This is a genomic window from Salinisphaera sp. PC39 (genome assembly GCF_040361335.1).
Taxonomy (GTDB): Bacteria; Pseudomonadota; Gammaproteobacteria; order Nevskiales; family Salinisphaeraceae; genus APNM01.
This window is the reverse complement of sequence record NZ_APNM01000004.1, coordinates 1-111,527: the sequence shown is the minus strand read 5'-3', so window position 1 is coordinate 111,527 and position 111,527 is coordinate 1. Positions and strand designations below refer to the sequence as shown.

The window sequence follows — 111,527 nt, the reverse complement described above, 5'->3', positions numbered from 1 at the left end:
CGCCGGCGCGCTCGAGGCCGGCGACTGGGTCGTGCGCGGCGGCCCGGCGTATGTCGATCCCACCGACGACAGCGACGGCGTGCCGGGCGTGGCCGGTGCCAAGGTGGAGGCCGACGACGCCTGGGCCCTGGGCTTCTCGGTGGGCTACATGCTCACCGACAACTGGTCGGTCGATCTGCTGGCGGCGACGCCGTTCAAGCACGACATCGAGGGCAAGGGCTCGTTGTCGGGCACGGTGGCGACCACCAAGCAGTTGCCGCCCACCCTGTCGCTGCTCTACTACTTCCAGCCGCACGCCTCGGTCCGGCCCTATGCCGGCGTCGGCGTGAATTACACGGTGTTCTTCGACGAGCAGACCCGCGGGGCCCTCGACGGACTCGACATCGAGCTGGAGGATTCGGTGGGCCTGGCCTTGAACGTGGGCGTCGACGTGGACCTGAACCAGGATTGGTTCGCCAATGTCTCGGCCTGGTACATCGACCTGGAGACCGAGGCCGATGTCGAGACCTTCAACGACTTCGACGTCGCCATCAACCCGCTGGTCTTCATGGTCGGCGTGGGCCGGACCTTCTGAGCCGGCGAGGCTCGCGGGGAATCGACGCGCCCGACAATGCCGCGCCCCGCACGGGGCGCGGCACGCTACGGCCGGGCGTCAGTCGACCTCCAGGATCACCTTGCCGGTGTTGCCGCCGGTGAACAGTGACCGCAGGGCGTCCAGGGCGTTGTCGAGCCCCTCGAATTCGTCGAATTTCCATTCCAGACGGCCCTGTTTCCGGAGCGTGGTCAACGCCCGGTAGGCCTCCGGGTAGCGGTCGAAGTAATCCAGGATCACGAAGCCCTGCACCGTGAGTCGCCGGATCACGATGTTGAGGTAGTTGCTCGGCCCCGGTGTCGGCCCCTCGGCGTTGTACATCGATATCGCGCCGCACTGGACGATACGGCCGTACACGTTCATGCGCGCGAGGGCCGCGTCCAGGATGTCCCCGCCGACGTTGTCGAAGTAGATGTCGATGCCGTCGGGGCACAGCTCGTCGAGGCGCGCGGCCACGTCCTCCGACTTGTAGTCGATGGCCGCGTCCATGCCGAAGTCGTTCACGACCCAGCCGCATTTCTCCCGGCCGCCGGCGATGCCGATCACCCGGCAGCCGTAGAACTTGCCGAACTGTCCGGCCAGCGAGCCGACCGCGCCGGCCGCGCCCGACACCACCAGGGTCTCGCCGATCTTGGGCCGGCCGATGTCGTGCATGCCGAAATACGCGGTCGGTCCGACGATCGAGTAGATGCCGAAGACCTCCTTCCCCGTGATGCCGGGGATCGCCGGGAGCCGGCTCAGGGTTCCGGCCGGGGCCTTGAAGTAGTCGCACCAGCCGCCGATGCCCGTGACCTTGTCGCCCTCGGCGAACTTGTCGCTGGCGGATGCCACGACCTCGCCCATCACGAAGGCCCGCATCGGCGCGCCCAGCGGGATCGGTTCCATGTAGGTCGGCTGTTCGTTCATCCAGGCCCGGTTGGTCGGGTCCATGGAGATATACCGGGTCCGGACCACGACCTCGCCGTCGGCCGGCGTGGGCACCTCGCCGTGCTCGAACTTGAAATCGTCGTCGGATACCGCGCCCCGCGGGCGCCGCGCAAGCAGCCATTGCCGGTTCGTCTGGGTCACCGTGCCTCCGGATCGTGTCGTATTGATGGACCGATCGAGCCTAGGCCGGCATTGCCGCGGTGTCCACACGTGCCTGCGCCGGCACGGATACGTTATCCGAGTCGCAGGACTTCCTCGCCGTGCCTGCGGTGACCGGTCGCCACGAAGCCGAGGCTCGAATACAAGTGCCGCGCAATCGCATTGTCCGGCGTGATACTGAGCATGATCGGCGCGTCCGGCCGTTGGTCGCGGAGCGCCGCGATCACGGCCTGGAGCGCGCGTTTGCCGTAGCCCCGCCCCTGGCAGCGGGCATCTATCATGAAACGGGGTATCCAGTAACAGTCGTTCTCGGCGTCGAACTCGTACATGACGAAACCGATCATCCGTCTGCCGAGGTATATCGCCCGGGGCCGGAGTCGGGGTTCGACGTAGGCTTCGGCAAGCGAGTAAAGGTTGGAGGCGATCCGGTGGGCTTGCGCCGGCGCCGGCTCCAGGCCGATGCACTGCTGCCAGTTGGCCGGCGTGATATCCCGCAGGGTGATGGGCATCGGCGGGCCCGGCTACCGGGGCGTTCGTGTCGGTCGGTTCACGGCGTGTCCCGGTCGTCCCCCGGATCGCCGGCTTCCTGGAAAGCGTCCCGGTGATAGTCGATGGCGTGCGCCACCTCCGGCATCCCCGGGTCATCCGGCGTCGCGGGTTCCGCCCCCGCCATCACCTCGAGCACCGTGCGCGTGGCTTGCGCCAGCGTGGCCGGGTTGTAGCCCCCTTCGAGCATCATGACGAGACGCCCGTCGCAATAGCGGTCCGCGATTTGCTGCACGACCCCGGTCATGGCGCTGAAGCCGTTGAAACTCATGTTCAAGCACAATTCGGTGTAGTGGGCGTCCATGCCGGCGGACACCAGGACGAGGTCGGGCTTGAACCATTCCGCCGCCGGCACGAGGATCTCGTTGAACGCCTTGAGAATGGCCCGGTCGCCGGTCTGTTCGGGCAGCGGGACGTTGATGGTGGTGCCCTCGCCCAAGCCCTCGCCGGTCTCGGTCAGGTCGCCGGTGCCGGGGTAGAAAGGCGCGGCGCGGTGGGTGTCGAAGAACAGCACGCTGCTGTTGGCGGTGAAGATATCCTGGGTGCCGTTGCCGTGATGGGCGTCCCAGTCGATGATCAGGATGCGCTCGCAATCCCAGCGGGATTCCGCGTGCGCCGCCGCCACCGCGATGTTGTTGAACAGGCAGAAGCCGCGTGCCCGTACCGCATTGGCATGATGCCCCGGGGGGCGGCACAGGACGAATGCGGCGTCGGCGCGCTTCTCGAAGACCGCGTCCACCGCGGCGATGCCGGACCCCGCGGCGACCTCGGCGGCTTCCACGCTGCCCGCCGACACGGCGGTCGTGTCGATATCGAGCCAGGCCTGCTTGCCCCGCAACTCGTAGATGTCGCGGATATAGGACAAGGTATGCACGCTGGCGAGCTGCGCTTCCGTGGCGGCCACGCCGGGCTCGAACCGTACGCCCGGTACCGGCTGCGACTGCAGCAGCTCGTACACGGCGGTGATCCGGCCGGGATGTTCGGGATAACTCCACGTGGCCTGCAGGCCAAGCCCCTCCAGCAGCCCCTTGAGCCTCTTGTTGAGGCGGCTCGGGAGGAAGGGCTCCTGCGCCTCGGGCCGGTGGCCGAGCATGCGCTCGTCGTAAATCACCAGGACATTGCGGTCGCCGATCAAGACGCGTTCTCCTCAACTGAGGCGGTCAAGCCCGCTTCCGCCGTTCAGGTGTGGCGGGCGGGTCTTCTGAAGTCCCTGGCCTAGATCATATCCGCATGGTAGCTGAAAGCGGCATGGTTTTTCGGTTGTGGCCCGCCTGGCGGCGATTGGCCTCACAAGTGCCGTGGTGAACCGTAGTCGCTGTGCCGGATCGCTTCGCAGCGAGGCTGCGGGCCGATGGAAGAGCATGCCGGGAGCCGGCCTGGATTTTATTCGCTATTCGTGGCGCCAGGGGGCTTCGCTCGCCCGCTCGATTTGCCATGCGTCGATGTATCGCCGCAACTCGGCGTGGATATCGTTGATCGCGATGGCGGTGCCGGTCGGGTGGAGGCCCTCGTCCCCCGCATCCAGAGGGATATCGCCGCACATGACAGCGATATAGTGCTCGAGATCGTTATTGTGGCCGAGCGTCCGCACGATCCGGGCCATCCGATCCACGGTCAGGCCGTGGTCCCGCAGTAGCACCATCAGGTCGAACAGGTCCCTGGAGCGCGCCCGGTCCGCCAGCACCAGGGTCTTGGCGACCTTGAGGCCGTCCAGTCCCAGGATGCCGAAGCTGCGGCTGCTGCCGTGCAGGACGTCGGCATCCCGGTAGAAACGACGCTGTGCCTCGTTCCGGCCCTGGACGAAGAAAGTGACCCGCACGCCCGCGATCTCGTAATCGCGCGCGAAACGCGAAAGCGGCTTGCCGGTATTGATCCGAAAGCGGCTGGCGGCCTCGATGTCGGTCAGGTCGTCGGCCGCGACCCCGGCCTGGCGCAGACGTTCGATCCAGCGGTCAATGTCCGGCTCGGGCAACGTGTCCGTGAAGACCGCGAAATCCAGGTCCATGCTACGCCGGTGACCTATCTGCAGGGCGAGGGCGCTGCCGCCGACCAGCGTGAATGGCGCCAGCTCGGGAGAGCCGGCGGCGTACTCGAACAGGTCGCGCGTGGCCTGAGAAAGGGCGTCAAGACGCATGGGAACATGCCCGTTCGTAGCCTGCCCGGATATTGCCGAGTAGCCGGGCCAGCCGTGGCCGCGCGGCCAAATCGGCATCGTTGCCGGCAATCGCCTCGATGCGGTCGAGGCCTAAGGCCGTGGCCAGCGCCAGGATGTCATCGAAGCGGCCGGCGGCGAGTACGTTGCGGATCAGGGCGGTCTCGGCGACGCCTTCCGGATTCGACCAGGCATAACGGCGCCGTAGAGCGGAGATGGTGGACGGCCGCTCCGAATGCGCGCGCAACCGCTCCGCCAGGGCCGCGGACGGCGCGTGGGCGGTCGGGCCGGTTGCGAAGAAGTCGTCGATGTGGACACCGAGTGCATCCGCCAGCGCCTTGAGTTGATCCGGGGAGGGCTGGCGGCGCCCGTTCAGGTAATGGCTGACCGCCGCGGGCGTGCGCACGCCCAGCACGGTCATCAGGGCCGTGCGCGGGATGCCGGCCTCGTCGACCAGTCTTTTTGCCGTCTCGTGCCAACGCATGGTCAGTCAACTCTTGTATCGGGTACAAATTGTACTTGATTGTACAAAATGTAAATACCGAGGCTGTTCGAGGGCTGGCGGTCGGGAATAGCTCGGCGAACGGGAGTCGACCGATGCGCGCCAGCGCATCGGGTGCGCTGAAGAGCGCATCCGAAGGACGCGGACCGCCAGGTCCACGCAACCCGCGACCCGTACGAACGCCGAACCGACCACCAAGGGGGGATTGGAGCGGCGAACGGGAGTCGACCGATGCGCGCCAGCGCATCGGGTGCGCTGAAGAGCGCATCCGAAGGACGCGGACCGCCAGGTCCACGCAACCCGCGACCCGTACGAACGCCGAACCGACCACCAAGGGGGGATTGGAGCGGCGAACGGGAGTCGACCGATGCGCGCCAGCGCATCGGGTGCGCTGAAGAGCGCATCCGAAGGACGCGGACCGCCAGGTCCACGCAACCCGCGACCCGTACGAACGCCGAACCGACCACCAAGGGGGGATTGGAGCGGCGAACGGGAGTCGAACCCGCGACCTCAACCTTGGGAGGGTTGCGCTCTACCAACTGAGCTATCGCCGCGCATCGCGCCCGTCCGCCGGACGGACGGGGAGGGAACTGGAGCGGCGGACCGGATTCGAACCGGCGACCTCAACCTTGGCAAGGTTGCGCTCTACCGGCTGAGCTACCGCCGCCTCGGGGCTCCGGCGCCCCGTTCCACACCGCTATAGATAACGGCAAACCGGGGGATAATTCAAGGACTTTCTTCCGGCAGCGGCGTGCGTTCGACCACATCGCCGTCGGCGTTCACGATCACGGTCTCGGCGCGGGCCCCGTCGGTGTCCACGGTGAGCGCCACGTGGTGCCGGCGCGCGCCGCCGTCGCGGATGCGCGGCACGCTGGCGGCGTTGACATAGAGCGTGTCGTGACGCCGCGCCGAGGTGCGGCGGCCGCCGCCGCGCTTGCGTTGGTGGTGCATGTGGCCGGCCACCAGCGCGTGCACCCGCCGGCCGCTGTCTCGCGCGTGTTCGAGGGCCGCCTCCAGGTCGGGGTCGCCGAAGTCGCCGAATTCGTCCGAGAAATCGCAGCCCCAGGGGTCCTCGGGTGCGTCGCCGAGGCCCGCCGGTCCGTTGTGCGCGAGCACGATCAGGTCCTCGGGGGCGTCGTCGACCAGCCGCCGCAGCAGGTCGGCGCTGTCGTGGTAGCCCCGGATTCCGAAACGGCGCCGCATGTAGTGGCCGTAGTAGAACTTGTCCGGTCCCATGGCATGAGGCCGCGCGGCCAGCATGCCGAGACCGTCGCCCAGGTCGTGCAGCGCGTAGCCGGTCAGGCGGACGTTGCCGATGGCGGTCTCCAGGCGGCGGACGCGCCGGGTCATGCCGATCGCCGTCAGCCGGCGCAGCAGGTGCCAGCCCTTGATCTCGGCCAGGAGCTGCGGCGCGGTCACGCCGTCATGGTTGCCGGGCATCAGCCAGGCGGGCTTGGTCAGCCGCGCCAGTTCGCCCGCCACCTCGCGGTGGTTGGCCAGGCGCGGCAGGTCGCCCACGAACAGCAGGGCGTCGTAGTCGGAGGCTTCGAAGAACGCGGTGTCGCGTTCGTCCCAGAAGCCGTGGATGTCGCCGATGACCGCGAAGCGCATGCGCCCTTTCTAAGGGTTGCGTGCGGCGTTGGCAAACGAAAGCGGCGGATCGCCGTCCGGCGTTAGAATCGATACCGGAGTCTTGATGGGGCCGCAACGGTGATGAGCGATCTTCCGCAAAACATGCGCGCGATGGTCCTGGAGCGGGTGGGCGAGCCCCTGCGCGAGCGCGAGCTGCCGTTGCCCGAGCCGGGGCCGCGGGATGTCCTGATCCGGGTGGCGGCCTGCGGCGTCTGCCGCACCGACCTGCACGTGGTCGACGGCGAGTTGACCGAACCCGTGCTGCCGCTGGTGCCGGGGCACGAGATCGTGGGCCGGGTCGCCGCCGCGGGCGGCGACGTGAGCGATTTCCGGGTCGGCGACCGCGTGGGCGTGCCCTGGTTGGGCGGTAGCTGCGGCACCTGCCGCTACTGCCGGCGCGGCCGCGAGAACCTGTGCGACGCCGCCGTCTACACCGGCTATACGCGGGACGGCGGCTACGCCGAGTACACCCTGGCCGATGCCCGCTACTGTCTGGCGCTACCGGAGGCGTACGGCGACGTCGCCGCCGCGCCGCTGCTCTGCGCCGGCCTGATCGGCTATCGCACCTACCGCATGGCCGGCGAGCCTGTCGAGCGGCTGGGGATCTACGGCTTCGGCGCCGCCGGGCACCTGGTGGCGCAACTTGCCGCGAGTCAGGGCGTTCGGGTCTATGCCTTCACCCGGCCGGGAGACGACGCGGGCCAGGCCTTCGCCCGCGAGCTCGGCTGCGTCTGGGCCGGCGGTTCCGACACGATGCCGCCGGAGCCGCTGGACGCGGCGTTGATCTTCGCCCCCGTCGGCCCGCTGGTGCCCGCCGCCCTGCGGGCGGTGGACAAGGGCGGGGCGGTGGTCTGCGGCGGTATCCACATGAGCGACATCCCGTCCTTTCCCTATCGGTTGCTCTGGGAGGAGCGCCTCGTGCGCTCGGTCGCCAATCTCACCCGCGAGGACGGCCATGCCCTCATGGACGCCGCCGCCCAGGCCACGATCGACACCCGAACGCTGACCTATCCGCTGGCCCGCGCCAACGACGCCCTCGACGACCTGCGCGCCGGCCGCTTCACCGGGGCCGCCGTGCTATTGCCTTGAGGAATTAACCACAGAGGCACAGAGGCACAGAGATAAATTGAAGAGTGATTCTCAGGAAAGCGTGAAACTTTCCGCGGTTTTCGTGCATTGACTGCCTACAGTCCTGGTCTTCGCTCTGTGCCCCTGTGGCTCTGTGGTTAGCATCGATTGATACGTTTATCCTTGGCGGCATGAGCGAGCGACGGATACTGGTGACGGGCGGCACCGGCTTCATCGGCCGGGCCCTGTGCACCCGGCTTCTGGCCGAGGGCTGGGGCGTGGACGTGCTCACGCGCGACGCTGAACGGGCGCGCAAGCTGCTGCCGGAATCCGTGGGCGTGGTCGAATCCGCGCACGAACTGACCGCGCCGCCCCACGGCATGGTCGGCCTGGCCGGCGAGAACCTGGGCGTCAAGCGCTGGAACGAGGCGCGCAAGCGCGAGTTCGTCGCCAGCCGCGTGCGTACCACCGAACACCTGGTCGAGTACGCCGCCGCCTGCGGCAGCGATGCCCCGCGCGTGCTGGTCAACGGCTCCGCGGTCGGTTACTACGGCGCCCGCGGCGACGACGAGGTCGACGAGGGCGAGCCGCCGGGCGACGAATACCAGTCCGAGCTATGCCGCCAGTGGGAGGCGGCCGCGATCGCGGCGCGCGACCACGGCGTGCGGGTCTGCCTGATCCGACCGGGCGCGGTGCTCGACGCCGGCGGCGGACCGCTGCAATCCATGCTGCCGGCCTTCCGCTTCGGCATGGGCGCCTGGCTGGGCAACGGCCGCCAGTGGCTGCCCTGGATCCACCGCATGGATCTGGTGCGGGCCATCCTGTTCCTGATCGAGAACCAGGACTGCTCGGGCCCGTACAACACGGTGGCGCCGCATGCGGTCACCCATCGCACCTTCAGCAAGGCACTCGGGCGGGCGCTGCGCCGCCCGGTCTGGGCCGGGATGCCGGCGCCGGTGGTGCGGCTGATGTTCGGCGAGATGGCGGAGATGCTGCTCACCGGCCAGCGGGTGGTGCCGCGCCGGCTGCAGGAGGCCGGCTTCCAGTTCCGCTTCCCGGACCTGGACGCGGCCCTGGCCGAAATCGTGGACGGCGGCTGAATGGACGACGCCTTCCTCGGCAAGCTGCGCGAGTGCCTCGGCGAGCGCGGCCTGCTCACCGCGCCCGAGGACATGGCGCCGTACCTGCGCGAGTGGCGCGGTCATTTCGAGTGCACCGCCGGGGCGGTGGCGCGGCCGGCGAGCACGGACGAGGTCGCGGCCGTGGTGACGGCCTGCGCCGAGGCCGGCGTGGGCATCGTGCCGCAGGGCGGCAATACCGGCCTGGTGGGCGGCGCCGCGCCGCAGTCGGCGGACGGCCAGATCGTGCTCGCGCTGGACCGCATGACCCGCGTGCGCGGGATCGATACCGACAACGACACCATCACCGTCGAGGCCGGTTGCATCCTCGCCGACGTGCAGAAGGCAGCCGCGGAGGTGCATCGCCTGTTCCCCCTGTCGCTGGCGGCCGAAGGTTCCTGTCGTATCGGCGGCAATCTCGCCACCAACGCCGGCGGCGTCAATGTCCTGCGCTACGGCAACGCCCGGGATCTCACGCTGGGACTGGAAGTGGTGCTGGCCGACGGCCGCGTCTGGCACGGCTTGTCGGGCCTGCGCAAGGACAACACCGGCTACGACCTGCGTCAGCTCTTCGTCGGCAGCGAGGGCACGCTGGGCATCATCACCGCCGCCACCCTGCGGCTGTACCCGGCCCTGGCCCAGCGCGAGACCGCCTTCGCCGGCGTGACGGACCCGGCCGCCGCCGTGGCCCTGCTGGGCCGGCTGCGCGCCGCCAGCGGCGACAATGTGATCGCCTGCGAGCTGATTCCGCGCTTCGGGCTGGAGCTGGCGCTGCGCCATATCCCGGGCTGCCGCGATCCCCTGGACGAGACCCATCCCTGGTACGTGCTCGTGGAACTGGCCAGCCCCGCCGAGGGCACCTGGCTGCGCGAGGCCCTGGAATCCGGCCTGGAGGCCGCCTTCGAGGCCGGCGAGGTGGCGGACGCGGCCCTGGCCGGGAGTCTCGACGACGCCGGCCGCTTCTGGCACATCCGCGAGCATATCCCCGAGGCCCAGATCCGCGAGGGAGCCTCGATCAAGCACGACGTCTCGGTGCCGGTCTCGCGCCTGCCGGCGTTCGTCGCCGAGGCCGCCGCCGCGATCGAGGACGCCATGCCCGGGGTGCGGGTCTGCGCCTTCGGGCATGTCGGCGACGGCAACCTGCACTTCAACCTCCAGCAACCCGAGGACGCCGACGGCAAGGCTTTCCTGGGCCGCTGGCGCGAGGCCAACCGCGTGATCCACGACATCGTCGCCCGGTTCGACGGTTCGGTGTCGGCCGAGCACGGCATCGGGCGGCTCAAGACCGGCGAGCTGGCACGCTACGCCGATCCCGCGAAGCTGGCGATGATCCGGGCCATCAAGCAGGCCCTCGACCCGCGGGGCATCCTCAATCCGGGCGCCCTGGTCGCCGGTGACGACTGAGGCCTGGCCCGCCTGCCCGCTCTGCGGGTCGGCCGCAACGGCGGGGTTCGCGACGGTGGACAGCGGCCGCTACGGACGCTGCGGCGAGTGCGGCCTGGTCTTCCAGCATCCGGACGAGCGTCCCGACGCCCTGACCGAGCACGAGCTCTACCTGACCCACGACAACCGCCCCGACGATCCCGGCTACCGTCGCTTCCTGTCGCGGCTGACCGAGGTGCTCGTCCCGGCATTGCCGGCGGGCGCCGAGGGGCTGGATTACGGCGCCGGCCCCGGGCCCGCGCTGGCCGGCATGCTCACGGAGGCCGGTTTCCCGACCGCGGTCTACGATCCCTTCTTCGCGCCGGATACGGCGCCGTTGCGCCGGCGCTACGATTTCATCGTCTGTACCGAGACCGCCGAGCACTTCCATCGACCCGGCGCCGAGTTCGAGCGCCTGGCGGCGTTGCTGAAGCCGGACGGCCGTCTCGGTCTGATGACCCGGCGCCTGGAGCCGGACACCGATTTCGCCGCCTGGCATTATCACCGTGATCCCACGCACGTCAGCTTCTACGGGCGGCGCACCCTCGAATGGCTGGCCCGGCGTCACGGCTGGACATGCCGCTGCCACGGGATCGACGTGGCCGTGTTCGCGGCCGGCACGTCGCCGGCCGGAGGTTGATCTGGATCAAACCGGCCGCCGTCGGTCGCGTTACCATAAGGGTCGGCGACATGTCCCCCAGCAACAGCCACAGGAGGTCCGGCGTGGCCGAGAAATCGATCGAGCAGGTCATCTCCGAACATCCGTTCTTCGCCGGTCTCTCGGACCGGTCGCTGGAATTCCTGGCCGCCTGCGCGACCGAACGCGAACTGGCCGAGGACGAGGTCCTGTTCCGCTACGGCGCCAGCGCGGACGCGTTCTACCTGGTGCTGTCCGGGCGGATCACCGTTGAGGTCAGCGCCATACAGGGCCCGCCCCTGGAGCTGCAGAACCTGGGGCCGGACGCGATCCTCGGCTGGTCCTGGCTGATCCCGCCGTACACCTGGCACTTCCAGGCGCGCGCCGAGGAGCCCGCCGAGCTGCTGGTCTTCGACGGCGACGCCGTGCTGCGCCACTGCGAGAACGATCCCGCGTTCGGCTACGACCTGTTCAAGCGTTTCTCCGGGCTCATGTCCGAGCGCCTGGCGGCCGCCCGCGAGAAGATGATGAACGAGTGGAGCCCGCCGGGCTTCGCGTGAGCGGGGCGCGAGAGGGCGGCTGGCTGCCGCCGCTCCTGTTCGCCGCCTTCGCCGCTGTCTGGCTGGCACTCGCCTGGGACCCCTGGTACCGCGAGGACTGGGCCCTGGAGAACGTGCTGGTGGGCCTCGGCCTGCTCTGGCTGGTGCGGCGCCATCGCGTGGCGCCGTTCTCCGATACCGCCTATGTCTTGCTGTTCGTGTTCGGCGTGCTGCACGAGATCGGCGCCCATCACACCTACTCGGAAGTACCCTACGATGCCTGGGCGCGGGCGCTGACCGGGCACACCGTGTCCGACGTCCTGGGCCTGGCCCGCAACCACTTTGACCGGCTGGCCCATTTCGCCTTCGGCCTGCTGCTGTTCCGTCCCGTGCGCGAATACGTGGAGACGGACGGCCCGCTGCCCGGGGCCGCATCCTACCTGTATCCGGTGGCGCTGCTGGCGACGATGTCGCTGGTCTTCGAGCTGTTCGAATGGGGGGCCGCGGAGGTGTTCGGCGGCGACCTGGGACAGGCCTACCTGGGCACGCAGGGCGATGTCTGGGACGCGCAGAAGGACATGGCGCTGGCCCTGCTCGGGTCGGTCATCGCCGCCGTCACGACCATGCTTATGGCAAGGAAGAATCCTTGCTAAAGTAAGGAGGTCATGAGCAAGGTCACCAGCAAGCTCCAGGTCACGATCCCCAAACGGCTCGCGGACGAGTACGGGATCGCCGCCGGCGACGAGATCGATTTCGTCGCGGCCGGCGATGTCATCCAGCTCGTGCCCGCGGGCAAGCGGCGACAATCGCGGCTGAGTGCCGAGGAACGGCTGCGCCGCTTCGACGCGGCCACGGCGCGTCAACGGGATCGCGAGAAGGTCTTGCGGCGGTCCCCGGACGCGGCGCCCGCGACACGGGATTGGCGGCGGGAAGATTTGTACACCCGTGGCAAGACTGGTTGATACCAATATCCTCGTGTATCGCTTCGATCCCCGCGATCCGGTCAAACAGCGGATCGCGAGCGATCTGCTGCGCCATGCGGTGATCGACGGCGATCTGGTGTTGCCGCACCAGGCGATCCTGGAGTTCGTGGCGGCGGTCAAGCGGCCGCGCCCCGACCTGGACGGCGCCCCGCTCCTGTCGGCCGCGCAAGCCGTCGTGGAGGCGGAGGAACTCATGTTTCAGTTCCCCGTGGTCTATCCCGGCGCGGAGGTCCTGCTGACCGCGCTCAGGGGCATGGCGACGTATCAGTTGTCCTGGTTCGACGCCCACTTGTGGGCCTACGCCGAGGTTCACGGCCTGCCCGAGATTCTCTCGGAAGATTTCGAGCATGGCCGTCACTATGGTCGTGTCCGTACCGTCGACCCCTTTCTCGCGGCCGCCGACAGCATGCACGAACTGCCGCCGCTGTACGCGGATCCCGAATCAATCGGCAAGTGACGCCAGCCGCCGCGACAGGAAGCGCCGCTCGGGTTCCTGGCCGGTGAGCGCCAGGGCGCGCTCGTAGGCGGCGCGGGCCTCGTCGCGGCGGTCGAGGCGGCGCAGCAGGTCGGCGCGCGCGGCATGGGCCGGCTGATAGTCGCCCAGCTCGCCGTCCGCCAGCAGCGCGTCGATCAGGGCCAGGCCGGCCGCCGGGCCGTCGCGCATGGCCACCGCGGCCGCGCGATTGAGCGCGACCACCGGCGAGCGGGTCGCGCGCAGCAGGATGTCGTAGAGGCCCACGATCTGGGGCCAGTCGGTGTCCGCGGCGCTCGGCGCCTCGGCGTGGACGGCCGCGATCGCCGCCTGCAGTGAGTACGGCCCGAACCGGCGCGAGGACAGGGCGCCCTCCACCAGGGTCGTACCCTCGGCGATCAGGTCGGCGTTCCAGCGCGAGCGGTCCTGATCCTCCAGGGGTACCAAGTCGCCGTTCGCCGTGCTGCGCGCGGCCCGGCGCGACTCGTGCAGCAGCATCAGCGCCAGCAATCCCGCGACCTCCGGCTCGGGCAGCAGGTCGCCGAGGGCGCGCGCCAGCCGGATCGCCTCGCCCGACAGGTCCGGGCGGGTGAGCGTCTCGCCCGAGGAGGCCGAATAGCCCTCGTTGAACACCAGGTAGATCACGCGCAGCACCGCGTCTAGCCGTTCCGGCAGATCGCGGCGCTCCGGCACCTCGTAGGGGATGCGGGCGGCGCGGATCTTGGCCTTGGCGCGCACGATGCGCTGCGCGATCGCGGACGGCGCGGCGAGATAGGCCCGCGCCACCTCTTCCGTGGTCAGGCCGCAGACCTCGCGCAGGGTCAGGGCCACGCGCGCGTCGGGGGGCAGGGCGGGATGGCAGCAGGTGAAGATCAGGCGCAGGTAATCGTCGCCCACATCGGCCTCGTCGCCGGGATCGGTCGCCGGGTCCGCGCGCCCGGCCAGCTCGGCCGCCACGCCGTCGAAACGCGCGCGCCGGCGCAGGCCGTCGATGGCCTTGAAGCGCCCGGCCGAGACCAGCCAGGCGCGGGGGTTGTCGGGCAGGCCGTCTTTCGGCCATTGCACCATCGCCGCGGCGAAGGCGTCGTGCAGGGCCTCCTCCGCCAACTCGAAGTCGCCGAGCAACCGGATCAGGGTCGCGAGAACCCGCCGGGACTCGGCGCGGTAGATCGCCGCGATGCGTTCCTGCGTCGTCCCCGTCATGCGTGTCCGGTCATGTCCGTGGTGATGTGCGCCTGCACGGGCCGGTGTGGCCGGCGCCGCATGGGGCAGTATCCTCCGGCTCCGTGCCGGCCGCCTACAACTCGTATCGGTCGTGATGGCGCCACCAGGAATAGCGCGGCCCCTTCGGCCAGCCTGCCGGGGCGTCCTCCCAATCCTCCCGGCGGCCGTAGGGCGTGATGTCGAACAGGCTGAAACTGCTGCCCAGGTATTCCACGCCCCGGTGCTGGGTGAAGTAGGTCTGGTAGACGCGGTTCGCGTCGTCGCGCAGGAACACGCTCATGCCGAACATCTCGCCGTCCTGGTGCTCGCCGGCCCGCGGAGCCGCGGGCCCGACGCCGAGATCGAAGTTGAAGTCGCTGCCGTGCGAGGAATACCAGGGTAGGTTCCAGCGCATGCGTTGCCGGAAGGGCTCGATCCGGTCCAGCGGCGCGCGTGAGACCAGGATCAGATTGATGTCGCGCGCGTGCAGGTGCGCGGGGTGGCACAGGTTGTCGACCACCATCGAGCAGCCGTTGCAGCCCTGGTCGGCGTTGGGGCCGAACATGAAGTGGTAGAGGATGAGTTGCCGGTGGCCGTCGAACAGCGCCGGCATGCGCAGCTTGCCGGCGGGGCCGTCGAAGACGTAGTCCTTCTCGAGCCGCCACATCGGCTGCCGCCGGCGCTCGGCGTTGAGGGCGTCGCGCGCCCGCGTGTGCGCCTTTTCCTTTTCCAGGAGCCTTTCGTGCGCGGCGAGCCATTCCTCGCGCGACACGATCCCGGGCATTGCAGTGCCGGTTGTTTCGCTCATCGCGGTTACCTCACGGTTGCAGTTCGGTCATGACCTTCATGGTCTCCGGATCGAAGGGCACGGAGTAATGCTCGTGGTCGATCAGCCAGCGGCCGTCGATCCGGCGCAGACAGACGGTGCCCCGCATCCAGCCGGTCCGCTCGTTGCCGGCCGTGTCGGTGCAGCCGCAGTTGGCGAGGTAGTGGCAGAAGGCGATATCGCCGCCGACCGTGATGTCCATGTCGGGGATACGCATGATCATCTCGCCCTCGGCGAAGCCCATGCAGTATTCCCAGTGCTTGCGGTAGGCTTCGGTGCCCTCGAACCGCAGCGCCGCGATGGCGTCGAATGCCACCACCTCCGGCGCGTAGCAGGCCATGACGCCGTCCAGGTCCTTGGCGCAGGCCGCCTCGACCCAGCGGCCGACAAGCGCGCGTATCGCGCTGTCCTCGGTTTGTACGTCAACACCCATTCGCGTTCTCCTCGGGTCCGCGCCGGGACCGCCGTGGGGTTCAGCCGTCATGATCGGGCGCCATGCCCGCCATCGCCTGCGTCATCTCGTCGGGATCGACCTCGCGGACGTGCGTGGCCAGCGACCAGCTATGCCCGAAAGGATCGACGACCTGCGCGTAGCGGTCGCCCCAGAACATGTCCTCGGGCGGCATCTGCACGGTGGCGCCGGCCTGCCGCGCCCGCTCCACGGCGGCGTCGCAGTCGCGGACGTAGCGGTGGACGGTTACCGGCGAGCCGCCCAGCGCTCGCGGCGATCGCGCCTTGCCTTCCGCGCAGAATTCCGGGAAGTCGTCGCAGAGGTAGAGCGCCCGGCCGTCGATGGTCAGCGCGGCGTGCATGATCTTGCCGCTGCCCGGCTGCGTGACGCGGCCGACTTCCTCGGCGTCGAACGCGCGCCGGTAGAATTCGATGGCCTCGCCGCAGGGGTCGCAGACCAAGTGGGGTATGAGGCCTTCCTGGCCCTCGGGGATGGGATCGGTCATGGCGTTGTCTCCTGACGGGGGGTGTCCACCCCTAGTCGAACGCCGGCCCGCTCGATCGACAGGCCGTGACCGAACCGGCGCATGCCGATGCAAACTTTATCGGTGTCTGGCCCCGTTTCGGCCGGGCCTACACGTCGAGCGTCCGCACCGGGCGCACCTCGACGCAGCCGACCCGGGCCGGCGGGATGCCGGCGGCCAGCCGCGCGGCCTCGTCCAGGTCGGCGGCCTCGATCAGGTAGAAGCCGGCGAGCTGTTCCTTGGTCTCCGCGAAGGGGCCGTCCGTGGTCGTGGTCCGGCCGTCGCGCACGCGCACGGTGACCGCGGTGGACACCGGCGCCAGCGCCTCGGCGGCGAGCATGCGGCCGTCGCGGGCGAGGGCGTCGACATAGCCCTGGCATTCGGTGTCGTCGGGACTGTCCGGCAGGGCGTGGAGCTTGTCTTCCTCGCCGTAAACCAGGCACAGATACTTCATGGTGTCCTCCTGACTAGTAACGTCCGTCCTCGGGCAGGGTCTCCTCGACCGGCCGCACCTCGATGCCGCCGATGCGCGCCGAGGGCCAGCGCGAGGCGATGCGCACGGCCTCCTCGAAGTCCGCGGCCTCGATCAGGAAGTAGCCGCCGAGCTGTTCCTTGGTCTCGGCGAAGGGGCCGTCGGTGGCCGAGAGCTCGCCGCCGCGCACCCGCAGGGTCGTCGCGGTGGTCGCGCTCTTCAGGGCATGGGTGTCGACCAGATGGCCGCTCGCGCGCAGGGCCTCGACGTAATCCAGGGTCTCCCGGCGCAGGGCGTCCCATTCATTGTGCGACAGTCCAGCGAGATCGCTCTCGCGTTCGTAGGCCAGGCAAAGGTATTTCACGTTCCCTCGCGATCGTCCCGCCGGGACCGCAGCATAGCCGGTTCCGGCGGTACGTGTCCGCCCAGCTCGGCGTCGAAGACATCCAGGGCCGCGTGCAGGCTCTCGACGGCCGCCGGCAGGCCGGCATGGAGACCGACGCGCCAGATCGCCCCGGCGATCGCCTCGCGGCTGGCCCCGTCCCGGCGGGCCGCCGCGACGTACCGCCGCAGTCGCGGCGCGGCCTGTTCGCCCAGGGCGGCGAGGACAGCCACGTCGATCAGCCGGCGCTCCGCGGTGGCGAGGTCGCCCGGGCGGTCGGATGTCGTTCCGCGCTCGGGCGGGGCGCGGCGACCGGCCGGCCGGGTTTCACGGAGGTGGATGCGGGGCGGACTATTCCGGTCCATGGCGGGTCTCCTGGTCGCGGTCGGTGATGGCCGGGGCGCCGGCGCGCGGTCGGCGCAGCACGAGCCAGCCCAGGCCGCCGGCGGAGCCGGCGCCGGCCGCCCAGAGGACCACCGTGGTCAGGCAGGCGGGGCACATGGCTCAGCCCGCCATGGGCCGGGACGCCGTATCGAGACGCCGCACCGGCCGGATCTCGACGCCGCCGACGCGGGCCGCCGGGATGCGGGCGGCCACGCGTATCGCCTCGTTGAGGTCGCGGGCGTCGATCAGCAGGAAACCGGCGAGCTGTTCCTTGGTCTCGGCGAACGGACCGTCGGTGACCGAGGCATCGCCACGGCGCACGCGCACGGTCGTGGCCGTGTGCACGGGGGCAAGCGCCTCGCTGGCGATCAGGTGCCCGCTGTCGCGGAGCGCCTCGTCACAGGCCAGGCACTCGCCGTCCCGTGGGCTGTCCGCGGCCTCGCGCAGTGCCGTCTCGTCGCCGTAGACCAGACACAGGTATTTCATGGCGCCTCCCCGGCGTGGATGGGGTGTCACGCCATAGTCGTCCGGGCGGCGGGCGGATCGACATCCGCCGGCCGGCTAGGCGTCGACGCGAGCGGGAGCCGCCGTTGCTTCCGGCCGGTCCAGCAGGCTCGCCGCGATCAGGTCGCCGGTGACGTTGACGGTGGTCCGGCACATGTCGAGGATGCGATCCACGCCGACCACCAGCGCCAGGCCGGCGGCGGGGATGCCGACGCTGCCCAGCAGCATCGACAGGATCACGATGCCCACGCCGGGCGTGCCCGGCGAGCCGATCGAGGCGCCGACGGCCAGCGATACCAGCAGCGCCAGGCCGGCCAGGCCGATTTCGACCCCGAAGACCTGGGCCAGGAACAGGGTCGCCACCGTCTGGTAGAGGGCGGTGCCGGCCATGTTGATGGTCGTGCCCAGGGGGATGACGAAGCGCGCGGTCGCCTGGCTCACGCCCAGCCGGGCCTCGGCGGTCTGCATGGTCAGGGGCATCACCGCCGCCGAGCTGGAGGTGGAGAAGGCCAGGAGCTGCACGTCCCGGACCGCCCGCAGGAAGTGGCGCACGCCCCTGCCGGAGAACAGCCGGTAGACCGCCAGATACATCGCCAGGGCCAACAGCAGGCCCAGGACCACCGTGAACACGTACAGGCCCATGCCGAACAGGGCATTCAGGCCCAGCCGCGTGGTGATCTGGGTGAGTAGGCCGAATACCGCGAATGGCACCAGCAGCATCGCCCAGCGGACCACCACCATGGTGATCTCCTGGATCGCGGCCAGCAGGTCGAGCAGGGGCTTGCGGTGCTGGGCGGGCAGGTTCACCAGGGCGATGCCGATCAGGACCGCGAACACCACGACCTGCATCATGTTCTGTTCCAGTCCGGCCTTGAGCGGGTTGGTGGGGATCAGCGCCGAGATGTGGCCGGGCAGGTCGGAGAACGCGATACCGGCGGGTACAGCGACCGGTGTCACGGCATCGGCCGCCGGCCGCAAGTCCGCCTGCAAGCTGGCGGCATCGACGTGCAGGCCGGGTTGGATGGTAAGCGCCACGGCCATGCCGATCAGTACCGCCGCCAGGGTGGTCGCCAGGAAGAACAGGCCCGCCCGCAGGCCCGTGCTGCGCAGGGAGGCCATGTCCTCGCTGGAGGCCATGCCCAGCATGATCGACGTGACCACCAGGGGGATCACGATCATCTGCACCAGGGCCAGGAACACGTAGCCGGGCAGGGCCAGCCAACTCGTGATCAGGGCCGCCGTGCCGGGCGCCACCAGCGCCGCTTCCGGGCCCAGGGCCAGACCCGCCGCGATGCCCAGCGCCATGGCCGTCAGCACCTGCGCCCAGAGGCGTTCGCGCAGCAGGTGCTTGAGACGCCCGGCGAGGCGATGGACGGGCCAGGTCGGTGCCGGGACGGTGGTGTTGTCGGTCATAGCGGGGGTCATGTCGCGCACTCCGGAGACTATCGGCTATTTTGAGGTCGCCGCGCCACGATTTCTTGACCTGGCGCAATGACGGGGCCGGTCGTCGTCCGGGACGATGACGATTCCGGCAGGATCATGGCATCGACGGAGCGCCGACATGCATCGAGGAAGCTGCCTGTGCGGGCGCGTGCGCTACGAGTACGACGGCACGCTGGACGAGATATCCCTGTGCCACTGCGGCCAGTGCCGCAAGGCCCAGGGCACGGCCTTCGCCGCGGTCACACCGATCCGCGCCGCCGACTTCCGGATTGTCGCGGGCGGTGAATCGCTCAAGAGCTACCGGGCCACGCCCGGCAAGGCACGGGTGTTCTGCGGCGAGTGCGGCAGCCCGATCTACAGTGCCCGCGACGACATGCCCGAGGTCAAACGCCTGCGCATCGGCACCCTGGATACGCCCCTGGCGGACGTGCGCGAGCGCTACCACATCTACGTGGCCTACAAGGCGCCGTGGTACGACATCGAGGACGACTGGACGCGTTATCGCGGACCAGCCGACTGACCCAATGCAAATGCGACAACTTCTCATTCATATTCAAATCATATAAGCTTCCCCCCGATTCGGGCCGGCGACCGCGGCGGCGTCACGACGGGAGCGTGGGGGAAGCATGAGTCGAATGGGAACGGGGCCGACGGCGGCTCCAGTCGTTTGGGGTTTGGTCGTTGCCGTGGGTCTTATCCTGCCGAACGCGGCGTGGGCGCGGGACGACGACGGGGTCCAGCGCCTGGACCCGATCACGGTCTCCGGCGACAAGCTGGGACGCACGGTCTCCGAGTCCGCCGCCAGCGTGGCGGTGGCCACCGAGGAGGACCTGGCGTCGTCCTCGGATCGCACCATGCACGAGATCGTGTCCCGCTACGCCAATGTGGTGCGCTTGGGCAGCGATCACGAGATCGCCATCCGCGGCATCCCACAGAGCGGCATCGCCGGCGAGGGCGAAACCATAAGCGTCTACCTGGACGGGGTGGCGCTGACGTCGCGCGCCGCGCAGTTCGCCGGACCGATGGGCACCTTCGACCTGCAGCGCGTCGAGGTGGTGCGCGGGCCACAGTCCACCTCGCAGGGCCGCAACAGCCTGGCCGGCGCGGTGTTCATGGAGAGCGAGGACCCGGCGTCCTACTGGGATGCCCATGCCAAGGTCGCCGATATCTCGCACGACAGTCACCAGTACGCCTTCGCCGGCGGCGGACCGCTGGTCGGCGACCAGCTCATGTTCCGGGTCGCGTTCAACGATTACTACGACCGCGGTGATATCCGTAACGTCACCCTCGATCGTGGCGACGCCGGCCGCAAGGATCTGCGCACCGAGCGCCTCAAGCTGATCCTGGCGCCGGACGCCTGGCCCGGCTACCGTGCCGAGCTGTCGGTGACGCACGGCGACAACGAGTTCGGCGACACGCTGTTCGACGTCACCTACGGCGAGCGCACCGCCAGCGCCAATGTCCGCTACAACGAGACCTATGAGGCCGACATCTACAGCCTCAAGCAGACCCTGCTGCTCGGCCGGCACTACGACCTGACCGCGATCACCGGCTGGATCGACGGCGACGGTTTCCGCACCGCGGATTTCGATCGTACCGAGGCGGACGGCGGCTTCTCCGTGTTCGATCAGTTGGAGGAACGCTTCTCGCAGGAGTTGCGGCTGAACTTCGACTACGACCGCCTGCGCGGCGTGTTCGGGCTGTACTACGAGGATACGGACGATGGTCTGGTAAACGACGGCCAGGGCGTGCCGGCCGCGGGCGGCCTTGCCGTGCTGTCGGGCGTGGTGGACGCCGGGGACAACATCGAGACCATCGCCCCGTTCACCGAGATGGACTGGGACTTCGCCGAAAATTGGCGCCTGACCCTGGGTCTGCGCTGGAACCACGAGCGGACCCGCAACCGGGCGCGCGCGGATTTCGATGTGGCCCTGCAGGTACCGACCGATTCCCCGCGGTTGCCCGCCGATCTTCGCGCGTTACTGCCGCCCGGCATCCTGCCGCCGTACACGCTGCCGGACGGCATCGCCGACATCCTCGCCGACCAGGGCTTCGTGCCCTCCGACTACGATGTCCGCGAGAAGGAGGATTTCTCGGTGCTGCTGCCCAAGATCGGCCTGACCTGGTCGTTCCTGGACCCGCATAGCATCTCCCTGACCTACCAGGAGGGTTACCGCTCCGGCGGCACCAGCGTCAGCTTCTTCGGCGGCGACGTCAGCATCTTCGACCCCGAGGAGACCCGGACCGTGGAGTTGGCCCTGCGCACCCGCTGGCTGCGCGACTCGCTGCGGGCGAACGTCAACGTCTTCTATACCGACTGGGAGGATCAGCAGGTCCAGATCGGGGACAGCACCAGCTTCTACACCATCACGACCAACGCCGGCAGCTCGCATTTCCTTGGTGCCGAGACCGAGCTGGTCTGGCGTTTCGCGCCGAGCCTGGAAACCTTCGCATCGCTGGGCGTTCTCGACACCGAGTTCGACGAATTCGTGAACCAGGGCGAGGACTACGCCGGCAACGAGTTCCCCTACGCGCCGGACTACACGGCCACCGTCGGTATCGCCCTGCTGCCGTGGCACGGCTGGGAGGGGCAGGTCGCCGTGCAGCGCGTGGAGGAGTTCTACAGCGACCCTTCCAACACCGACGACCGGCTGGTCCCCGCCCGCACCCTGGTCAATGCCCGCGTCGCATACGAATGCCTGCCGAATCTCAAGCTGTTCGCCTTCGGGCGGAACCTGACCGACGACGACAACATCCAGGGGCAGCTCACCAGCGATGGCCGCACCGCGCGGCGCTACGGCGAGCCGCGCACCATCGGTGTAGGATTGGAGTGGCAGCCCGGCGCCGGATAGGCGCCCGATCCGAACGAGGCATGATGAAAATCTGGGTCGATGCCGACGCCTGCCCGGTGGCGATCCGGGAAATCCTGTTCCGCGCCGCCACCCGCACCGGCGTGCCCATGACCCTGGTGGCCAACCAGCCCATCCGGGTGCCGCGTGGCGGCCGTATCGACGCCCTCCAGGTGGCCGCCGGCTTCGACGTGGCCGACAACGAGATCGTGCGCCGGCTGACCGCCGGCGATCTGGTGATCACGGCGGACATCCCGCTGGCCGCCGAGGCCATCGAGAAGGGCGCCCACGCCCTCAGCCCGCGCGGCGAGCTGTACTCGCCGGACACCATCCGCGCGCGCCTGAACATGCGCGACTTCATGGACACCCTGCGCGGCAGCGGCATCCACACCGGCGGCCCGCCGGCGTTGGGCCAGCGCGAGCGCCAGGACTTCGCCAACAACCTCGATCGCCTGCTGACACGGCACGCCTGATACATGAATGGATAGGCGAGACGTCTTGACGTTTTGACGTCCGAGTGCTTAGCTCATGTTCGACCAATCCGGGATCGCGTCATTGCCATGAGTGAACCTTCGAAGCGCGCCACCGTCTATTTCGAGCCCGAATTGCACGCGGCGCTGCGTCTGAAGGCGGCGCATGCCCACCGGTCGATCTCGGATATCGTCAACGAGGCGGTCCGGGCGGCTCTCGCCGAGGATCAGGAAGACCTGGCGGCCTTCGAGGACCGCGTTGCCGAGCCCGCCATGACCTACGAGGCCCTGCTCAAGGACCTCAAGGCTCATGGCAAGCTATAGACTGGTCTTCAGGAAATCCGTCGCCAAGGATCTGCGCCCGATCCCCAACGAGGATGTCGCCCGCATCCTGCGACGTATCGAAGCCCTGCGCGACGAGCCCCGCCCGTCGGGCTGCGAAAAGCTCTCGGGCCTGGAACGCTATCGCGTCCGGCAGGAGGTCTATCGCATCGTCTACGAGATCGTGGACGAGACCCTGGTGGTGACCGTGGTCAAGGTCGGTCACCGCAGGCATGTCTATCGGCGACGCTGAGCGGCGTCAGGCAGGGTGATCATGGCAACCAGTCTCCAACCCGGCAATGTCGCCGCACTGTTCGCCGCCATGGCGGTGCTGGCGGCCGTGCCCAGCGTCAGCGTGCTGGCGGTCACCGCGCGGGCGGCGAGTGCCGGCTTCGTGCACGGTGCCGCGACCGCGCTGGGGATCGTGGCGGCGGACATCCTGTTCATCCTGCTGGCGGTGTTCGGGTTGGTGCTGCTGGTGGCGGCGCTGGGCGACGCCTTCGTTCTGGTCGAGTATGCCGCCGGCGGCTACCTGGTCTGGCTCGGCGTGCGTCAGTGGCGGGCCCGATCGCGGGGTCCCGGCCGGGGCGAAAGCGACGGCACCTCGCTCGCCGGCAGCTTTTTGACCGGCCTGTTGCTGACCCTGGGCGACCAGAAGGCGGTGCTGTTCTACCTCGGCTTCCTGCCGGCCTTCCTCGACCTGGATGCGCTCACGGCCCTGGATGTCGGCGCGGTGGCCGTCATCACCCTGTGCGCGGTCGGGGGCGTGAAGCTCGGTTACGCCTATGCGGCGGACCGGGCCGGCGCGCGTCTGGGCGGCGAGGCGGGGCGTGCCATGGCCGGGTTGGCGGCCGCGGTCATGGTCGGCGCCGGGTGCTGGCTCGTCATCGCGGCCGCGATCGGCGATCCCGCCGGTGGCTGATCCGGTCGTGCCGGATCAGAAGTCGATCGGCAACGCCAGATAGCGCTCGTAGATGCGGTCCCGGTGTTCCAGCAGGGTGGGGTCGGCCGCGGCCTCGATGACCGGGTCGGTGTTGGTGTACACCTCGCGGATCAAGTCGGGCATCGGGCAGTCCGCGTGCGGCAACGGCCGGAGTAGGGTCGCGGCGCAGGCCCAGTAGAGGTCGACGGCCGTGAGGTCGTCGCCGACCAGGTAGTCGCTGCCGCGTGCCTTCTGGCGTTCGAGTCGCGCCGCGAGGTGCCGCAGGATCTCCGCGCAGCGATGCGGCGCGGCCGCGGCGGCTTCGGGGCCGTAGCAGTATTTCTCGCCCAGGGCCGTGAACATGGCGCGGGTCTCGGGGTCGCGGTCCGGCGTGGTGAAGTCCCGCACCATGATGTGCCGGCGGTGCCAGATGAAGCCGTCGCCGCCGAGTATCTCGTTGGCGAGCCCGACCACCGTCAGCCGCTCGTCGAAGTCCGCGGGCAGCAGCCGCGGCTCCGGCGCCAGCCGTTCCAGCAGATGCAATTGCTCCAGCCAGTGGGTCAGCGGCGGCTCGTCGTTCCAGGCGATGACCGGGGCGCTGGTCTGGCCGGTCCAGCGGCGCAGGGCCGGGTTGTCGCCGAGGATATCCTGGCGCGCCCGGACGTAATCCAGCCCCTTGACGTGCAGGACGGCCTTGGCCGATTCGCTCCACGGGGCCGGGATGCCGGGCGTCAGCACAACCCGGAGGCCGGCCATGGGGATGGCGTCTTCGATCTCGATGTAGTCGCTCATAGGGTGCTCACGCTGGGGCCCGGGGGAATGGTGGCGCCGAGCGAGGCCCGCGCCGACAGCTCGATCCAGTTGCCGTCGGGGTCCCGGGCGAAACCGATGCGGGCGACGTCGCGGATGGTCACGGGCTCGCGGGCGACGCGGCCGCCGCGCGCCGCGACCGCCTCGCAGGCCGCGTCGGCGTCGAATATCTGCATGGTCAGGTAGCGGAAGCCGGGGCCGATGAAATCGTCCGTGTCGGCGCCGCCGGGACCGCGCTCCAGGAACAGTAGGGTATCGCCGCAACGCGCGGTGCCGGCGGCGACACGCTCGAAACCGAGCGCCTCCTCGTAGAACGCCATCAGGCGCGCGGGATCGGGCGTGCGCACGGTGACGCCGATGCCGGCGACGCCGTCGGTGCCGGACGCCACCAGCCGCACCGGGTTGCCGTCCGGATCGCGGCCCGCCCAGGCGGGGCCGTCGCGGGCGACGGTCAGGCAGGCGTAACCGGATGGCGGCAGGTCCGGCAGCTCGCCGTCCCAGTGGTTCACCTTGACCACGGCATCGTGCGCGTCGAAGCGGTGCTGCACCCAGCCCGGCCGCAGCTCGACCTGGTGGTCGAAGCGCAGGCCCACCTCGTCGCCCCAGAACGCGCGCTGCGATTCGATCCGGTTGGTGAACAGGCCGATGTCGAGATGGGGCTTGGCCAGGCGCATGCCGTCTCCTCGTGCGCGGTCAGTGGTCCGTGCCCTCCATGGCCTCGTCGTCCAGTTGCTTGGCGCGCCGGCAGGCCGGGCGCTCGGCGAGCCGTTGCCAGTAATCGGTGAAGACCCGCCGCTGGTCGATGGTACCCCATTGCATCCCCCAGCCGATGTGGGAGCCCAGGTACACATCCGCGGCCGAGAATCGTTCGCCGGCGATGTATTCGCGATCCGACAGCGCGTCCTCCAGTACATCCAGCACGGTCGCCAGGCTTCCGTAGCCCACCATCCGGCGTTGATCCTCGCCGGGTTCCGCGCCGATGGCCTTGTTCGTGACCGCCGCCTCCAGCGGTCCGGCCGCGAAGAACAGCCAGCGGTAATAGGCGGCGCGATCGGCGGTGGACGGCGCCAGGCCGGCGCCGGGGAAGGCATCCGCCAGATAGGCACAGATCGCCGGGCACTCGGTGACTACCCGGGCGCCGTGGGTGACGGCCGGGACCTTGCCCATGGGGTTGATCGCCAGATATCCGGGCGATTTCATCGCGTCGCCATAGGCCAGGATCTCGGTGCGATAAGGCGCGCCGGTCTCCTCCAGCATCCAGCGCGCGATGCGTCCGCGGGACATGGGGTTGGTGTAGAGAACGAGGTCGTGGGTCATCCCAGGCGTGCCTGTCGGTCGTTATGGTCGTTCTAGCGGAGTGGATACCCTGCGTTTTCTATTTCCCTGACTCGGGCGGCGGTTTCCGGGTCGTTCCGAATCCGCTCATTGAGGACATCAGGCTGCGGAGGTATTCCCATCGCTAATAGTTTGGGCACGAGTTCGTAAGAGCTGTCGCTGGAGAGGGCGATCTCTATGAGCCCGGAGCCGTCTGCAACGACGGCATGAGGATCCGCGCCTAACTGAAGCAGGAGATCGACAGTTTCCCAATTGCCGGAATTGACGGCGCCCGGCAGCAGCATGTCGATGTCACTTTGCGTGAAGTTGCCATCGCTTCTTTGAAGTATGTGACGCAGTATCTCCGTTCTACCATTTGCTGCCGCCGTCGCCGAGTACACGAATGAACTTTCGTGACTGGCAACCGCGTTCAGATCCTCCTTGACCTGATCAAGCGCCACCCCGTCGCGAATCTTCTTGGCCAGCGGAATATTCACCTGCGGCTTGGTGGACAGAGGATCCCGTATCTCGCTCTGGTGCGGCGGAATCGTATGGGCTGTCCCGCTTTCGGCCGAATGAGTCTCTCGCCCGGTCGGCTCATGTTTCGATGATATGGGCGTATTGGCCTGGCTCGTTGTCGCCATGACCTGATCGATAGCGGACGCTTTATCCTCCCGGCTCGGCGTCACGACATAGAGCACAAGCGCCATCCCGATTGCGCCGCCAAGGAGCATCAAGGTAACTATCTTTCCGCGTCGGCTCACGTCGGCTCGCTTGGTGTACAGGTCTCGCATTTGCCCGAAACATGGGGTCTCCGCTGACTCTGATTATGCCGCCTTTCTGGCGGCGCTTTCCTCCTCCTTCGGTGTGATCGATGGTGGCTTCTTGTGGCTCAGTGCCCGCCACAGCGACTGGGACGGTGTTCGGTCCCTCAAGCGATAGCCCTGGCGGCTGCGCTTGAGGTCGTAGAACGCCAGGAAAACACCCTAATCCCGCTGGAGTCGCTCGACCGTGCCGCCCATTTCCCGGCGGGCGGCCTCGCCAGTGGTTAGGGACTCCCGCAGGGCGAGCAGCCGTTCCCGGATGGTCTGTGTGTCGTTCGGCTTGGTGGGCATGGTGCTGGATCTCCGCATCCCGGCCGCGCCGGAGGCGCGTGCTGCGCGGTCGTATCCAGTCTGGCGCGGTTGCCGCGGGAAACAGGTCCAAACCAACCGAAAGATAGGTTCATTGCGCTGTTCAGGCGGTTAAGCTGATGTCTCCACGATCGAGGCGACGGAGACAAGGCATGGATCCACGACAACGACGCATGGTGGGGCACGGGGCGATCGTCACCCTGATCGCCCTGTTGGCGGGTTTCGGTCTGCTGATCCGCCTGGTCGGCGGGTTCGAGTTGTTCCCCGGCTACATCCTCGAGTTCCGGATTCCGGGCGACAGTGAGGCCTGGGCGCGTGCGCACGCAGGTGGTCTTCTGAACGGCCTCCTGGTCTTCGCGGGTGCGCTCCTGATCCACGCTCTGAGGCTCCCGGAGCGAACCGCGTTCCATCTCGCCTGGATGTTCGTGGGCACGGGCTACGCCAATACCGTCTTCTATTGGGGCGGATTGCTGGCGCCGACCCGCGCGCTCACCTTCGGCGACAACCGCTTCGGCGAGACCGGCATCGCGGGCGTCATCGGTCTGGTGCCGGCCTTCGTGTTCGCCTTCGTGGCGATGGCGGCCATGTTGATCCTGATACGGCATGCCTTCCGCGGCGACGGCGGCGACGCCTGAGTCCGCCGGCCGGGGATCGGAGGAGAGTAACGCATGCAGAAACGCACGACCGATTACCTCGTCGTGGGCGCGGGCGCCATGGGCATGGCCTTCGCCGACGTGGTGTTCTCGGAGCGGCCCGACGCCCGCATCACGATCGTGGACAAGCGGGCGAAGCCCGGCGGGCATTGGAACGATGCCTATCCTTTCGTCGCGTTGCATCAGCCGGCGGCGTTCTATGGGGTGAATTCCGCGAAGCTGGGTGCCGGCGGTGCCGATCTGGCCTCGCACGCCCAGATCCTGGCCTATTACGAGCGGGTCATGAACCGGTTTCTCGCCAGCGGCCGGGTCGAGTTCCTGCCGCTGTCCGAATACCTCGGCGAGGGCCGTGTCCGCTCCGCCGCGGACGATGATTCGGGCATGACATTCGATGTGCGCGAACGTGTCGTGGACGCCAGCTACATGAACGTGGAGGTGCCGGCCACCCACGGTCCGCGCTACGAGGCCGATGCCGGCGTCGCGCTGGTGCCGCCCAACGGGCTGGCACACATCCGGCGGGCCTGGGAGCGCTACGTGGTGATCGGCGGCGGCAAGACCGGGATGGATGCGGTGCTGTTCCTCCTCGATCACGGCGTGGCGCCCGGTCGTATCCGGTGGATCGTGCCGCATGCGGCCTGGCTCTGGAATCGCGCCGTGGTGCAGCCCGGTATCGCCGCCGGCGAACTGCTGAGGCAATTGCATGCCATCATCGAGGCCGACAGCGTCGACGATGTGTTCCTGCGCCTGGAGCGCCAGGGCAGCGTTTTTCGGCTCGATCGGGCCGGCCTGCCCGAGAAGTGGCGCTGCGCGACCGTGAATGCCCGCGAACTCGAGAAGTTGCGGACGGTCGAGCAGGTGTCGGACCTAGGCCGGGTGCAGCGCATCACGGCGAGCGGCATCGAGCTGGAACAGGGCCGTCTGGCCAGCGATGAGCGAACCCTGCATATCGATTGCACCGCCGACGGCCTGGCGCGTCTTCAGCCCAAGCCCCTGTTCTCGCCGGGCGGGATCACGCTGCAGTCGGTGTTCATGTGTCAGCAGGTGTTCAGCGCCGCGCTCATCGCGCGGCTCGAACTGCTGAAGTTGGACGACGAACAGCGCAACGCCGTCTGCGAGCCGGTACCGCATCCCGAACACAAGGCGGATCTCCCGTCCTGCGTGACGACGAGCCTGGGCAACATCCTCGATGCGCACCGGTACATGCCGCTATGGCTGCGGCGTTGCCGGCTCAATCTCATGAGCCACGAATCGCTGCTCAACTATTGCCTGGCCGCCTACCGGGCGCGGAACGCGGTGTCGCGGGCCCGGATGTCGGTTCAGAGACTGCAATCGCCCGCGTAAGGCACAAGGCATATCCGGGTCGCGCCGGGATCGCCGCGTTCAGTCCAGCGCCGTCGCGGCCGTGGCGGCGGCCTCGACGAGGGGCGCCGGGTAGACGCCGAGGTAGAGCACGATCGCGACGATGACGGCCACGGCCAGCAGGCCGGCGCGGGCGGGTCGGCCCGCCGATGGCGCGCCGGTTTCGCCGCGGGTCATGACGATGACCACGCGCAGGTAGTAGTACAGGCCGATGGCGCTGCCGGCGACCAGCACCAGGACGGGCAGCCAGAGCCGCTCGCCGACGCCGGCGGCGACGGCGTAGAACTTGGCGATGAAGCCGGCGGTGAGCGGAATCCCGGCCAGGGCCAGGAGCATGACCGTGAGGGCGCCGGCCAGGGCGGGACGGCGCCAGAACAGGCCGGCGTATTCGTCGACCGCACTCGGCTCGCGGGCGCCGGGAGCGGCCGCGAGCACGGTGATCACCGCGAAGGCGCCCAGGGTCATGGCGGCGTAGGCGGCCAGATAGGCCATGGCGGCCTCGGCGCCGAAGGCGGGGCCGGCCAGCAGCGGCACCAGCACGTAGCCCAGGTGGGCGATGGAGGAATAGGCGAGCAGTCGCTTGAGGTCGTCCTGGAGCAGCGCGAGCCAGTTGCCGACGAGCATCGATGCCACCGCGATCCAGAGCAGGATCTGCATGGCGGCGGCCTGCTGGTAGGCGCCGGCGCCGGCCAGGTAGCGCAGCAGCACCGCGAGGGCGGCGGCCTTGGAGACGGTGGCCAGAAAGCCCGTGACCGGTGCCGGGGCGCCCTGGTAGACGTCCGGCGTCCACAGGTGGAAAGGCACCAGCGACAGCTTGAAGGCCAGGCCTGCGACGATCAGCAGGATGGCCGCGGATAGCGTGGCGTCGCCCAGGTTGATATCGGCGGCCGTCAGGACGCCCAGGCGGTCGAAGGCGAGCTCGCCGGTGGCGGCATAGAGCAGGGCGATGCCGAAGGCCAGCAGGCCGGTCGCCACGCCCACCAGCACCAGGTACTTGAGGCCGGCCTCGATGGCCGTGCGGCCGTCGCGCCGGTAGGCGATCAGGCCGTACAGAGCGATGCTGGTGGTCTCCAAAGCCAGGAACAGGCTGGCCAGGTGGTCGGCGGCGGTGAGCGCGGCGGCGCCTAGGGCGGCGATCGGCAGCAGCAGGTAGAACTCTTCCCGGCGCACCGACAGCCGCGCCAGGTAACCGTGCGCCAGGATCGCGGTGAGCAGGGTGGCGGCCAGGATCACGCCGGTAAAGAACAGGGCGTAGGCATCGATCCGGAACAGCGGCCCCGCGTCCACCGGCGCCGCGCCGGCGGCCGGCCACAGCGAGACCAGGGCCGCGCCCAGGAAGGCGACGCACACGACACAGGCAGCGCCGTGGTGACGGCGGATCGCGATCGCCCCCATCACCGCGACCGCCCCGGCCGCGGTCAGGAGCCAGGGCAGCAGGGCGGTAAGTTGCTGCACCAGGGTCTCGGTCATGGCCGGGTCTCCGTCAGCAGCGTGGCGAACACCGGCTCGGCCAGGTCGAAGACTGGCTGCGGGTACAGGCCGAGCCACAGCAGGGCGACGGCCAGCGCGCCCATCATCGCGATCTCGCGCGTATCGAAGTCGGCGGGCCGCAGGTCGGCCGGGGGCTCGCCGTGGAAGCTGCGCTGCACCAGGATCAGGGCATAGATGGCGGCGCCGACCAGGCCGGCGGCGGATATGGCAGTCCAGAGCGGGCTCGCCTGCCAGGCGCCGAGCAGGGCCAGGAATTCGCCCAGGAAGTTGCCGGTGCCGGGCATGCCCAGGGAGGCCACGGCGAAGAACAGGCCGAAGCCCGCCAGCACGGGGGCGCGTGCCGCGAGGCCGCCCATCGCGGCCATGTCGCGGGTGTGCAGGCGTTCCTGCAATGCGCCCGCGAGCAGGAACAGGGCGCCGGTGGATACGCCGTGGGCGATCATTTGCATCAGGGCGCCCTGCAGCGCCCAGGGGTTCCACGCGAACACGCCCAGCAGCACGAAGCCCAGGTGGCTGATGCTGGTGCAGGCGATCAGGCGCTTGAGGTCGTCCTGGACGAAGGCGAGCAGGGCACCGTAGACGATGCTGGCGGCGCCCAGGGCCATCGCCACCGGGGCGAAGGCCAGGGCGGCTTCCGGGAACAGCGGCACGGTGAACCGGATCAGGCCGTAGGCGCCGGTCTTGAGCAGGATCGCGGCCAGGATGATGGAACCGGCGGTGGGCGCGGCGGTGTGCGCGTCCGGTAGCCAGGAGTGCAGCGGCACCGCCGGCAGCTTGACCATGAAGGCCACGAAAAAGCCCAGCATCAGCCAGGTCGCCAGCGGCGCGCCGATATCCAGATCAAGCAGGTCGAAGTAATCGAAGCTGAACCCGCCGGCGGCGTCCGCGTGCAGGAAGGCCAGGGCCAGGATCGAGACCAGCATCAGCAGGCCGCTGGCCTGGGTGAAGATGAAGAACTTGATCGCGGCGTAGGTCCGACCCTCGTGGCCCCAGATGCCGATCAGGAAGTACATCGGCACCAGCATGACCTCCCAGAACACGAAGAACAGGAACAGGTCGGTTGCCAGGAACACGCCCACCGTGCCGGCCAGCGCGAACAGCAGGTTGGCGTGGAAGAAGGCGACCCGCTCGCGGATCTCGGTCCAGGAGGCGCCGACCCCGACCAGGCCCAGGGCCGCGGTCAGGGTAAGCAGCGGCAGGGACAGCCCGTCCAGGGCGAGCTGGTAGTCGATGCCGAAGCGCGGGATCCAGGCCGCGCTCTCGTAAGCCAGCCAGGCGCCGTGGCCGCCGATGCGGAACAGCGGGCCGGCCTCCAGCCACAGGGCCAGACAGAGGCCGAGCTCGACGGCCATCGCCAGCGCCGCGATCACGCGCGGACCGCGTCCCTCGCCGGCGAAGCCGGCCAGCAGGGCGCCGATGACGGGGACGGCGACTAGCGCGGTTAGCATCAGCTACCTCCTCCCGCCGCCAGCAGAAGCAGCGCCGCACCTCCCGCGACCCCGGCCGCGTACCAGCGCAGGCGGCCGGTCTGGGTGGCGGCCAGGCCCGCGTGGAACTCGCGGTTGAGCCAGGCGATCCCGTCGAAGACGCGGTCCAGGATGTCGTTGCGGTTGGCGTGGGCGAGGCCGGTCAGCGGTCGCACCAGCAGGCGGTCGTAGAGCCAGTCGAAGCCGAGGCCGCCCCGGGCGAAACGGACGGCGGCGCTATTCGAGGCGCGCCCGGCCGCGCCCCGGCCGTAAAGCAGCCAGGCCAGCGCGATGCCGGCGACGCCGGCCAGGGACGCGACCCAGAGGGTCCAGGCGGGGTGTGTGCCGTGGTGCCCTTCGGGCAGCACGGCGGCCAGAGGCTGCGGGATCAGGGCGCCGATCAGGGACAGGGCCATCAGGATCGACAACGGTAGTAGCACCCGGAGACTGTGCTCGGTGCCGGCTTCCGCGTGGCGCCGGCCGGGCCCGAAGAACGCCACGAACACCAGCCGGAAGGTGTAGAGCCCGGTCAGGGCCGCGCCGGCCACGCCGGCCGCGTACAGCCAGGCGCCGTCGATGCCCGGCGCGCCGTTCTCCCACGCGGCCAGGATGATGGCCTCCTTGCTCCAGTAACCGGCGGTGATCCAGGGCACGCCGGCCAGGGCGGCGCCGCCGATCAACATGCTCCAGAACGCCGCCGGTAGCTCGCGGCGCAGCCCGCCCATGCGGAAGATGTCGGTCTCGTGATGCAAGCGCAGCATGACCGCGCCCGCGGCCAGGAACAGCAGGGCCTTGAAGAAGGCGTGGGTCATCAGGTGCAGCAGGCCGGCCGACCAGGCGCCCACGCCCAGCGCCAGGAACATGTACCCGATCTGGCTGACGGTGGAATAGGCCAGGATACGTTTCATGTCGGTCTGGCCGAGCGCGGCCACGCCCGCGATCAGCAGGGTGGCGGCGCCGACGACGGCCACTGCCGCCTGCGCCGGCGGCGCCAGCTCGTAGAGGGGGTGCAGGCGCGCGATCAGATAGACGCCGGCGGTGACCATGGTGGCGGCGTGGATCAGGGCCGAGACCGGCGTGGGACCGGCCATGGCGTCCGGCAGCCAGGTCTGCAGCGGGAGCTGGGCGGACTTGCCCACCGCGCCGCCCAGCAGCAGGAAGGCGGCGATCACGGCCGCGGGGTGGCCGGGCTGCCAGAGGGTGTCGGCGCGCGCCAGCAGTTCCGGGATATGCAGCGTGCCGAGATGGGCGAAGAGCAGGAGCAGCCCCAGGGCCATGGCGGCGTCGCCGATCCGGGTCACGATGAAGGCCTTGCGTGCCGCCGCGCCGTTGGCGGGGTCCCGGTACCAGAATCCGATCAGCAGGTAGCTGCACAACCCCACGCCTTCCCAGCCGAGATAGAGCAGCAGGAGGTTGTCGGCCAGCACCAGCACCAGCATCGCCGCCACGAACAGGTTCATGATCGCGAAGAAGCGCCGGGCGTCGGTGTCCTCGGCCATGTACTCGCTGGCGTACAGGTGGATCAGGAAGCCCACCCCCGTGATCACCCCGAGCATGACCACCGCGAGGCCGTCCAGATGGAAGGCGATGCCCGGCGTGAACCCGGCGATATCCAGCCAGGTCCAGAGCCGCTGCGAGAACACCGTCTCGCCGCCGCCCAGGAAATCGGCGCCCACGACCAGGCTCATGACCGCCGCCACGCCCACGGACGCCACGCCCAGCCCCATCGCCGCAGCGCGCGGCAGGCGCAGCAGGAACAGCGCGACGGCGCCGGCCAGCGGCAGGGCGGGGATGGTCCAGAGCCAGACCGTCATGCCTCGCCTCGCTTTGCTCGAAGACTCACCACCTTCATCCCTTCAACTCGCTCAATACATCCGTATCCAGGCTGCGATGGGTCCGGTGCATCTGCAGGAGCAGGGCCAGGCCGACGGAGACGTTGGCCGCGGCGACGGTCAGCACCAGGATGAACAGGATCTGGCCGTCGGCCCCGCCCCAGCGCGCGCCCGCGGCGATGAAGGCCAGCCCCGCGGCGTTCAGCATGATCTCGATGCAGATCAGGATGTAGATCATGTTGCGGCGGACGAGCACCCCCAGCAGGCCGAGGGAGAACAGGACCGCGGCCAGGAGCAGGCTGTGTTCGAGCGGGACTTCGGCTATGGGCATCAGGCCACTCCGTGTGTCGTTTCGTGTTGCAGGTTTCGTGTTTCGTGATGAAAGCCACAACGCCACGCCGGGGCGCGCCGAACACGAAACCCGAAACACGAAACCTGAAACAGTGTGCTCTTCACCCCCGCTCCTCCTCGTTCTCCCGCCGACTCAGGTGATAGGCCCCCACGAAGCCGGCCAGCAGCAGCATGGCGGCGAGCTCGACGGCCAGCAGGTAGGGGCCGTAGAGCACGGCGCCGACCATCCGCGATTCGATCTCGCCCAGGCTGGGATCGGCGAAGCCGCCGGCGAGGATGGCGCGGACCAGGGCGACGAACAGCACCAGGGCCAGCAGCGATGGGCCGATCCACGCGCCCGGCGCCAGCAGGCGCCGGTAGGCGGATTCCGCCTCGGCGACGTTGAGCATCATCACCACGAACACGAACAGCACCACGATGGCGCCGGCGTAGACCACCACCTCCAGCGCCGCCGCGAACGGCGCCCCGAGCACGAAGAACACCGTCGCCAGCGCCAGGAACGACACGATCAGGTACAGCAGCGCGTGCACCGCATTGCGACTGACCACCACCAGGAAGGTAGCGGCGGTGGCGACGGCGGCGGCGATGTAGAACGTCAGTTCCATAAGGCATTAACCACAGAGGCACAGAGGCACAGAGGAAAAGCGTTTTTGAAGATAAAGGAGCAAGGCATTGCGGGAATATGCACGAATGTCCGTCGGATGCTTTTCATTCTTAAAACCCTGTGCCTCTGTGTCTCTGTGGTTCATTTTTTTCAAGGCATCAATGATTTGACGTCGATGGGTTTGTCCTCGTTCTCGGCCTCGCCCTTGTCCTTGCCGCCCACGGCCATGCCGGCGACGCGGTAGAAGTTGTAGCCGGGGTACTTGCCGGGGCCGTTGATCAGCAGGTCGGATTTCTCGTAGACCATGTTCTGGCGGTCGAACTCGCCCATCTCGAAGTCCGGCGTGAGCTGTATGGCGTAGGTCGGACAGGCCTCCTCGCAATAGCCGCAGTAGATGCAGCGCGAGAAATTGATGCGGAAGCTTTCCGGATACCAGCGTCCGGTCTCGTCCTCGGTCTTGACCACGTCGATGCAGTCCACCGGACAAGCGACGGCGCAGAGGTTGCAGGCCACGCAGCGCTCCTGACCGTCGGGATCGCGCGACAGCACGATCCGGCCGCGGTAACGCGGCGGCAGGTACGGCCGCTCCTCGGGGTACTGCACGGTGTCGCGCTTGCGGAAGGCGTGCAGGAAGACCAACCAGATTGTGCGTAGATGACTCAGCATAGTTTGACTAACCACGGAGACACAGAGGCACGGAGAAAATCAGGAATAGGGACGCCACGAAGGCACATTGCATTCTCGCTGTCCCGCCTTCCCGTTACGGCAAACAACCTTCTTGCCCTCTGTGTCCCTGTGCCTCTGTGGTTCACATTCATGACTGCATCCCCACGACAACGGCGCCGGTGACGGCGATGTTCAGCAGCGATAGGGGCAGCATCACCTTCCAGCCGAAGGCCATGAGCTGGTCGTAGCGCGGCCGCGGCAGGCTGGCGCGCAGCAGCACGAACAGCAGGATGAATAGGGTGGTCTTGAGCGAGAACCAGACCGCGCCCGGCAGCCAGGGACCGTGCCAGCCGCCCAGGAACAGCACCGTGATCATCGCCGAGATCAGGACCACGCCCAGGTACTCGCCGACGAAGAACATGCCGAACTTCATGCCCGAGTACTCGGTGTGGAAACCGGCGGTGAGCTCGTGTTCGGCCTCGGGCAGGTCGAAGGGCAGGCGGTGGGTCTCGGCGATCCCGGCGACCAGGAAGATCACGAAACCCAGGAATTGCGGCACGATGTACCAGAGTCCGGCCTGGGCCTCGACGATGGCGCGCAGGTCGAAGCTGCCGGCCAGCATCACCACGCCCAACAGCGACAGGCCCATGAAAACCTCGTAGGAGATCATCTGGGCGGCGGTGCGCATCCCGCCGAGCAGGGCGTACTTGTTGTTCGAGGCCCAGGCGGCGAAGACCACCGAGTAGACGCCGAGCGAGGTCATCGCCAGGAAGAACAGCAGGCCCACGTTCAGATCGATCACGCCCAGGCCCGGTGCGAACGGCACCACCGCGAAGGCCATCAGGGTGGTGAACATGACGATGGTGGGCGCGATCACGAACACCGCCCGGTCCGCGAACGGCGGCACCCAGTCCTCCTTGGTGAGGATCTTGATCATGTCCGCCAGCACTTGGAGCACCCCGAACGGCCCCGCCCGGTTGGGTCCGTAACGGTCCTGCCACAGCCCCAGCAGCCGCCGCTCCACCCAGATCAGCCCCGCGGCGGAGGCGACCAGGGTGCCCAGGATGGCGGCGATCTGGGCGCCGGTGCCGATGACGGCGAGGGTCTCCTGCTCGATCATGCCGTGACCTCCCCGGGCAACTCGACCCCCGCGTGCCCGCCGAGACCCACCGGCACGCCCACGCGACCGCGAAGCAGGCTCGGGTCGAGGGCGACCGGCAGGCTGCGTTCGGTACCGCCGAGCGTGAAGGTCCAGGTCTCGCCCTCGACCAGGCCCAGCTCGGCAGCATCGTCGGGGTGCAAGGCGACGTAGGGTGCCGGAGCGCGCTCGGCGATGGCCGGCGCGGCGGCTGACAGCGGCTCGCCGCCGAAGATGTGGTGGCGGGGTACCGCCAGCCAGCGGGCGCGTGCCGCCGGCTCGGGCGGCTCGGCATAGCCGTCGCCGGGTCCGGCCTCCAACAGCCGCACGCCGGGGTCGCCGCCGGCCAGGTGGCCGGCGACCTCGTCCTGGAACTTGGCGATGGCCTGCTGGTTGGAGTTCCAGCGCGGTGCCCAGGCGAAGCCGGTGAGGGCGGCCGGGCGCACGCCCTGGTAGCCCTCCATGGAATAGGCCAGTGCGGAATCCGGATCGGGCACGGGCGGACGCTCGTGCACGCTTTCGTTGGCGTACATGGCGGTCCGGCCCGAGTAGCGGTGGGGGGCGCGCGGCATGCGCATCCCCGCCAGCCGGAAATCGGCGCCGGGGGCGGCGTCGGCGATGCCCGCGAGCGTTGGACAGTCCCCCTCGATGTCGCGGATATGCGCATCCAGGGCGCGCTCGGGGACGCCGCTCAGCAGGTCGCACCAACGCCAGGCCTCGCGGATGGCCCCGCCATGGGGGACGTAGACCTGGAAGAAGCGTTGGGCGCGCCCTTCGTTGTTGACCAGGGTGCCGTCGGCCTCGGCGAAACTGCCGGCGGGCAGCACGGCGTCGGCGCGCGCGGCGGTGGGTTGGGCGCTGTGGTCGATCACGATCAGGTGCCGCGCCGCGTCCAGGGCGGCGTCCACGAGGTCGGCCGGTGCCCGGCGGTAGAGATCGTTCTCGACCACCACCAGGGTATCGGTCTCGCCGTCGATCACCCGCCGCAGGGCGGCGTCCACGTCCAGGCCGCCGAGCAGGGCGGCGCCGGCGCTGTTGCATTCGTTCAGGGTCAGGAACAGGCGGCCGCGTTCGCCGAGGGCCCGGGCGACCTGGCCGGCGGCGCGCAGCACCGCTTCGCTGCCGGCGGCGGTGCCGGCCACCACCAACGGCCGCTCGGCGCCGCGCAGGGCCGCGGCGATGGTGTCCGCGGCGGCGCGCTCGGTGTCGTCCAGGCCGTCGGGCTCGGGGGCGTCGGCGTCGAGCCGGTGGGCCACGGCGAAGCCGAGCCGGGCGGCGCCGTCCGCGTCCGCCGGGTGGCGCGCCGTGGCGACGTCGTCCAAGTCGGTGGCGGCGGGCGCCGCGATGTGCAGCGGGCTGAGGGCGTCGCCGGCGATGTCGCGCACGGCGCGGTCGTGCCAGCGCGGGATGCCGTGGGCCTCGGCGATCCGGCGCGCGGCGTTGCGCACCGACTGGCGCAGGGACAGGGCCAGGCGCGGGGCGGTGTGGGTCGGGTCCTCGCCCAGTACCAGCACGGCGTCGCAGGACTCGGTCTCGCGCAGGGTGGCGATGCGTGCCGGCCCGGCCCGCAGGATATCCAGGGCGAGTGCGGTGAGGGCTTGCTCGCGGGCGCCCATGCCGGTGGCGAAATTGGCTTCGCCGATCAGCCGGCGCAGGGCGTGGTTGCTCTCCAGGCTGGCCCGCGGCGAACCGATCCCGACCACGCCGCGGCTGTCGTGCAGCATGGCGCGGATACGTTCCAGCGCCTCGTCCTCGGCGGCGGCGCGCAGGCTGTCGCCGTCGCGCAGCAGGGGCGTGCGCGGGCGGTCGTCGCGGTTCACGAAGCCGGCGCCGAATCGCCCCCGGTCGCACAGGAAGTAACCGTTGATCTCGCCGTGGTAGCGGTTCTGGACACGCTTGAGCACGCCCTTGCGCTCGCCGGGGCTGGTGTTGCAGCCCAGCGAGCAGTGCGTGCAGATGCCGGGCGCGGCCTGCATGTCCCATTTGCGGGTGTAGTGCGCGCCCAGGGTCTTGTCGGTGAACACCCCGGTGGGGCAGACCTCCGCGAGGTTGCCGGAGAACGGGCTCTCCAGCGGGCCGTCGGTCTGGCGCCCGAAGTACACGTGATCGTGCGGACCCAGGGCCTCCAGGTCGTCGCCGCCGGCATAGTCGCGGTAGTAGCGCACGCAGCGGTAACAGGCGATGCAGCGGTTCATCTCGTGGCTGATGAACGGCCCCAGGTTCTGGTTGCGATGGGTGCGCTTGGTGCCGCGGTAGCGCCGCCGGGTGTGGCCGGTCATCAGGGTCATGTCCTGGAGGTGGCATTCGCCGCCTTCCTCGCAGACCGGGCAGTCGTGCGGGTGGTTGATCATCAGCCATTCGACGATGCTGGCCCGGAAATCCCGCACCTCGGGTTCGTCGATGGCGATGCGGGTGCCGTCGGCCGCCGGCGTCATGCAGGCCATGACCACGCTGCCTTGGGTGTCGTCCTCGTCCTTGTACTGCTTGACCGCGCACTGCCGGCAGGCGCCCACCGAGTCCAGGCAGGGATGCCAGCAGAAATAGGGCAGGTCGAAGCCCTCGGACAGCGCGACCTTGAGCAGGTTGTCGCGCTCGTCGGCCTCGAACGCCTTATTGTCTATATAGACTTTTGCCATGTTTCAAAACGCTAACCACAGAGACACAGAGGCACAGAGGTTGAGGAGATTTTTAATTGCAAAGAGGAAAAGAAGAAAAATGACTGAAAAATAAAAACTTAGCGTCTTTCCGGTTCATTCTTCTTGCCCCTGAAACACTCTGTGCCTCTGCGTCTCTGTGGTTTATGATTTTCATGCTTCCGTCACCTCGGGTATCAAGGCTTCCAGCTCGTCGCGGAAATAGGTCAGTGCGCTCTCCAGCGGCCCGATCGCGCCGGGCGCGTGGGCGCAGAAGGTCTTGCCCGGCCCCAGGAACTTGCAGTGCATGGCCAGCAGGTCGATATCGCCGGGCCGGCCGTTGCCGGCCTCCAGGCCGGCGAGCAGGCGGGCGGTCCAGGGCAGGCCGTCGCGGCAGGGGGTGCACCAGCCGCAGGATTCCTGGGCGTAGAACTGCTCCAGGTTCTTGAGCACGCCGACGATGGGCGTGGTCTCGTCGATCACCACCATGGTGCCGGTGCCCAGTCGGCTGCCGGCGGCGCCGCAGCCCTCGAAATCCATGGGCGTATCCCAGTGCTCGCGGGTGAGCATGGGCGTGGAGCCGCCGCCCGGCAGCACGGCCTTGAGGGCGCGGCCCTCGCGTACGCCGCCGAAGTGCTCCTCGATCAGCTCGCCCAGGGGGGTGCCCAGGGGCAGTTCCACCAGGCCGGGTTTCGCGACATGGCCGGAGGCGCCGAAGAGCTTGGTGCCGGCGTCCTTGTGGCGGCCGAGTGATTTGTACCAGTCGACCCCGTTGAGCACGATGTGCGGCACGTTGCACAGGGTCTCGACGTTGTTGACCGTGGTCGGACGCCCGAACAGGCCGCTCTGCGCCGGAAACGGCGGCTTGGAGCGGGGCACCGCGCGCTTGCCTTCCAGGGCCGAGAGCAGGGCGGTCTCCTCGCCGCAGATATAGCGGCCCGCGCTCATGTGCAGCCGGATGCGCAGGGAGAAATCCGTGCCCAGGATATGCTCGCCCAGGTAGCCGGCTTCCTCGGCCTCGGCGATGGCGCGCTCCAGGCGCCGCGCGCAGCCCACGTACTCGCCGCGCAGGAAGACATAGCAGCGGTTGGCGCCGATGGCGTAGCTGCTGATGATCAGGCTTTCCACGAACTGGTGCGGGTCGCCTTCCATCAGCAGCCGGTCCTTGAAGGTACCGGGCTCCATCTCGTCGGCGTTGGCGACCAGGTAGACATAGGGCGGCCGCTCGGGATCGTCGGCCTCGAACCGCGGCATGAAGCTCCATTTCATGCCGGCCGGGAACCCGGCGCCGCCGCGCCCGCGCAGGTTGGCGTCCTTCACGAGCTGTGTCAGCGCCTGGGGCTCGAATTCCGCCAATGCCTTGCGCAACGCCCGGTAGCCGCCGGCGGCCTCGTAGTCGGCCAGCCACAGCGGCTCGCGGTCGTCGCGTATGTTCTTCGTCAGCACCTTTTCCATATCAGTTGTTAACCACAGAGGCACGGAGGCACAGAGCATTAAGAAGGAGAGAATAAAAATTATTTCTCTGTGTCTCCGTGCCGCCGTGGTTCATGTCTTCGCCTTTAATCCGTATAGGGAAATCAAACCACAAAGTCACAGGGGCATAGGGCGTTAGAAGGGAGAGGAACCAATTCCTCCCTCTGTGTCTCTGTGCCTCTGTGGTTTATGTCTTTGTGATTCATGTCTTTCATTCGTAGGACTCCAGGATTCGGTCGATCCGTTCCGGCGTCAGGCGGCCGTGGTAGTCCTCGTCCACCCGCATCGAGGGCGCGTTGTCGCAGTCGCCCAGGCAGCAGATGGGCAACAGGGTGAAGCGCTCGTCCGGCGTGGTCTGGCCGAACTCGATGCCCAGCGAGCGGCGCAGGTGATCGCGCACGGCCTCGTAGCCGCAGAGATAGCAGGACACGGAGTCGCAGACCATGACCACGTGCCGGCCCACCGGCTGGCGGAAGATCAGGTTGTAGAAGGTGGCCACGGCCTCCATCGCCGCCGTCGACACGCCCACCACGGCGGCGGTCGCGGCCAATACCTCGTCCGATACCCAGCCGCGTCGCTTCTGCACGATCTTGAGGGCGTCCACGCAGGCCGCCTGCGGGTCCTCGTACAGACCCATCTCGTGCTCGATCTCCGCGATTTCCTCTTCGCTCAGGGTCATTGGTTTTTAACCACAGAGGCACAGAGGCACAGAGGGTTCGAGAAGAAAGAAAGCAGTCTCTTTCTCCAGTGTCGCTATGACTTGGTGGCTCATGTCTTCGTCTTTCTCCGTCATAGGAAATAAAACCACAGAGTCACAGAGAGCACAGGGGGTTTGAAAATGAGCGGCAAAAAATCCCTTTCTCTGTGCGTTCCGTGTCTCTGTGGTTACGCATCTTTATTTCTCTGTGCCTCTGTGCCTCTGTGGTTAATCATCATCTTCTTCTTCAGCGATCCACGTCGGCCATCACGAAGTCGATCGACGCGATGATGGCGATCAGGTCGGGGATCATGTGGCCCCGGCTCATCAGCGGGATCATCTGCAGGTGCGGGAACGACGGCGTGCGGATGCGGGTGCGGTAGCTCCGGGTGTCGCCGTCGGAGACCAGGTAGTAGCTGTTCAGGCCCTTGGTCGCCTCGACCATGGCCGAGCCCTCGCCCGGCGGCACGATCGGGCCCCAGCTCACGGTCAGGAAGTGGGCGATCAGGGTCTCGATGTCGTGCATCGTCCGATGCTTGGGCGGCGGCGTGGTCATCGGGTGGTCCGCCTTGTAGGGGCCGGCCGGCATGTTCTCCAGGCACTGGCGGATGATGCGGCAGCTCTCGCGCATCTCCTGGAAGCGGACCACGGCGCGGTCGTAGCAATCGCCGTTGCCGTTGGCCGTGGGCACGTCGAACTCGAAGTGCTCGTAACCGCTGTAGGGCCGCTCCTTGCGCAGGTCCCAGGCGTAGCCGGTAGCGCGCAGGCCGGGGCCGGTGATGCCCCAGTCGATGGCTTCGTCGGTGTCGTAGACGCCGATGCCCTGCGTGCGCCGCTTGACCAGCTTGTTGCGCATGGCCATGCGGTCGTATTCGTCCAGGCGCGGCTCGAACCAGTCCAGGAATTCCCGGACCTTGCGGTCCCAGCCGTCGGGCAGGTCCATCGCCAGGCCGCCGATGCGGAAGAAGGCCGGGTGCATGCGGAAGCCGCAGACCGCCTCGATCACGTCGTAGATCTTCTGGCGGTCGCTGAACATGTAGAAGATCGGGCTCATGCCGCCGATGTCCTGGATGTAGGTGCCCAGGAACAGCAGGTGCGAGCAGATGCGGAAGAACTCGCACAGCATCACGCGGGCGACCCGGACCCGGGCCGGCACCTCGATGCCCAGGCGCTGCTCCAGTGCCAGGACGTAGGGCAACTCGTTCATCACGCCGCCCAGGTAATCGACCCGGTCGGTGTAGGGGATGTAGGTGTGCCAGCTCTGGCGCTCGCCCATCTTCTCGGCGGCGCGATGGTGGTAGCCGATGTCGGGCACCGCGCCCAGGACCACCTCGCCGTCGAGCTGCACGACCACCCGGAACACGCCGTGCACGCTGGGGTGGTTGGGGCCGAGGTTGAGGAACATGAACTCGGCGTCGTCGGTTTCGCGCGCCATGCCCCATGCCTCGGGCTTGAAGTGCAGGGCCTCCTCCTCCTCGTCCTGGCGCTCGGGCGAGAGCTGGAACGGCTCGAACTCGGTGGCGCGCGCCGAGTGTTCCTTGCGCAGGGGATGGCCGCGCCAGGTCGGCGGCATCAGGATGCGGCGCAGGTTGGGATGGCCGTCGAAGACGATGCCGAACATGTCCCAGGCCTCGCGCTCGTACCAGGCGGCGTTGGGCCAGAGCCCGGTGATCGTCGGCGCCGACGGCCGCTCGCCGGACAGGGCCAGCTTGACGCGGATCTCGGCCACGGGCTCCAGCGCCAGTAGGTGGTAGACCACGGTGAAGTCGGCCGCCGGCTGGTCGTCGCGGTTGCGGCGCGCCCGCTCGTCGATGGCCGTGAGGTCGAACAGCATCCGGTAGCGCACCGCCGCCTCGCGCTTCAGGAAGGCGAGCACGGCCTTGAGGTCGTCGGCGCCGACCCAGACCGTGGGCATGCCGTCGGCGGTGTCCTGGCGCCGGACGCGATCGTCGCCGAAGCGTTCGGCGAGCTGTTTCACGGGGTCGGTGCGGTCCAGCATGGCCCGGTCACACCTCGTCCGGCGACCGCAGGTGGGTGGCGGCCATCCGCTCGCCGCGCTTGCGCTCGCGGTTGGCCAGCTTGGGCGCCTTGGTGACGCCCTGCGGGCCGATCATCCAGGACAGCGGGCGGCGTTCCTGGCCGACGGCTTCCTGGAGCAGCAGCAGACCCTCCAGGAAGGCCTCGGGCCGCGGCGGGCAGCCGGAGACGTACACGTCCACGGGCAGGAACTTGTCCACGCCCTGGACCACCGAGTAGACGTCGTACATGCCGCCGGAGTTGGCGCAGGAGCCCATCGAGATCACCCAGCGCGGCTCCAGCATCTGGTCGTACAGGCGCTGGATCACCGGGGCCATCTTCATGAACACGGTGCCGGAGATCACGATCACGTCGGCCTGGCGCGGCGTGGCCCGGATCACCTCGGCGCCGAAACGGGCCATGTCGTGCGGGGCGGTGAGCGCCGTGGCCATTTCCACGTAGCAGCAGGACAGGCCGAAGTTGAACGGCCACATGGAGTACTTCCGACCCCAGTTGATCAGGTCGTCGAGCTTGGCCAGCACCACGTTGCGGCGCATGGCCTCCTCGAACGACCCCTCGCGGGGATCGGGTCGCGTCTCGTCCGCCTTGGTCAGGGACCAATGCATACCGATCGCTGCCTCCTTCGCGGACCGCGGCGCGGTCCGCCTTTGTCTTGCCGCCGGGCGGTCGACCGCCCGGTCGCTCATTCGCCCGCGCGCCGTCGCGCGGGGTGCCGCGCCGCCCAGGGGGCGGGGCGCGGCGGTCGGGTTCCGTTCAGGCCGTCGTCGGTCCGCGCGGCGCCGGCGATGTCCGGCGTCGCGGCGGCTTGGGGGCCCAGTCGAGCGCTCCGATGCGCCATTCGTAGACCAGGGCGACGGTAAGGACGAACAGGAAGATCATGGCGCCGGCGTAGCCGGCCCAGCCGAGTTCCGTGGCGGCGATGCCCCAGGCGAACAGGAACACGACCTCGAGATCGAACAGCACGAAGAAGATCGCCACCAGGTAGAACTTGGCGGAGAAGCGCAGGCGGGCGTCGCCGACGGGGATCACGCCGGACTCGAACGGCTGGTCGCGCAGGCGTCCGGCGGTACGGCCGCCGAGGACATAGGACAGACCGAGCATCGCCAATATCAGCCCCACGACCGCGCCGAGGTACACCAGCAGCGGCCACAGGGTGTCGGGCTGTTCGGTCAACGGACTCATGGAGTCCTCCCGCGCGATGACGCGATCCGTTGGGCCGGACGCGCCGCCGTCGAATGTGTTTTTAGGAATATCACACAGCCGGCGGTCTGCCTACCCGGCCGCCGGATGACCGGATGTGCGGTCGCCCTTTGAAATGGGACGGTTGAAGCGCAAGATTGATCCCAGTCGCCGCAAGCCGGAGGAGAACGATGGCCGACAATGTCGCCCGGAAACTGATCCGAGACCACCTGATCGACGGCGAGATGACGCCGGGCACCGAGATTGCCCTGCGGATCGACCAGTCCCTGACCCAGGACGCCACCGGCACCATGGTGATGCTGGAGCTGGAGGCGATGCAGCTCGATCGGGTGAAGACCGAGCTGTCCGCGCAGTATGTGGATCACAACCTGATCCAGGAGGATTTCAAGAACCCGGACGATCACCTGTTCCTGTACAGCGCGTGCCAGCGCTTCGGGGTCTGGTTCTCGCGCGCCGGCAACGGTGTGTCGCACGCGGTGCACATGGAACGCTTCGGCCGGCCCGGCAAGACCCTGCTGGGGTCGGACAGCCATACGCCCGCCGCCGGCTCCATGGGGATGCTGGCGATCGGCGCCGGCGGCCTGGAGGTGGCGATGGCCATGGCCGGCGAGCCCTTCTACACCAAGATGCCCGAGATCTGGGGCGTGGAACTGACCGGCGAGTTGCCGCCCTGGGTATCGGCCAAGGACGTGATCCTGGAGATGCTGCGGCGGCACGACGTCAAGGGCGGCGTGGGTCGCATCATCGAGTATTACGGTCCGGGCCTGGCGAACCTGACCGCGATGGACCGCCACGTGATCGCCAACATGGGCGCCGAGCTGGGCGCCACCACCACGGTCTTCCCGGCCGACGACGAGGTGCGCCGGTTCTTGCGCACCCAGAAGCGCGAGGACGATTTCACCGAGCTGACCGCCGATCCGGGCTGCGACTACGATGTCCATGACAGCATCGACCTGTCCTCGCTGGAGCCGCTGATCGCCAAGCCCACTTCGCCGGGCAACGTGGTGCCGGTGCGCGAGGTCGCCGGGGAATCCCTGTACCAGGCCTACATCGGCTCGTCCGCCAACCCCGGCTACCGCGATTTCGCGATGCCGGCGATGATGGTCGCGGGCCGGCGCGTGGACCCGCGGGTGTCGTTCGACATCAATCCCAGTTCGCGCGCGATCCTCGAGACCCTGACCCGCGAGGGGCACCTGGCGGACCTGATCCACGGCGGGGCGCGGCTGCACCAGGCCGGCTGCAACGGCTGCATCGGCATGGGCCAGGCGCCGGCCTCCGGCCGCAATTCGCTGCGTACCGTGCCGCGCAACTTTCCGGGGCGCTCCGGCACCAAGGAGGACGCGGTCTTCCTGTGCAGTCCGGAGACCGCCACCGCCAGCGCCCTGCGCGGCGAGATCACCGATCCGCGCGAGCTCGATTTCGACTGCCCCACGGTGGTCGAGCCGGACGACCCGGTGATCAACGAGGATCTGCTGCAGCCGCCGCCCACGGCCGAGGAATCGCGGCGCATGGAGCTGGCGAAGGGGCCGAATATCGCGTCCTTGCCGGATTTCGAGGGGCTGCCGGACGAGCTCGACCTGCCGGTGCTGCTCAAGGTGGGCGACAACATCTCCACCGATGAGATCATGCGCGCCGGCGCCGAGGTACTGCCGTTCCGGTCCAATATCCCGGCGATCAGCCGCTTCGTGTACGACGTTATCGACGAGACCTATCCGGAGCGGGCGCAGGAGACCGGCGACCACGCCATCGTGGGTGGCGAGAACTACGGCCAGGGTAGCTCCCGCGAGCATGCCGCGATCGCGCCGCGCTACCTCGGGTTGCGGGCGGTCGTGGCGAAGAACTACGCCCGCATCCACTGGCAGAACCTGGTGAACTTCGGCGTATTGCCGCTGACCTTCGCCGAGCCGGCCGACTACGACCGGTTGGAGCAGGGCGGGCGGTTGCGCTTCGAAGGTCTGCGCGACGCGGTCCGGGACGGCAGTCGGGTGACGGCCCGGCTGGGCGACGACAGCATCGAGTTCGAGCATGCCCTGTCGGCCCGTCAGGTCGAGTTGCTGTTGGCGGGGGGGCTGATCAACTGGATGCGGGACCGCCAATGACGGGGCCCTGACGCCCGTGCCCCCCATGCCGTCTCTGAACGGTCGGTATATTTTTGTCATTGTTTTGACGCGGCGGGCCGAGTAAAGTGCGCGCCTGATCGGATTCCGGCCATGCCTTTGGCCCGTGTTTAGCGCCGCGCTCGCGGCTCGGCCCGCACCGAACACGACATCTCAGTTATGACCCAATTGAGCTTTTATCCGGCCGCCGGCCCGTCGGACGAGCCGGCCTACGTCATCCGCGACCCGGAGGCCATCCGGGGGCGCCTGGCGGCCATCGACGTCCGCTACGAGCGGCTCGCGCTGCCGTCGGTCGAGATGGAGCCCGACGCACTGCAGGACGAGGTCATCGAGGCCTATCGCGAGACGCTGGACGGCCTGATGCAGGATCATGGCTTCGTGGCCGTGGACGTGCTTTGTGTCACGGCCGCGCACCCCAACCTGGCGCGTCTGCGCGAGGAGTTCACCAGCGAGCATTGGCACCGCAACCGCGAGGGACGCCTGTTCGTGGACGGTCGCGGGCTCTTCTACATACGCCGGGACGACGGCATCTACGCGTTGCTGTGCGAGCGCGGCGATCTGGTGTGCCTGCCGGCGGGCGTCAGCCACTGGTTCGACATGGGCGAGCGCCCCGCCTTCCGCTCGATCCGCCTGTTCGCGGACGCCGAGGGATGGGGCGGCGCCGTGCCGACGGGACGCGATCCCGCCGAGCATTTCCCGACGCTGGAGCGACAGGCCGGCGAGCGCTGATTGGCGGGGTCGACACCGCGGCTCCGTTGGGGTTGCGGCGTCATTCCCGGTATAGTCCGCTCCTAGTTCACGGGCGCCCGGGCACGGGCGCGGATTGCGGGACGGGTACCGTTATATGGACCATCAGACTGTTGCCGATGCCTATCGGCGGCTCTCCAAGCAATACGATCGATTCTTCGGGCGGGTCTTCGAGCCCGGCCGCAGGCTGGCCGTCGACAAGATGGGCTGCCGCGCGGGCGACCGTGTGCTCGAGGTCGGTGTCGGCACCGGCCTGTCCCTGACCCACTATCCCGAGGGGGTTCACGTCACCGGCATCGACGTGTCGCCGCACATGCTCGATGTGGCGCGGGCCCGCCTCAACGGCCAGGCCGACCGTGTCGAGCTGGCCCTGATGGACGCCCAGGCGCTGGAATACCCGGACGACGCCTTCGACAAGGTGGTGGCGATGTACGTCGCTTCCGTGGTGCCGGAGCCCCAGCGCATGATCGCCGAGATGAAGCGGGTCTGCCGGCCCGGCGGCGAGTTGTTCATCGTCAACCACTTCAGCCGCGACAAGGGCGCGATGGCGGCCCTGGAGAAGCTGGTCTCGCCGGTCTCCAAGTTCGTCGGCTTCCGCAGCCTGTTCCCCCTGCAGAGCTTCCTGGACGCCTCCGACCTGGATGTGATCGAGACGGTGCCGGTGAACCTGTTCGGGTACTGGACGTTGATTCGGGCACGGAACCCCTGACGCCGTCAGGGGTGCCGTTGCCGGGTTCCGGGGAAGCGGTTTCCAGCCAGGGAGTCTCTTGCCGGAAACCGGGAACGCCCCTCAGGCCGCCGCCATCGACCGGTCGCGCAGTTCCTTGCGCAGGATCTTGCCCACGTTCGACTTGGGCAGCTCGTCGATGAACTCGATGTGTCGGGGGACCTTGTAGCCGGTCAGGTTCTCGCGGCAGTAGGCGCGCAGGTCGTCCTCGGTGAGCGCGGGATCCTTCTTCACCGCGTATACCTTCACCGCCTCGCCGGACTTGTCGTCCGGCACGCCCACGCAGGCGGCCTCCAGCACCCCCTCGTGGCCGGCCACCACGTCCTCGATCTCGTTGGGGAAGACGTTGAAGCCGGAAACGATGATCATGTCCTTCTTGCGGTCGACGATGTAGAAGAAGCCCCGGTCGTCCATGCGGGCGACGTCGCCGGTGCGCAGGAAGCCGTCGTCGAAGAAGGTCTTGGCGTTCTCCTCGGGCTTGTTCCAGTAGCCCTGCATCACCTGCGGGCCGCGGATGCACAGCTCGCCGGGCTCGCCGGCCGGGACCTCGTTGCCGTCGTCGTCGCGGACGGATATCTCGGTGGACGGGATGGGCAGGCCGATGGACCCGTTGTAATCCTCGAGGTCCAGCGGATTGATGCAGGCCGCCGGCGAGGTCTCGGTGAGACCGTAGGCCTCGATCAGTGCCTTGCCGGTGACTTCCTTCCAGCGTTCCGCCACCGGCCGTTGCACCGCGGCGCCGCCGCCCAGGGTCAGCTTCAGGGGCGAGAAGTCCAGGGCGCGGAAGTCGGCGTCGTTGAGCAGGGCGTTGAACAGGGTGTTCACGCCGGTGAAGGCGGTGAAGGGGTATTTCTTCAATTCCTTGACCAGCCCCGGGATGTCGCGCGGATTGGTGATCAGCACGTTCTTGCCGCCCAGTTTCAGGAACACCAGGCAGTTCGCGGTCAGTGCGAAGACGTGGTACAGCGGCAGGGCGGTGACGATGGTCTCGCCGCCCTCGTCGGTCCAGGGTTCCAGCCAGGCCGAGGCCTGTTCCAGGTTGGCGACGATATTCCGGTGCAGCAGCGTGGCGCCCTTGGCCAGCCCCGTGGTGCCGCCGGTGTACTGCAGGAAGGCGATGTCGTCGCCGGTCACGCCGGCGTCGTGCATGGCCCGCTTCTCGCCGCGCGACAGCGCGTCGTTGAAACCGATGGCGCCCGGCAGCGAGAAATCCGGGACCATCTTCTTGAGATGCTTGACCGCGAGGTTGACCACCTGCCGGCGCGGGAACGGCAGCATGTCGCCGATGCGGGTCGTGATCACCGCCTCCAGGGGCACGCGGTCGATCACCTGTTCCAGCGTGGCGGCGAAATTCTCCACGATCACGATGCCGCGGGCGCCGGCGTCGGCGAGCTGGTGCTCCAGCTCGCGGGCGGTGTACAGCGGGTTCACGTTCACCGCCACCATGCCCGCGCGCAGGATGCCGAACAGGGCCACCGGATACTGCAGCAGGTTGGGCATCATCAGGGCGACGCGGTCGCCCTTGCCGAAGCCAAGGTCGTTCTGCAGGAAGGACGCGAAGGCTTGCGAGGCCCGGTCCAGCTCGGCGTAGGTCAGGGCGTGGTCCATGTTCACGTAGGCCACGCGGTCGGCGAACCGGTCGCAGCTACGCTCCAGGACGTCGACGATCGAGGTCTCGGGGTCGAGCTCGATCTCGGCTTTGATGCCCTGCGGGTAGTTCTCCAGCCAGATTTTCTCCATCTTCTCCCCATGTTCGCCCCGGTGGCCGGGGCTGTTCGTGCCTGTTTTATATATACCGGCGCGTGCCCGCCGGACCGCGCGCCGGCAGTATATCAGCCGCCTGTCAGGCGGCCGGCCCGTTGATCAGGCGTCTCCGGCGGGCGCTCAGCGCAGCTCCTTGCGCAGGATCTTGCCGACGTTGGATTTCGGGATTTCGTCGATGAACTCGATGTGCTTGGGCACCTTGTAGCCGGTCAGGTGCTCGCGGCAGTATTCGCGGACGCTGTCGATCTTGAGCTCGGGGTCCTTCTTGACCACGAACAGCTTGATCGCCTCGCCCGATTTCTCGTCGGGCACGCCCACCGCCGCGGCCTCCAGCACGCCGGGGTGACCGGCCACCACGTCCTCGATCTCGTTGGGGAAGACGTTGAAGCCCGAGACCAGGATCATGTCCTTCTTGCGGTCGACGATGTAGAAGTAGCCGTACCGGTCCATCCGCGCGATGTCGCCGGTGCGGAAGAATCCGTCCGGCGTGAACGCCTCGGCGTTGGCCTCGGGCTTGTTCCAGTAGCCCTGCATCACCTGCGGCCCGCGGATGCACAGCTCGCCCGGCTCGCCCTCGGGGACGTCGTTGTTGTCGTCGTCCCGAACCACCACCTCGGTGCCGGGCACGGGCAGGCCGATGGAGTGGTTGAATTCCTTGATATCCAGCGGATTGCAGGTGGCCACGGGCGAGGTCTCGGAGAGGCCGTAGCCCTCGACGATGGGCACGCCGGTGATCCGCATCCAGCGCTCGGCCACGGGTTTCTGCACCGCCATGCCGCCGCCCATGGCCAGCTTGAGGTGCGAGAAGTCCAGGCTGGAGAAGCCGGGCGTGTTGAGCAGGCCGTTGAACAGGGTGTTGACGCCGGTGATGGCGGTGAAGCGATGCTCGCGCAGCTCCTTGACGAAGCCGGCCATGTCCCGGGGGTTGGTGATCAGGACGTTCTTGCCGCCCAGGGTGAAGAAGATGAGCGTGTTCACGGTCAGCGCGAACACGTGGTACATCGGCAGGGCCGTGATGATGACCTCGTCGTCCTGCCCGCTCATCATCGGCGCGAACCAGGCGCGGCCCTGCTGGAGATTGGCTACCAGGTTGCCGTGCGAGAGCATGGCGCCCTTGGCCGGGCCTGTGGTACCGCCGGTGTACTGCAGGAAGGCCAGGTCGTCGTGGCCCAGGTCCGGCGCGGTGAACTCGTCACCGCGGGCCAGCGCGGACCGGAAGCGCACCGTGTCCGGCAGCGACCAGGCCGGCACCAGCTTCTTGACGCGCTTGACCACGAAGTTGGTCAGCATGCCCTTGAGACCGCCCAGCAGGTCGCCGAGCTGGGTGGTGATCACCCGCTCGACCGGGACCGAGTCGTAGACCTTCTCCAGCGTCGCCGCGAAGTTCTCCATGATCACGATGGTGCGGGCGCCGCTGTCCTCGAGCTGGTGCTCCAGCTCGCGGGCGGTGTAGAGCGGATTGACGTTGACCACGACCAAGCCCGCCCGCAGGGCGCCGAACAGGGCCACCACGTACTGCAGGCAGTTCGGCATCATGATCGCGATGCGATCGCCCTTGCCCAGGCCCAGCTCGTTCTGGAGATAGCCCGCGAACTCGCGCGAGCGGCGCTCGACATCGGCGTAGGTCCATTCCACGCCCATGCTGGAGAACGCCACCCGGTCGGAAAAACGCTCGCAACTCTGTTCCAGTGCCTGGGCGAGCGAGTCGTAGGCCTCGGTGTCCACGTCATCGCTGACGCCCTCGGGATAGCTTTCCAGCCAGACCTTTTCCATTCGTCCCTCCCTCGACGGCTACAAGGCGCGGAGTATAAGAGCTTTCTCCGCGGGGCCGAAATCGACCCGGCCCCGGCGGCTACGGGCTCTCCTGGCCGGCGCTTTCCGCGAGCCGGCGCAGGGTGACACCGTCCAGCGCCTCGCGCCGGGCGTCGTCGACCCGGCCCAGCAGTTCCCGGACCTGGCCGTACGGCCGGTGCGAGGGGCGCCGCGGCGGCCATTCCGGGTCGTCGCGGCGCACCGCCGTCAGAATGTCCGCGGCCGTGACCGCGTCGATATCCCGGCGCGGTAGGATCGCGGGCTCGGGATCGCCCGTCTCGACCAGCAGGCCGCAGTCCACGAGCCGGTCGAGCACGCGGAATACGTGCTCCGGCACGGCATGCAGGTAGCGCGCCAGACGGTCCGTCTGCCAGGGCGGTTGCCCGTGGATGAAGTTGTAGGCCACCAGCGTCATCGTCAACAGGGCCAGCTCCTCCTCGCGCTCGGCGGTCAATCGCGGCGGGTAGGGGGCGCGGCTGAGCTGCTCCGGGTGCTGGAGCAGGAAGGCGAAGCGGCAACCCATGAGCAGGATCAGCCACGAGACGTACAGCCAGATCAACAGCAGCACGCCGATGGCGAAGCTGGAATAGATCGCGTTGACGTTGCCGGCGTTGCTGGCGAAGGTGGCGAAGGCGAAGCTGGCCGTCTGCCACAGCACGCCCGCGAACAGGCCGCCGGCCAGGGCCGGCAGGAAACGCACGCGGGTGTTGGGCATGAACAGGAACAGGAAGGTGAACCCCGCCGTGTACAGGAAATAGGGCAGGAAGCGTCCGACCAGGTACAGCGTGGTCCCGAAGGGTTCGATCTCCAGCAGGTGCTGTACGCCGGTGTTGCTCGCGACCGTGGCGGTCATGCTGGTGGCTGCCAGTACGATCAGGGGGCCGAACACCAGCACCGACAGGTACTCGGAGAACCGGCGTCCCAGGCTGCGGGGGCGGCGTACCTGCCAGATGAAGTTGAAGCCGGACTCCATCTTCTGGATCAGCGAGATCACCGAATAGAGCAGCAGGCCCAGGCCGACCGCGCCGAGCACGCCCACCTTGATGTTCTCGACGAAGCCGATGATCTGTTCTGCCAGGTCGGCCGCGCCCGATCCCAGCGGGGCCAGGAAACGCATCAGCACGGGGCGCAGGACATTGTCCACACCGAAACCCTTGAGCAGGGAGAAGGCCAGGGCGAGCAAGGGCACCAGCGACAGCAGCGTGGTGTAGACCAGGCTCATCGCCCTCAGGGTGATCTGGCCGCCGCCCAGGTCGCGCACGAGCACGTGCGCCATGCGGGCGGTGAATACGGCCCACCGGCGGAGGAAGGGGAGCGTTTCCGGCTCGTTCCCCCAGACCCAGCGCGTGATGTGGTGTCGGATTTGCGTGAGCACGTCGAACCTCGCTCTGCCTGCGGGCATTGTACGCAGTCTGCGGCTCTCTTATCCGCAGATGGACGCCGATGGACGCGGAGGAACGGGTTGCCGGGCCAGGGACAGGTCGCGAGGGCGCTGCCGTCGCTTCCGACCGCGCCGGCCGGATTGACACCATGTGCCGGGTGCCTTTGATCCGCGTCTATCGGCGGCGATCCGCGGATTATTTCCGCTTTGCAGTCGGCGCGATACCTTGATTGGATTCACATAAGACAGTGCTAACCTAGAACCATGGCGAAAAAACAGCGAATCGAAGGGGCGGGAACGGCCGAGGCGGCCAACGACAACGACGCCGCCGGCATTGAGGCGCGCCGGCGCGCGGCGATCGCGGAGGCGCGCAACGCGGTCGACAACATCCTGGGGGCCAACCCGGTGGTGGGCCTCACCCGCGAGGAGCTGATCGACGCCGCCTCCCGCCTGCTCAAGCTGCTCTCGCTCAACCCGGTGCTGGTGGCGAAGCGCGAGGCGAAGTTCGCCGCCGAAGTCGGCCGCATCCTGCTGGGACGCTCCCGGATCACGCCCGATCCCAAGGACCGGCGCTTCCAGCACCGCGTCTGGCGCGAGAGCGGCTATTACCGCCGGGTGATGCAGATCTACCTGGCTTGGGCGCGCAGCCTGCGTGACATCCTGGATTCCATCGATGCCGACGAGACCGACATGGAGCGTGCCCGCTTCATGCTCATGCAGGTGATCGCGGCGGCCGCGCCGACCAATACCCCGGTCGGGAATCCGGGCTTTCTGGGCAACGCGCTGTCGACGCGCGGCCTCTCGATCGCCCGCGGCCTGCGCAACCTCATCGACGACCTGGTCAACAACCACGGCATGCCCAGCCAGGTCGACCCGCGGCCGTTCGCGGTGGGCAAGAACCTGACGAATTCCCCGGGTGCCGTGGTCTTCCGGAACGCGGTCTGCGAGGTGATCCAGTACGCCCCGCGCACCGAACGGGTGGACGCGACGCCGATCCTGCTGGTGCCGCCGCAGATCAACAAGTACTACATCGTGGATCTGGCCGAGGAAAAGAGCTTCGTGCGCCACGCCGTGTCTCAGGGCCAGCAGATGTTCACCATCTCCTGGCGCAACCCCACCGCGGCACAGCGGGACTGGGGCATGGAGACCTATGTCTCGGCCGCCCGCGAAGCGTTGGACGCGGTGCGCGAGATCACCGGCGCCGACTCGGTGAAGCTGATGGCGGCCTGTGCCGGCGGTTTCACCGCCGCGGTGCTCGCCGCGCACATGTACGCCCTCGGCGAGGGTCACAAGATCGCCTGCCTGACCCTGCTGGTGACGGTGCTGGATACGCGCGCGAAGACATTGCTGGGCCTGTTCGCCAATGACGCCGCGATCAAGGCGGCGATCGCGCGCAGCCGGTCCCGGGGCGTGCTCGACGGCGCCCAGATGCAGCGTGCCTTCGCGTGGTTGCGGCCGGACGACCTGGTCTGGAGCTTCGTGGCCAACAACTACATGATGGGCAACGATCCGCCGGCCTTCGACATCCTCTACTGGAACAACGACACCACGCGGCTGCCGGCGCAGTTCCATGCCGATATCCTCAACATCTTCCGCCAGAACCCGCTGGTCCGGCCCGGCGGCATGAAGATGCTGGGCACGCCCATCGATCTGGGGCGGGTGGATTGCGACGTGTTCATCATCGCCGGCATCACCGACCACATCACCCCGTGGGAGGCCTGTTACCGCTCCACGCAGCTTTTCGGCGGCGATGTCCGCTTCGTGCTCAGCTCGTCCGGGCACATCCAGTCGATCGTCAATCCGCCCGGCAATCCCAAGGCCAAGTACTTCGAGCACGACGACTACAGTCTCTCGGCGGGCGAATGGCTGGAGCGCGCCGACGTGCGCGACGGCTCCTGGTGGGAAGCCTGGATCGATTGGGCCCGCGGCCATTCCGAGGGCGAGCGCGAGGCCCCGACCGCCCTGGGCAGCGAGGCCCATCCGCCGGGCGAGCCGGCGCCGGGGCGCTACGTCCACCAGAAGTGACGGCCACGAGCATGGACTGGCGTATCCGCCGCGTCACCGTCGACGGCGAGCACCTGCGGGCCGCGATACGGCCCGGCGAGGGCGTCCCCCTGGTCCTATGCAGCGAATTGGGCGCGAACTTCGAGCTCCTGGCGCCGTTCGTGGACGCCCTGGAGCGCAGCGAGATCGTCCTGTTCGATGTGCCGGGCGTCGGCGGATCGGGTCTGCGGCAGCCACTGCGCCGGATGTCCGGTTACGCCGATCTCACCGCGGGCCTGCTGGACGCGCTCGGCTACGAGGGACCGGTGGACATGTTGGGTGCCGCGTGGGGCGGCTTCCTGGCCCAGGCTTTCGCGCACCGGCCCCCCGCCCGCCTGCGGCGCCTGGTGCTCGCGGCCACCTCGCCGGGGCAGGTGATGTTCCCCGGAAGGCTGGCCAGTCTCTGGCGCCTGGCAACGCCGACCCGTTTCCGGTCCGCCCGACGCTACGCGGCGGTGGCGGAGTCGGTCTACGGCGGCCGCGCGGCCACCGAGCCGGCCCTGATCCGCGACAACGCCGCCGCCGCCAAGATTCCCAGCCACCTGGGCTATGCCTCGCAACTGCTGTCGATGGTGGGCTTTTCCAGTCTGCCCTGGCTGCACCGGCTCTATACCCCGACCCTGATCCTGGCGGGGGACGACGATCCGGTGATACCGCTGGTCAACGCGCGCCTGCTGAACCTGTTGCTGCCGCGCTCGCGGCTGCACGTGGTCCGCGGTGCCGGCCATCTGCTGTTGGTGACCCGGCCGGCCGAGGTAGCCAGTGTCGTCGCACGTTTCCTGGCCGCCCGCGACCTGCGCGACGAGCTGCCGGCCAAGGATATCCTGTGACCCGGCCCTTGCACCCCGCCGGGCGGCACCTTAGTCTGCCTGAAACCGACCGTTCGGTAGGGCGGCGCTTCAGGGGGACGTCCCGCCGCCGATATCATGGTTGGAAGCCGATAACGGCGCGGGATGCGCCGCCGCCTGCCGTGGTCGTCGCGCCGAACACCACGCAACGCGGGCAGTACCGAGTCGAGACACGATAGGGGGTACCGGATGGCGGCCTTGATCAAACCCACCACAGAACAAGGGCGCAAGCCGCGCTCGGCACCCACGGCCGTGGCCTTCAGGCGGCGGCCGATGCAGGTGGAATTCGTCGAGGTCGACGGCATCCGGCTGCGGGTGGGCATCCGCCCGGGGCGCGGGCGTCCGCTGCTGCTGTTCAACGGCATCGGCGCCAATCTCGATCTCGTGCAGCCGTTCGCCGACGCGCTGGAGGAGATGGAACTGATCATCTTCGACATGCCCGGTACCGGCGAATCGCCGCCGCTGCGTTTCCCCAAGCGCTTCGCCGGGCTGGCGCGCATGACCGCCAAGCTCCTCGACCGGCTGGGCTACACCGGCGCGATCAATATCGCGGGGGTGTCCTGGGGCGGCGCCATGGCCCAGCAGTTCGCGATCCAGTATCCCGAGCGCACCAACCGCCTGATCCTGGCCGCCACCTCGGCGGGCATGGTCGCGTTGCCGGCCAAGCCCAACGTCCTGTTGCGCATGACCACGCCGCGCCGCTATATCTCCCGTAGCTACCTGGCGCGCGTGGCGCCGGAGATCTACGGCGGCCTCATGCGGCGCCGCCCGGACCTGATCGAGCGCCACGGCTCCCTGACACGGCGTCCCGCGCTGCGCGGCTACATCTATCAGCTTCTGGCGGGCGCCTACTGGACCAGCGCCCACCGGCTGTACAAGCTGCGCTGTCCGACGCTGGTGATGGGGGGCGACGACGACCCGATCATGCCGCTGGTGAACACCCGTCTGCTGTACTGGCTGATCCCCAAGTCGTACATGCACGTGGTGCGCGGCGGCGGCCACCTGTTCCTGGTGGTGCGGGCCAACGAATGCGCCGCCGTGATCCGGCGCTTCATCAACGAACGCCGCTACGACGGCACCGACCCGCAGGATTACTACCTCGCCCGCGGGTTGCCGCCGGATGGCCACGTGGAACTGCCCCTGGCGGGTTAGGCCGCGGGTTTCTCCGGGCTCCCCTCCAGCGCCGCGACGATCGCTCGACGACTGTCCTCGGCCAGGCCGCGGCGGTCGCGGCCGTCGCCGGGATGCGGCTCGCAGAAGGTGACCGTCACCTCCAGCCCCTCCAGTCGGAACAACGTCAGGAAATGGCTCACCAGGTCGGCGTCGCCGACCCAGGGGACGTACGGGTGGTGGCCCGTCTCCGTGGAATCCGCCGGCGGCAGGTAATGGACGGCGATCGGCTGCACCGGGTAGCCGCCGTCGATGGCGGGCGCGAACAACCGCCCGTGAAAGCGCGACGGGGCGAGATCGGCGTTGGTGGTGGCTTCCGGGAACAGGACCACGCAGCGACCCTCCGCCATGGCTTCGTGCAGGCGCTCGCCGGCCTCCCCGGTGCGGTAGGCACCGCGCGGCAGGAATACGGTGCCCGTGTGGCGCGCGAACCGTCCCACCAGCGGCCAGTCCCCGACCTCGGTCTTGGAAACGAAGGCGGCGTCCACCAGGCTGCCCAGCACGATGATGTCGAGCCAGGAGACGTGGTTGGCCACGCCCAGGGCGCCCGTGGCCGGCGGTATGCCGTTTATGCGCAGCCGGATACCCATCAGCCGCAGGAAGCGGCGGTACCACCAGGCCGCCAGCCGGCCGGCGCGGCGGCCAGCCAGCGGCAGGACCAGCAGGATCAGGAGCCCGGCCAGGAAATGGCCGAACAGCGCGACCGCCCTAAGGATGCGCCGCCACGGCGCGAGGTACGGCGGGGCGGCTGCGTTGGAGGAAATGGCGGACATATCGGGGGCAGAGATTAGCGACCTGCAGGTGCATGAACAAATCCGCCACCTTGAAGTCGGGATCCCAGCAGGGCGGACCGCCCACGGTCGCGCCCAGGCTGATGTAGGCCTTGAGCAGCGGCGGCAGCCGCGGATTGCCGGTTTCGGCGGGCGGCTCGCCGGGCAGGGCCAGGCGTGGGGCCACCCGGTACTCGGCCGGCGAGCCGTGGCTGGCGGCCAGCCGCGCATGAATGGCGTGGGCGCGCGCCATGCCCTCATCCAATTCGATGCTGGCGCAGCCGATCAGGTGGCTGTAGCCGCCATGCCGGATGAACCCGGACACACCCGACCAGAGCACAGCGATCACCGCGCCACGGCGATGTTCGCGTGCGACGCAGGTGCGGCCGATCTCCATGAAGCGGCCCGGGGCCGAGAGCACCGCGTCCAGATCGAATTCGCCGGCGGAATAGAATCCCCCGGCGAAGGCGGCGCGTTCCTGGGTCAGGATGCGGGTCGAGGCCACCAGGCGACCGTCGCGGTTGTCCCGGACGAGCAGGTGGTGGCAGTGCCGGTCGTATTGGTCACGTTCCAGGCCGCTGTCGGGGTCGTCGATCTCCGCGCCCATCTCCTCGACGAACACCCGGTGACGCAGGCGCAGGCTTTCCTCGATCTCGCGCCGGCCCTCCGCGAGCCGGCAGGTGAAGCGCGGGGCCGGTCGGCGGGAGAGTTCCCGTGCTGCGGTCGCCATAGCCTTGTCCTCGTGGCGTAAAACTCCGGGGCAAGGCTATGACGGGCGGATTGAGACGGTGTGACGCAGTGATGATGCCTGTATGACAGACGTTAACCACAGAGGCGCACGGAGGCGCACAGAGGGCAAGAATGATATTGGGCCGTCATCCCGTATATGGACTCCCCCGGTCAAGCAAGGCATGGGCGATGCACGGCGAGGACAAGTTGCGTTCGTATATTCGGCCTCGATGTTGAGACATTGTCAGTGTCTCGGGCCCAGCATGGGGAAGCCGCCGCCGGTCGCTGCCAATCGGAAACACGTGCTTGGGGCACGCCGGGATGAGCGGTTTAGCGACCGGGACGACGTGACTTGTGCGCCGTGGGCTGCCCATGGGTCTTGCAATCGGGTGACGGGTGGTAAGCCTGCCTGCTAGCTAGCAGGCAGGCTGATAGGCGACGTCGTGGGCCAGCAGCGCCCAGGCGATGCGGGCGTTTTTGTTGGCCAGGGCGACCACGGCGCAGTTGTGGCCGCGCCGCTGGATGAGTCGCTGCAGCCAGCGGCTGGTGGCGTCGCATCGCCGATGCGCTTGTCGCACCGCCGAGCGGGCGCCATGGATGAGCAGCGTGCGCAGGTAGGTGTTGCCGCGCTTGGTGATGCCGCCGAGCCAGCGGCTATCGCCGCTGGAGTGCTCCTTGGGTGTCAGGCCCAGCCAGGCGGCCAAGGCCCGGCCGCGTTTGAAGCGCTGTATGTCCGGCACCCCGGCGATCAGGGCGGTGGCGGTGACCACGCCGATGCCGGGAATCTCGCCCAGGCGCCGGCACGGCTCGTGGGTCTGATACAGGGCCGTGAGCTGCTCGTCCAGCCGGGCGACCGAGGCGCGCAGTTGGTGCCATTCCTCGACCAGATCGACCAACATAGCCTGCACCGGTGGCGCCAGGGGCGCGTCGGCCTGCCGCAGTTCGGCCACCGTGCGCGACAGGGCCGCCGCCCCGGCCGGAGCCACGACACCGTATTCGCGCAGCAGCGCCCGAATCTGGTTGCTCACCGCCGTGCGCGCCGCCAGGCGGCGCTCTCGCAGGCGGTGCAGCAATTGGATCGCCTGCTGGGTCTCAGTCTTGATCGGCACCGGATGCAGTTGCCCGCAGCGCCAGGCTACCGCCAGGGCCTCGGCATCGGCGGCATCCGTCTTGTTGCCGGTGACAAAGGCGCGTACCCGCCGCGGTGGCAACAGCACCGGGGCAAAGCCACGCGCCCGCAGCCAGCGTCCCCAGAAGTGCGCCCCGCCGCAGGCCTCCATCACAACCGTGGCGCCCGGCTGTGCATCACGCTCGAAAAAGCCCTGGAAGCGCGCCCGCGACAGCCGCCGCGTGAGCACCCGCCGGCCCTGACGCGGGTAGCCGTGCACCTGAAAGACCCGCTTTGCCAGATCCACCGTGTAAAACGTAATCTCGCTCATGGATGGACTCCTCTCTCGATGACTGTTCCGGAGTGATCCGGTCCTGGCACTCAAGATGCCGTATAAGAGGGGGGAGTCCATCCCATCAGAAGCTGCGATGCAGCTATCCGGGGTCCGGTACGGAGAGACACTTGGATGCCGGACCGCGCCCTCGGCGCGGCCGGCATGACAATCACAAACCTCTGTGCGCCTCTGAGCGCCTCTGTGGTTTGTCGTTTCGTTTCTAGGCGGCCTTGTCCTCGCCGCCGCCGCGCAGCTCGATGAAGCGCCGCTGGTGGGCGAAGTCGATGCCTTCCTCGTCGAAGCGCTTCTTGATGCGTTCGACGATGTCCCAGTAGGCGCCCCAGAACTCCACGCGCGGGAACCAGGGTCGGAACAGGATATCCACCGAGGAGTCGGTGATGGCGTTGACCAGGATCGCCGGCGCCGGCTCGGACAGCGTGCGCTCGTCGCCGTCGGCGATCTCCTGGAGCACGGCCTTGGCGCGGTCGACGTCGGCGGCCAGGCTGATGCTCACCGTCAGGTCCATGCGCCGGGTGTCGCGGGCGCTGAAGTTGGTGATGGCGCTGTTCCAGACCTGGTTGTTGGGGATGGTGATCTCCTGGTTGTTGGTGGTCACCAGGAGGGTATTGACCAGACTGACGTGCTCCACGGTGCCGTACTGGCCGGCGGCCTGGACGAAGTCGCCCTTCTTGAAGGGACGGAAGAAGATCAGCAGCACGCCGGCGGCCACCGCCGAGATCTGGCCCTGGAGGGACAGGCCCAGGGCCAGCGCCATGCCGCCGATGATGGCGGCGGCGGCGGTGGTCTTGACGCCGAGCTGTCCCAGCGCCGCGATCACGACGAAGGCCATGAGCACGATGTAGGCCACGGTGCCGAGAAAGCTGGTCACCGTGTCGTCGACCTTGGCGCGGTCGAGCGACTTGCGGAAGACCTTGACCAGCAGCGCGGCGATCCAGCGCCCGATCACGAAGATCGCGATCGCGCCGAGAAGTTTGAGGCCGTAAGGGATGAGCAGGTTGGCCCAGCCTTCGACGCTGGTGAGTTGATCGACGGAGAAATTCACGCTGCCTCCTAGTTCATGGTCCGTTGGACGTGTTCCCGTCCGCTACGCGCCTTCCCCCGGCGCGCCGCCCTCGTATATGGGGCGAAAGCGGTTGACGATGGTGCAGAACAGGGCCGCGGTCTGCTCCGTGTCGTAGCGCGCGGAGTGCGCGGCATCGCTGTCCCAGCCCAGGTCGGCGGCCTGCGCGGCGCGCTTGAGCACCGTCTGTCCGAAGGCCACGCCGGCCAGGGTCGCGGTGTCGAATACGGAAAACGGGTGGAAAGGGTTGCGCTTGATGCCGGTGCGCGCCACCGCGGCGTTCAGGAAGCCGAGATCGAAGTGGGCGTTGTGGCCCACCAGCACCGCCCGCTTGCAGCCGGATTCGCGGACCGCCCGGCGCACCTCACGGAAGACCCGGGTCAGGGCCTCGTGCTCGGGTAGGGCCGGTCTGAGCGGGTGATGAGGATCGATGCCGTTGACCTCCAGCGAGGCCGGCTCGATGTTCGCGCCGTCGAACGGCTCCACATGGTAGGACACGCTGTCGGCGAGGTGCAGCTTGCCCACATCGTCCATGCGCAGGGTCACGGCCGCGATCTCCAACAGGGCGTCGGTGGCGGCGTTGAAGCCGCCGGTCTCGACGTCCACCACCACCGGCAGGAAACCACGGAAGCGCTCGGCGATCGCGGGGCGGTCGCCATCGGCTGTTTCGGAAGCGTTCATCCGCCCATGGTAGCGGAGTCCGGCGCGGAAACGCGAAACCGGACATGTATAATGCGCGCCGATTTCCGCAGGCGATCGATGCCGTTATGAGCGACGTGAAGAAAGTGGTGCTGGCCTATTCCGGCGGCCTGGACACTTCGGTGATCCTGAAGTGGCTGGCGGACACCTACGGCTGCGAGGTGGTGACCTTTACCGCCGACATCGGCCAGGGCGAGGAGCTGGATGCCGTCCGGCCGAAGGCCGAGGCCCTGGGGGTGCGCGAGGTGTTCATCGAGGACCTGCGCGAGACCTTCGTGCGCGACTTCGTCTATCCGATGTTCCGCGCCAATGCCATCTACGAGGGCGAGTACCTGCTGGGCACCTCCATCGCCCGGCCCCTGATCGCGCAGCGGCTGGTGGAGATCGCCGCCGAGACCGGGGCCGACGCCATCGCCCACGGCGCCACCGGCAAGGGCAACGATCAGGTGCGTTTCGAGCTCGCCGCCTATGCGCTCTCGCCGGATATCCGCGTGATCGCGCCCTGGCGCGAGTGGGATCTCAATTCCCGCGAGCGCCTGCTGGCCTACGCCGAGCAGCACGGCATCCCGATCGAGCGCAAGCAGGGCGGCGGCTCGCCGTACTCCATGGACGCCAACGCCCTGCACATCTCGTACGAGGGTGGCGTGCTGGAGGATCCCTGGACCCCCGCCGAGGAGGACATGTGGCGCTGGTCGGTGGCGCCCGAGGCGGCCCCGGACGAACCCCGCTACGTGGACCTGACCTTCGAGCGCGGCGATATCGTGGCGGTGGACGGCGAGCGCCTCAGTCCCTACGGCGTGCTCGCGCGGCTCAACGAACTGGCGGGCGCGCACGGCGTCGGCCGCATCGACATCGTCGAGAACCGCTACGTCGGCATGAAGTCCCGCGGCTGCTACGAGACGCCCGGCGGCACGGTCATGCTCAAGGCGCATCGGGCGATCGAGTCGATCACCCTCGATCGTGGCGCGGCCCACATGAAGGATGAGTTGATGCCGCGCTACGCTGAGTTGATCTACAACGGCTATTGGTTCGCGCCCGAGCGCGAGATGCTGCAAGCGGCCATCGATGCTTCGCAGACCCACGTGAACGGCATCGTGCGGGTGAAGCTGTACAAGGGGTCGGTATCGGTCGTGGGTCGCGACTCCGAGACCGACAGCCTGTTTGACGCGGCCATCGCCACGTTCGAGGATGACCGCGGCGCCTACGACCAGAAGGATGCGGAGGGCTTCATCCGGCTCAACGCCCTGCGCCTGCGCCTGGGCCGCAAGCGCCGGGAGTAGTTCCGGCCGGGGTCATCCCCGCGCCGCGCGCCGCTCGCCCGGCAGGGTGCGGCTCCGGCGGGACCGAGGAGTGTCATGCGGCAGATCGTCGTCTCCCTGACGGCCATGTTCGCCAGCCTGGCGCTGCTGATCGCCGGCAGCAGCCTGCTCGGTACGCTGTTGTCCGTTCGCCTGTCGGTCGAGGGTTTTTCTCCCACCGCCGTGGGACTGGTACTGGTCTTCCACTCGGTGGGCTTCGTGATCGGCACCCGGCTGGTGACGCGCGTGATCCGCCGGGTGGGCCAGATCCGCTCGTTCGCGGCCTTCGCCGCGGTCGGCTGCGCCGCCGCCCTGATCCATCCGCTGTATGTCGACGGCTGGTTGTGGGCGCTGCTGCGCGGCCTGGTCGGGTTCTGCTTCGCGGGTCTGATCGTGGTCCTGGAGAGCTGGATCTCCGGGCGCGCGACCAATGCCACGCGCGGCGCCCTGCTGGGCATCTACCAGGTGGTGTACTTCTCGTCCTCCGCGCTCGGCCAGTACCTGGTGGGCCTGGGCGAGTCCGACGGCTATCCCATCTACAACCTGGTGGCGATCCTGGTGGTGCTGTCGCTGGTGCCGTTGTCGCTGACCCGTTCGGAGGCCCCGGTCATGGGCACGGTCGAGCGTCTGGGCTTTGCCGAGCTCTACCGCCTGTCGCCCACCGGCCTGATCGGCGGCCTGGCCGCCGGTGTCGCCGTCAGCGCCTTCTTCGCCCTCGCGCCGCTCTATGCCAACCAGATCGGCTTCGGCGTGGATGCCGTGGCCCATTACATGATGTTCGCGGTGCTGGCGACCATGCTGTTGCAATGGCCGCTGGGGCGGTTGTCGGACCTGATGGACCGGCGCCGGTTGATGGCGGCGCTGGCGGCTCTGGCGGCGCTCGGCGGCGCCGCCGCGGCATTCGGCCGGATATCGGACTCGGCGCTGTATATCGGCACCTGGACCGCGTTCGGCATCTCGGGCTGCCTGTACCCGATCTGCCTGGCGATGATCAACGACGGCATGGAGGAGGGCAATCCGGTGGCGGCCAGTGCCGGTCTGTTGTTCGTCTATGGTATCGGTACCTGCCTGGGGCCGGTGCTGGGGTCGCTGCTGATGCAGGCGGCCGGACCCGCCGGCCTGTTCCAGTTCCTGGGCGGCGTCTTCGTGCTCCTGGCCGTGTACACGGCCTGGCGCATCCGCTACACGCCGGAGTTCCCGGCCGAGCGGCAGGGCCGGTACGTCAGCGTGCCCGCCACCGAGGCCGCGCCCGCGCTCCTGGAGCTGGATCCCCGCTCCGAGGAGTATTCCTGAGCCGGGGCCCGGCCGGCCTTTAGTCCGGCCCCGGTTTCGCGTACTCTCCGCCTTTCCGTTCCATGCAAACAGCGAGTAGCCCATGAAACGACGTATCGCTACCCTGATTCTCGCCGGCGCCTTCCTGGCGGCCTGCGAGGCGCCGCAGGACAGCGGCGACGACACCGCGGCCCAGGATACCTCCGCCAAGGCCGGTCTAACCCTGGACACGGATGCCCAGAAGCGCAGCTACGCGCTGGGCATGGATATCGGCAATTCCATCAAGGATCTGCCGGTCGAGTTGAAGGTCGACTACCTCACGGCGGGCCTGGGCGACACCCTTCAGGGCGAGGCCAAGATTCCCGAGAAGGAATTCCAGAAGGTGATGGAGGATTTCGTCGCCGACCTGGAGAGCGCCGAGAAGGAGAAGAGCCAGGCCAAGGCCGAGGCGAACCTCGAGAAGGGCCAGGCCTTCCTTGAGGAGAACAAGGGCGAGGAAGGCGTTAAGGTGACCGACAGCGGCCTCCAGTACAAGGTCGTGGAGGCGGGCGAAGGTCCCAGCCCCGGTCCCGCCGACAGCGTCAAGGTCCACTACGAGGGCACGCTGCTCGACGGCACGGTGTTCGATAGCTCCCGCGAGCGCGGCGAGCCCGTGACCTTCCCCGTCAAGGCCGTGATCCCGGGTTGGACCGAGGCCCTGCAGCTCATGAAGGAGGGCGCCCGCTACAAGCTCTTCATCCCGCCGGACCTGGCCTACGGTGAGCGTGGCGCCGGTGCCGACATCGGGCCCAACGAGACCCTGATCTTCGACGTCGAGCTGCTCGAGGTGATCCCCGAGGAGCAGGCCGGCGGCGGCGAGGACGACTGACGCCTCCCGGCCCGCGCGGTCTCGACACCGCAAGGAAAAAGCCCCGTCCGGTTTGCCCGGACGGGGCTTTTTCGTGTCGGCATGCCGATCGGCGGGTTTGGCCGGTGTCCGGGGAGGCCGGTCGGATCCCGGCCGCGCCGGATCACATCACCTGTTCGATGCCGAGCCGGTCGAAGCCCTTGGACTCGAAGTTCTGCCGGAACATGTTGCGCAGCTTGATCGCCTGGGCGTCGTATTCGGCCTTGTCCGCCCAGGTGTTGCGCGGGTTCAGAATCTCGCCGGGCACGCCGTCGCAGGCCAGCGGCATGCGCAGGCCGAAGATCGGATGGGTCTCGCACTCGACGTCGTCCAGGTCGCCGGCCAGGCTGGCGTTGAGCAGGGCCCGGGTGTGGCGGATCGAGATGCGTTCGCCCACGCCGTGGGGACCGCCCGACCAACCGGTGTTGAGCAGGATGCAGCGGGTGTGGTGCTCCTGCATCTTGCGCGCCAGGATCTCGGCGTAGACCGACGGCGGACGCGCCATGAACGGGGCCCCGAAGCAGGCCGAGAAGGCCGCCTGCGGCTCGGTGACGCCGACCTCCGTGCCCGCCAGCTTGGCGGTGAAGCCGGACACGAAGTGGTACATCACGTCCTTGGTATCCAGCAGCGACACCGGCGGCAGCACGCCGAAGGCGTCGGCCGTGAGCAGGACGATGGTTTCCGGGTGGGGACCGCGGGCACCCTCGGCGACGTTGGGATTCGCATCCAGCGGATACGAGAACCGGGTGTTCTCGGTGATCGAGCCGTCCGTGAGATCCAGGTCCTGAGGATCGGTGTCCTCCAGGCGCCGGCCGGGCAGCGGCGGCACGTTCTCGATCAGGGTGCCGGGCATGGACAGGGCCGACGCGATCACCGGCTCGGCCTGCTTGTCCAGGTCGATCAGCTTGGCGTAGCAGCCGCCCTCGAAGTTGGAGACGCCGTCGGCCGTCCAGGCGTGCTCGTCGTCACCGATCAGCTTGCGCGCCGGGTCGGCGGACAGGGTGGTCTTGCCGGTGCCCGACAGCCCGAACAGCACGGCGCCGTCGCCGCGGGGGCCGACGTTGGCCGAGCAGTGCATGGACAGCTCGCCCATCTCGGGCAGGAGATAGTTCATCACGGTGAACATGGTCTTCTTGACCACGCCGCAATAGTCCGCGCGCCCCGCCACCAGGCCGATGCGGTTGCGGATGTCGATGATCACCGCGCGCTCGCTGCGGGTGCCGTCGCGCTCGGGATCGCAGTGGAAGCTGGGCACGTTGATCAGGGTCCAGCGCTTGCCGGCCTCGTCCGCGACCCCGCCGACGTCGCGGGCGAACATGTTCTGGGCGAACAGCGCGTGCGTGGCGTATTCGCCGACGAAGCGGTAGGGCACCGCGTAGGCGGGATCCCAGCCGCAATAGACATCCTGCACGAACAGCCGCGCGCGCTTGGCGTTGAGATGCTCGATCACCCGCCGGAGCAGGGCGGGGAAGCGTTCCGGGTCGAAACGCTGCATGTCGGCCTTCCACCAGATGCGGTCCTCGACCTCGGGCCAGGCCACGGCGAAGGTGTCGGCCGTGGGCCGGCCGGTGCAGCTCGGATCGGAGTAGTAGACCAGGGGCCCGTCCAGGCCCAGCCCGGTGGCGTAGGCCTTGGGTTCGTCGTCGGGGCCGTCGGGCCGGATGCGGCCGCGGTCGTGGGCGAGGGCGGCCCGGAACAGGTCCGGCTTGCTGAGATTGTGATGGAGTTCGACGTCCTTGAGTCCCAACTGCTGTGCGAGTTCGGTGCGCAGGTCCACGAAAAAGAATCCTCTCTGACGACTAAAAAGAGCGATGCGGGCCGCGCATCGCTCATGGCGGATTTATTGCGAGTGTCCGGCAAGGCTAATCGTGCAGGCCCCGACAGGCAAGGCGGGGCGCCCGGAATGCCTTGTTACCGGCGGATGATCCGCCCGCGGCTGCTATAGTCGCGCAGAATCCGAACCGGAGCGACGCCATGAGTCCCGCCGCCTTGTTCCTCGGTCTGAGTGCGCTGGTCTACGGTGCGTTCGGTCTCGCCGGCCTGTTCGCGCCCGCCGCGGTCGTGGGGGCGGCGGGCGTGACCCTGGCCCCGGAGGCCTCCGTGGTGGAGCTGCGGGCGGTCTACGGCGGCGCGATGCTGGGCCTCGCCCTCCTGTTCGCACTCTGCATGCGCCCGGATCGGCAGCGTCTCGGTCTGATCGCCGTGGCCCTGATCGCCGGCGGGCCGCTGGCCGGCCGTCTCCTGGGCCTGTTGTGGGAGCCCGTGCCGCCCGGTTTCGCCTGGATCGCGGGCGGCGAGGCCCTCTGGCTGGCCATCGCGGCGGGGCTGCTGCCGCGCACCCCGGCGCGGCCGTGAGCTGGCTCTGGGTGGCGCTGGGCAGCGCCGTCGGCGGCATGGCGCGCTACGGCTGTGTCACCGCCGTCGGTCTGCGTCTGGGCGGGGTGTTTCCCTGGGGCACGCTCGCTGTGAACGTGCTCGGCTCCGCGGCGATCGGCCTGATCGCGGCGGCCACCGCCGCCGGCGGGCGCTGGGATATCGGCGACGCCGGCCGCGAATTCCTGCTCATCGGCGTGCTCGGCGGTTTTACCACCTTTTCCGCGTTCAGCCTGCAGTCCCTGGCGCTGATGCGCGACGGCTACTGGCTGCCCGCGGCGGCCTACGTGCTGGGCTCGGTATGCCTGTGCCTCGTCGGCGTCGCCGGTGGGCATGTCCTGGGCGGCTGGCTCGTCGGCGAGTAGCCTGGGGACGTCATGCCACTTCCGGGGGATGGGAGCGCGAATGCAAAACGAGGATCGGATTCTCACGGCCCTGCTGCTGCTTGGCGGCGTGCCGCCGCTGATCTCGGGACTCCTGGCATCCGCCGCGCCGCTCTGGTACCTGGGGCTGACCGGCGTGACCGAGGTCGTCGGCCCGGCGGCGCGGGATGCCATGGCGTTTTTGTGGCATCTCCAGGGCGGTGATGCCGCGGTCGCCGGCGCGGCCCGCGTGGCGGTGGCCTTGCTGGGTGGGCTCCTGCTCAAACGGCTGATGGTCGCCATGATCGTTGTCCACAGCGGCTACGAGATCTGGTTGCTGCCATCACATGCCTTCCCGTGGTGCGCGGCGCACGAGGGCGTGTGCACGCCGCTGTACGTCGCCGAGCTGTGGGCGTTCCTGGCGCTGCACCTGGTGCTGGTGGCGGGGGGCCTGTGGGCCCTGGCCCGCGGCTACGCGGTGAACAGGGCCGCGATTTAGGGGCGATCGGGGCGTTTTAGCCGGCGGTCCCCGCAGGTGTCTTGTCGGGGTATTCGCAGAGGTCGGCGATCAGGCAGTCCGGGCACTCGGGACGGCGCGCCTTGCAGACGTAGCGCCCGTGCAGGATCAGCCAGTGGTGGGCGTCGCGCAGGTATGGCTTCGGCACCACCTTGAGCAGCTTGTCCTCGACCGCGCGCGGCGTCTTGCCGGGCGCGATCCGGGTGCGGTTGGCGACCCGGAAGATATGGGTGTCCACGGCAATGGTGGGTTCGCCGAAGGCGGTGTTCAGGATCACGTTGGCGGTCTTGCGTCCGACCCCCGGCAGCGCTTCCAGCGCCTTGCGGTCGGGCGGCACCTCGCCGCCGTGCTCGTCCACGAGGATGCGGCAGGTCTTGATGATGTTGGCGGCCTTGCTGTTATAGAGGCCGATGGTCTTCACATAGTCCTTCAGCCCGTCCTCGCCCAGCGCCAGTATCGCCTCCGGTGTATTGGCCACCGGGAACAGTTTCGCCGTGGCCTTGTTCACCCCCACGTCCGTGGCCTGTGCCGACAGGATCACCGCCACCAGCAACTCGAACGGCGAGCCGTAGTTCAACTCCGTGGTCGGCGCCGGGTTCGCCTCGCGCAACCGCCGGAAAATCTCTTCGCGCTTGGATTGATTCATATTTCAGATAAACCACAGAGTCACAGAGAGCACAGAGTTAATGAAGCCAAAGAATTGCATTTTTGCGATTCATTTTTCTTCGCTCTGTGCCTCTGTGCCTCTGTGGTTGGCAGCCTTCTTTCTTCGAGCCCGAGCGATGGCGGCGGCGATCTCGGTCTTGCGGTCGCCGGCGGTCTTGTCGCGCAGGGCCGCCTTGCGGCGCTCGCGGCGTGCCTGGCGCTCCTGGCCCTCGCGCGCGAGGCGGGCGTTGCGGGCGAAGAACCGGCGGCGGGCGCGTTCGGCGCGCTCGCGGTCGTCGTCGGTCTCGGCCGGCCAGCGCACCTGGCCCTCGCCGGGCGCGGCCGGGAGCATGTCGATGCAGTCGACCGGGCAGGCGGGCAGGCACAGCTCGCAGCCGGTGCATTCGTCGGCGATCACCGTGTGCATCTGCTTGGCGGCACCGACGATGGCGTCCACCGGGCATGCCTGGATACAGCGGGTGCAGCCGATGCACTCCGGCTCGCGGATGTAGGCCACCGCCGGCTCGGGCACGGCGCCGCACTCCGGGTCGATGGGCCTGGGCTCGCGGCCGGTGGCGGCCGCCAGACGCCGCATGGTGGCCTCGCCGCCGGGCGGGCAGCGGTTGATGTCGGCCTCGCCGGCCGCCACCGCCTCGGCGTACGGCCGGCAACCGTCGTAGCCGCAGCGGGTGCACTGCGTCTGCGGCAGCAGCGCGTCGATTTCCTCAGCCGTGGTTTGCATGAATATCGATGAACCACAGAGGCACAGAGGACACAGAGAATAAAGAAGAGATTAGACGGTGCCAAAGCGCAAAAAGCCTTTCACCTGCGTGATTGTCTCGGCTCTTTGGATTCTTGATTCTTGTCTAGCTCTGTGCGCTCTGTGTCTCTGTGGTTAGTTTGGCGTTACTTGACCCTCATGCCGGGTTCGGCCCCGGCGTCCGGCGCCAGCAGGTAGGGCCCGCCGGCGTCGCCGCCGGCGGCCAGGACCATGCCCTCGGAGACGCCGAAGCGCATCTTGCGGGGGGCGAGGTTGGCGACCATCACGGTCAGGCGGCCCTCCAGTCCGGCCGGGTCGTAGGCGGCCTTGATGCCGGCGAAGACCTGCTTTTCGCCCAGTTCGCCGACGTCCAGGGTCAGGCGCAGTAGCTTGTCGGCGCCCTCGACGTGCTCGGCGCGGGCGATGCGGGCCACCCGCAGGTCGATCTTCGCGAAATCGTCGATGGCGATGGTGTCCATGTCGGTGTCCTGATTGGCTTGCGGGGCCGCCTTGGCGGCGAGGTCCTCGCGGCTGGCGGCGAGCATGGCCTCGACGGCGTCGGGGTCCACGCGGTGCAGCAGCGGCTTGAATTTCTCGATGCGACCGCCGGTGAGCGGCTGCCGGGCGTCGTCCCAGGTCAGCGTCCCGCTGTTCAGGAAGCGCTCGGCGGCGGCCGCCGTGGCCGGCAGCACCGGCTTGAGGTAGACCGTGAGCTGGGCGAAGGCGGTCAGGGCGCTGGCGCAGATCGCTTGCAGCTCGGCCTCGGTGCCCTCGCGCTTGGCGAGCACCCAGGGTTCGCGTTCGGCGACATAGGCGTTGGCCTCGTCGGCCAGGGCCATGATCCGGCGCATGGCCTGGGCGAACTGGCGCCGCTCGTAGAGATCGGCGATCTCCTCGCCGGCCGCGGCGAAGCGCTCGAACAGCTCGGGCCGGTCCAGGGTGTCGCCGATCTCGCCGCCGAAGCGCTTGGTGACGAAGCCCGCGCAGCGGCTGGCGATGTTGACGTACTTGCCCACCAGGTCCGAGTTCACCCGCGCGATGAAGTCGTCCAGGTTGAGGTCCAGGTCCTCGACGCCGGCGGAGAGCTTGGCGGCGAAGTAGTAGCGCAGGTACTCGGCCGGCAGGTGGTCGAGGTAGGTGCGCGCGCGGATGAAGGTGCCGCGCGACTTGGACATCTTCTCGCCGTTGACCGTGAGGAAGCCGTGGGCGTGGATCGCGGTCGGCGTGCGGAAGCCCGCGCCCGACAGCATGGCCGGCCAGAACAGGGCGTGGAAGTAGACGATGTCCTTGCCGATGAAATGGTGGACCTCGGCGTCGGAGTCCGGCGCCCAGAAGCGGTCGAAATCGAGGTCGTCGCGCCGCTCGCAGAGATTCCGGAAGCTGGCCATGTAGCCGATGGGGGCGTCCAGCCAGACATAGAAGTACTTGTCCTCGGTCTCCGGGATGCGGAACCCGAAGTAGGGCGCGTCGCGCGAGATGTCCCAGTCCTTGAGGCCGGCCTCGAACCATTCGCCGAGCTTGCGCGAGACGGCTTCCTGCAGGTGCTCGCTGGCGGTCCAGTCGCGCAGGAAGGTCTCGAAATCGCCGAGCCGGAAGAAATAGTGCTCCGACTCGCGTTCCTCGGGCGTGGCGCCGGAGAGCACCGAGACCGGGTTCTTGAGGTCGGTGGGCTGGTAGGTGGCGCCGCAGGCCTCGCAGGCGTCGCCGTACTGGTCGGCGGCGCCGCAGCGTGGGCATTCGCCGCGGATGAAGCGGTCCGGCAGGAACATCCCCTTGACCGGGTCGTAGGCCTGGGAGATCACCCGGCGCTCGATGTGGCCGGCGGCGTCCAGGTTCCGGTAGATGTGCTCCGCCAGCTCGCGGTTCTCCGGCGAATGCGTGCTGTGGTAATTGTCGAAGGAAATCCCGAAATCGTCGAAGTCGCGCTTGTGCTCGGCGGCGAAGCGCGCGATCAGGTCCTCCGGCTCGATGCCCTCGTCGCGGGCCTTGAGCATGATCGGCGTGCCGTGGGCGTCGTCGGCGCCGACGTAGAGGCAGTTCTCGCCCCGCAGGCGCTGGAAGCGCACCCAGATGTCGGTCTGGATGTACTCCACCAGGTGCCCGATATGGATCGACCCGTTGGCGTAGGGCAGGGCGGACGTGACCAGGATGTCGCGCGGCATAGGTTCCGGGACGGGTGCGAAAAGTGGCGCGGATTATGCCATACGCCGTGCCCCGGTTCGGCGTGAAAGGCTCGACACGGCGGGGCGGTTTCGGGTGTGCGGCCTGGTCCGGGTTCGCACGATTGGCCGCCGAGACCCGGCCGTGCGCGTCTCGAAACCGGAATCGAGCGCTTCAGCGCTCGATTTCAAGCTGCCGGTAGTTGACGTACACCAGCCGGACCAGCGTGTACTCGAACGGCGAGCCGGTCTGGTAGTAGCGGAATTCGGTGCGGTCGCGCTTGTCCAGGGCGTACAGCGTCCAGTAGGCGAGGCGCCGGACGTCGTGGTCCTCCAGGGCGAGCGGGTCCAGGGCGAACTCGACCGCGAGGTCGGCGCTCAGGCCGGCGCCGTCGCGCAGGGTGGAGGGGCCGAAGAACGGCAGCACCAGATAGGGGCCGGTATCCACGCCCCAGACGCCCAGGGTCTGGCCGAAGTCTTCCTCGCGCCGCTGCAGGCCGAGCGCGGTGGCGGGATCGAACAGGCCGCCGATGCCGGCGGTGGTGTTGATGGCGAAACGCGCCAGGGTGACGCCGGCGGTGGCGGGTTTGGCCTGGAGCAGGGCGTTCCAGAAGGTGGTGATCTCGTCCAGGTTGTCCAGGAAGTTGGCGACGCCGGTGCGCACCGGCCGGGGCGCGACCGTGCGGTAGGCGCGCAGCGCGGGCAGCAACACGTAGCGGTCGGCGGCGGCGTTGAACCGGTACATGCGCCGGTTGAAGCCCTCCCAGGGGTCGTAGATCGCCACCGGGTTGGCGGTGGTGGCCGCGGCCGGGGTGTCCGGCGGCGTGTCGCCGTCGATGACGGACGGCGCCGGCGTGCCGGCGCAGCCGCCCAGCGCCAGGGTCGCGGCCAGGGTCAGGATGATCGACGCGCGTGCCCGGTTCATCGTCTCTCCCCGGTCAGGAAACGCTGGATGTCGCGGGCCGTCTGGTGCTGGCCGATGTTGCCGAGGTGACCGCCGTGCGGGTAGATGTAGGCGCGCTCGCCGAACGTCTCGCTCAGGAATCCGAGCTCGGCGTCGTCCAGGATCGGTTCGTCGCGATTGGTGACGACGCCGATGTGCGTGGCGTTGCGCAGGTAGGGGGCGATACGCCGCAGGTCGCTCTCCGCGATCAGGGATTCGCGGGTGAGACCGGGCTCCCGTGCCCGGTGGTAGGGCAGCAGCAGGCGGTCGACGTATTCGGCGAAGGTCATGCCGAACGAGCGCATCAGATAGGGTTCCAGCGAATCGCCGATATCGGGGTCGCTGCCGGCCGGCAGGATCACGCCGCTGTCGGTGATCAGGTCGGCGGCGAAGGCCATGTTCGCCAGCGCCAGCCGGAAGGCGAGTCCCACCATGCCGGCGAGATTGTCCCGGTCCGGGCGGGCACGCAGATAGGCACGGTAGAGCACGTCGGTCTCGAAGCGCAGGGGGTCGCCCTCGCCGTACAGACGTTTGAGCTGGGCCATGGTCCGTTCCAGGAAGACCGGCAGGTCGGCGATGCCTTGCGGCAGGCCCTCCAGCAGCAGGGCGTCCAGGCGCCGGACGGAGCCGTAGACGTCGACCGCGGGATTGACCAGGAGCACGCGCCGGAACCCGAATGCGCCCGCGGTCTCGTCGTGCCGGGCGACGAACGCGGCCTGGGTGGCGCCCAGGCTGTAGCCCGTCAGGTAGCGGCCTTCGATGTCCAGCTCGGCGCTCACGCGCGCGTCGACCAGCCGCATGAGCCGATACAGATCGGCCACGTCGGCGGACATCCGGCCCGGCACCGGATGGGTCGCGGCATTCAGCATGAAGGTGACCGTGGTGGGCGAGGGCAGCGTGACCACGTGGAAACCGGCGTCATGGAGGATGCGCGCCAGCAACCGATTGTTGGCGCCGAGGGCGTCGCCGCCGGTGCCGGCGATGACGTAGGCCAGGGGGGCCGGGCCGTCCTGGGCGGCGAGGCCGTAGTGCAGGGGCCGGGCGTAGCCCAGCACCTCGGGGGTCGGCCGTTCCACCGGCGGGGGCAGTTCGCGCAGCGCCAGGGGCAGGTTCTCGGGCAGGGCGGCCCGGAACTCCTCGGGCGTGCCGACCACGGTGGCCGCGAGCGGGTCCTCCAGGGGGTAGTCGTAGCCCGGATCGGCCTGTGCCCACGGCGCGCAGGCCAGGAGCAGGGTGGCGGCGATGCCGGCCGCGCGACCGCGAATGCGCCGGCTCACGGCCGCACCCCGCATGGGCACCGCTGACCGCGGCGGCCGAAGCGATTAAACTGCCCGCCATTCATGGATAAACCTCTGGACGATCACCGCGCATGAGTATCAAGTCCGACAAGTGGATCCGTCGCATGGCCGCCGAGCAGGGCCTGATCGAGCCGTTCGAGCCCGACCAGGTCAAGGAGCGGGACGGCCGCCGCCTGGTTTCCTACGGGGTGTCGAGCTATGGCTACGACGTCCGCTGTTCGGACCGGTTCAAGATATTCACCAACATCAATTCGGCCGTGGTCGACCCCAAGGCCTTCGACTCGTCGAGCTTCGTGGACTTCCAGGGGGATGTCTGCATCATCCCGCCGAATTCATTCGCCCTGGCCGCGACCGTGGAGTATTTCCGCATCCCGCGCGACGTGCTCACCATCTGCCTGGGCAAGTCCACCTATGCGCGCTGCGGCATCATCGTCAACGTCACGCCGCTGGAGCCGGAATGGGAGGGCCATGTCACGCTGGAATTCTCCAACACCACGCCCCTGCCGGCCAAGATCTACGCCAACGAGGGCGTCGCGCAAATGCTGTTCCTGGGAGCCGACGAAGTCTGCGAGACATCCTACAAGGATCGCGGCGGAAAGTATTGGGGCCAGCGCGGGGTGACGTTGCCGAAGACCTAGGATACGAACAGTTAAACCACAGAGGCGCACGGAGGCGCACAGAGGTTTTTTATGTGTCATGCCGGACGACGCTTCGCGTCGATCCGGCATCCAGGCAAAGGTTCTCGCGGGGCCGCGGTCAATCCCGGCAAGCGCTTCGCACTCTAGGAAGCGACATTAACTTCTTCCTCTGTGCGACTCCGTGCGCCTCTGTGGTTAATTTTCCGAGGTCGCAGGAGTGTCAGCCGTATCCGCCGCCGGAGAGCGCGGCAGCTTCGACAGCGTCATCCGGATCACGGGATCGTCGCGCTTCTGGTGCTCGACCCGGATCGGCAGCCAGTCCAGTGCCGGGGCGACCCAGAAGGCCAGCCGGCGGTCGGGGTCGTCCACCCGTGCCACGATCAGCGTGTCCCAGGTGCCCGCCGGGGTCTCGACGCGGCCGCCGTCGCGCACGGCCAGCTCGTAGCGCTTGATCTCGTCCTCATCCACCACGGTGAAGGTCCGGTTCGCGAGCCCGGCGGGATCCTCGGCGCCGGCCATCCACAGGCGCACGGCGACGTGGATCACGAACGCCTCGAGGGCGTCGTCGGGGGCGTCGAAGCTATGGGCTTTGCCGGCCCGGCTCTTGTAGGTCACGCGGCCGTCGGCGAAGGTCAGGGTGTAGCTGTCCTCGTCGTCGCCGGATTCCACGTGCTCGAAGCGCCGCGGCGACACGCGGCCGTCCGCCGCGCAGAACCGGCTCTCGTCCGTCACCTGGCCCACGAACAGGGAGACCAGGGCGTTGGGCCGGGCCTCGCCGGCGTAGCGATAGCATTCGCCGTCGCGCGCCAGAGAGAACACGGTGGTGCCCAGCCCCAGGCTGCCGCGCTTCACGCGGTAGTGGGCCTCGAAGGGCGACAGCACGTCCGCCGCGGCGGGCGGTGGTGCGGTAAGCAGCAGGCTCGCGGCGGCCAGGGCCGGGGCGAGGCTAGTCCGGATCGCAGTCCACATGTATCGGTGTCTCCAGCGGTCGTCCGTCGAACCGGATACGGCCGTCGTCCCAGGTGGCGCGGCCCTCGGCGATCCAGGCCAGGGCCTGCGGGTAGATGCGTTGCTCCACCCGCGTCATCACCCGTTCCGCCAGGCTGTCCGGCGTCTCGTCGTCCGCCACCCGCAGGCTGCCCTGGATCAGGCAGGGCCCGGCGTCCAGGTCCTCGGTGACGTAGTGGACGCTGGCGCCGTGCCGCTCGTCGCCGGCGGCCAGGGCCCGGCCGTGGGTGTCGAGACCGCGGTGCCGGGGCAGCAGCGACGGGTGGATGTTGACGAGCTTGCCGGCGAATCGCTGAACGAACGCTGAATCCAGGATGCGCATGAAACCGGCCAGGGCCACGATATCCGGCGACTCGGCGGCGATGGTATCCGCCAGCGCGGCGTCGTAGGCGGCACGGTCGGGATAGTCGCGCGGCCGCAGCACGCGTGTCGGCACGCCCGCCCGTCGGGCCTTTTCCAGTCCGCGGGCGGTACCGCGGTTGCTGATCACGCGAACCACCTCGGCCGGCAGGGCGCCGGCGGTCACCGCATCGAGGATCGCTTGAAGGTTGCGCCCGTTGCCGGATATCAGCACGACCAACCTGGCCGTGGTCCGGTCGGTAGAAGTCTTGGGAGCCATGTGCGTAGCCAGTCGGGGCGGAAACGCCAAAATCCTGCCGAAATTCTCGAAACTCGCGCCGCGCCGGCGCGATGCGTCAGCGCAGCTCGACCGCCGGGCCGCCGTCGTCGCGGGCGACGATCTCGCCGATCGCGAAGACCCGTTCGCCGGCGGCGGTCAGGCGCTCGCGGGCTTCGGCGGCCGCGTCGGCCGGCACCACCAGCACCAAACCGATGCCGCAGTTGAAGGTACGCCGCATCTCGGCCTCCTCGACGTTGCCGGCTTCCCGCAGCCAGTCGAACACGGGCGGCCGCGGCCAGGCGCCGGCGTCGATCGACGCCGTGACCCCGTCCGGGACCACGCGGGCGAGGTTCTCAGCCAGCCCGCCGCCGGTGATGTGGGCGATGCCGTGGATCGGCAGCGCCGCGAGCAGGTCGAGCACCGGCCGCACGTAGATGCGGGTCGGGGCGAGCAGGGCATCGCCCAGCGTGCCGCCGTCCAGGGGCGTGTCCAGGCCGTGGCCGCCGACCTCCAGGATCTTGCGGACCAGGGAGTAGCCGTTGGAATGCGGGCCCGACGAGGCCAGGCCCAGCACTGTGTCGCCCGGCGCGATCCGGCTGCCGTCGATCAGGGCGTCGCGCTCGGCAATGCCCACGCAGAAACCGGCGAGGTCGAAGTCGCCCGCGGCGTACATGCCCGGCATCTCGGCGGTCTCGCCGCCGATCAGGGCGGCGCCGGCCTGGCGGCAACCGTCGGCGATGCCGCGGATCACGGCCGCCGCGACCTCGTTGTCCAGCTTGCCGGTGGCGTAATAATCCAGGAAGAACAGGGGCTCGGCGCCGCAGACCAGTACGTCGTTGACGCACATGCCCACCAGGTCGATGCCGATGCCGTCGTAGCGGCCCGAGTCGATCGCCAGCCGCAGCTTGGTGCCGACACCGTCGGTGCCGGAGACCAGGACCGGCTCGCGGTAGCGCTCGATGGGGACGCGAAACAGGCCGCCGAAGCCGCCGAGGCCGCCGATGACCTCGGGCCGGCCGGTGGCGGCGACCGTGTCCTTGATCCCGTCGACCAGACGGTTGCCGGCGTCGATATCCACGCCGGCGTCGCGGTAGCTGAGGCGGCTGCGTTCTTCCAAGGGTGCACCGATTGGCTGAGTGATGTCGCGGAGCGCCGCGGCCACGGCGCTATGCTATTGTAGCGCACGCTTTTGGCAACATTTTGTCTGAGCCCGTTGACACTGCCCGCCGGCGCGGCGGGTTGCGCCCGAAATCGCGTCTTCCGGCGTTGCGTGACTTGATCCTGACGTCCGGCCAAGATCGGCGCCGCGCGCCTTGTCTGGCACGCCTCTTCATGCAAGAGGGGGCTGCAACGCGGCCCACGCGGGGAAGTGTCGACAGGCCCTACTTGGCGGAGTCCGTTTTGAACCTGCGCCGATTCCTTTCTGTCCTGCTGTTGGCCCTGTTTCCGGCGGCCCTGCCCGCGGCCGACGTCGACGATCTCTACGTCGGCGAGGCCGTGGTGGCGGACCAGTCCGCCGAGGCCCGCGAGACGGGCCTGCGCGAGGCCCTGGGCCGGGTGCTGGTGCGCGTCACCGGCGATCCCGGCATCCTGCGGCGCGACGAGGCCGAGGCGATGTTGGCGCGGGCTTCCGCCTGGGTCCAGCGCTACGGTTACGAGACCGCCGAAACGGCCGCGACGTCGGACGACGTCCCCGAGACGACGCTGCGTGCCCGTTTCGACGGCAACGCCGTGGCCCGCGCCCTGCGCGAGGCCGGTCTGCCGGTCTGGGGGCGCGAGCGGCCGCGGACCCTGGTCCTGCTGCTCGTGGAGGGCGAGGCCGACATCGTGCCGGCCCGTGCCGACGACCTCCTGGCGGACATGCGCGCCGCCGCCGAACGCCGCGGCATCCCGTTGGTGTTTCCGGAGCGCGGCGGCAGTGAACGGCGCCAATTGCGTGCCGCCGATCTGCGTTACGGCGACCTGTCGGCGGTGAACGATGTGGCACAACGCTACGGCGCGTCGCATATCCTGGTGGGCCGGCTGGAACGTGTCGGCGGGGCCTGGCGCGGAGAGTGGACCTTGAATCGCCGCGGCGAGACGGTCTCGGAATGGAGCGACTCCGCCGGCGGCCGCGATGCCCTGCTGGCCGCCGCGGCCGGCCGGCTGGCCGACAGCTACGCCCGCCGCTTCGCCGTGTACGGCGGCGCGGCGGCGGACACGGTGGTGACCGTCGCGGTGGACGGCGTCGATGCGGTGGCGGCCTATGCCCGCATCGACCGCTATCTGCGCGGTCTGACCGCGGTGCAGACGGTCAATCCGGTACTGGTCGACCGCGAGGCCGTGGTCTTCCGGGTCCAGATCAGCGGCGAACCGGATGTGCTCGCCCGCAGCATCGAGCTCGCCGGTTGGCTGACGCAGGACGAACTGGCCCGCAACCTCGCCGGTCTCTACGCCGCCGGCGGCAACGCCCTGGGTTACCGACTGGGCTCCTGACGATGCCGGTGCGCTACGTCTGGCTCTGGACGCTGCCGCTGCTGGCGGCGGTGTTCGCGGTCTGGCTCCTGGGGCCGATCCTCACGCCCTTCGTGATCGCCGCGGGCCTCGCCTATATCGGCGATCCCTTGGTGGATCGCCTGCAGCGTCTGCGATTGTCGCGCACCGGCGCCGTCATGGTGGTGTTCGCGGGGCTGACGCTCGGGTTCGGCCTGGTCCTGTTGATGCTGTTCCCGGTGCTGGAGCAGCAGACCCGGATACTGATCGAGAACCTGCCGCGCTACGGGGCCTGGCTGCAGGCGCATCTGGCCCCGATCGTGAATTCGGTATTGCCCGCGGGCGAGGGCTACGAATCCGCCTCGCTCGGGCAACTGCTGCGCGAGCACTGGCAGTCGGCCGGCGGCGTCGCCACGGCCCTGTTCCAGCGGGCGTTCACCTCGGGCACCGCCGCGCTGGCCCTGTTCGCCAACCTGGTGCTGATCCCGGTGATCACGTTCTACCTGCTGCGCGACTGGGACGACCTGGTGGCCTGGATCCGCGACCTGCTGCCGCGGCGCATCCTGGGCACGGCCACCGAGCTGGCGCGCGAGACCGATGAGGTCCTGGGGCAATTCATCCGCGGTCAACTCCTGGTGATGGCCGCGCTCGGCCTGGTCTACACGCTGGGGCTCTGGATCGCGGGGCTGGACCTGGCGCTGCTCATCGGGCTGGGCGCGGGCCTGGTCAGCTTCGTGCCCTACCTCGGGGTGATCGTCGGCGTGCTCGCGGCCGGCGTGGCGATGCTGGTCCAGACCGGCGAGCCGTTGCAGCTTCTCTGGGTGGCGGGCGTGTTCACGGTCGGCCAGATGCTCGAGAGCGCGGTGCTGCAGCCGCTGCTGGTGGGCGACCGTATCGGGCTGCACCCGGTGGCCGTGATCTTCGCGGTCCTGGCCGGCGGTCAGCTTTTCGGCTTCGTGGGCGTGCTTTTGGCGTTGCCGGCGGCGGCCGCGATCGCGGTGCTGGTGCGCTACGCCGGCCGGCTCTGGAAGTCGAGCGGGCTCTACCTGGACGAATGAGCGCGAGCTCGCCGCAACTGCCGCTGGGGATCGCGCTGCCGGAGTCGGCCACCCTGGCGGGCTATGTCGCCGGCGCCAACGGGGCGGCGCTGACGGCGCTGCGCGGGCTCGCCGCCGGCGATCGCCTGTACCTGCACGGCCCCGCCGCCAGCGGCAAGAGCCACCTGCTGCAGGCCGTCTGCCGGGCGTCGCCGGGACGCGCGGCCTATCTGCCCCTGGGCGAGCTGGCCGGACATCCGCCCGCGGTTCTGGACGGCCTGGAGGGTCTGGATCGGGTCTGTCTCGACGAGGTGGACGCGGTGGCCGGCGACCGCGGCTGGGAGGAGGCGCTGGTGGGGTTTCTCGACGGTCTGCGGGCGCGCGGCACCGCGGTGGTCGCGGCCGGTCCGCGGCCGGCGGACGAGCTGGGCCTGGCGCTGCCGGACCTGGCGTCGCGCCTGGCCTGGGGGGCGGTCTACGCCTTGCAGCCGCTGGATGACGAGGGCAAGCGCCGGCTCCTGTGCCGCCGGGCCGAGGCCCGGGGCCTGGCGATGCCGCCGGAGGTCGCCGATTTCGTGATCCGCCGCGCCCCGCGCGACGTGCGCGCCCTGCTGACACTGCTGGACCGTCTCGACCGCGCCTCGCTGGCCGCCAAGCGTCGCCTGACCGTGCCGTTCGTCAAGACGGTCCTGGATGCCTGAGGGGCGGGGGGCGCTTCCGCCGAGGGGACGGTCTTCAGTCGCGGGCGCCGATGAGGTGTTCGAGCAGCGCTTTCTGGGCGTGCAGACGGTTCTCGGCCTCGTCCCAGGCGGCGCTCTGGGGGCCGTCCAAGACCTCGTCCGTGACCTCCTCGCCCCGGTGCGCCGGCAGGCAATGCATGAACAGGGCGTCGTCCGCGGCGTGTGCCATCAGCGCGGCGTTGACCTGGTAGCCGGCGAAGGCGGCCAGGCGGGCTTCGGTCTCGGCCTCGTCGCCCATTGAGGTCCAGGTGTCGGTGACCACGAGGTCGGCGCCGCGCACGGCGTCCTCGGGCCCTTCGGCCAGGCGCACCGCGTCGCCGCCCGCGGCCAGGACATCGCGGTCCGGCCCGTAGCCCTCGGGCGTGGCGATACGCAGCCCGAAGCCGAAAAGGCGGGCGGCGTTGATGTAGGAGGCGCACATATTGTTGCCGTCGCCGACCCAGGCGACGGTGGCGCCGGCGATGTCGCCGCGGCGCTCGACGAAGGCCTGGATGTCGGCCAGCAGTTGGCAGGGGTGGAAGCGGTCGGTCAGGCCGTTGATCACCGGCACCCGCGAGTGCGCGGCGAAGCGCTCCAGGATCGCCTGGGAATGGTTGCGGATCATGACCGCGTCCACCATGCGCGACAGCACGCGCGCGGTGTCCTCCACGGTCTCGCCGCGGCCGATCTGGGTGTCGCCCGGCGACAGGAAGATGGCGTGCCCGCCGAGCTGGGCCATGCCGGTCTCGAAGGAGACGCGCGTGCGGGTGGAGGCCTTCTCGAACAGCATGCCCAGCACCCGGCCGGCCAGGGTGGCGTCGCGCTCGCCGGCGGCGTGGCGCCGCTTGAGCTCGGCGGCGCGCTCCAGGATCGCGCGCAACTCGGCCACGGGCAGGTCGTCCAGGGTCAGGAAGTGCTGAGGCATCGGGGCTCTCCTATCCGGCCGCCAGGAAATCGGCGGTCAGATCGCCGACCGCCTCGATCACGGTGTCGGCCTGGCCGGCGGTCATGATCAGCGGCGGCAGCAACCGGATCACCCGCTCCGCCGTGACATTGATCAGGACCCGCCGGTCGCGTGCCGCGGCCACCAGTTCGCCGCAGGGCCGGTCCAGCTCGATGCCGATCATCAGGCCGCGGCCGCGGATGTCGCGCACGCCCTCGACGCCGTCCAGGCGGCGGCGCAGGCTGTCTCGGATGTATTCGCCGACCTCGGTGGCGTTGGCGAGCAGTTTGTCCGCGGAAATGGTCTCCAGCACCGATAGTGCCGCGGCGCAGGCCAGGGGATTGCCGCCGAAGGTGGTGCCGTGGTTGCCGGGCGCGAGCAGGTCGGTCGCCGGGCCGTCCACCAGCATGGCGCCGACGGGCATGCCGCCGCCCAGCCCCTTCGCCAGGGTCATGACGTCGGGGGGCGCGTCCTCGTGCTGGTGCGCGAACCAGGCGCCGGTGCGGCCGACGCCCGTCTGTACCTCGTCGTACATCAGCAGCCAGTCGTTGGCGTCGCAGATCGCGCGCAGCTCGCTCAGGTAACCGTCGGGCGGCACGCGCACGCCGCCCTCGCCCTGGATCGGCTCGACCAGCACCGCGCAGATCGCCGGGTCGTCCGCGAGCGCCGCCACGGCCTCGCTGTCGCCGTAGGGCACCCGCACGAAACCTTCCGGCATCGGGCCGAATCCTTCTTGGGCCCGGGCGTTGCCGGTCGCCGACAGGGCGGCCAGCGTGCGGCCGTGGAAGGCACCTTCCATCACCGCGATCCGGGGCGTCTCGACGCCGCGACGGTGACCGTACAGCCGGGCCAGCTTGATCGCCGCCTCGTTGGCCTCGGTGCCGCTGTTGCAGAAGAAGGCCGCCGCCATCTCGGCGTGTCCGCACAGCGTCGTGGCGAGGGCCTCCTGGCGCGGGATCTCGTACAGGTTCGAGGTATGGATCAGGCGTCGCGACTGGTTGGCGATCGCGGCGGTGAGCGCGGGATGGCCATGCCCCAGGGACGACACGGCAATGCCGGCGAGGGCGTCCAGGTAGCGGTCGCCGGTCTTGTCGAACAGCCAGACGCCGTCGCCGCGGATGAAGGAGACGGGCTGACGGTTGTAGGTCGGTATCAGATGGGAGCGGGTCATGGGAAAAATCAGGGCCCCGCCGCGCCGGCGACGGGGCCCGTGTCCGTGTTGGATGGCGCGGGAACTAGCCGGCGAGTTCCTCGTACCGCTTGGCGATGCCGTCCCAGTTGACGACGTTCCACCAGTTCTCGACGTACTCGGGGCGCCGGTTCTGGTACTTGAGGTAGTAGGCGTGCTCCCACACGTCCAGGCCCATGACCGGCTCGCCCTGCTTGGGAGCGACGTCCATCAGCGGGTTGTCCTGGTTCGGGGTGGGCACGATCTCGAGCTTGCCGCCGACCAACGTCAGCCACACGAAGCCGGAGCCGAACAGGCCGGTCGCCGCGGTGTTGAACTTCTCCTGGAACTGGTCGAAGGAGCCGAAGGCGTCGTCGATCGCGCCGGCCAGCTTGCCCGAGGGCTTGCCGCCGCCGTTGGGCGACATGCTCTCCCAGTAGATGATGTGGTTGAAGAAGCCACCGCCCTGGTTGCGCACGGCCGCCGGATGCTTGGAGACATTGGCGAAGATGCTGCGGAGATCCTGATCGGCCAGCTCGGTGCCGTCGATCGCACCCAGGAACTTGTTCAGGTAGGCCCGGTGGTGCTTGTCGTAGTGGATCTCCATGGTGCGGCCGTCGATGTACGGCTCGAGGGCGTCGTAATCGTAGGCCAGATCGGGCAGTTCGAATGCCATGTCTTTCCCCTTTGTCGGTTGCGTGAGTGTCGTCTAACCTGACAAACACCTGTATGGGGCCGGACGGCGGAAAAATCAAAGCCGCCCCGGGAATCCCAGGATTAGCCCGTAATCATCGCATGACCGCCGACGAAAAAAAACGCGCCGCCCACGGCGCCATCGAGCTGAGCGTCTTCGCGAGCCGCATCGAGGCGGTCTGCGAGGAGATGGGCGCCGTGCTCAAGCGCGCCGCCTTCTCCCCCAATATCCGCGACCGCCTGGACTTCTCCTGCGCCGTGTTCGACGCCGCCGGCAGCCTTTCGGCGCAGGCCGCGCACATCCCGGTCCACCTCGGCAGCATGGCCTACGCCATGGGCGGGATCGTGGCCTCGCTGGAGTGGGCGCCGGGCGACATGGTCGTGGTCAACGACCCCTTCCTGGGCGGGACGCACCTGCCCGACGTCACCCTGATCGCGCCGCTGTTCGTGGACGGCGAACTGGTGGCCTTCGCGGCCAACCGCGCGCATCACGCCGACATCGGCGCCGAGTCGCCCGGCTCCATGCCGTTGTCGCGCCGGCTCGACGAGGAGGGGCTGGTAATCCCGCCCACCTACCTGTTGCGTGGCGGCGAGCCCGATACGGCCGAGTTCGAGCGGCTGATGGCGCCCATGCGCAACCCGCATGTCTCGCGCGGCGATTTCTCCGCCCAGATCGCGGCCAACCGGGTGGCGCTGACGCGGCTGGGGGCGCTGATCGAACGGCTCGGCACGCGGGGGTTCCTCGATCGCCTGTCGGCCTACAACGACTACGCCCGGCGCATGGCCGCGTCCGCCCTGCGTCGCATACCGGACGGTGAATACCGGTTCACGGACGTGATGGACGGTGACGGCCAGGGCGCGGAGGATCTCGCCATCGCCTGCCGGATCACGGCCGACGGCGGCCGCATGCGGGTGGACTTCGACGGCAGCGCCCCCCAGGTCGACGGCAACGTCAATTGCCCGTTGTCGGTGACCGCGGCCGGCGTGCTCTACGCCTTCCGCTGCCTGATGCCGGATGCGGTGCCCGGTTGCGTCGGCACGTTCCGCGACATCGCGTTGTCGGCACCCGAGGGCTGCCTGCTCAACGCCCGCCGGCCCGCGGCGGTGGCCGCCGGCAACGTCGAGACCAGCATGCGGGTCGTGGACGCGGTCCTGGGCGCGTTGGCGCAGGCCCTGCCGGACGTGATCCCGGCGGCCAGCCACGGCGGCATGAACAACCTGGCGCTGGGCTGGCACGAGGGTGACGCCCCCTGGGACTATTACGAGACCATGGGCGGCGGTCTCGGCGGCGGGCCGTCGCACCCCGGCGCCAGCGCCGTGCAGGCGCACATGACCAATACCCTGAACACGCCGATCGAGGTGCTGGAAGGGCATTACCCGCTGCGCGTGCGGCGCTACGCCCTGCGCCGCGGCAGCGGCGGTGCCGGCCGGCATCCGGGCGGCGACGGCATCGTGCGCGAGCTGGAGTTCCTGGGCCCGGCGCGCTATACCCTGCTCACCGAGCGCCGCCGGCACGCGCCCTGGGGGCTGCGCGGCGGCGCCGGCGGCGCGCCCGGCGAGAATCGTCTGAACGGCGAGCCCCTGCCGCCGAAATGCACCGGACGGGTGGCGCCGGGCGACCGGCTGTCGCTGGTGTCGCCCGGTGGCGGCGGCTGGGGCGAGCCGGCGGAGGCCGGTAATTCGGCGGACTCGACTGCGGGTGTAGAATAGGGACCGGTTTTCCGCCGAGAGACAGATAGCGCTATGAGTGCCAAGGCCCTCGAGATCATCAAGAACGAAGTCGAGTCCAACCCCGTGATCCTGTACATGAAGGGCACGCCGGACTTCCCGCAGTGCGGCTTTTCCGCGCGCGCCGCCGAGGCGATCAAGGCCTGCGGCGTGGAGTTCAAGTCCGTGAACGTCTTCGACGACGAGGAGGTCTACCGCCAGGGCGTGAAGCTCTATTCGAACTGGCCGACGATCCCGCAGCTCTACGTGAACGGCGAGCTGGTGGGCGGGTCCGACATCATCATCGACCTGTTCCAGTCCGGCGAACTGGAGAAGATGCTCAAGGAAGCGGCGGCGCGCTGATGCGCCGACCGCCCCCCGTTCCCGACCCGGCCCCGGCGGCCGGGTTTTTTGTGTCGTCCGGACGGCGGCCGCCGCGGCGCGAGCGCGCCGGGGCCGGTGGTACAATCCGGGCGATCCATTTCGAATCCGCGCACGGCCGTCCCCCCGGCCGGTAGCGCGCCCGCACAAGACAGAAGGAGACAGCAGGCATGGCGTACAAGCACATCCGGATACCGGAGGAGGGCCAGAAGATCACCGTCGAGAACGGTCAGATGAAGGTGCCGGACAATCCGATCCTGGGGTTCGTCGAGGGCGACGGCATCGGCCCCGACATCACCAAGGCCTGCCTGCGGATCTGGGACGCCGCCGTGGAGAAGGCCTATGGCGGCAAGCGCAAGGTGCACTGGTGCGAGCTCTACATGGGCGAGAAGGCCGCCAAGCTCTATGACGGCGACTACTTCCCGTCCGAGACCCTGAAGGCGATCGAGGAGCTGTGGGTCGCGATCAAGGGACCGCTGACCACGCCGGTGGGCGAGGGTTTCCGCTCCTTGAACGTGTCCTTGCGCCAGGCCCTGGACCTCTACGCCTGCGTGCGCCCGGTGCGCCATTACGCCGGCGTGCCGTCGCCGCTCAAGGAGCCGGGCAAGGTGGACGTGGTGATCTTCCGCGAGAACACCGAGGACGTCTACGCCGGCCTGGAGTGGCAGTCCGGCACGGCCGAGAACGAGAAGCTGGCCAAGTTCCTGCGCGAGGAGATGGGCGCCAAGTTCTTCGAGGGCGCCGGCCTGGGCATCAAGCCGATCTCCGAATACGGCACCAAGCGCCTGGTGCGCAAGGCCATCCAGTACGCCATCGACAATGGCCGCGAGTCGGTGACCCTGGTGCACAAGGGCAACATCATGAAGTTCACCGAGGGCGCCTTCCGGTCCTGGGGCTACGAGGTGGCGCGCGAGGAGTTCGGTGACTGCACCATCACCGAGGATCAGCTCTACGCCGAGTACGGCGGCCGGCAGCCGGAAGGCAAGATCGTGATCAAGGACCGGATCGCGGACATCATCTTCCAGCTCATGCTGCTGCGTCCGGACGACTTCGACGTGCTCGCCACCATGAACCTCAACGGCGACTACCTGTCCGACGCCATCGCCGCCGAGGTGGGCGGCATCGGCATCGCGCCGGGCGCCAACATGTCCGACAACGTGGCGGTGTTCGAGGCCACCCACGGCACCGCGCCCAAGTACGCCAACCAGGACAAGGTCAATCCCGGCTCGCTGCTGTTCTCCGGCGTCAACATGCTGGAGTACATCGGCTGGCAGGAGGCCGCCGACCTGATCAGCCTCGCCTATCCCGAGGTGATCCAGGACAAGATCGTCACCTACGATTTCGCCCGCAACCTGGAGGGCGCCACCGAAGTCGGCACCAGCGGTTTCGCCGATGCCCTGATCGAGCAGATCAAGGGCGGCATCGACCTGGAGGCCAAGCGCAAGGCGCGGGCCGAGAAGCTGGCGCGCGAGCGCAAGCAGCGCGAGGTCCGGCGTCTGCTGCAGCCGCTGGAGGAGATGATCGCCACCGGCCGTACGCCGCACACCGTGGCCGACGTCATGACCCGCACCCTGATCACCGCCGACGACGCCACCACGGTGCATGACGCCATGCACCAGATGCGTACCGCCAATGTCAGTTCGCTGGTGGTCGAGCCCGACGGCGAGGGCCGCTGGGGCATCATGACCCGGCGCGATATCGTCACCAAGATCGTGCGCGACAACAAGTCGCCCACGGACGTCACGGTGGGCGAGATCGCCACCCGTCCGGTGATCACGGTCGCGCCCGAGACGCATCTGCACGAGGCGGCCAACATGCTGTCCGAAAAGAACATCAGCCGCCTGCTGGTGGAAAAGGACGGCGACATCGTCGGTATCACGACCGAGACCGACATCTTCAGCGCCATCGAGCAGTTCGGGTGGATTCCCGAGCCCGAATAGCGGCGCTATTCGGGGTTTCGTGTTTCGTGCCCGGATAAAGGTTCGGTATGTGCGCCTCGGAGAACATGAAACACGAAACAGGGGACAGCGAGCGGCGCGCCATCGGCGCGCTGCTCGTCGGCGACGAGCTGCTCACCGGCAAGCGGGTGGACAAGCATCTGCCCAAGCTGATCGAGCTGCTCGCGGCGCGCGGATTGGAATTGTCCTGGGCGCAGTACGTGGGTGACGACGCCGCCCGCCTCCGGGCGGTGCTCGCGCGCACGCTGGCCGACGACGACATCGTGTTCTCGTTCGGTGGCATCGGGGCCACGCCCGACGACCGCACACGGCAGTGCGCGGCGGCGGCGGCCGGCCTGGAGCTGGCGATCCATCCGGAGGGCCGGGCGGTGCTGGAGGAACGTTTCGGCGATCGCCTCTACCCGCATCGTATCCGCATGGTGGAGTGGCCGGTCGGCGCCGAGCCGATACCCAACCCGGTCAACGGCGTGCCCGGCTTCTCCCTGCGCCACCACCACTTCGTGCCGGGCTTCCCGAGCATGGCCTGGCCGATGGTGGAATGGGTCCTGGACCGGCGCTATGCCGAGATGCACAACCCGGATCCGCCGGTGGAGTATCTGATCGAGGTCCGGGACACACCCGAGAGCGAACTGATCGATCTCATGGAGGCGATCATGGCCGCGCATCCGTCGGTGCGACTGGCCTGCCTGCCGAACGCCTCGGGCCGCCGCGTGATCGAGCTGGGCCTGCGCGGGCCGCGGGCGGCGGCGGTGGCGGCCTACGACGCCCTCGTCGGGGCCCTGACCGACCAGGTGCTGCCGATGACGCCCCTGCGCGCGCCGGAGGACGAATCCGCGGCATAGCGACGCCGCGCCACATGCGGCATCATGGCCGTAAACTGTGGGGAAAGACAGCCGATATCGTCCCTAACGAATCCGGTTATCCGCATCCGCGCGATGCGAGGCGAGTTGCCCATGTCCCAGCGTCTCAATCTTTTCGCCACCCAGGTCCGCCTGCTGCGCTCGCGCGCGACGCGCCACGCGTACGTGGGCATGGCCATCGCCCTGGCCGCGGTGTTCGTGGCCACGGGCATCACCGCCTGGCTGCAGAGCGGCGAGATCGGCCTCCAGGCCCTGCTCGACGCCCAGCGCTCGAATGCGTCCCTGTGGCTGCTCGACCTCATGCCCTTCGCGTTCGCGTTCTGGGGGCAGTACGTCAGCGTCCTGCTGGCCCACGAGGCGGGCGCCATGGTGCTGGACGCCACCGAGAATCTGCGCGCGCGCAACGCGGCGTTGGAAGTCGCGGCCGACCGCCAGAACACCCACGATCCGCTGACCGAGCTGCCCAATCGCGGCCTGTTCCTGGACCGTCTGGAGCAGGCCATCGAGCAGTCCCACCGCGAGCAGGCCCGCGTGGGCGTGGTCGTGCTCAACCTGGATGGTTTCAAGGAGGTCAACGACGCCCTCGGCCAGCATAACGGCGACCGCGTGCTCAAGAGCGTGGCCCGCCGGCTGCGGTCCGCCGTGCCGGAGTCCAGCACCGTGGCGCGGTTGTTCGGCGATACCTTCGCCGTGCTGCTGCCGCGGGTCGAGGGACGCGAGGATCTGGTGCGCACCGCGCGGCGCATCAGCAAGGGCCTGGAACCGCCCTGCGCCCTGGAGAACCTGACCCTGAACCTGCAGGCGAGCAGCGGCGGCGCCGTGTGCCCGGACGATGCCGTGGACGGCGACACCCTGATGAACTGCGCCGACAGCGCCATGCATCAGGCCAAGAGCAAGGGCGGGCTGTTCGTGCTCTACCGCGCGCGCGACCGGCGCGCCGATCCCGAGACGGTGAGCCTGACCGCCGAGTTGCAGACGGCCCTCCAGCAGGGTCAGCTCGGTCTGCATTACCAGCCGGTGGTGGAATGCGCCGGCGACCGGGTGATCGGCGCGGAGGCCCTGGTCCGCTGGGAGCATCCGCGGCGCGGCATGATCCTGCCCCAGGAGTTCATCCCGCGCGCCGAGCGCAGCGGCCTGATCCTGGAGGTGTCGCGCTGGGTGCTGCAGCGGGCGCTCGAGGAGGCCCGTCAGTTGCGCCAGGCGGGCTGGCCGCTGCGCGTTTCGGTGAATGTCTCCGAGCGCTCGCTGCTGGACCCGGAGTTCCCGGACATGCTCGCCGGGTTGCTGGCGGCGACGGAGGTGCCGGCCGACAGCCTGATGCTCGAGATCAACGAGGACACCCTCATGGCCGACCGGCGGCGCGCCCACGATATCGTGGCCCGCATCGGCGACATGGGCGTGCGCATCGCTCTGGACGACTTCGGTACCGGTTATTCGCAGTTGTCGCATCTCAAGCGCCTGCCGATCTCCGAGATCAAGATCGACCGCGGTTTCGTGCACGACATGCTGCAGTCGGACGCCGACCTCGCGATCGTTCGCGCGGCCATCGACATGGGGCATGCCCTGGGCCTCAAGGTGGTCGGCGAGGGGGTCGAGGACGAGAATCAGGAGCAGAAGCTGGCCGAGATGGGCTGCGACTGCATCCAGGGGCACTACGTCAGCCGCACCCTCACCATCGACCAGCTCCCGGGCTGGCTGGAGGAATGGCACGGCGGCTGGCACGCCGAACCGTCACCCGACGGCTCCGGCTCGCCGGGCTGGGCCGGCTGAGCAGGCGCGATCCACGGATTACACGGATTTCGCAGATATTGGTTTGAAAGTCCTTAATCTGTGTTCATCTGCGTAATCTGCGGATTATTTACTTGTCTTGTCGCCTGCGGGCGAACACCACGATCACGCCCGCCAGGATGACCAGGGCCGTGCCGAGGGCGTCCAGGGCGTCCGGTACCTCGCCCCAGAACAGCCAGCCGAAGCCGGCGGCGAACACCACCGCGGCGTAGATCAGCGAGCCCACGTGGGCCGCGGGTGCCAGGGTGTAGGCGCGCGTGAGCAGGAGCTGGCCCGCGGTGGCGAAGGCGCCGGCCGCGGCCATGGCCAGCCACGCATCGCGCCCCGGCCATTGCCAGGTAACGGCCGCGGGCGCGGCGGAGATCAGGGTGCCGAACACCGTGAAATAGAACACGATCCGCGTGGTGGGCTCGGTGTCGGCCATGCGCCGGATCGCGACCATGGCGGTGGCCGCCAGCAGGCCCGAGGCCAGCCCCACCAAGCCCGCCGGCGAGACCAGGCCGGTGTCCGGCTTGAGGATCAGGGCCACGCCGGCGAAGCCGATGGCCACCGCCGGGAACAGCCGCGCCGGCGGTTTCTCGCTGAGCCAGAGCCAGGCGATGAACGGGATGAACAGCGGCTGGCTGTAGTTGAACAGCACCGCGTTCGCCAGGTGCAGGTGGGCGATCGCGTAGAAGAAGCAGTACATCGCCGACAGCCCCACCGCCGCCCGCAGCAGATGCGCCAGGGGCCGCCGGGTGGCGAGCCCGCGCAGTCCGGGGCGCAGCAGCCAGGGGGCCAGCATCAGCAGCCCGAAGCCGTTGCGCAGGAACACGACGACGGTGTTCGGCAGATCGGCCGCGGCGAACTTGATCATCGCGCCCATGGCGGCGAACGCGGCCGCCGCGGCGACCGCGAAGGCGGCGCCGCCTTTCAGGTCGTGTGTCATGGCGATCGGTTATCGTCGATCCGTGATTGGCGCTTGCGAATCACCGGCCACGAATTACGGATCACGTCTCTTCGACGGGCGTGTCGGTACGGTTGCCCCAATCCGACCAGGCACCCGGATAGCCGCGCACACGCTCGAAGCCCAGGGCCTTGAGGGCCACGTAGGTATGGGCGGAGCGGTGGTGGCTGTGGCAGTACACCACCACCTCGTCGTCGGGCAGGATGCCGCGCTCGGCGAGCCGTTGCAGCAGTTCGTGCCGGGGGCGGAGCCGGTCGCGATCGTCCTTGAGCTCGGTCCATTCCAGGTGTGCGGCGCCCGGGATGTGGCCGCCGCGGGCGGCACGCACGTCGGCACCGGCGTATTCCGGCGCGCTGCGGGTGTCCAGCAGCTTCACTCCCGTGTCGTCGAGATGCCCCGCGATATAGTCGTGGTCGGCGATGCAGTCGCTCCGTGGTCGCACGGCATAGTCGGTGGCGTCGGGCTCGACCGTCCCCGACTCGGTCTCGTGACCGCCCGCCACCCAGGCCTGCAGGCCGCCGTCCAGGAGCGACAGCCCGCCGGCGTGACCGGCGGCGTCCAGGGTGAACAGCAAACGTCCGGCGGCACCGCCGCCGCTGCGGTCGTAGGCCACGACGTGGTCGTCGGGATGCAGGCCCAGGCGCGAGAAGACCGCGGCCAGGGCGTCGGGGTCGGGAACCAGCCCCTTGACCGGCGGCGCGTCGCGGGTGATCTCGTCGTAGCCCACGCGCACGGCACCGGGAATATGGGCCGCCCGGAAATCCGCCGGGGCGTCCACGGCCACGATGCGCAGGCCGGGATCGCCGCGCCGGGCGGCCAGGGTGTCGGCGTCCAGGATCAGCGGCAGTTCGCTCATGGCAGCCTCCGTGAGATCGCGGTCATTCGTATGAATCCACGGATTCCGCAGAGTCCGCAGATTCGGTATCGAGGTCGGGCCGGCCGTTCGCGATAACCCCGGCCTGCACGCCTTTTGACAATCCGCGGATCTGAACAGGTCAACCCGAAAAGGTCTTGATCCGTGTCATCCGTGAAATCTGTGGATTGTTAGCAAACCCCACAAGCGATGCCTTGGACTCGGCCGGACCGGACACGGGACCTAGCTGTGCTCTTCCGCCAGGTACAGCCAGGTCTCGACCACGGTGTCCGGGTTCAGCGACATGCTCTCGATGCCCTGATCCAGCAGCCAGCGGGCCAGGTCCGGATAGTCGGACGGCCCCTGGCCGCAGATGCCGATGTACTTGTCCGCGCGCCGGCAGGCGGCGATCGCCATCTCCAGCATCGCCTTGACCGCCTCGTTGCGTTCGTCGAACAGGTGCGAGATCAGGCCGGAGTCCCGGTCCAGGCCCAGGGTGAGCTGGGTCATGTCGTTGGAGCCGATGGAGAAGCCGTCGAAGTACTCCAGGAACCGGTCGGCCAGCAGGGCGTTCGAGGGCAGCTCGCACATCATGATCAGCTTGAGGCCGTCCTTGCCGCGCTCCAGGCCGTGCTCGGCGAGGATCTCGCTGACGCCGCGGGCCTCGTCCACGGTGCGCACGAACGGGATCATGACCTGGACGTTGTCCAGGCCCATGTCGTTGCGTACCCGCTTGACCGCGGCCAGTTCCAGCTCGAAGCAGGCGCGGAAGTCCTCGGAGACGTAGCGCGAGGCGCCGCGCCAGCCGAGCATGGGGTTCTCCTCGTCCGGCTCGTACTGGGCGCCGCCGATGAGGTTGGCATACTCGTTGGACTTGAAGTCCGACAGGCGCACGATCACCGGTTCCGGGTGGAAGGCGGCGGCGATGGTGGAGATGCCCTCGGCGAGCCGGTCGACATAGAACGCCACCGGGTCGGCGTAGCCGGCGATGTGGGCGCGGATGGTCTTCTGCAGGTCCGGCGGCTGCCGGTCGAACTCCAGCAGGGCCCGCGGGTGCACGCCGATCATGCGGTTGATCACGAATTCCAGGCGTGCCAGCCCCACGCCGCGGTTGGGGGTCGAGGCGAAGGCGAAGGCCCGGTCCGGGTTGCCCACGTTCATCATGATCTTGACCGGGATCTCGGGCATCTTGTCCATCTCGACCTCGTTGACCGCGAAGTCGAGCTCGCCCTCGTAGACGTAGCCGGTGTCGCCCTCGGCGCAGGACACCGTCACCGGCGCGCCGTCGGCCAGGGTCTCGGTGCCGTCGCCGGTGCCCACCACCGCCGGAATGCCGAGCTCGCGGGCGATGATGGCGGCGTGGCAGGTGCGGCCGCCGCGGTTGGTGACGATCGCGGAGGCGCGCTTCATCACCGGCTCCCAGTCGGGATCGGTCATGTCGGTGACCAGCACGTCGCCCGGCTGCACCCGGTTCATCTCCTTGATGCTGCTCACGTTGCGCACCTTGCCGGCGCCGATGCGCTGGCCGATGGATCGGCCCTCGCTGAGGACCCGGCCTCGCTTCTTGAGCTGGTAGGTCTCCAGCCGGTTGGTCTTGTTCTGGCTCTGCACCGTCTCCGGGCGCGCCTGGAGGATGTAGAGATCGCCGGTCTCGCCGTCCTTGCCCCATTCGATATCCATGGGACGGCCGTAGTGCTTTTCGATGATCAGGGCCTGTTTCGCCAGGGCCTCGGCGTCGGCGTCGTTGATCGAGAACTGCTGGCGGTCGGCTTCCGATACGTCCACGAACTCGGTGGTCTTGCCGTGGTCGGTGGCGTCGGTGTAGACCATCTTCACCGCCTTGCCGCCGAGGATGCGGCGGAGCAGGGCGGGGCGGCCGGCCTCCAGGTTGGGCTTGTAGACGTAGTACTCGTCCGGATTGACCGCGCCCTGGACCACGGCTTCGCCCAGGCCGTAGGAACTGGTGATGAACACCACCTTGTCGAAGCCGGACTCGGTGTCGATGGAGAACATCACGCCCGAGGCGCCGGTGTCGGAGCGGACCATGCGCTGGATGCCGGCCGACAGGGCCACCTGGCTGTGCTCGAAGCCCTTGTGCACGCGGTAGGAGATGGCGCGGTCGTTGAACAGCGAGGCGAACACGTCCTTGATCGCCAGCATCACGTTGTCCAGGCCGCGGACGTTCAGGAAGGTCTCCTGCTGGCCGGCGAAGGAGGCGTCCGGCAGGTCCTCGGCGGTGGCGGAGGAGCGGACCGCGACCGACAGGCCGTCGTGACCTTCGCACAGGGTGGCGTAGGCGTCCCGGATCTGCTGCTCCAGTTCCGGCGGGAAGGGATGCTCGAGCACCCACTCGCGGATCTTCGCGCCGGTCTCGGCGAGCGCGTCCACGTCGTCCACGTCCAGGGCGTCGAGCGCGGCGTTGATGCGCTCGTCCAGCTTGTCATGCGCCAGGAACTGCCGGTAGGCTTCCGCGGTGGTCGCGAACCCGTCGGGCACGTTGACGCCGGCCTCGTGCAAATGGCTGATCATCTCGCCGAGCGAGGCGTTCTTGCCGCCCACCCGGTCGACATCGCCCATGCCCAGTTCGCTGAACCAGACGACCTGATCCCCGGATACTTGACGCTGTTGCAATGGACTCACTCCACGATCGGAACCTGAAACAGGCGCGCATTTTACACGCTATGCCGCGCCGATGGCCCCTCGTCCGGGCGGGCGTGCCGGGGTGGTGGCGTCCGTGAGCGAGATCAAGCGCTCGGTCTTCTTCATCTCCGACCGTACCGGCATCACCGCCGAGACCATCGGCTCGACGCTGTTGACCCAGTTCGACGAGAGCGAGTTCAAGCAGTCGACGCTGCCGTTCGTGAACTCCAGCGACAAGGCCAACTCCGCGGTCGAATACATCGACCACACCGCGCGGACCAGCGGCCTGCGCCCGATCGTGTTCTCGACCACCGTCTCGGACGAGGTGCGCGGCATACTGCGCGGTTCGCAGGCGCTGTTCCTGGATCTGTTCGACCTGTTCCTGCCGGCGCTGGAGGGCGAGCTCAAGGTCAAGTCCGCGCATCGCGAAGGGCGCGCGCACGGTATCGCCGACGAGAGCACCTACCGCAGCCGCATCGACGCGATGAACTACGCCCTCAAGCACGACGACGGCGTGAGCGCGGACGGTTACGGCGGCGCCGGCGTGATCCTGATCGCGCCGTCGCGCTGCGGCAAGACGCCGGCATGCCTGTACATGGCCATGCAGCACGGGGTGTTCGCCGCCAACTATCCCCTGACCGAGGAGGACCTGGAGCGCCAGCGGCTGCCGGAGGTCCTCAGGCCCTACAAGGACCGACTGTTCGGGTTGTCCATCGATGCCGAGCGTCTGCACAACATCCGCAGCGAGCGCCGGCGCGGCAGCCAGTACGCCTCGCTGCCCCAGGTCAGCTACGAGCTGCGCCAGGCGGAAGCCCTGTACAAGCGCCACAATATCCCCTTCACCAACACCACCAACATGTCGATCGAGGAGATCGCGGCGGTGATCATGCAGGAGAAAAACCTGCGCCGGCGCACGTTCTGAGCCGACCCCCGGCCGTCGCCGGATCGCATTTCCTTCGCGATCGGTGTCCCGTATAGTCGAAGGCATGTTGAGCAAGCATGCCAAGCGGGGAAACCGGGCGCGCCAGCACTGGGCGCGGCCGCGCAGCTTTGCGGGTCTGATGGCGCTCTACGAGAGCAATTACCGTCGCCTGCAACGCCTGCTGCCGGAGTTGGACCTGCCGTTCGAGCAGGCCGTGTCGCACGCCCCTGCCGACCGCGACCTGCACCTGCGGGTGCTGGAGCGTTGCCCCTATACCCTGACGCTGCACCTAACCTACTGGTTCGAAGACGGCGAGGGCCTGCACGCCGATCCGGACCTGGCGGTCCGGATCTACCGCGACGCCGGTCTGGCCGAGGCCATCCGCTGCGATGCCCACTCCCGCTACGCGGCCCTGGCGGGCATCGACCTGGAGGAGGGCCGGGTGGTCAGCGAGCAGTGGCAGCGCAATCTCCTGCTCAACAAGTGGCTGGCCTTCTGTCTCCAGCAGGGCCACGGTTTCGGCATGGCGCACCGCCCCCGGTTGCCACACGACGGCTGACCATCATCGCGCGGGCTTGGACGCTCGACGTGTCCGTTTCCGCCTGCCGTCGCGTATTACTCGCCGTCCGGATTGAACTTGATGCCCAGGCGGGTGATATGGCCCTGGTGCACGTGGCGCACCGTCAGCCGCAACGGCCCCAGGCGCACGCTGTCGCCGACGACCGGCTCCCGATGGGTGCGCTCGCGGAACCAGGTGTCGAGCGAGACATCGGGGTCGGCATCGTCCAGCTCGATGGCGTATTGCGCCGCGAGATCCCCGACCGTGATGTCGCCGCGCACCTGGAACCGGCCGTAGAACGCGGACGGCCGATAGCGGCCGCGGGTGGCGCGCAGGCTGAACAACGCCGTCAACTCGTCCACGTGCCGGTTCGGTGTCAGGACCAGGGCGCGATCGCCCTCCCGGAATACCAGCGACTCCCGGGGCCATCGCAGCCGCCGGTCGCGGATAACGCCGACGCAGCGTACCGTCCGGTAGCGTGTCAACGAGGTCGGCGCATGGCCCAGGATGTCGGCGTTGCGCGCGACCCTCAACTGTACCAGTTCGTAGGGCAGGCGCGTATCGGCGCGTATCGGGCGTCGTTCCTCGGGCGCGTTGCGCTGGGGGAGCTCCAGGCCCAGGTTCCGCGCCAGAATCGCCACCGTGGGGCCCTGTATCAGAAGCGATACCAGGACCACGGCGAAGGTCGTCTCGAACAGGAAACGGCTATCGGGCAGGTCCGCCATGACCGGGAAGATCGCGAGCACGATCGGTACCGCGCCGCGCAGTCCCACCCAGCCGATGAAGACGATCTCCCGCGCCGGAAACCGGAACGGCGCGAGACAGGCCGCCACCGATGTCGGCCGTGCGACGAGCATCAGGAACAGCGCGACCGCCAGCGCGGGCAGCGCGCCCGAGAGCATCTCGCTGGGGGTGATCAGAAGGCCGAGGATCAGGAACATGCCGGCCTGGGCCAGCCAGGCGAGGCCGTCCATGGCCCGCAGCACGTGCTCGGTCGCGCGCGAGCGGCGTTGGCCGACGGTGACGCCCAGGAGATAGATGGCCAGGAAGCCGCTGCCGCCCAGAATGTTCACCAGGGCGAACACCAGCAGGCCGCCGGACGCGATCAGCAAGGCGTACAGCCCCTCCGCCAGACGGAGGCGGGCCAGGATCTCGGCCAGCAGGCGGCCCAGCAACAGGCCGCCGACAATGCCGTAGCCGAATTGCTGGAGGAACATCACGGTCAGCTCGCCGGCCGGCAGTCCGCCCGGCAGGGAGAAGCTTTCGACCAGGGCCAGCACCAGGAAGATCGCCATGGGGTCGTTGCTGCCCGACTCCAATTCCAGGGTCGCGCGCACGCGCTCGTTGAGGGCGATGCGGCCATGGCGGAGTTGGGAGAACACGGCCGCCGCGTCGGTCGATGCCATGATCGCGGCGAGCAACAGCGCGTAACGCCAGTCCAGGTCCAGCACGATGGTGGTGAATACCCCGAGCAGGCCCGCGGTGAGCAGGACGCCGACGGTGGCGAGGCCGAGGGCGGGCCGCAGGGCGACCCGAAAGGTCTCGCTGCGGGTGCGCAGCCCGCCGTCGAGCAGAATGATCGCCAGGGCTAGGTTGGCCACCAGGAAGGCAGTGCCGAAGTCATCGAACTCGATGCCGCCGGGACCGTCCTCGCCGGCGAGCATGCCGACGCCCAGAAAGATCACCAGAAGCGGGATGCCGAAGCGGGCGAGCGTGGTTGCGAGGACACTGACGAAGAGCAGCAGCGAACCGAGCAGCAGCAGGGTATTGATATCGGTCATGCGGCCATTCTAACCGGCGGCTCGCGGACTGCCGCCTGGCGGCCGTGGCCGCGACGGGTGCACGGCCCGGCGTACAATGATGGATAATCTCGCGGGTATCGGCACGTTGGAATCGGTATCGACTTCGCGCCCGCAGCGGTACGCAGTGCAGTTTTGGACATTTCGATGGCACGGGTGAGCAGCAATCGGCGTTATCGGGGCCTGAGCCCCCGACAGCGGCGCCGCGAGCGGCGCGAGCGTCTGCTGGAAGCGGCCGTGGCCGAGTTCGGCGAGAACGGTTACCAGAACGCGACCGTGCGCGGCCTGTGCGCACGCGCCGGTCTCACCGAACGCTATTTCTACGAATCCTTCGAAAACCGCGAGGCGCTCCTGTGCGAGGCCTATGATCACGTCCTCGGCCGCCTCTGGGGACGGGTCCAGGAGGCGATACGCACGGCGCCGGGCGACGACGCGCCGGCCCTGGCGCGCTCGGCCCTGCGGGCGTTCTTCGGCTTCATGCGCGACGAGCCGGCCGCGGCACGGGTCGTGCTGTTCGAGGTCCTGGGCGTCAGCGCGGCCGTCGATCAGCGCTACCGCGAGGCCATGCAGGGCTTCGCGGGGCTGATCCGGGAGCTGGCCCTGCCGCGCCTGCCCGCGGCGCTGGCGGCCCATGCCGAGGACGACATGCTCGCGGACGGCCTGGTCGGGGCGGTGGTGCACATCGCCATGCGCTGGGTCCTGGGCGGCTACCGCCAGTCGCTGACGCAGGTGACCGAGAGCGGGCTGACCATCTTCCGCGCCGTGTATGTCGAGCTCGCCAGCGCCGGGCCGGACACCCGCGCCGAGGCGGCGGGCGCATGAACCGTCTGGTGCGTCGGGCGCTGGAGCAGGGTCTGGCGCTCAACCAGGTCGCGGCCGCCACCGCCAACAACGCCTACGACCGGCTGTTCCGGCGCGAAACCCTGGTCAAGTCCGGTCTGACGCCTTTCGAATGCATTCACGAGGGCGACCCCATGGCGGTGCGGTATTACCCGCCCGCCGACGGCGGTCCGGGCCGGCCGGTGCCGCTGGTCCTGGTGCCGCCTCTCGGGGTGACCACCGAGACCTTCGACCTGCTGCCGGGGCGCAGTCTGGTGCGCTATATGTCGGAGCGCGGCTTCCGGGTCTACCTGGTCGATTGGGGGCGTCCGGAGCGGCGGCACGCCTCCCTGGGCCTGGCCGACTACGCCGACGACATGCTGGCGCAGGCATTGGCCGCGGTGCGCGCGCACTCGGGGAGCCGGGACGTCTCGCTGATGGGATGGTGCATGGGCGGCCTGCTGATGCTGATGCACGCCGGGCTCACCGGCGACCAGCGCATTCGCAACATCGTCACCGTGGCCAGCCCGGTGGACGCCCGCGGCGGCGGCATGGTGGCGGGGGTATCGCAGGCGCTGAACGCGCCCGCGCAACTGGTGCGTCGCTACAGTGAGTTCCGTCTGCACAACGTGGATCCGGCGCTGCTGCACGTGCCGGCCTGGCTGACCACGCTCGGTTTCAAGCTCACCGCGCCCCTGGCCAGCGTCACCAGCTACTGGGACCTGGTGACCCGGCTGTGGGACCGTGAGTTCGTGGAATCCCACACCACTACCTCGGACTATCTCGACAACATGCTCAGTTATCCCGGCGGGGTGGTGCGGGACATGCTGGTCAAGATGGCGATGGACAACACCCTGTCCCTGGGGCGCATCGAGATCGGGGACGGGGTCGCCGACTTCGGCCGCATCACCGCCGCCATGCTGGTGATGGCCGGTGACGCTGATCACCTGGTCGCGCCGCGCACCGCGTACAAGAGCCTCGATCTCGTGTCCTCGCGCGACAAGCAGTTCGTGATCGCGCCCGGCGGGCACATGGGGGTCATCCTCGGCGCCCGCGCCCGCGACAGCGTTTGGGCCACCGCCGCCGACTGGCTCGGCAAGCGCTCCGGCGACACCGCCGCCCCGTAATCCCTCCCGATTTCCCGCCGGGTTCCCGCGCGCTCCGGGCACGGACACTTGACAAGACAAAGTAAGTAGCGATACTACGCATAAAGTACGTAGCAATACTACGCACAATGAGCCGGTGCCGGGCACCGGCGCTGCGACGGCCTATTCGGAGGTGACGACATGAGCTTGATGGCACCCGTGCTGGAGAATCCCGAGACCGGGGAGCGCTTCGTCGACCGCAAGCGCTACCTCTGGCTGATGAGCGCGGTCTATCCGCTGGCGCCGCTGTTCTTCATCGTGCTGGCCTACGCCACGGGCTGGGCCGGTTGGCTCTGGGCCATGCCGGTGGCGTTCTACGGCGTGGTGACCCTGCTGGACCACGTCACCGGCGAGGACACCAACAATCCGCCGGAGTGGGCGGTGCCCATGCTGGAGGAGGACCGGTTCTACCGCTACCTGGTCTATGCCGCCGTGCCGGCCCAGTTCGCGACGCTCGTCGCGAGCGCCTGGGCCGTGGGCAGCGGCGTATTCCCGTGGTGGGGCGTGGCCGGCCTGGCGGTGTCCATGGGCATCATCGGCGCCTTCGCCCTGAACCTCGGCCACGAACTGGGGCACAAGAAGACCGAGAGCGAGCGCTGGCTGGCCAAGCTGGTGCTCACGACGGTCGCCTACGGCCATTTCTTCATCGAGCACAACAAGGGCCACCACCGTGACGTGGCGACCCCCGAGGACCCCGCCAGCTCGCGCATGGGCGAGAATCTCTACCAGTTCATGCTGCGCGAGATCCCCGGTGCCGCGCGCCGGGCCTGGAAAATCGAGGCCGAACGCATGCAGCGCAAGGGCCGGAGCGTGTTCAGCCTGGACAACGAGATCGTGCAGACCGGTTTGATGACGGCAGTCCTCTACGGCGCCCTGACCTGGGCCTTCGGCTGGATCGTGCTGCCCTTCCTCCTGGTCCAGGCGGCGATCGGCTGGTTCCATCTGACGCTGGCCAACTACATCGAGCACTACGGCCTGTTGCGCCAGAAGCTGCCCAGCGGGCGCTACGAGCGTTGCAGTCCGGAGCATTCCTGGAACACCAACCACATCACGTCCAACCTGATCCTGTTCCACCTGCAGCGCCACTCGGACCACCACGCCAATCCGACCCGGCGTTACCAGTCCCTGCGCAACTTCGAGGGCCTGCCGACGCTGCCGAGCGGCTATCCCGGCATGTGGCTCGCGGCCATGGTGCCGCCGCTGTGGCGGGCGATCATGGACAAGCGGCTGCTGGCGCATTACGGCCACGACATGACCCGCATCAACGTCGATCCGGCCAAGCGCGAGGCGCTGTTCGCCAGGCATCACCGGCCGCGGGAAGAGAACGCGGCCGCCTGACAGCGTTCCCCGCCGCCCGGCGCGATGCCGGGCGGCGGGATCAGTCAGTCCGTGTCGGGCTCCTGTCCGGCGTAGCGGGAGATGAAGGCGCGTATCCGGCGCCGGTGCAGGATCTCGAACATCCGGTTGATGTCCGGGATCACGCTGCGCATCAGGGCCTCGGCCTCGCGGTCGTCCAGGTCGTTGAGGTAGTTCTCGAACAGGCGGATTTCGCGGTCGAACAGCAGGTCCGCCGCCTCGACGATCATCTCCACGATGCGGGGGCTTATGCCCCGTTCGCGGGTCAGTCCGGCATCGCGGATGCTGGCCCAGAGCCGCAGCATGGATTCCTCCTCGCCGGTCAGCCGGGTTGCCTTTTCGCGCAACAGCCCGAGCTCGCGGAAGGCCTGGATCTCGTCCTGTGCCAGGTTCAGGTAGCGCGCCAGCTTGGACAGTTCGTGCGGCGGATGCGGCAGGCGCTCGCCCTCGGCGAGCTGCTCGCGCATGCGGGCGAACACCTGTAGCTGGCGCGGGCTGAACTCGTGCTCGCCGGTGTTGTGCAACACCGACTTGATCGCCTTGAGCGGCAGGAACTGGTCGTCCTGCAGGCGCCGGATCAGCTTGAGCAGCTCGATATGCCGCTCGCTGTACCACGCCATGTTGGGGGCGGTTTTCTCCGGCCGCGGCAGCAGCCCCTCATTGATGTAGAAGCGGATCGCTTCCCGCCCCACGCCGGTGCGCTCGACCACCTCGGAGATCTTGTAGCGATCGTCGCGTCGCGGTGTTCGCTTGCTCTTGGGAATGACGGCGCTCCGGCTGACGGCAATGCCCCATTCTAGCCCGAAACCGATGCCGGCGACCCGTCGTGATCCTGCATTGCCCCCGCGATATCAGCCACTTGCCGTCACCGTGCCGGTCGTCACGAAAGCTTCAGTTAGCCGTCATGCCGCCGCCACACGGGCGTCACGATCCGGGGCAAACATGACCGCCTTTCGTTACCGCAAGCCCAAGGAGAGGTCATGTCCCCCCGATTCCTCGCTACCTGTCTGCTGTCGTCGACCGTGCTGCTCCACGGCTGCAATGGCTCCGGCTCCGGCTCCGGCGACGCCGACTCCGAGCCGCCGTCCAGCAGCGTTGCCGGCGAGCCGCTGCGCATCGGCATCCTGCCCGATACCCAGGGTGGCGGCGACAATGTCTCCGTCCATCCCATGGAAGCCGTGTTGGCCAAGTACGAGGCCATGGGCGTGGACATCGTGATCCCGGTCGGCGACCTGACCGACCACGGTACCACCCGCGAGTTCGCGCAGTGGACCGGCGTCGCCGCGAAGTACCGGGACGGTGGCATGGAGTTCCTGCCCCTGATGGGCAACCACGAGGACAGCTATGCCTATTCCGTGGAGTGGATCGACAACATGCGGCACTACATCCCCGACGACGCGGTGCACATGTCGGGTGCGGAATACCTCAACTACTACGTGGTCCGGGACAACGTGCTGCTCATCGCCCTCAAGTACTACAACCTACCCATCGCCTTCCCCTGGATCAAGCAGGTCGTGGCCGAGCACCGCGACGACGTCGAGCATATCGTTATCGCCAGCCACGACGGCCTGATCGGCGCCAAGTACGGCGAGACGCGCGAAATGATCGTGGAGGGCGTCAAGGACGACAACCGGTTGTACGACCAATGGGACGAGATCCGGGCCTTCTTCTCCCGCCACGACGTGCTCTGGGTGCAGGGTCACGAGCACATGTACCAGCGTTCGGTGATCGAGGCCCCGATCGGCATCGATCCCACGTCCTGGACGTCGGACAGCGGCAACTACCGGCTGCCGCAATACACCCAGATCGTGGCCGGCAACGCCTCGTACAAGGGCTATGAATTCCGTTACGGCGAACGCGAGCTGGTGCAGCGTATCGTCCAGCAGAAGATGAACACCTACAAGAACGGCGCCACCGGCTACGACGTCAACGCCGCGGTGCTCACGTTCGACGGCGATCGCGTCGACTACGAGGCCTGGTTCGCCGAGCACACCATCACCGCCAACGAGGACGGCCCCAAGGAGCTGGCCGATCCCGCGTGGACGCTGCTCGACCGGTTCACCCGCACCGCGAACCGTTGCGAGCGTATCGTCTACCCCGACTCGATCCCGGCGGATACCCGGCCGGTGATGTATCTCGACCCGCTCTACCGCACCAACGAGTGCTACGGTACCGACGGCACGGTCGCCCGTTTGATCGACGGCGAGAACGACACCTTCAACCGGGTCGAGAGCCGGACCCGCACCCTGGAGTGGCAGCCCGGTTTCAGCCGTGCCGAGAGCCAGCCCGACCTGATGCGGCTCGCCTATCAGTACCTGTTCCGGTATCACCAGCCCTGGACGCCCAACCTCAACGGCGAGATCCGGATCGCGCCGGCCGCCGACGAATACGAGGTCGACGTGCCCGAGACCACCATCGACCTCAAGGAGCACCTGATGCTGAGTTGGCAGGCGGCCACGACGGAGACCGCCTCCGACATCCTCATCGTCAGCGGCACCCAGAACCAGACCGGCACCTTCAGCAGCGCCTACGGCGCCACCAAGGACATCGAGGCCGATGCCGGCCTGCCGGGCAGCCAGCCGGACGGCACTGCCAAGGCGCCGGTCACGCTGCCCGCCACGGCCACCAAGGCGTGGGATATCGCGCAGGCCGTGTCCGATCCCTATGTCCTGGAGTTGACCGCGGGCGACGGGATCGCACCCGGAGAGGTCGTCCTGGGCCACGCCACGGACGCCGGCTGGCAGCCGCTGGCGGATGCCGAGTGCGTGGTCGAGGCCACCTACAGCGAGGCCATGCTGGCGACGCCGCCCGCGCGGCCCGCGGCCTGTGCCGACCAGCCCGTGGTCGGCTACGACGCCAACTACGGCGGCCGCTGGTGGGCCATTCTCACCGAGGACGTCGAGGTCGCCCTGATCGCGGAATGACCGTGTCCGCGGGGTGGCCGCGATGGCGGCGGCCGCCCCGCGGGCCGTCGGGCCGGCAGGTTCGCCGGGGCCCGGCGGCCACCCCCAACGGCGGCGTGGACTTTCAGTGGCCGCGGTCACTGAAAATCCGCACCGGATTCGCCACCGCCGAAGCGGCTACGACATGGCATGACGCCCGTGGCCGGCCCTTTCCTACGTGATGGCGGGCAGCGGACGATATCGTGTAACTTGCGAAGATTGTCCTACAAAATCACGACGGAGGTGGTGCGTGTCGAAAGCCGACGATGGGGATCGATCGAGTCCGGAGGATGCCGTCTGCAACGTGACCGTCGAGTGTATCGACGGGAACCTTTACAGGGTCGCCTGGGACGAGCGCTTCACGGCAGCACCGGTGACGGTACGCGTCTCGCCGACAGCGGATGTGCCGGGCGATGCCGAGCCGGTGGCGGAGGGCGCGCGCGGCGGTGCCGAAGTGACCGTGCCGGGCGGAGCGCCGCGCTGGTACTTCCGCCTGGAGGCCGCCGACGGTGCGCCGCTCGTGGTCGCCGAGCGCGGCGTGACACTGGAGGGCGGCGTGAATTTCCGCGACCTCGGCGGCTATGCCGCCGCCGGCGGCCGGCGCCTGCGCTGGGGGCGGCTGTTTCGCTCGGGACACCTCGCGCACCTGACCGCGGCGGACCGCGAGGTGGTCGCGTCGCTCGGCATCTCCACCGTCTGCGACTACCGGCACCCGAACGAGCTGGCACGCGAGAACGCCGAATTGCCGAACGCGCCGGACGTGAACGTCATCGGCATACCGCCGGGCATCGGCAACTGGCGCATGCTGCACGAGCTGTTCGCGCGCACCACCGATCCCGAGGACACCGCGGCGGCGATGCACGACCTCATGGTCTACCTCGTGCGCGATGCGGCCCACTATTACCAGGGCCTGTTCGACGCCCTGCTCGAAGGCGCCCCCGGCGCCTTCCTGATGAACTGTTCCGGCGGCAAGGAGCGCAGCGGCGTCGGTGCCGCCCTGACGCTTTCGGCCCTGGGTGTGCCGCGCACGACCATCCTGTACGACTACATGCTGTCGTCGCGGTACACGCCGATCGAGCGGGAAGTGCCGAACGTGCTGGAGAAGTACGAGGTGGACCTGCCGTTCGATCAGGGCCGGGCCCTGATCCTGCCGCTGCTCGAGACACGGCCCAGCTACCTGAGCGCCGCGTTCGACACGATCGAGGCGGACCACGGCTCCGTCGAGGCCTTCCTGCGCGAGCGCTACGGCGTTGACGAGGCGGCCCGCGAGCGATTGCGCGAGTTGTATCTGTCCGCCTGAGCGCAAGTATGTGCGAAGGGTCGGTGTCGGGTGCCGACTAGCTTTACAAGCCGACCAGCACCCGCAGTTCGGCATCGGATAGTTCCGTGATCCACGGCTCGCCGCTGACCACGGTGAGTTCGGCCAGCGCTTTCTTGCTCTGGATCATGGCGTCGACCGGCCGCATCTGCCCGCGTCCCTGCGCGGCCATCGCCCGTTCGACCAGGGCATCGAAGTCAGCTTTCGCGTTCATGCTCGATCCACTCCCGGTCCACCATATGCAGGTTGCGGCCCACCCGTTTCAGATCCCGCCAGGCCGTGGCCGGTGTTGCCAGGCGCAAGGGCCGTTCATCCGTCTTGACGGTATGCGCCAGAATATCCTCCACCGGTCGTGCCGTATGGGTGAACTCGATCACCCCGTAGGGCGTGGGGTAGACCCCCTTGCGGCCCGTCGTCATGACCGTGAGACGGTCGATGGGAATCTGGGAGATGGCGCCGCACTCGGAGAGCAGCGATTCCAGGCTCAGGTAGTTGTATTCGCCACGGCGCATGGCGACGGCAATACGTTCCGCAATGCGGCTGTCGTCTTCCGCGCCCAGCGGGTTCACATACACCCCGCGGCACACCCGTTCCAGCAGGCTTTTGTCGGTCAACCGGGCCAGCCCCTTGGTCAGCGTCTTGTCGCTGTCCTCCGGGAACAGGTGCGCGAGATCTCGCCGGGTAAACATCCAGCGCCCCTCGCGATTGCAGCGGTGCAGCACCTTATTAGCAACATCCATATCCATGCGCAACAACTACACAGTAAAGCCCCCTATAAAGGGTTTTTATGTTCACTTGCAGGCGATGGGCGCGACCTTATCCCTCGCGGCCACCACCCTGTGTAGTATGTTCGCAGTACATCCGACAGCACCACTCCGGAGCCCGCCGTGAAGCCAACCAAAACTGAGACCATCACCGTACGCATCGAGCCCGGCGTCAAGGCCGGGCTGAAGACGATGGCTGAGCGAGAGCGGCGCAGTATCGCCAATATGATCGAAGTGATGATCCGGGACTATTGCGGGCGGGAAGGCATCGAGATTCCGGAGACACTGGCCGCCGGGGCAGGAGGCGAGAAGTCCCTTTAGCCTGGCGGCTCGAATCTGCTCTGTGCGCAACCCCAATACTTTCCACAGGGAAATCAAGGTATGGCCTCCATTAATCACAACGCAGAAGACGCCGCACGCGATATCGATACCGACACGCTATGGCAGGCAGCCGACAAGCTTCGAGGGGCCATTGATGCCGCCGAGTACAAACATGTGGTTCTCGGCCTGATCTTCCTGAAGTACATCTCGGATGCCTTTACGGCCCGCCGGGAAAAGCTGGCCGAAGAGCTCAAGGCCGACGGGATCGAAGGCGAACAGGCCGAGAATCTGCTGGAACAGCGCGACGAATACACCGCCGAGAATGTCTTCTGGGTGCCGCCGGAGGCTCGCTGGGACAAGATCCAGGCGCGGGGCAAGGACCCCAATATAGGCAAGCTCATTGACGATGCCATGTATGCCATTGAGCGGGACAACCCCAAGCTCAAGGGTAAGCTGCCGCGTGACTACGCACGGCGCGGCATCGCGCCGGAACGGCTGGGCGGCTTGATCGACTTGATCGGCTCCATCGCCATCGGGACGGATCAAGCCCGCGCCAAGGATGTGCTCGGCCGGGTCTACGAGTACTTCCTCGGCAAGTTCGCCGCGGCCGAAGGCAAACTGGGCGGGGAGTTCTTCACGCCCCGGTCGGTCGTGCGACTGCTGGTGGAGATGATCGAGCCCTACGAGGGCCGCGTTTTCGACCCCTGCTGTGGCTCCGGCGGCATGTTCGTACAGTCCGAAAAATTCGTCGAAGCGCACGGCGGTTCCAAGCGGGACATCTCCATCTTTGGCCAGGAGTCCAATCCCACCACATGGCGGCTGGCGCACATGAACCTGGCCATTCGGGGGATCGAGGCCAACCTGGGAGAGCAACCGTCAGACAGCTTCACGCGCGATCTGCACCCGGACCTCAAGGCCGACTACATACTGGCCAATCCCCCTTTCAATATGTCCGACTGGTCCGGCCAGTTACTGCGCGACGACGCGCGCTGGAGATTCGGTCCGCCACCGGTGGGCAATGCCAACTACGCCTGGATTCAGCACTTCATCCATCACCTGGCCCCGCCCAATGGCCGTGGCGGCGGCATTGCCGGCTTCGTTATGGCCAACGGATCGCTGTCTTCCAATACCTCCGGTGAGGGCGAGATCCGCAAGAACATCATCAAAGCGGATCTGGTGGACTGCATTGTCGCCATGCCGCCGCAGCTCTTCCTCACCACCGGTATTCCCGTCTGTCTGTGGTTTATCAGTCGGGACAAGACCGGTAGGAACATCAAGGATGGTGGTCGTGATCGGCGCGGGGAAACCTTATTTATTGATGCGCGCCAGATGGGGACCATGGAAACCCGCACGCTGCGTGTGCTGTCCGGCATCAATGGTTTTCCCGCCGCGCCCGATACCGATATCGGCCGCATTGTCGGCGCCTACCATGCCTGGCGTGGCGAAGAGGGTGCGGATGAATACCAAGATATCCCCGGCTTCTGCAAGTCTTCGAATCTTGAAGAGATTCGTAAGCACGGCCACGTGCTGACACCCGGACGCTATGTGGGTGCGGCGGAAGCGGAGGACGACGGCGAGCCCTTTGAGGAGAAGATGCAACGGCTAACCGAAGAACTGCAAGCGCAGTTTGCTGAATCCGATGCACTGGAAGCACGGATCAAGTCGAACCTTGAGGGGTTGGGCTATGGGGGATGAACTGTCCCAAAATAATTATCAGACGGTGGAGCTGGGTGATTTAGGCCGGATAGTGACCGGAAAAACTCCATCGACCAAGGTGCCTGAGTATTTCGGAGGTGATATTCCTTTTGTCACACCGTCTGATATGGACGGCCGAAAAACTATTTCTTCAACTGACCGTTACCTAACCCAGGATGGGGCGTCGGCAGTTAAGAGTGCGATTGTTCCTGAAGGCTCAGTAATGGTTTCATGCATTGGCTCGGATTTGGGGAAAGTCGCATTTACTGGAAGAATGTCTGTTACGAATCAACAAATTAACACGATTATTGTTGATAGAGACCGATTCAATGCAGAGTACATCTACTATGATCTCAGTACTCGGCAAAATGAACTAAAAACGCAGGGGGCAAGCGGCTCGGCTGTTCCTATCCTCAATAAAGGGCACTTTTCCAAGCTCCACATAAAACTGCCACCTCTCGATACTCAAGCGGCCATCGCGAATATCCTCAGCGCGTTCGACAACAAAATCGAACTAAACCGCCAGATAAACCGCACGTTGGAAGCCATGGCACGGGCCATCTTCAAGGCGTGGTTCGTAGACTTCGAGCCCGTGAAGGCCAAGGCGGCCAGTGCAACCAGCTTCCGTGGCATGCCACAGGACGTTTTCGACCAACTGCCTGCCAAGTTGACTGAATCCGACTTGGGGCCAGTCCCGGAGGGGTGGACACATTTGCCAATCGGGGATCTGGTTGAAGTTGTAGGCGGTGGCACGCCCAGCACGAAGAACTCCGACTTCTGGGAGCAAGGGGAGTACCCGTTCTGTACCCCCAAAGACCTTTCAAAACTATCTGCGCCAATACTTCTCGATACTGAGCGTCACATTACGCGAGCAGGGGTCGACAAGATAAGCTCTAGGCAACTGCCAGTAGGTACGGTGATTCTCTCGTCGCGTGCGCCGATCGGCTACCTCGCGCTGGCTGAAACACCCGTTTCGGTAAATCAGGGCATTATTGCCATGGTTACTGGAAAGGTCCCGAACAGCTATATCCTGCTTTGGACGGAAGAAAACATGGAGATCATAAAGTCCAGGGCGGGAGGTAGTACGTTTGCTGAAATCAGTAAGCGGAACTTCAGGCCAATCCCTGTTCTTCGTCCAGATGACACTACGCTACAGACGTTCGGAGAGATAGCGCAGTCGCTGTTTGCTCGTATTGCGTCGAATGAGCGGGAGTCTTGGACGCTTGCCGCCATTCGTGACACTTTGCTTCCGAAGTTGATCTCCGGTGAGATTCGGGTGCCAGAGGCCTTGGAGGGTGCCGATGGCGGATGAACACTACGGCGCAATCTTTCAGCTATCTGCTTGTCGGGAGTTGCTGGATGCCCACCCGGAGTCACTGCGCATCCGTGAACAGGTGGAAGCGCTGGAAGAGGCCATGCCGGATCGCCCGGGGGTGGTAGTTTCGTTCTGCCGGACAATCATCGAGACGACCTGCAAAACGATCCTGACCGATCGCAGTGTGCAGGTAGACCCGTCTTGGGAAGCACCGAAGCTGATTGCGGAGGCGCTGAAGTACCTCAATCTTGGCCCTAGTGAAGATGGAGGGGTGGATGCCAAGCTACGCAGTGGTGCCGAGTCGCTGGTTCGGGGCTTGAACCAGATCATCGTAGGCGTGGTGGAGATTCGCAACGCGCATGGCTCGGCCGCACACGGAGCCGATGCCTATGAACCGCTGCTGGATAGCCGCTATGCCGAAATTTTGGCGCGTGCGACCGATGCCGTCGTGGGGCTGCTGTTCAGGACGCATCTGCGATCAGCGCATCATGATCCGTTATCGCGTTTTCGCTATGGAGATCACTCAGACTTTGACGAGTATATCGACAATGATTACGGCCCGTTCGAGGTGCTAGATGTTCCGTTGATTGCCAGCGAAGCGCTCTACCACACTGATTTCCAGGCTTACCGGGCAGCGCTGGTGCTGTTCCGCCAGGAACAGGAACCTGAGGTTGAAGAAACGACTCGAGAGGAGGCCAGTCCATGACTATAACCCAAATAACGCTGGACCCTCACGATCGATTCAGTATCGGTGATGAAGCCATTATCGGTCCCATCCAGACGGATGCCGGGGGTGAGGACCTCAGCAGTCAAGTCGAACATCTTGACGATATTCGCGTCCGCATAGGAACGCTCCTCAAGACAGAGACGGTTTCGTTCCTTCTGGGGGCAGGGGCGTCCGTGGATTGTGGGGGGCAATTGATTGGTTCCGTACCGTTGGTTGTCGAACGACAATTGCAGAAAGACGGCATTAGAGGTGCGGAACGGCCACGGATTCGGAAGTGGGTCAAGACATTTTACCGGGCTGTTCAGGCAGCAGGCGGCGATGGCGCGCCCGTAACGCGAGAGAACATACTTGCACGCAGAGAGGTGCTCAACGGCGGCGATGCGGAAGCGATGCCTGCGAATTTTGAGCAAGTGCTCGCAATGCTTATTCGCTGGCGCTCGGCCTTACCGAAGGACGACGGCCGACTACGGATCGAGGCCTCTCCCGCAATTGATGTCAACGCGGATGATCTGGACCAGTGCATCGCGCGTGCAACGCGAGCGTTGGCAAATGCGTGTTCACTGCCAACCAGCGACAAGGAAGACGGGCTTCTGACCTACAAAAACCTTGTTCGCAAACTGTTGACGCGCCCGCTGAACCTGAAGCGAGTCAATGTTTTCACTCTCAACTATGACACGCTTGTTGAGCAGGCGGCGGATGCCGAGGGTGTGGTCCTGCTGGACGGTTTTGTCGGTACTCAAAGCCGTGTGTTCCGTCCAGAGAGCTACGAGCAAGATCTGTATTTTCCGGCAGAAACGACCGAAGGTCGAGTGCACCGGTTTGATCGAGTCTTGCACCTTTACAAATTGCATGGCTCCATTACCTGGACGGGGAATCAGCCCACCATTGATGATCCCTATGGGGTAAAGGCAGCGGCCTTCGATCCAGATGCGACTGACCCTCTCCTGATTTATCCCACGCCTGCCAAATATGGGGAGACGCTCGGATTGCCCTACTCCGAGCTTTTTCGCCGTTTTGCGAGCACTGTCGCACGGCCTCAGTCGATTCTGTTCGTGATTGGTTACGGCTTTGGTGACGAGCATGTTAATGCGATTATCCGTCAGGCATTGGCGGTTCCGAGTTTTACCTTGGTTGTTGTGGATCCCTCCCCAAAAAGTGATTTCATAACACTAGTGTCCGGTTAAATTATCGAACAAATTCAATTGGTTATTGATTT

At 68.0% G+C, this 111,527-nt stretch carries 111 protein-coding genes and 2 tRNA genes (1 of these 113 running past the window's edge); 50 read left to right on the top strand and 63 right to left on the bottom strand.

Annotated features, from left to right (window positions below; genetic code table 11):
• Positions 1-574, top strand: partial view of an OmpW/AlkL family protein gene (locus tag PC39_RS05545; protein ID WP_353252367.1) — the 3' portion only. Its footprint begins 65 nt before the window's first position; 574 of the gene's 639 nt are visible here — the last part of the coding sequence; the start codon falls outside the window, past its left edge; it ends in the stop codon at positions 572-574.
• A 78-nt stretch (positions 575-652) separates the two neighbouring features.
• On the opposite strand, the gene PC39_RS05540 is transcribed toward PC39_RS05545, so the two are convergent.
• The 8 genes from PC39_RS05540 to PC39_RS05505 all read right to left on the bottom strand — a co-directional run bounded on the left by PC39_RS05540 (position 653) and on the right by PC39_RS05505 (position 6,489).
• Positions 653-1,660, bottom strand: a complete 1,008-nt coding sequence (locus PC39_RS05540) for an NADP-dependent oxidoreductase (protein ID WP_353252366.1) — start codon at positions 1,658-1,660, stop codon at positions 653-655.
• Positions 1,661-1,752: 92 nt separating this feature from the next.
• Positions 1,753-2,187 (bottom strand): GNAT family N-acetyltransferase, encoded by a 435-nt coding sequence (locus PC39_RS05535; RefSeq protein WP_353252365.1) that lies wholly within the window; start codon positions 2,185-2,187, stop codon positions 1,753-1,755.
• A 38-nt stretch (positions 2,188-2,225) separates the two neighbouring features.
• The gene (locus tag PC39_RS05530) at positions 2,226-3,359 is read right to left on the bottom strand and encodes a histone deacetylase family protein (RefSeq protein WP_353252364.1); all 1,134 of its coding nucleotides are present in this window, start codon (positions 3,357-3,359) and stop codon (positions 2,226-2,228) included.
• Positions 3,360-3,614: 255 nt separating this feature from the next.
• Positions 3,615-4,358 (bottom strand): nucleotidyl transferase AbiEii/AbiGii toxin family protein, encoded by a 744-nt coding sequence (locus tag PC39_RS05525; protein WP_353252363.1) that lies wholly within the window; start codon positions 4,356-4,358, stop codon positions 3,615-3,617.
• On the bottom strand, positions 4,348-4,860 hold the full coding sequence (locus PC39_RS05520; RefSeq protein WP_353252362.1) for a helix-turn-helix domain-containing protein: 513 nt from the start codon (positions 4,858-4,860) through the stop codon (positions 4,348-4,350). The genes PC39_RS05525 and PC39_RS05520 overlap by 11 nt, the downstream gene beginning before the upstream one ends.
• A 496-nt stretch (positions 4,861-5,356) precedes the next feature.
• Positions 5,357-5,432, bottom strand: a tRNA-Gly gene (locus PC39_RS05515).
• A gap of 37 nt (positions 5,433-5,469) precedes the next feature.
• Positions 5,470-5,545, bottom strand: a tRNA-Gly gene (locus tag PC39_RS05510).
• 59 nt (positions 5,546-5,604) lie between these two features.
• A complete protein-coding gene (locus PC39_RS05505) occupies positions 5,605-6,489 on the bottom strand; it encodes a metallophosphoesterase (protein ID WP_353252361.1) in 885 nt (294 codons plus the stop codon).
• A 123-nt stretch (positions 6,490-6,612) separates the two neighbouring features.
• On the opposite strand from PC39_RS05505, the gene PC39_RS05500 reads away from it, so the two are divergent.
• The 8 genes from PC39_RS05500 (at position 6,613) to PC39_RS05465 (ending at position 12,734) form a co-directional block, all read left to right on the top strand.
• Positions 6,613-7,599 carry a zinc-dependent alcohol dehydrogenase family protein gene (locus PC39_RS05500; RefSeq protein WP_353252487.1) on the top strand — a complete coding sequence of 329 codons (987 nt, stop codon included), beginning with the start codon at positions 6,613-6,615 and terminating at the stop codon, positions 7,597-7,599.
• 170 nt (positions 7,600-7,769) lie between these two features.
• The gene (locus tag PC39_RS05495) at positions 7,770-8,678 is read left to right on the top strand and encodes a TIGR01777 family oxidoreductase (protein WP_353252360.1); all 909 of its coding nucleotides are present in this window, start codon (positions 7,770-7,772) and stop codon (positions 8,676-8,678) included.
• Positions 8,679-10,100 (top strand): FAD-binding oxidoreductase, encoded by a 1,422-nt coding sequence (locus PC39_RS05490; RefSeq protein ID WP_353252359.1) that lies wholly within the window; start codon positions 8,679-8,681, stop codon positions 10,098-10,100. It begins immediately after the preceding gene.
• A complete protein-coding gene (locus tag PC39_RS05485) occupies positions 10,090-10,758 on the top strand; it encodes a class I SAM-dependent methyltransferase (protein ID WP_353252358.1) in 669 nt (222 codons plus the stop codon). The genes PC39_RS05490 and PC39_RS05485 overlap by 11 nt, the downstream gene beginning before the upstream one ends.
• An 83-nt stretch (positions 10,759-10,841) precedes the next feature.
• Entirely contained in the window at positions 10,842-11,315 is a 474-nt protein-coding gene (locus PC39_RS05480) for a Crp/Fnr family transcriptional regulator (protein WP_353252357.1), read from the top strand.
• Complete coding sequence (locus tag PC39_RS05475; RefSeq protein ID WP_353252356.1) at positions 11,312-11,947, top strand: DUF2238 domain-containing protein; 636 nt, start codon at positions 11,312-11,314, stop codon at positions 11,945-11,947. The genes PC39_RS05480 and PC39_RS05475 overlap by 4 nt, the downstream gene beginning before the upstream one ends.
• A 12-nt stretch (positions 11,948-11,959) precedes the next feature.
• Positions 11,960-12,256, top strand: a complete 297-nt coding sequence (locus PC39_RS05470) for an AbrB/MazE/SpoVT family DNA-binding domain-containing protein (protein ID WP_353252355.1) — start codon at positions 11,960-11,962, stop codon at positions 12,254-12,256.
• Positions 12,240-12,734 (top strand): PIN domain-containing protein, encoded by a 495-nt coding sequence (locus tag PC39_RS05465; protein WP_353252354.1) that lies wholly within the window; start codon positions 12,240-12,242, stop codon positions 12,732-12,734. Before PC39_RS05470 ends, PC39_RS05465 begins: the two co-directional genes overlap by 17 nt.
• Here the strand turns inward: PC39_RS05465 and PC39_RS05460 are convergent.
• From PC39_RS05460 to PC39_RS05415, 10 genes are all read right to left on the bottom strand, one after another.
• Positions 12,720-13,952: an RNA polymerase sigma factor gene (locus PC39_RS05460; RefSeq protein ID WP_353252353.1), complete on the bottom strand. Its 1,233-nt coding sequence runs from the start codon at positions 13,950-13,952 to the stop codon at positions 12,720-12,722. The genes PC39_RS05465 and PC39_RS05460 overlap by 15 nt on opposite strands.
• 94 nt (positions 13,953-14,046) lie before the next feature.
• Complete coding sequence (locus tag PC39_RS05455) at positions 14,047-14,760, bottom strand: DUF899 domain-containing protein (protein ID WP_353252352.1); 714 nt, start codon at positions 14,758-14,760, stop codon at positions 14,047-14,049.
• A gap of 10 nt (positions 14,761-14,770) precedes the next feature.
• Positions 14,771-15,211, bottom strand: coding sequence for a YybH family protein (locus PC39_RS05450; protein ID WP_353252351.1), 441 nt, complete (start codon positions 15,209-15,211; stop codon positions 14,771-14,773).
• A gap of 40 nt (positions 15,212-15,251) precedes the next feature.
• Positions 15,252-15,734: a VOC family protein gene (locus tag PC39_RS05445; RefSeq protein WP_353252350.1), complete on the bottom strand. Its 483-nt coding sequence runs from the start codon at positions 15,732-15,734 to the stop codon at positions 15,252-15,254.
• Between the two features lie 127 nt (positions 15,735-15,861).
• Positions 15,862-16,206, bottom strand: coding sequence for a YciI family protein (locus tag PC39_RS05440; RefSeq protein ID WP_353252349.1), 345 nt, complete (start codon positions 16,204-16,206; stop codon positions 15,862-15,864).
• A gap of 13 nt (positions 16,207-16,219) precedes the next feature.
• Complete coding sequence (locus tag PC39_RS05435) at positions 16,220-16,588, bottom strand: YciI family protein (protein ID WP_353252348.1); 369 nt, start codon at positions 16,586-16,588, stop codon at positions 16,220-16,222.
• Complete coding sequence (locus tag PC39_RS05430; protein ID WP_353252347.1) at positions 16,585-16,971, bottom strand: carboxymuconolactone decarboxylase family protein; 387 nt, start codon at positions 16,969-16,971, stop codon at positions 16,585-16,587. Before PC39_RS05430 ends, PC39_RS05435 begins: the two co-directional genes overlap by 4 nt.
• Positions 16,958-17,107 carry a hypothetical protein gene (locus PC39_RS05425; RefSeq protein ID WP_353252346.1) on the bottom strand — a complete coding sequence of 50 codons (150 nt, stop codon included), beginning with the start codon at positions 17,105-17,107 and terminating at the stop codon, positions 16,958-16,960. The genes PC39_RS05430 and PC39_RS05425 overlap by 14 nt, the downstream gene beginning before the upstream one ends.
• Before the next feature lie 3 nt (positions 17,108-17,110).
• Complete coding sequence (locus PC39_RS05420) at positions 17,111-17,476, bottom strand: YciI family protein (protein ID WP_353252345.1); 366 nt, start codon at positions 17,474-17,476, stop codon at positions 17,111-17,113.
• A gap of 75 nt (positions 17,477-17,551) precedes the next feature.
• Complete coding sequence (locus PC39_RS05415) at positions 17,552-18,919, bottom strand: dicarboxylate/amino acid:cation symporter (protein ID WP_353252344.1); 1,368 nt, start codon at positions 18,917-18,919, stop codon at positions 17,552-17,554.
• Between the two features lie 136 nt (positions 18,920-19,055).
• On the opposite strand from PC39_RS05415, the gene PC39_RS05410 reads away from it, so the two are divergent.
• From PC39_RS05410 to PC39_RS05385, 6 genes are all read left to right on the top strand, one after another.
• Positions 19,056-19,457, top strand: coding sequence for a GFA family protein (locus tag PC39_RS05410; RefSeq protein ID WP_353252343.1), 402 nt, complete (start codon positions 19,056-19,058; stop codon positions 19,455-19,457).
• A 166-nt stretch (positions 19,458-19,623) separates the two neighbouring features.
• Positions 19,624-21,789, top strand: a complete 2,166-nt coding sequence (locus tag PC39_RS05405; protein ID WP_353252342.1) for a TonB-dependent receptor — start codon at positions 19,624-19,626, stop codon at positions 21,787-21,789.
• Positions 21,790-21,812: 23 nt separating this feature from the next.
• A complete protein-coding gene (locus PC39_RS05400; RefSeq protein ID WP_353252486.1) occupies positions 21,813-22,259 on the top strand; it encodes a YaiI/YqxD family protein in 447 nt (148 codons plus the stop codon).
• Between the two features lie 87 nt (positions 22,260-22,346).
• A complete protein-coding gene (locus tag PC39_RS05395) occupies positions 22,347-22,580 on the top strand; it encodes an RH3 domain-containing protein (RefSeq protein WP_353252341.1) in 234 nt (77 codons plus the stop codon).
• Positions 22,567-22,830 carry a type II toxin-antitoxin system RelE family toxin gene (locus PC39_RS05390; protein ID WP_353252340.1) on the top strand — a complete coding sequence of 88 codons (264 nt, stop codon included), beginning with the start codon at positions 22,567-22,569 and terminating at the stop codon, positions 22,828-22,830. The genes PC39_RS05395 and PC39_RS05390 overlap by 14 nt, the downstream gene beginning before the upstream one ends.
• A gap of 21 nt (positions 22,831-22,851) precedes the next feature.
• The gene (locus PC39_RS05385; RefSeq protein ID WP_353252339.1) at positions 22,852-23,499 is read left to right on the top strand and encodes a LysE family translocator; all 648 of its coding nucleotides are present in this window, start codon (positions 22,852-22,854) and stop codon (positions 23,497-23,499) included.
• 15 nt (positions 23,500-23,514) lie between these two features.
• Here the strand turns inward: PC39_RS05385 and PC39_RS05380 are convergent, their stop codons facing one another.
• The 5 genes from PC39_RS05380 to PC39_RS05360 all read right to left on the bottom strand — a co-directional run bounded on the left by PC39_RS05380 (position 23,515) and on the right by PC39_RS05360 (position 26,738).
• Positions 23,515-24,291, bottom strand: coding sequence for a glutathione binding-like protein (locus PC39_RS05380; RefSeq protein WP_353252338.1), 777 nt, complete (start codon positions 24,289-24,291; stop codon positions 23,515-23,517).
• Positions 24,288-24,983, bottom strand: coding sequence for a VOC family protein (locus tag PC39_RS05375; RefSeq protein ID WP_353252337.1), 696 nt, complete (start codon positions 24,981-24,983; stop codon positions 24,288-24,290). The genes PC39_RS05380 and PC39_RS05375 overlap by 4 nt, the downstream gene beginning before the upstream one ends.
• A 19-nt stretch (positions 24,984-25,002) precedes the next feature.
• A complete protein-coding gene (locus PC39_RS05370; RefSeq protein ID WP_353252336.1) occupies positions 25,003-25,626 on the bottom strand; it encodes a glutathione S-transferase family protein in 624 nt (207 codons plus the stop codon).
• A 32-nt stretch (positions 25,627-25,658) separates the two neighbouring features.
• Positions 25,659-26,387 carry an ankyrin repeat domain-containing protein gene (locus PC39_RS05365; protein ID WP_353252335.1) on the bottom strand — a complete coding sequence of 243 codons (729 nt, stop codon included), beginning with the start codon at positions 26,385-26,387 and terminating at the stop codon, positions 25,659-25,661.
• A 222-nt stretch (positions 26,388-26,609) separates the two neighbouring features.
• Positions 26,610-26,738: a hypothetical protein gene (locus PC39_RS05360; RefSeq protein WP_353252334.1), complete on the bottom strand. Its 129-nt coding sequence runs from the start codon at positions 26,736-26,738 to the stop codon at positions 26,610-26,612.
• 170 nt (positions 26,739-26,908) lie between these two features.
• Here PC39_RS05360 and styC point away from each other — a divergent pair, with 170 nt between their 5' ends.
• Positions 26,909-27,391: a styrene-oxide isomerase StyC gene (gene styC, locus PC39_RS05355; protein WP_353252333.1), complete on the top strand. Its 483-nt coding sequence runs from the start codon at positions 26,909-26,911 to the stop codon at positions 27,389-27,391.
• A 33-nt stretch (positions 27,392-27,424) separates the two neighbouring features.
• Complete coding sequence (locus tag PC39_RS05350; RefSeq protein ID WP_353252332.1) at positions 27,425-28,750, top strand: NAD(P)-binding protein; 1,326 nt, start codon at positions 27,425-27,427, stop codon at positions 28,748-28,750.
• Positions 28,751-28,789: 39 nt separating this feature from the next.
• On the opposite strand, the gene PC39_RS05345 is transcribed toward PC39_RS05350, so the two are convergent.
• The 13 genes from PC39_RS05345 to ndhC all read right to left on the bottom strand — a co-directional run bounded on the left by PC39_RS05345 (position 28,790) and on the right by ndhC (position 44,338).
• Positions 28,790-30,238: an NADH-quinone oxidoreductase subunit N gene (locus tag PC39_RS05345; protein WP_353252331.1), complete on the bottom strand. Its 1,449-nt coding sequence runs from the start codon at positions 30,236-30,238 to the stop codon at positions 28,790-28,792.
• The gene (locus PC39_RS05340) at positions 30,235-31,710 is read right to left on the bottom strand and encodes a complex I subunit 4 family protein (RefSeq protein ID WP_502950852.1); all 1,476 of its coding nucleotides are present in this window, start codon (positions 31,708-31,710) and stop codon (positions 30,235-30,237) included. The genes PC39_RS05345 and PC39_RS05340 overlap by 4 nt, the downstream gene beginning before the upstream one ends.
• Complete coding sequence (nuoL, locus tag PC39_RS05335) at positions 31,707-33,539, bottom strand: NADH-quinone oxidoreductase subunit L (protein ID WP_353252329.1); 1,833 nt, start codon at positions 33,537-33,539, stop codon at positions 31,707-31,709. The genes PC39_RS05340 and nuoL overlap by 4 nt, the downstream gene beginning before the upstream one ends.
• 34 nt (positions 33,540-33,573) lie before the next feature.
• Positions 33,574-33,882: an NADH-quinone oxidoreductase subunit NuoK gene (nuoK, locus tag PC39_RS05330; protein WP_353252485.1), complete on the bottom strand. Its 309-nt coding sequence runs from the start codon at positions 33,880-33,882 to the stop codon at positions 33,574-33,576.
• A 127-nt stretch (positions 33,883-34,009) separates the two neighbouring features.
• Positions 34,010-34,513 carry an NADH-quinone oxidoreductase subunit J gene (gene nuoJ / locus PC39_RS05325; protein WP_353252328.1) on the bottom strand — a complete coding sequence of 168 codons (504 nt, stop codon included), beginning with the start codon at positions 34,511-34,513 and terminating at the stop codon, positions 34,010-34,012.
• 149 nt (positions 34,514-34,662) lie between these two features.
• Positions 34,663-35,178: an NADH-quinone oxidoreductase subunit NuoI gene (gene nuoI / locus PC39_RS05320; protein ID WP_353252327.1), complete on the bottom strand. Its 516-nt coding sequence runs from the start codon at positions 35,176-35,178 to the stop codon at positions 34,663-34,665.
• Between the two features lie 148 nt (positions 35,179-35,326).
• A complete protein-coding gene (nuoH, locus tag PC39_RS05315) occupies positions 35,327-36,298 on the bottom strand; it encodes an NADH-quinone oxidoreductase subunit NuoH (protein ID WP_353252326.1) in 972 nt (323 codons plus the stop codon).
• Positions 36,295-38,952, bottom strand: coding sequence for an NADH-quinone oxidoreductase subunit NuoG (nuoG, locus tag PC39_RS05310; protein WP_353252325.1), 2,658 nt, complete (start codon positions 38,950-38,952; stop codon positions 36,295-36,297). The genes nuoH and nuoG overlap by 4 nt, the downstream gene beginning before the upstream one ends.
• A 171-nt stretch (positions 38,953-39,123) precedes the next feature.
• Positions 39,124-40,404 carry an NADH-quinone oxidoreductase subunit NuoF gene (gene nuoF, locus PC39_RS05305; RefSeq protein ID WP_353252324.1) on the bottom strand — a complete coding sequence of 427 codons (1,281 nt, stop codon included), beginning with the start codon at positions 40,402-40,404 and terminating at the stop codon, positions 39,124-39,126.
• Between the two features lie 229 nt (positions 40,405-40,633).
• Positions 40,634-41,101 (bottom strand): NADH-quinone oxidoreductase subunit NuoE, encoded by a 468-nt coding sequence (gene nuoE, locus PC39_RS05300; protein WP_353252323.1) that lies wholly within the window; start codon positions 41,099-41,101, stop codon positions 40,634-40,636.
• Positions 41,102-41,366: 265 nt separating this feature from the next.
• Positions 41,367-43,118 (bottom strand): NADH-quinone oxidoreductase subunit C/D, encoded by a 1,752-nt coding sequence (gene nuoC / locus PC39_RS05295; RefSeq protein ID WP_353252322.1) that lies wholly within the window; start codon positions 43,116-43,118, stop codon positions 41,367-41,369.
• Between the two features lie 7 nt (positions 43,119-43,125).
• Positions 43,126-43,761, bottom strand: coding sequence for an NADH-quinone oxidoreductase subunit B (locus PC39_RS05290; RefSeq protein WP_353252321.1), 636 nt, complete (start codon positions 43,759-43,761; stop codon positions 43,126-43,128).
• Positions 43,762-43,909: 148 nt separating this feature from the next.
• Positions 43,910-44,338, bottom strand: coding sequence for an NADH-quinone oxidoreductase subunit A (gene ndhC, locus PC39_RS05285; protein ID WP_353252320.1), 429 nt, complete (start codon positions 44,336-44,338; stop codon positions 43,910-43,912).
• 188 nt (positions 44,339-44,526) lie between these two features.
• Here ndhC and PC39_RS05280 point away from each other — a divergent pair, with 188 nt between their 5' ends.
• The 3 genes from PC39_RS05280 to PC39_RS05270 all read left to right on the top strand — a co-directional run bounded on the left by PC39_RS05280 (position 44,527) and on the right by PC39_RS05270 (position 47,929).
• A complete protein-coding gene (locus PC39_RS05280; protein ID WP_353252319.1) occupies positions 44,527-46,455 on the top strand; it encodes an aconitate hydratase in 1,929 nt (642 codons plus the stop codon).
• 177 nt (positions 46,456-46,632) lie between these two features.
• Complete coding sequence (locus PC39_RS05275; RefSeq protein WP_353252318.1) at positions 46,633-47,202, top strand: hypothetical protein; 570 nt, start codon at positions 46,633-46,635, stop codon at positions 47,200-47,202.
• A gap of 115 nt (positions 47,203-47,317) precedes the next feature.
• Positions 47,318-47,929: a class I SAM-dependent methyltransferase gene (locus PC39_RS05270; protein ID WP_353252317.1), complete on the top strand. Its 612-nt coding sequence runs from the start codon at positions 47,318-47,320 to the stop codon at positions 47,927-47,929.
• 81 nt (positions 47,930-48,010) lie between these two features.
• Here the strand turns inward: PC39_RS05270 and PC39_RS05265 are convergent, their stop codons facing one another.
• From PC39_RS05265 to PC39_RS05255, 3 genes are all read right to left on the bottom strand, one after another.
• On the bottom strand, positions 48,011-49,687 hold the full coding sequence (locus PC39_RS05265; RefSeq protein ID WP_353252316.1) for an AMP-binding protein: 1,677 nt from the start codon (positions 49,685-49,687) through the stop codon (positions 48,011-48,013).
• Positions 49,688-49,831: 144 nt separating this feature from the next.
• A complete protein-coding gene (locus PC39_RS05260) occupies positions 49,832-51,484 on the bottom strand; it encodes an AMP-binding protein (RefSeq protein WP_353252315.1) in 1,653 nt (550 codons plus the stop codon).
• Between the two features lie 79 nt (positions 51,485-51,563).
• A complete protein-coding gene (locus PC39_RS05255) occupies positions 51,564-52,898 on the bottom strand; it encodes a YihY/virulence factor BrkB family protein (protein WP_353252314.1) in 1,335 nt (444 codons plus the stop codon).
• Positions 52,899-53,168: 270 nt separating this feature from the next.
• On the opposite strand from PC39_RS05255, the gene PC39_RS05250 reads away from it, so the two are divergent.
• The 3 genes from PC39_RS05250 (at position 53,169) to phaZ (ending at position 56,947) form a co-directional block, all read left to right on the top strand.
• Positions 53,169-54,929, top strand: a complete 1,761-nt coding sequence (locus PC39_RS05250; protein ID WP_353252313.1) for a PHA/PHB synthase family protein — start codon at positions 53,169-53,171, stop codon at positions 54,927-54,929.
• Positions 54,930-54,940: 11 nt separating this feature from the next.
• Entirely contained in the window at positions 54,941-55,777 is an 837-nt protein-coding gene (locus PC39_RS05245; protein WP_353252312.1) for an alpha/beta fold hydrolase, read from the top strand.
• A gap of 291 nt (positions 55,778-56,068) precedes the next feature.
• Positions 56,069-56,947, top strand: coding sequence for a poly(3-hydroxyalkanoate) depolymerase (gene phaZ, locus PC39_RS05240; RefSeq protein WP_353252484.1), 879 nt, complete (start codon positions 56,069-56,071; stop codon positions 56,945-56,947).
• Here phaZ and PC39_RS05235 read toward each other — a convergent pair.
• The 5 genes from PC39_RS05235 to rnt form a co-directional block, all read right to left on the bottom strand.
• Positions 56,944-57,738 (bottom strand): lysophospholipid acyltransferase family protein, encoded by a 795-nt coding sequence (locus PC39_RS05235; RefSeq protein WP_353252311.1) that lies wholly within the window; start codon positions 57,736-57,738, stop codon positions 56,944-56,946. The genes phaZ and PC39_RS05235 overlap by 4 nt on opposite strands.
• Positions 57,674-58,465 (bottom strand): GNAT family N-acetyltransferase, encoded by a 792-nt coding sequence (locus PC39_RS05230; RefSeq protein WP_353252310.1) that lies wholly within the window; start codon positions 58,463-58,465, stop codon positions 57,674-57,676. The genes PC39_RS05235 and PC39_RS05230 overlap by 65 nt, the downstream gene beginning before the upstream one ends.
• A 415-nt stretch (positions 58,466-58,880) precedes the next feature.
• Complete coding sequence (locus tag PC39_RS05225) at positions 58,881-59,903, bottom strand: IS110 family RNA-guided transposase (protein ID WP_353252309.1); 1,023 nt, start codon at positions 59,901-59,903, stop codon at positions 58,881-58,883.
• A 223-nt stretch (positions 59,904-60,126) separates the two neighbouring features.
• Entirely contained in the window at positions 60,127-60,969 is an 843-nt protein-coding gene (locus tag PC39_RS05220) for a mechanosensitive ion channel family protein (RefSeq protein WP_353252308.1), read from the bottom strand.
• A 42-nt stretch (positions 60,970-61,011) separates the two neighbouring features.
• Complete coding sequence (rnt, locus tag PC39_RS05215) at positions 61,012-61,668, bottom strand: ribonuclease T (RefSeq protein WP_353252307.1); 657 nt, start codon at positions 61,666-61,668, stop codon at positions 61,012-61,014.
• Positions 61,669-61,754: 86 nt separating this feature from the next.
• Here rnt and PC39_RS05210 point away from each other — a divergent pair, with 86 nt between their 5' ends.
• The 3 genes from PC39_RS05210 (at position 61,755) to bamJ (ending at position 65,124) form a co-directional block, all read left to right on the top strand.
• On the top strand, positions 61,755-62,966 hold the full coding sequence (locus PC39_RS05210) for an argininosuccinate synthase (protein WP_353252306.1): 1,212 nt from the start codon (positions 61,755-61,757) through the stop codon (positions 62,964-62,966).
• 75 nt (positions 62,967-63,041) lie between these two features.
• A complete protein-coding gene (locus PC39_RS05205) occupies positions 63,042-64,277 on the top strand; it encodes an MFS transporter (protein WP_353252305.1) in 1,236 nt (411 codons plus the stop codon).
• A gap of 82 nt (positions 64,278-64,359) precedes the next feature.
• Entirely contained in the window at positions 64,360-65,124 is a 765-nt protein-coding gene (gene bamJ, locus PC39_RS05200; protein WP_353252304.1) for a BamJ family beta-barrel-assembly machinery protein, read from the top strand.
• 142 nt (positions 65,125-65,266) lie between these two features.
• Here the strand turns inward: bamJ and PC39_RS05195 are convergent, their stop codons facing one another.
• Entirely contained in the window at positions 65,267-66,919 is a 1,653-nt protein-coding gene (locus PC39_RS05195) for a phosphoenolpyruvate carboxykinase (ATP) (RefSeq protein ID WP_353252303.1), read from the bottom strand.
• A 197-nt stretch (positions 66,920-67,116) separates the two neighbouring features.
• Here PC39_RS05195 and PC39_RS05190 point away from each other — a divergent pair, with 197 nt between their 5' ends.
• The 3 genes from PC39_RS05190 to PC39_RS05180 are packed head-to-tail and all read left to right on the top strand — an operon-like array spanning position 67,117 to position 68,376.
• A complete protein-coding gene (locus PC39_RS05190; RefSeq protein ID WP_353252302.1) occupies positions 67,117-67,497 on the top strand; it encodes a DUF4345 family protein in 381 nt (126 codons plus the stop codon).
• A complete protein-coding gene (locus tag PC39_RS05185) occupies positions 67,494-67,880 on the top strand; it encodes a CrcB family protein (protein ID WP_353252301.1) in 387 nt (128 codons plus the stop codon). Before PC39_RS05190 ends, PC39_RS05185 begins: the two co-directional genes overlap by 4 nt.
• A 40-nt stretch (positions 67,881-67,920) precedes the next feature.
• A complete protein-coding gene (locus tag PC39_RS05180) occupies positions 67,921-68,376 on the top strand; it encodes a hypothetical protein (protein ID WP_353252300.1) in 456 nt (151 codons plus the stop codon).
• Positions 68,377-68,392: 16 nt separating this feature from the next.
• Here PC39_RS05180 and nth read toward each other — a convergent pair whose 3' ends face one another.
• The 5 genes from nth to PC39_RS05155 all read right to left on the bottom strand — a co-directional run bounded on the left by nth (position 68,393) and on the right by PC39_RS05155 (position 74,178).
• Positions 68,393-69,040: an endonuclease III gene (gene nth / locus PC39_RS05175; protein ID WP_353252299.1), complete on the bottom strand. Its 648-nt coding sequence runs from the start codon at positions 69,038-69,040 to the stop codon at positions 68,393-68,395.
• A gap of 69 nt (positions 69,041-69,109) precedes the next feature.
• Positions 69,110-69,781 carry an electron transport complex subunit RsxB gene (rsxB, locus tag PC39_RS05170; RefSeq protein WP_353252298.1) on the bottom strand — a complete coding sequence of 224 codons (672 nt, stop codon included), beginning with the start codon at positions 69,779-69,781 and terminating at the stop codon, positions 69,110-69,112.
• 164 nt (positions 69,782-69,945) lie between these two features.
• On the bottom strand, positions 69,946-71,961 hold the full coding sequence (gene metG, locus PC39_RS05165) for a methionine--tRNA ligase (protein WP_353252297.1): 2,016 nt from the start codon (positions 71,959-71,961) through the stop codon (positions 69,946-69,948).
• A gap of 172 nt (positions 71,962-72,133) precedes the next feature.
• Positions 72,134-72,883, bottom strand: a complete 750-nt coding sequence (locus PC39_RS05160; RefSeq protein WP_353252296.1) for an MlaA family lipoprotein — start codon at positions 72,881-72,883, stop codon at positions 72,134-72,136.
• The gene (locus tag PC39_RS05155) at positions 72,880-74,178 is read right to left on the bottom strand and encodes an alpha/beta hydrolase (RefSeq protein WP_353252295.1); all 1,299 of its coding nucleotides are present in this window, start codon (positions 74,176-74,178) and stop codon (positions 72,880-72,882) included. The genes PC39_RS05160 and PC39_RS05155 overlap by 4 nt, the downstream gene beginning before the upstream one ends.
• 92 nt (positions 74,179-74,270) lie before the next feature.
• Here PC39_RS05155 and dcd point away from each other — a divergent pair, with 92 nt between their 5' ends.
• Positions 74,271-74,837, top strand: a complete 567-nt coding sequence (gene dcd, locus PC39_RS05150; protein WP_353252294.1) for a dCTP deaminase — start codon at positions 74,271-74,273, stop codon at positions 74,835-74,837.
• Positions 74,838-75,032: 195 nt separating this feature from the next.
• Here dcd and PC39_RS05145 read toward each other — a convergent pair whose 3' ends face one another.
• From PC39_RS05145 to purM, 3 genes are all read right to left on the bottom strand, one after another.
• Positions 75,033-75,806: a DUF3108 domain-containing protein gene (locus PC39_RS05145; RefSeq protein WP_353252293.1), complete on the bottom strand. Its 774-nt coding sequence runs from the start codon at positions 75,804-75,806 to the stop codon at positions 75,033-75,035.
• Positions 75,784-76,464, bottom strand: a complete 681-nt coding sequence (purN, locus tag PC39_RS05140; RefSeq protein WP_353252292.1) for a phosphoribosylglycinamide formyltransferase — start codon at positions 76,462-76,464, stop codon at positions 75,784-75,786. Before purN ends, PC39_RS05145 begins: the two co-directional genes overlap by 23 nt.
• A gap of 76 nt (positions 76,465-76,540) precedes the next feature.
• Positions 76,541-77,581 (bottom strand): phosphoribosylformylglycinamidine cyclo-ligase, encoded by a 1,041-nt coding sequence (purM, locus tag PC39_RS05135; RefSeq protein ID WP_353252291.1) that lies wholly within the window; start codon positions 77,579-77,581, stop codon positions 76,541-76,543.
• 284 nt (positions 77,582-77,865) lie between these two features.
• On the opposite strand from purM, the gene PC39_RS05130 reads away from it, so the two are divergent.
• From PC39_RS05130 to hda, 3 genes are read left to right on the top strand one after another with little or no spacing between them, the layout of a single operon-like run.
• Complete coding sequence (locus tag PC39_RS05130) at positions 77,866-78,939, top strand: DUF8605 domain-containing protein (protein WP_353252290.1); 1,074 nt, start codon at positions 77,866-77,868, stop codon at positions 78,937-78,939.
• A gap of 2 nt (positions 78,940-78,941) precedes the next feature.
• Positions 78,942-79,994 (top strand): AI-2E family transporter, encoded by a 1,053-nt coding sequence (locus PC39_RS05125; protein WP_353252289.1) that lies wholly within the window; start codon positions 78,942-78,944, stop codon positions 79,992-79,994.
• Positions 79,991-80,674: a DnaA regulatory inactivator Hda gene (gene hda / locus PC39_RS05120; protein ID WP_353252288.1), complete on the top strand. Its 684-nt coding sequence runs from the start codon at positions 79,991-79,993 to the stop codon at positions 80,672-80,674. The genes PC39_RS05125 and hda overlap by 4 nt, the downstream gene beginning before the upstream one ends.
• A gap of 34 nt (positions 80,675-80,708) precedes the next feature.
• Here the strand turns inward: hda and argF are convergent, their stop codons facing one another.
• From argF to PC39_RS05105, 3 genes are all read right to left on the bottom strand, one after another.
• Positions 80,709-81,617 (bottom strand): ornithine carbamoyltransferase, encoded by a 909-nt coding sequence (gene argF, locus PC39_RS05115; protein ID WP_353252287.1) that lies wholly within the window; start codon positions 81,615-81,617, stop codon positions 80,709-80,711.
• Positions 81,618-81,627: 10 nt separating this feature from the next.
• Entirely contained in the window at positions 81,628-82,806 is a 1,179-nt protein-coding gene (locus PC39_RS05110; RefSeq protein WP_353252286.1) for an aspartate aminotransferase family protein, read from the bottom strand.
• A 64-nt stretch (positions 82,807-82,870) separates the two neighbouring features.
• Positions 82,871-83,479 carry a superoxide dismutase gene (locus PC39_RS05105; RefSeq protein WP_353252285.1) on the bottom strand — a complete coding sequence of 203 codons (609 nt, stop codon included), beginning with the start codon at positions 83,477-83,479 and terminating at the stop codon, positions 82,871-82,873.
• Between the two features lie 119 nt (positions 83,480-83,598).
• Here PC39_RS05105 and PC39_RS05100 point away from each other — a divergent pair, with 119 nt between their 5' ends.
• The 5 genes from PC39_RS05100 (at position 83,599) to PC39_RS05080 (ending at position 90,172) form a co-directional block, all read left to right on the top strand.
• Positions 83,599-85,206 (top strand): hydantoinase B/oxoprolinase family protein, encoded by a 1,608-nt coding sequence (locus PC39_RS05100; protein ID WP_353252284.1) that lies wholly within the window; start codon positions 83,599-83,601, stop codon positions 85,204-85,206.
• 33 nt (positions 85,207-85,239) lie between these two features.
• Positions 85,240-85,566 (top strand): Grx4 family monothiol glutaredoxin, encoded by a 327-nt coding sequence (gene grxD / locus PC39_RS05095; protein WP_353252283.1) that lies wholly within the window; start codon positions 85,240-85,242, stop codon positions 85,564-85,566.
• Positions 85,567-85,754: 188 nt separating this feature from the next.
• On the top strand, positions 85,755-87,524 hold the full coding sequence (gene icd / locus PC39_RS05090) for an isocitrate dehydrogenase (NADP(+)) (RefSeq protein WP_353252282.1): 1,770 nt from the start codon (positions 85,755-85,757) through the stop codon (positions 87,522-87,524).
• Positions 87,525-87,589: 65 nt separating this feature from the next.
• Complete coding sequence (locus tag PC39_RS05085; protein WP_353252281.1) at positions 87,590-88,384, top strand: competence/damage-inducible protein A; 795 nt, start codon at positions 87,590-87,592, stop codon at positions 88,382-88,384.
• A 111-nt stretch (positions 88,385-88,495) separates the two neighbouring features.
• The gene (locus PC39_RS05080; protein WP_353252280.1) at positions 88,496-90,172 is read left to right on the top strand and encodes a putative bifunctional diguanylate cyclase/phosphodiesterase; all 1,677 of its coding nucleotides are present in this window, start codon (positions 88,496-88,498) and stop codon (positions 90,170-90,172) included.
• Positions 90,173-90,260: 88 nt separating this feature from the next.
• On the opposite strand, the gene PC39_RS05075 is transcribed toward PC39_RS05080, so the two are convergent.
• The 3 genes from PC39_RS05075 to ppsA form a co-directional block, all read right to left on the bottom strand.
• A complete protein-coding gene (locus PC39_RS05075) occupies positions 90,261-91,118 on the bottom strand; it encodes a DMT family transporter (RefSeq protein WP_353252279.1) in 858 nt (285 codons plus the stop codon).
• A 61-nt stretch (positions 91,119-91,179) separates the two neighbouring features.
• Positions 91,180-91,992, bottom strand: coding sequence for a sulfurtransferase (locus PC39_RS05070; RefSeq protein WP_353252278.1), 813 nt, complete (start codon positions 91,990-91,992; stop codon positions 91,180-91,182).
• A gap of 240 nt (positions 91,993-92,232) precedes the next feature.
• A complete protein-coding gene (ppsA, locus tag PC39_RS05065; protein WP_353252277.1) occupies positions 92,233-94,620 on the bottom strand; it encodes a phosphoenolpyruvate synthase in 2,388 nt (795 codons plus the stop codon).
• Between the two features lie 112 nt (positions 94,621-94,732).
• Here ppsA and ppsR point away from each other — a divergent pair, with 112 nt between their 5' ends.
• Both ppsR and PC39_RS05055 read left to right on the top strand, forming a co-directional pair.
• Positions 94,733-95,551, top strand: a complete 819-nt coding sequence (gene ppsR / locus PC39_RS05060; RefSeq protein WP_353252483.1) for a posphoenolpyruvate synthetase regulatory kinase/phosphorylase PpsR — start codon at positions 94,733-94,735, stop codon at positions 95,549-95,551.
• A gap of 64 nt (positions 95,552-95,615) precedes the next feature.
• Positions 95,616-96,110: a DUF1249 domain-containing protein gene (locus PC39_RS05055; RefSeq protein ID WP_353252276.1), complete on the top strand. Its 495-nt coding sequence runs from the start codon at positions 95,616-95,618 to the stop codon at positions 96,108-96,110.
• A 56-nt stretch (positions 96,111-96,166) separates the two neighbouring features.
• Here PC39_RS05055 and PC39_RS05050 read toward each other — a convergent pair whose 3' ends face one another.
• Complete coding sequence (locus tag PC39_RS05050) at positions 96,167-97,891, bottom strand: potassium/proton antiporter (RefSeq protein WP_353252275.1); 1,725 nt, start codon at positions 97,889-97,891, stop codon at positions 96,167-96,169.
• Positions 97,892-98,056: 165 nt separating this feature from the next.
• On the opposite strand from PC39_RS05050, the gene PC39_RS05045 reads away from it, so the two are divergent.
• From PC39_RS05045 to PC39_RS05035, 3 genes are all read left to right on the top strand, one after another.
• Complete coding sequence (locus PC39_RS05045) at positions 98,057-98,731, top strand: TetR/AcrR family transcriptional regulator (RefSeq protein WP_353252274.1); 675 nt, start codon at positions 98,057-98,059, stop codon at positions 98,729-98,731.
• The gene (locus PC39_RS05040) at positions 98,728-99,855 is read left to right on the top strand and encodes an alpha/beta fold hydrolase (protein ID WP_353252273.1); all 1,128 of its coding nucleotides are present in this window, start codon (positions 98,728-98,730) and stop codon (positions 99,853-99,855) included. The genes PC39_RS05045 and PC39_RS05040 overlap by 4 nt, the downstream gene beginning before the upstream one ends.
• Positions 99,856-100,014: 159 nt before the next feature.
• Positions 100,015-101,211, top strand: a complete 1,197-nt coding sequence (locus PC39_RS05035) for an alkane 1-monooxygenase (RefSeq protein WP_353252272.1) — start codon at positions 100,015-100,017, stop codon at positions 101,209-101,211.
• A gap of 44 nt (positions 101,212-101,255) precedes the next feature.
• On the opposite strand, the gene PC39_RS05030 is transcribed toward PC39_RS05035, so the two are convergent.
• The gene (locus PC39_RS05030; RefSeq protein ID WP_353252482.1) at positions 101,256-101,948 is read right to left on the bottom strand and encodes a MerR family transcriptional regulator; all 693 of its coding nucleotides are present in this window, start codon (positions 101,946-101,948) and stop codon (positions 101,256-101,258) included.
• A gap of 261 nt (positions 101,949-102,209) precedes the next feature.
• On the opposite strand from PC39_RS05030, the gene PC39_RS05025 reads away from it, so the two are divergent.
• Both PC39_RS05025 and PC39_RS05020 read left to right on the top strand, forming a co-directional pair.
• A complete protein-coding gene (locus tag PC39_RS05025) occupies positions 102,210-104,153 on the top strand; it encodes a metallophosphoesterase family protein (protein ID WP_353252271.1) in 1,944 nt (647 codons plus the stop codon).
• A gap of 322 nt (positions 104,154-104,475) precedes the next feature.
• The gene (locus tag PC39_RS05020) at positions 104,476-105,471 is read left to right on the top strand and encodes a tyrosine-protein phosphatase (protein WP_353252270.1); all 996 of its coding nucleotides are present in this window, start codon (positions 104,476-104,478) and stop codon (positions 105,469-105,471) included.
• Between the two features lie 43 nt (positions 105,472-105,514).
• Here the strand turns inward: PC39_RS05020 and PC39_RS05015 are convergent, their stop codons facing one another.
• Both PC39_RS05015 and abiEi read right to left on the bottom strand, forming a co-directional pair.
• Positions 105,515-105,703, bottom strand: a complete 189-nt coding sequence (locus tag PC39_RS05015; RefSeq protein WP_353252269.1) for a hypothetical protein — start codon at positions 105,701-105,703, stop codon at positions 105,515-105,517.
• On the bottom strand, positions 105,687-106,235 hold the full coding sequence (gene abiEi / locus PC39_RS05010) for a type IV toxin-antitoxin system AbiEi family antitoxin (protein WP_353252268.1): 549 nt from the start codon (positions 106,233-106,235) through the stop codon (positions 105,687-105,689). Before abiEi ends, PC39_RS05015 begins: the two co-directional genes overlap by 17 nt.
• Before the next feature lie 141 nt (positions 106,236-106,376).
• Between abiEi and PC39_RS05005 the strand changes: the two genes are divergently transcribed.
• From PC39_RS05005 to PC39_RS04985, 5 genes are read left to right on the top strand one after another with little or no spacing between them, the layout of a single operon-like run.
• A complete protein-coding gene (locus PC39_RS05005; RefSeq protein ID WP_353252267.1) occupies positions 106,377-106,574 on the top strand; it encodes a type II toxin-antitoxin system antitoxin in 198 nt (65 codons plus the stop codon).
• 60 nt (positions 106,575-106,634) lie between these two features.
• The gene (locus PC39_RS05000; RefSeq protein ID WP_353252266.1) at positions 106,635-108,269 is read left to right on the top strand and encodes a type I restriction-modification system subunit M; all 1,635 of its coding nucleotides are present in this window, start codon (positions 106,635-106,637) and stop codon (positions 108,267-108,269) included.
• Complete coding sequence (locus PC39_RS04995) at positions 108,259-109,581, top strand: restriction endonuclease subunit S (protein ID WP_353252265.1); 1,323 nt, start codon at positions 108,259-108,261, stop codon at positions 109,579-109,581. The genes PC39_RS05000 and PC39_RS04995 overlap by 11 nt, the downstream gene beginning before the upstream one ends.
• Positions 109,571-110,290, top strand: coding sequence for an abortive infection family protein (locus PC39_RS04990; RefSeq protein ID WP_353252264.1), 720 nt, complete (start codon positions 109,571-109,573; stop codon positions 110,288-110,290). Before PC39_RS04995 ends, PC39_RS04990 begins: the two co-directional genes overlap by 11 nt.
• Positions 110,287-111,495, top strand: coding sequence for an SIR2 family protein (locus PC39_RS04985; RefSeq protein WP_353252263.1), 1,209 nt, complete (start codon positions 110,287-110,289; stop codon positions 111,493-111,495). Before PC39_RS04990 ends, PC39_RS04985 begins: the two co-directional genes overlap by 4 nt.
• Positions 111,496-111,527: the final 32 nt, after the last annotated feature.

Excerpts from the sequence above, each read along its gene's own strand:
- nth (WP_353252299.1), bottom strand. The coding sequence starts at position 69,040 with ATGAATCAATCCAAGCGCGAAGAGATTTTCCGGCGGTTGCGCGAGGCG.
- PC39_RS05430 (WP_353252347.1), bottom strand. The coding sequence starts at position 16,971 with ATGGACCGGAATAGTCCGCCCCGCATCCACCTCCGTGAAACCCGGCCG.
- nuoE (WP_353252323.1), bottom strand. The coding sequence starts at position 41,101 with ATGACCCTGAGCGAAGAGGAAATCGCGGAGATCGAGCACGAGATGGGT.
- PC39_RS05110 (WP_353252286.1), bottom strand. The coding sequence starts at position 82,806 with ATGACCCGCTCCCATCTGATACCGACCTACAACCGTCAGCCCGTCTCC.
- PC39_RS05045 (WP_353252274.1), top strand. The coding sequence starts at position 98,057 with ATGGCACGGGTGAGCAGCAATCGGCGTTATCGGGGCCTGAGCCCCCGA.
- nuoC (WP_353252322.1), bottom strand. The coding sequence starts at position 43,118 with ATGCTGGACCGCACCGACCCCGTGAAACAGCTCGCCGAACGCTTCGGC.
- ndhC (WP_353252320.1), bottom strand. The coding sequence starts at position 44,338 with ATGAGTCCGTTGACCGAACAGCCCGACACCCTGTGGCCGCTGCTGGTG.
- PC39_RS05245 (WP_353252312.1), top strand. The coding sequence starts at position 54,941 with ATGGACTGGCGTATCCGCCGCGTCACCGTCGACGGCGAGCACCTGCGG.
- PC39_RS05520 (WP_353252362.1), bottom strand. The coding sequence starts at position 4,860 with ATGCGTTGGCACGAGACGGCAAAAAGACTGGTCGACGAGGCCGGCATC.
- PC39_RS05210 (WP_353252306.1), top strand. The coding sequence starts at position 61,755 with ATGAGCGACGTGAAGAAAGTGGTGCTGGCCTATTCCGGCGGCCTGGAC.
- PC39_RS05070 (WP_353252278.1), bottom strand. The coding sequence starts at position 91,992 with ATGAGCGAACTGCCGCTGATCCTGGACGCCGACACCCTGGCCGCCCGG.
- PC39_RS05260 (WP_353252315.1), bottom strand. The coding sequence starts at position 51,484 with ATGGAAAAGGTCTGGCTGGAAAGCTATCCCGAGGGCGTCAGCGATGAC.
- PC39_RS05445 (WP_353252350.1), bottom strand. The coding sequence starts at position 15,734 with ATGACCGATCCCATCCCCGAGGGCCAGGAAGGCCTCATACCCCACTTG.
- PC39_RS05415 (WP_353252344.1), bottom strand. The coding sequence starts at position 18,919 with ATGACCCCCGCTATGACCGACAACACCACCGTCCCGGCACCGACCTGG.
- PC39_RS05450 (WP_353252351.1), bottom strand. The coding sequence starts at position 15,211 with ATGGGTGTTGACGTACAAACCGAGGACAGCGCGATACGCGCGCTTGTC.
- PC39_RS05000 (WP_353252266.1), top strand. The coding sequence starts at position 106,635 with ATGGCCTCCATTAATCACAACGCAGAAGACGCCGCACGCGATATCGAT.
- PC39_RS05205 (WP_353252305.1), top strand. The coding sequence starts at position 63,042 with ATGCGGCAGATCGTCGTCTCCCTGACGGCCATGTTCGCCAGCCTGGCG.
- PC39_RS05345 (WP_353252331.1), bottom strand. The coding sequence starts at position 30,238 with ATGACCGAGACCCTGGTGCAGCAACTTACCGCCCTGCTGCCCTGGCTC.
- metG (WP_353252297.1), bottom strand. The coding sequence starts at position 71,961 with ATGCCGCGCGACATCCTGGTCACGTCCGCCCTGCCCTACGCCAACGGG.
- PC39_RS05490 (WP_353252359.1), top strand. The coding sequence starts at position 8,679 with ATGGACGACGCCTTCCTCGGCAAGCTGCGCGAGTGCCTCGGCGAGCGC.
- PC39_RS05395 (WP_353252341.1), top strand. The coding sequence starts at position 22,347 with ATGAGTGAACCTTCGAAGCGCGCCACCGTCTATTTCGAGCCCGAATTG.
- PC39_RS04995 (WP_353252265.1), top strand. The coding sequence starts at position 108,259 with ATGGGGGATGAACTGTCCCAAAATAATTATCAGACGGTGGAGCTGGGT.
- PC39_RS05075 (WP_353252279.1), bottom strand. The coding sequence starts at position 91,118 with ATGACACACGACCTGAAAGGCGGCGCCGCCTTCGCGGTCGCCGCGGCG.
- PC39_RS05290 (WP_353252321.1), bottom strand. The coding sequence starts at position 43,761 with ATGCATTGGTCCCTGACCAAGGCGGACGAGACGCGACCCGATCCCCGC.
- PC39_RS05425 (WP_353252346.1), bottom strand. The coding sequence starts at position 17,107 with ATGTGCCCCGCCTGCCTGACCACGGTGGTCCTCTGGGCGGCCGGCGCC.
- PC39_RS05370 (WP_353252336.1), bottom strand. The coding sequence starts at position 25,626 with ATGACCCACGACCTCGTTCTCTACACCAACCCCATGTCCCGCGGACGC.
- PC39_RS05035 (WP_353252272.1), top strand. The coding sequence starts at position 100,015 with ATGAGCTTGATGGCACCCGTGCTGGAGAATCCCGAGACCGGGGAGCGC.
- PC39_RS05265 (WP_353252316.1), bottom strand. The coding sequence starts at position 49,687 with ATGGAGAAAATCTGGCTGGAGAACTACCCGCAGGGCATCAAAGCCGAG.
- PC39_RS05025 (WP_353252271.1), top strand. The coding sequence starts at position 102,210 with ATGTCCCCCCGATTCCTCGCTACCTGTCTGCTGTCGTCGACCGTGCTG.
- PC39_RS05410 (WP_353252343.1), top strand. The coding sequence starts at position 19,056 with ATGCATCGAGGAAGCTGCCTGTGCGGGCGCGTGCGCTACGAGTACGAC.
- PC39_RS04990 (WP_353252264.1), top strand. The coding sequence starts at position 109,571 with ATGGCGGATGAACACTACGGCGCAATCTTTCAGCTATCTGCTTGTCGG.
- nuoJ (WP_353252328.1), bottom strand. The coding sequence starts at position 34,513 with ATGGAACTGACGTTCTACATCGCCGCCGCCGTCGCCACCGCCGCTACC.
- PC39_RS05350 (WP_353252332.1), top strand. The coding sequence starts at position 27,425 with ATGCAGAAACGCACGACCGATTACCTCGTCGTGGGCGCGGGCGCCATG.
- PC39_RS05420 (WP_353252345.1), bottom strand. The coding sequence starts at position 17,476 with ATGAAATACCTGTGTCTGGTCTACGGCGACGAGACGGCACTGCGCGAG.
- hda (WP_353252288.1), top strand. The coding sequence starts at position 79,991 with ATGAGCGCGAGCTCGCCGCAACTGCCGCTGGGGATCGCGCTGCCGGAG.
- PC39_RS05525 (WP_353252363.1), bottom strand. The coding sequence starts at position 4,358 with ATGCGTCTTGACGCCCTTTCTCAGGCCACGCGCGACCTGTTCGAGTAC.
- nuoI (WP_353252327.1), bottom strand. The coding sequence starts at position 35,178 with ATGCTGAGTCATCTACGCACAATCTGGTTGGTCTTCCTGCACGCCTTC.
- PC39_RS05275 (WP_353252318.1), top strand. The coding sequence starts at position 46,633 with ATGACCCAATTGAGCTTTTATCCGGCCGCCGGCCCGTCGGACGAGCCG.
- PC39_RS05440 (WP_353252349.1), bottom strand. The coding sequence starts at position 16,206 with ATGAAGTATCTGTGCCTGGTTTACGGCGAGGAAGACAAGCTCCACGCC.
- PC39_RS05360 (WP_353252334.1), bottom strand. The coding sequence starts at position 26,738 with ATGCCCACCAAGCCGAACGACACACAGACCATCCGGGAACGGCTGCTC.
- purN (WP_353252292.1), bottom strand. The coding sequence starts at position 76,464 with ATGGCTCCCAAGACTTCTACCGACCGGACCACGGCCAGGTTGGTCGTG.
- PC39_RS05055 (WP_353252276.1), top strand. The coding sequence starts at position 95,616 with ATGTTGAGCAAGCATGCCAAGCGGGGAAACCGGGCGCGCCAGCACTGG.
- bamJ (WP_353252304.1), top strand. The coding sequence starts at position 64,360 with ATGAAACGACGTATCGCTACCCTGATTCTCGCCGGCGCCTTCCTGGCG.
- PC39_RS05100 (WP_353252284.1), top strand. The coding sequence starts at position 83,599 with ATGACCGCCGACGAAAAAAAACGCGCCGCCCACGGCGCCATCGAGCTG.
- PC39_RS05380 (WP_353252338.1), bottom strand. The coding sequence starts at position 24,291 with ATGAGCGACTACATCGAGATCGAAGACGCCATCCCCATGGCCGGCCTC.
- PC39_RS05080 (WP_353252280.1), top strand. The coding sequence starts at position 88,496 with ATGTCCCAGCGTCTCAATCTTTTCGCCACCCAGGTCCGCCTGCTGCGC.
- rnt (WP_353252307.1), bottom strand. The coding sequence starts at position 61,668 with ATGAACGCTTCCGAAACAGCCGATGGCGACCGCCCCGCGATCGCCGAG.
- PC39_RS05160 (WP_353252296.1), bottom strand. The coding sequence starts at position 72,883 with ATGAACCGGGCACGCGCGTCGATCATCCTGACCCTGGCCGCGACCCTG.
- PC39_RS05460 (WP_353252353.1), bottom strand. The coding sequence starts at position 13,952 with ATGACGGGGACGACGCAGGAACGCATCGCGGCGATCTACCGCGCCGAG.
- PC39_RS05180 (WP_353252300.1), top strand. The coding sequence starts at position 67,921 with ATGCAAAACGAGGATCGGATTCTCACGGCCCTGCTGCTGCTTGGCGGC.
- PC39_RS05040 (WP_353252273.1), top strand. The coding sequence starts at position 98,728 with ATGAACCGTCTGGTGCGTCGGGCGCTGGAGCAGGGTCTGGCGCTCAAC.
- PC39_RS05145 (WP_353252293.1), bottom strand. The coding sequence starts at position 75,806 with ATGTGGACTGCGATCCGGACTAGCCTCGCCCCGGCCCTGGCCGCCGCG.
- PC39_RS05190 (WP_353252302.1), top strand. The coding sequence starts at position 67,117 with ATGAGTCCCGCCGCCTTGTTCCTCGGTCTGAGTGCGCTGGTCTACGGT.
- PC39_RS05470 (WP_353252355.1), top strand. The coding sequence starts at position 11,960 with ATGAGCAAGGTCACCAGCAAGCTCCAGGTCACGATCCCCAAACGGCTC.
- dcd (WP_353252294.1), top strand. The coding sequence starts at position 74,271 with ATGAGTATCAAGTCCGACAAGTGGATCCGTCGCATGGCCGCCGAGCAG.
- PC39_RS05085 (WP_353252281.1), top strand. The coding sequence starts at position 87,590 with ATGAAACACGAAACAGGGGACAGCGAGCGGCGCGCCATCGGCGCGCTG.
- icd (WP_353252282.1), top strand. The coding sequence starts at position 85,755 with ATGGCGTACAAGCACATCCGGATACCGGAGGAGGGCCAGAAGATCACC.
- PC39_RS05105 (WP_353252285.1), bottom strand. The coding sequence starts at position 83,479 with ATGGCATTCGAACTGCCCGATCTGGCCTACGATTACGACGCCCTCGAG.
- PC39_RS05280 (WP_353252319.1), top strand. The coding sequence starts at position 44,527 with ATGGCCGACAATGTCGCCCGGAAACTGATCCGAGACCACCTGATCGAC.
- PC39_RS05495 (WP_353252360.1), top strand. The coding sequence starts at position 7,770 with ATGAGCGAGCGACGGATACTGGTGACGGGCGGCACCGGCTTCATCGGC.
- nuoH (WP_353252326.1), bottom strand. The coding sequence starts at position 36,298 with ATGATCGAGCAGGAGACCCTCGCCGTCATCGGCACCGGCGCCCAGATC.
- PC39_RS05535 (WP_353252365.1), bottom strand. The coding sequence starts at position 2,187 with ATGCCCATCACCCTGCGGGATATCACGCCGGCCAACTGGCAGCAGTGC.
- PC39_RS05050 (WP_353252275.1), bottom strand. The coding sequence starts at position 97,891 with ATGACCGATATCAATACCCTGCTGCTGCTCGGTTCGCTGCTGCTCTTC.
- abiEi (WP_353252268.1), bottom strand. The coding sequence starts at position 106,235 with ATGGATATGGATGTTGCTAATAAGGTGCTGCACCGCTGCAATCGCGAG.
- PC39_RS05455 (WP_353252352.1), bottom strand. The coding sequence starts at position 14,760 with ATGAGCGAAACAACCGGCACTGCAATGCCCGGGATCGTGTCGCGCGAG.
- nuoL (WP_353252329.1), bottom strand. The coding sequence starts at position 33,539 with ATGACGGTCTGGCTCTGGACCATCCCCGCCCTGCCGCTGGCCGGCGCC.
- grxD (WP_353252283.1), top strand. The coding sequence starts at position 85,240 with ATGAGTGCCAAGGCCCTCGAGATCATCAAGAACGAAGTCGAGTCCAAC.
- styC (WP_353252333.1), top strand. The coding sequence starts at position 26,909 with ATGGATCCACGACAACGACGCATGGTGGGGCACGGGGCGATCGTCACC.
- PC39_RS05225 (WP_353252309.1), bottom strand. The coding sequence starts at position 59,903 with ATGAGCGAGATTACGTTTTACACGGTGGATCTGGCAAAGCGGGTCTTT.
- argF (WP_353252287.1), bottom strand. The coding sequence starts at position 81,617 with ATGCCTCAGCACTTCCTGACCCTGGACGACCTGCCCGTGGCCGAGTTG.
- rsxB (WP_353252298.1), bottom strand. The coding sequence starts at position 69,781 with ATGCAAACCACGGCTGAGGAAATCGACGCGCTGCTGCCGCAGACGCAG.
- PC39_RS05230 (WP_353252310.1), bottom strand. The coding sequence starts at position 58,465 with ATGGCGACCGCAGCACGGGAACTCTCCCGCCGACCGGCCCCGCGCTTC.
- PC39_RS05250 (WP_353252313.1), top strand. The coding sequence starts at position 53,169 with ATGGCGAAAAAACAGCGAATCGAAGGGGCGGGAACGGCCGAGGCGGCC.
- phaZ (WP_353252484.1), top strand. The coding sequence starts at position 56,069 with ATGCAGGTGGAATTCGTCGAGGTCGACGGCATCCGGCTGCGGGTGGGC.
- PC39_RS05500 (WP_353252487.1), top strand. The coding sequence starts at position 6,613 with ATGCGCGCGATGGTCCTGGAGCGGGTGGGCGAGCCCCTGCGCGAGCGC.
- PC39_RS05390 (WP_353252340.1), top strand. The coding sequence starts at position 22,567 with ATGGCAAGCTATAGACTGGTCTTCAGGAAATCCGTCGCCAAGGATCTG.
- PC39_RS05235 (WP_353252311.1), bottom strand. The coding sequence starts at position 57,738 with ATGTCCGCCATTTCCTCCAACGCAGCCGCCCCGCCGTACCTCGCGCCG.
- PC39_RS05125 (WP_353252289.1), top strand. The coding sequence starts at position 78,942 with ATGCCGGTGCGCTACGTCTGGCTCTGGACGCTGCCGCTGCTGGCGGCG.
- PC39_RS05375 (WP_353252337.1), bottom strand. The coding sequence starts at position 24,983 with ATGCGCCTGGCCAAGCCCCATCTCGACATCGGCCTGTTCACCAACCGG.
- PC39_RS04985 (WP_353252263.1), top strand. The coding sequence starts at position 110,287 with ATGACTATAACCCAAATAACGCTGGACCCTCACGATCGATTCAGTATC.
- PC39_RS05385 (WP_353252339.1), top strand. The coding sequence starts at position 22,852 with ATGGCAACCAGTCTCCAACCCGGCAATGTCGCCGCACTGTTCGCCGCC.
- PC39_RS05505 (WP_353252361.1), bottom strand. The coding sequence starts at position 6,489 with ATGCGCTTCGCGGTCATCGGCGACATCCACGGCTTCTGGGACGAACGC.
- PC39_RS05400 (WP_353252486.1), top strand. The coding sequence starts at position 21,813 with ATGAAAATCTGGGTCGATGCCGACGCCTGCCCGGTGGCGATCCGGGAA.
- PC39_RS05270 (WP_353252317.1), top strand. The coding sequence starts at position 47,318 with ATGGACCATCAGACTGTTGCCGATGCCTATCGGCGGCTCTCCAAGCAA.
- nuoG (WP_353252325.1), bottom strand. The coding sequence starts at position 38,952 with ATGGCAAAAGTCTATATAGACAATAAGGCGTTCGAGGCCGACGAGCGC.
- nuoF (WP_353252324.1), bottom strand. The coding sequence starts at position 40,404 with ATGGAAAAGGTGCTGACGAAGAACATACGCGACGACCGCGAGCCGCTG.
- PC39_RS05015 (WP_353252269.1), bottom strand. The coding sequence starts at position 105,703 with ATGAACGCGAAAGCTGACTTCGATGCCCTGGTCGAACGGGCGATGGCC.